Annotated in this window: 111 protein-coding genes, 4 tRNA genes and 1 riboswitch (1 of these 116 only partly in view); of the genes, 63 read left to right on the forward strand and 52 right to left on the reverse strand. The window is 60.0% G+C overall.

Annotated elements, in window-relative coordinates; genetic code table 11:
- Nucleotides 1–504: 504 nt before the first annotated feature.
- Nucleotides 505–1794: a citrate synthase gene (gene gltA / locus ASD95_RS11090; RefSeq protein ID WP_056721677.1), complete on the reverse strand. Its 1290-nt coding sequence runs from the start codon at nucleotides 1792–1794 to the stop codon at nucleotides 505–507.
- A gap of 364 nt (nucleotides 1795–2158) precedes the next feature.
- Here gltA and sdhC point away from each other — a divergent pair, with 364 nt between their 5' ends.
- The 12 genes from sdhC to ASD95_RS11150 all read left to right on the forward strand — a co-directional run bounded on the left by sdhC (nucleotide 2159) and on the right by ASD95_RS11150 (nucleotide 16564).
- Complete coding sequence (sdhC, locus tag ASD95_RS11095; protein WP_032829628.1) at nucleotides 2159–2533, forward strand: succinate dehydrogenase, cytochrome b556 subunit; 375 nt, start codon at nucleotides 2159–2161, stop codon at nucleotides 2531–2533.
- Complete coding sequence (gene sdhD / locus ASD95_RS11100; RefSeq protein WP_056721678.1) at nucleotides 2527–2895, forward strand: succinate dehydrogenase, hydrophobic membrane anchor protein; 369 nt, start codon at nucleotides 2527–2529, stop codon at nucleotides 2893–2895. The genes sdhC and sdhD overlap by 7 nt, the downstream gene beginning before the upstream one ends.
- A 3-nt stretch (nucleotides 2896–2898) precedes the next feature.
- Complete coding sequence (gene sdhA / locus ASD95_RS11105) at nucleotides 2899–4671, forward strand: succinate dehydrogenase flavoprotein subunit (RefSeq protein ID WP_056721681.1); 1773 nt, start codon at nucleotides 2899–2901, stop codon at nucleotides 4669–4671.
- Nucleotides 4672–4682: 11 nt separating this feature from the next.
- Nucleotides 4683–5387: a succinate dehydrogenase iron-sulfur subunit gene (locus ASD95_RS11110; RefSeq protein WP_008063297.1), complete on the forward strand. Its 705-nt coding sequence runs from the start codon at nucleotides 4683–4685 to the stop codon at nucleotides 5385–5387.
- Nucleotides 5388–5640: 253 nt separating this feature from the next.
- On the forward strand, nucleotides 5641–8472 hold the full coding sequence (locus tag ASD95_RS11115) for a 2-oxoglutarate dehydrogenase E1 component (protein WP_056721683.1): 2832 nt from the start codon (nucleotides 5641–5643) through the stop codon (nucleotides 8470–8472).
- 42 nt (nucleotides 8473–8514) lie between these two features.
- The gene (gene odhB / locus ASD95_RS11120) at nucleotides 8515–9735 is read left to right on the forward strand and encodes a 2-oxoglutarate dehydrogenase complex dihydrolipoyllysine-residue succinyltransferase (protein WP_056721685.1); all 1221 of its coding nucleotides are present in this window, start codon (nucleotides 8515–8517) and stop codon (nucleotides 9733–9735) included.
- Nucleotides 9736–9833: 98 nt separating this feature from the next.
- Entirely contained in the window at nucleotides 9834–11270 is a 1437-nt protein-coding gene (lpdA, locus tag ASD95_RS11125; protein WP_007998079.1) for a dihydrolipoyl dehydrogenase, read from the forward strand.
- A 198-nt stretch (nucleotides 11271–11468) separates the two neighbouring features.
- Entirely contained in the window at nucleotides 11469–12635 is a 1167-nt protein-coding gene (gene sucC, locus ASD95_RS11130) for an ADP-forming succinate--CoA ligase subunit beta (RefSeq protein WP_007919879.1), read from the forward strand.
- Nucleotides 12635–13516, forward strand: a complete 882-nt coding sequence (sucD, locus tag ASD95_RS11135; RefSeq protein ID WP_007919877.1) for a succinate--CoA ligase subunit alpha — start codon at nucleotides 12635–12637, stop codon at nucleotides 13514–13516. The genes sucC and sucD overlap by 1 nt, the downstream gene beginning before the upstream one ends.
- A 401-nt stretch (nucleotides 13517–13917) precedes the next feature.
- The gene (gene brnQ / locus ASD95_RS11140) at nucleotides 13918–15231 is read left to right on the forward strand and encodes a branched-chain amino acid transport system II carrier protein (protein ID WP_056721686.1); all 1314 of its coding nucleotides are present in this window, start codon (nucleotides 13918–13920) and stop codon (nucleotides 15229–15231) included.
- Between the two features lie 194 nt (nucleotides 15232–15425).
- Complete coding sequence (locus ASD95_RS11145; protein WP_056721688.1) at nucleotides 15426–16163, forward strand: DUF599 domain-containing protein; 738 nt, start codon at nucleotides 15426–15428, stop codon at nucleotides 16161–16163.
- Complete coding sequence (locus ASD95_RS11150) at nucleotides 16163–16564, forward strand: MAPEG family protein (RefSeq protein ID WP_056721690.1); 402 nt, start codon at nucleotides 16163–16165, stop codon at nucleotides 16562–16564. Before ASD95_RS11145 ends, ASD95_RS11150 begins: the two co-directional genes overlap by 1 nt.
- Before the next feature lie 68 nt (nucleotides 16565–16632).
- On the opposite strand, the gene ASD95_RS11155 is transcribed toward ASD95_RS11150, so the two are convergent.
- On the reverse strand, nucleotides 16633–16905 hold the full coding sequence (locus ASD95_RS11155) for a hypothetical protein (RefSeq protein WP_056722291.1): 273 nt from the start codon (nucleotides 16903–16905) through the stop codon (nucleotides 16633–16635).
- Nucleotides 16906–17062: 157 nt separating this feature from the next.
- On the opposite strand from ASD95_RS11155, the gene ASD95_RS11160 reads away from it, so the two are divergent.
- The 4 genes from ASD95_RS11160 (at nucleotide 17063) to ASD95_RS11175 (ending at nucleotide 20770) form a co-directional block, all read left to right on the forward strand.
- Entirely contained in the window at nucleotides 17063–17539 is a 477-nt protein-coding gene (locus ASD95_RS11160; protein ID WP_056721692.1) for a PaaI family thioesterase, read from the forward strand.
- A complete protein-coding gene (locus tag ASD95_RS11165) occupies nucleotides 17536–17988 on the forward strand; it encodes a PaaI family thioesterase (RefSeq protein WP_056721694.1) in 453 nt (150 codons plus the stop codon). The genes ASD95_RS11160 and ASD95_RS11165 overlap by 4 nt, the downstream gene beginning before the upstream one ends.
- Nucleotides 17989–18069: 81 nt before the next feature.
- A complete protein-coding gene (htpG, locus tag ASD95_RS11170) occupies nucleotides 18070–19974 on the forward strand; it encodes a molecular chaperone HtpG (protein ID WP_056722293.1) in 1905 nt (634 codons plus the stop codon).
- 67 nt (nucleotides 19975–20041) lie between these two features.
- A complete protein-coding gene (locus ASD95_RS11175; protein WP_056721697.1) occupies nucleotides 20042–20770 on the forward strand; it encodes a dienelactone hydrolase family protein in 729 nt (242 codons plus the stop codon).
- 147 nt (nucleotides 20771–20917) lie between these two features.
- Here ASD95_RS11175 and ASD95_RS11180 read toward each other — a convergent pair whose 3' ends face one another.
- From ASD95_RS11180 to purM, 5 genes are all read right to left on the reverse strand, one after another.
- On the reverse strand, nucleotides 20918–21778 hold the full coding sequence (locus ASD95_RS11180; RefSeq protein ID WP_056721699.1) for a pirin family protein: 861 nt from the start codon (nucleotides 21776–21778) through the stop codon (nucleotides 20918–20920).
- Between the two features lie 62 nt (nucleotides 21779–21840).
- Nucleotides 21841–22257 (reverse strand): OsmC family protein, encoded by a 417-nt coding sequence (locus ASD95_RS11185; RefSeq protein WP_046037641.1) that lies wholly within the window; start codon nucleotides 22255–22257, stop codon nucleotides 21841–21843.
- Between the two features lie 142 nt (nucleotides 22258–22399).
- The gene (locus tag ASD95_RS11190) at nucleotides 22400–23113 is read right to left on the reverse strand and encodes a DUF3108 domain-containing protein (protein ID WP_056721701.1); all 714 of its coding nucleotides are present in this window, start codon (nucleotides 23111–23113) and stop codon (nucleotides 22400–22402) included.
- 8 nt (nucleotides 23114–23121) lie between these two features.
- Nucleotides 23122–23772, reverse strand: coding sequence for a phosphoribosylglycinamide formyltransferase (purN, locus tag ASD95_RS11195; RefSeq protein ID WP_056721703.1), 651 nt, complete (start codon nucleotides 23770–23772; stop codon nucleotides 23122–23124).
- Complete coding sequence (purM, locus tag ASD95_RS11200; RefSeq protein WP_007984558.1) at nucleotides 23772–24830, reverse strand: phosphoribosylformylglycinamidine cyclo-ligase; 1059 nt, start codon at nucleotides 24828–24830, stop codon at nucleotides 23772–23774. Before purM ends, purN begins: the two co-directional genes overlap by 1 nt.
- Before the next feature lie 386 nt (nucleotides 24831–25216).
- Between purM and ASD95_RS11205 the strand changes: the two genes are divergently transcribed.
- From ASD95_RS11205 to ASD95_RS11230, 6 genes are all read left to right on the forward strand, one after another.
- Nucleotides 25217–26269, forward strand: a complete 1053-nt coding sequence (locus tag ASD95_RS11205; protein ID WP_056721705.1) for a DUF2066 domain-containing protein — start codon at nucleotides 25217–25219, stop codon at nucleotides 26267–26269.
- A 36-nt stretch (nucleotides 26270–26305) separates the two neighbouring features.
- Entirely contained in the window at nucleotides 26306–27379 is a 1074-nt protein-coding gene (locus ASD95_RS11210; protein WP_056721707.1) for an AI-2E family transporter, read from the forward strand.
- A gap of 230 nt (nucleotides 27380–27609) precedes the next feature.
- Entirely contained in the window at nucleotides 27610–28314 is a 705-nt protein-coding gene (gene hda, locus ASD95_RS11215) for a DnaA regulatory inactivator Hda (protein WP_007984552.1), read from the forward strand.
- 222 nt (nucleotides 28315–28536) lie between these two features.
- The gene (locus tag ASD95_RS11220) at nucleotides 28537–29169 is read left to right on the forward strand and encodes a C40 family peptidase (protein ID WP_056721709.1); all 633 of its coding nucleotides are present in this window, start codon (nucleotides 28537–28539) and stop codon (nucleotides 29167–29169) included.
- 165 nt (nucleotides 29170–29334) lie between these two features.
- Entirely contained in the window at nucleotides 29335–29871 is a 537-nt protein-coding gene (locus tag ASD95_RS11225; RefSeq protein WP_008049713.1) for a C40 family peptidase, read from the forward strand.
- Nucleotides 29872–29889: 18 nt separating this feature from the next.
- Complete coding sequence (locus tag ASD95_RS11230) at nucleotides 29890–30552, forward strand: class I SAM-dependent methyltransferase (RefSeq protein ID WP_056721712.1); 663 nt, start codon at nucleotides 29890–29892, stop codon at nucleotides 30550–30552.
- A 148-nt stretch (nucleotides 30553–30700) separates the two neighbouring features.
- On the opposite strand, the gene ASD95_RS11235 is transcribed toward ASD95_RS11230, so the two are convergent.
- The gene (locus ASD95_RS11235) at nucleotides 30701–32014 is read right to left on the reverse strand and encodes a PQQ-dependent sugar dehydrogenase (RefSeq protein ID WP_056721714.1); all 1314 of its coding nucleotides are present in this window, start codon (nucleotides 32012–32014) and stop codon (nucleotides 30701–30703) included.
- 66 nt (nucleotides 32015–32080) lie between these two features.
- Nucleotides 32081–32665 (reverse strand): hypothetical protein, encoded by a 585-nt coding sequence (locus ASD95_RS11240; RefSeq protein WP_056721715.1) that lies wholly within the window; start codon nucleotides 32663–32665, stop codon nucleotides 32081–32083.
- Nucleotides 32666–32818: 153 nt separating this feature from the next.
- Nucleotides 32819–33051, forward strand: a riboswitch (cobalamin riboswitch).
- An 83-nt stretch (nucleotides 33052–33134) separates the two neighbouring features.
- On the opposite strand from ASD95_RS11240, the gene cobO reads away from it, so the two are divergent.
- The 14 genes from cobO to ASD95_RS11305 all read left to right on the forward strand — a co-directional run bounded on the left by cobO (nucleotide 33135) and on the right by ASD95_RS11305 (nucleotide 44608).
- Complete coding sequence (cobO, locus tag ASD95_RS11245) at nucleotides 33135–33746, forward strand: cob(I)yrinic acid a,c-diamide adenosyltransferase (protein WP_056721717.1); 612 nt, start codon at nucleotides 33135–33137, stop codon at nucleotides 33744–33746.
- Nucleotides 33743–35158, forward strand: a complete 1416-nt coding sequence (locus ASD95_RS11250) for a cobyrinate a,c-diamide synthase (RefSeq protein WP_056721719.1) — start codon at nucleotides 33743–33745, stop codon at nucleotides 35156–35158. The genes cobO and ASD95_RS11250 overlap by 4 nt, the downstream gene beginning before the upstream one ends.
- On the forward strand, nucleotides 35155–35805 hold the full coding sequence (gene bluB / locus ASD95_RS11255) for a 5,6-dimethylbenzimidazole synthase (RefSeq protein WP_056721721.1): 651 nt from the start codon (nucleotides 35155–35157) through the stop codon (nucleotides 35803–35805). The genes ASD95_RS11250 and bluB overlap by 4 nt, the downstream gene beginning before the upstream one ends.
- Nucleotides 35802–36710, forward strand: a complete 909-nt coding sequence (cbiB, locus tag ASD95_RS11260) for an adenosylcobinamide-phosphate synthase CbiB (protein ID WP_056721722.1) — start codon at nucleotides 35802–35804, stop codon at nucleotides 36708–36710. The genes bluB and cbiB overlap by 4 nt, the downstream gene beginning before the upstream one ends.
- Entirely contained in the window at nucleotides 36703–37695 is a 993-nt protein-coding gene (cobD, locus tag ASD95_RS11265) for a threonine-phosphate decarboxylase CobD (protein WP_056721724.1), read from the forward strand. Before cbiB ends, cobD begins: the two co-directional genes overlap by 8 nt.
- Complete coding sequence (locus ASD95_RS11270; protein ID WP_056721726.1) at nucleotides 37692–39143, forward strand: cobyric acid synthase; 1452 nt, start codon at nucleotides 37692–37694, stop codon at nucleotides 39141–39143. The genes cobD and ASD95_RS11270 overlap by 4 nt, the downstream gene beginning before the upstream one ends.
- Nucleotides 39144–39280: 137 nt before the next feature.
- On the forward strand, nucleotides 39281–39802 hold the full coding sequence (cobU, locus tag ASD95_RS11275; protein WP_056721728.1) for a bifunctional adenosylcobinamide kinase/adenosylcobinamide-phosphate guanylyltransferase: 522 nt from the start codon (nucleotides 39281–39283) through the stop codon (nucleotides 39800–39802).
- Nucleotides 39799–40854, forward strand: coding sequence for a nicotinate-nucleotide--dimethylbenzimidazole phosphoribosyltransferase (cobT, locus tag ASD95_RS11280; protein ID WP_056721730.1), 1056 nt, complete (start codon nucleotides 39799–39801; stop codon nucleotides 40852–40854). The genes cobU and cobT overlap by 4 nt, the downstream gene beginning before the upstream one ends.
- Nucleotides 40851–41426 carry an alpha-ribazole phosphatase family protein gene (cobC, locus tag ASD95_RS11285; RefSeq protein ID WP_056721732.1) on the forward strand — a complete coding sequence of 192 codons (576 nt, stop codon included), beginning with the start codon at nucleotides 40851–40853 and terminating at the stop codon, nucleotides 41424–41426. The genes cobT and cobC overlap by 4 nt, the downstream gene beginning before the upstream one ends.
- 2 nt (nucleotides 41427–41428) lie before the next feature.
- The gene (locus ASD95_RS11290) at nucleotides 41429–42160 is read left to right on the forward strand and encodes an adenosylcobinamide-GDP ribazoletransferase (protein ID WP_056721734.1); all 732 of its coding nucleotides are present in this window, start codon (nucleotides 41429–41431) and stop codon (nucleotides 42158–42160) included.
- 56 nt (nucleotides 42161–42216) lie between these two features.
- Nucleotides 42217–42621 carry a MarR family winged helix-turn-helix transcriptional regulator gene (locus tag ASD95_RS11295; RefSeq protein WP_046037619.1) on the forward strand — a complete coding sequence of 135 codons (405 nt, stop codon included), beginning with the start codon at nucleotides 42217–42219 and terminating at the stop codon, nucleotides 42619–42621.
- 52 nt (nucleotides 42622–42673) lie between these two features.
- Nucleotides 42674–43882: an MFS transporter gene (locus ASD95_RS11300; RefSeq protein WP_056721736.1), complete on the forward strand. Its 1209-nt coding sequence runs from the start codon at nucleotides 42674–42676 to the stop codon at nucleotides 43880–43882.
- Nucleotides 43879–44001: a hypothetical protein gene (locus tag ASD95_RS30100; RefSeq protein ID WP_007977581.1), complete on the forward strand. Its 123-nt coding sequence runs from the start codon at nucleotides 43879–43881 to the stop codon at nucleotides 43999–44001. Before ASD95_RS11300 ends, ASD95_RS30100 begins: the two co-directional genes overlap by 4 nt.
- 55 nt (nucleotides 44002–44056) lie before the next feature.
- Nucleotides 44057–44608, forward strand: coding sequence for a glutathione peroxidase (locus tag ASD95_RS11305; RefSeq protein ID WP_056721738.1), 552 nt, complete (start codon nucleotides 44057–44059; stop codon nucleotides 44606–44608).
- A gap of 87 nt (nucleotides 44609–44695) precedes the next feature.
- Here the strand turns inward: ASD95_RS11305 and ASD95_RS11310 are convergent, their stop codons facing one another.
- The 3 genes from ASD95_RS11310 to ASD95_RS11320 all read right to left on the reverse strand — a co-directional run bounded on the left by ASD95_RS11310 (nucleotide 44696) and on the right by ASD95_RS11320 (nucleotide 47096).
- Nucleotides 44696–45967, reverse strand: a complete 1272-nt coding sequence (locus ASD95_RS11310) for an OmpP1/FadL family transporter (protein ID WP_056721740.1) — start codon at nucleotides 45965–45967, stop codon at nucleotides 44696–44698.
- A gap of 146 nt (nucleotides 45968–46113) precedes the next feature.
- A complete protein-coding gene (locus tag ASD95_RS11315; RefSeq protein WP_056721742.1) occupies nucleotides 46114–46596 on the reverse strand; it encodes a hypothetical protein in 483 nt (160 codons plus the stop codon).
- Between the two features lie 275 nt (nucleotides 46597–46871).
- Nucleotides 46872–47096 carry a hypothetical protein gene (locus tag ASD95_RS11320; protein WP_007898912.1) on the reverse strand — a complete coding sequence of 75 codons (225 nt, stop codon included), beginning with the start codon at nucleotides 47094–47096 and terminating at the stop codon, nucleotides 46872–46874.
- Between the two features lie 1007 nt (nucleotides 47097–48103).
- Here ASD95_RS11320 and ASD95_RS11330 point away from each other — a divergent pair.
- Together ASD95_RS11330 and rmuC are read left to right on the forward strand one after the other, a co-directional pair.
- On the forward strand, nucleotides 48104–48427 hold the full coding sequence (locus ASD95_RS11330; RefSeq protein ID WP_082562890.1) for a hypothetical protein: 324 nt from the start codon (nucleotides 48104–48106) through the stop codon (nucleotides 48425–48427).
- Between the two features lie 175 nt (nucleotides 48428–48602).
- Nucleotides 48603–49967, forward strand: a complete 1365-nt coding sequence (rmuC, locus tag ASD95_RS11335) for a DNA recombination protein RmuC (RefSeq protein WP_162252406.1) — start codon at nucleotides 48603–48605, stop codon at nucleotides 49965–49967.
- Between the two features lie 42 nt (nucleotides 49968–50009).
- On the opposite strand, the gene ASD95_RS11340 is transcribed toward rmuC, so the two are convergent.
- Entirely contained in the window at nucleotides 50010–53480 is a 3471-nt protein-coding gene (locus tag ASD95_RS11340) for a hybrid sensor histidine kinase/response regulator (RefSeq protein WP_056721748.1), read from the reverse strand.
- A gap of 212 nt (nucleotides 53481–53692) precedes the next feature.
- Nucleotides 53693–54229, reverse strand: coding sequence for a TetR/AcrR family transcriptional regulator (locus ASD95_RS11345; protein ID WP_056721750.1), 537 nt, complete (start codon nucleotides 54227–54229; stop codon nucleotides 53693–53695).
- Nucleotides 54230–54377: 148 nt separating this feature from the next.
- Here ASD95_RS11345 and ASD95_RS11350 point away from each other — a divergent pair, with 148 nt between their 5' ends.
- The 4 genes from ASD95_RS11350 to ASD95_RS11365 all read left to right on the forward strand — a co-directional run bounded on the left by ASD95_RS11350 (nucleotide 54378) and on the right by ASD95_RS11365 (nucleotide 59155).
- A complete protein-coding gene (locus tag ASD95_RS11350; RefSeq protein WP_056721752.1) occupies nucleotides 54378–55568 on the forward strand; it encodes an MFS transporter in 1191 nt (396 codons plus the stop codon).
- 48 nt (nucleotides 55569–55616) lie between these two features.
- A complete protein-coding gene (locus tag ASD95_RS11355; RefSeq protein ID WP_056721754.1) occupies nucleotides 55617–55928 on the forward strand; it encodes a cupin domain-containing protein in 312 nt (103 codons plus the stop codon).
- A 103-nt stretch (nucleotides 55929–56031) separates the two neighbouring features.
- Complete coding sequence (locus ASD95_RS11360; protein WP_056721755.1) at nucleotides 56032–57183, forward strand: TDT family transporter; 1152 nt, start codon at nucleotides 56032–56034, stop codon at nucleotides 57181–57183.
- Nucleotides 57184–57280: 97 nt separating this feature from the next.
- On the forward strand, nucleotides 57281–59155 hold the full coding sequence (locus ASD95_RS11365) for an MFS transporter (protein WP_056721757.1): 1875 nt from the start codon (nucleotides 57281–57283) through the stop codon (nucleotides 59153–59155).
- Nucleotides 59156–59220: 65 nt separating this feature from the next.
- On the opposite strand, the gene sugE is transcribed toward ASD95_RS11365, so the two are convergent.
- The 3 genes from sugE to rdgC all read right to left on the reverse strand — a co-directional run bounded on the left by sugE (nucleotide 59221) and on the right by rdgC (nucleotide 61688).
- Complete coding sequence (sugE, locus tag ASD95_RS11370; protein ID WP_056721759.1) at nucleotides 59221–59535, reverse strand: quaternary ammonium compound efflux SMR transporter SugE; 315 nt, start codon at nucleotides 59533–59535, stop codon at nucleotides 59221–59223.
- 118 nt (nucleotides 59536–59653) lie between these two features.
- On the reverse strand, nucleotides 59654–60619 hold the full coding sequence (locus ASD95_RS11375) for a bile acid:sodium symporter family protein (protein WP_056721760.1): 966 nt from the start codon (nucleotides 60617–60619) through the stop codon (nucleotides 59654–59656).
- A gap of 148 nt (nucleotides 60620–60767) precedes the next feature.
- Nucleotides 60768–61688, reverse strand: coding sequence for a recombination-associated protein RdgC (rdgC, locus tag ASD95_RS11380; RefSeq protein WP_007969735.1), 921 nt, complete (start codon nucleotides 61686–61688; stop codon nucleotides 60768–60770).
- A 159-nt stretch (nucleotides 61689–61847) separates the two neighbouring features.
- On the opposite strand from rdgC, the gene ASD95_RS11385 reads away from it, so the two are divergent.
- The 4 genes from ASD95_RS11385 (at nucleotide 61848) to ASD95_RS11400 (ending at nucleotide 62391) form a co-directional block, all read left to right on the forward strand.
- Nucleotides 61848–61923: transfer RNA gene (locus ASD95_RS11385), tRNA-Val, on the forward strand.
- Between the two features lie 19 nt (nucleotides 61924–61942).
- Nucleotides 61943–62019, forward strand: a tRNA-Asp gene (locus ASD95_RS11390).
- Nucleotides 62020–62219: 200 nt separating this feature from the next.
- A tRNA-Val gene (locus tag ASD95_RS11395) sits at nucleotides 62220–62295 on the forward strand.
- A 19-nt stretch (nucleotides 62296–62314) separates the two neighbouring features.
- Nucleotides 62315–62391 (forward strand) — tRNA-Asp (locus tag ASD95_RS11400).
- A gap of 128 nt (nucleotides 62392–62519) precedes the next feature.
- Here the strand turns inward: ASD95_RS11400 and ASD95_RS11405 are convergent.
- Both ASD95_RS11405 and ASD95_RS11410 read right to left on the reverse strand, forming a co-directional pair.
- Nucleotides 62520–63656: a catalase family protein gene (locus ASD95_RS11405; protein WP_056721762.1), complete on the reverse strand. Its 1137-nt coding sequence runs from the start codon at nucleotides 63654–63656 to the stop codon at nucleotides 62520–62522.
- A gap of 28 nt (nucleotides 63657–63684) precedes the next feature.
- Nucleotides 63685–65487: a di-heme-cytochrome C peroxidase gene (locus ASD95_RS11410; RefSeq protein WP_056722295.1), complete on the reverse strand. Its 1803-nt coding sequence runs from the start codon at nucleotides 65485–65487 to the stop codon at nucleotides 63685–63687.
- A 268-nt stretch (nucleotides 65488–65755) separates the two neighbouring features.
- Between ASD95_RS11410 and ASD95_RS11415 the strand changes: the two genes are divergently transcribed.
- From ASD95_RS11415 to ASD95_RS11435, 5 genes are all read left to right on the forward strand, one after another.
- Complete coding sequence (locus tag ASD95_RS11415) at nucleotides 65756–66472, forward strand: FKBP-type peptidyl-prolyl cis-trans isomerase (RefSeq protein ID WP_056721763.1); 717 nt, start codon at nucleotides 65756–65758, stop codon at nucleotides 66470–66472.
- 292 nt (nucleotides 66473–66764) lie between these two features.
- The gene (locus ASD95_RS11420; protein WP_056721765.1) at nucleotides 66765–67220 is read left to right on the forward strand and encodes a YkvA family protein; all 456 of its coding nucleotides are present in this window, start codon (nucleotides 66765–66767) and stop codon (nucleotides 67218–67220) included.
- 114 nt (nucleotides 67221–67334) lie between these two features.
- Nucleotides 67335–67676: a helix-turn-helix domain-containing protein gene (locus tag ASD95_RS11425; protein ID WP_056722297.1), complete on the forward strand. Its 342-nt coding sequence runs from the start codon at nucleotides 67335–67337 to the stop codon at nucleotides 67674–67676.
- On the forward strand, nucleotides 67673–68044 hold the full coding sequence (locus tag ASD95_RS11430; protein ID WP_007898892.1) for a hypothetical protein: 372 nt from the start codon (nucleotides 67673–67675) through the stop codon (nucleotides 68042–68044). Before ASD95_RS11425 ends, ASD95_RS11430 begins: the two co-directional genes overlap by 4 nt.
- Entirely contained in the window at nucleotides 68045–68452 is a 408-nt protein-coding gene (locus ASD95_RS11435; protein WP_056721766.1) for a hypothetical protein, read from the forward strand.
- 24 nt (nucleotides 68453–68476) lie between these two features.
- On the opposite strand, the gene ASD95_RS11440 is transcribed toward ASD95_RS11435, so the two are convergent.
- Both ASD95_RS11440 and ASD95_RS11445 read right to left on the reverse strand, forming a co-directional pair.
- Nucleotides 68477–70243 (reverse strand): bifunctional diguanylate cyclase/phosphodiesterase, encoded by a 1767-nt coding sequence (locus ASD95_RS11440; protein ID WP_056721768.1) that lies wholly within the window; start codon nucleotides 70241–70243, stop codon nucleotides 68477–68479.
- 148 nt (nucleotides 70244–70391) lie between these two features.
- Nucleotides 70392–72473 carry a carboxy terminal-processing peptidase gene (locus ASD95_RS11445; RefSeq protein WP_177336455.1) on the reverse strand — a complete coding sequence of 694 codons (2082 nt, stop codon included), beginning with the start codon at nucleotides 72471–72473 and terminating at the stop codon, nucleotides 70392–70394.
- Between the two features lie 138 nt (nucleotides 72474–72611).
- On the opposite strand from ASD95_RS11445, the gene ASD95_RS11450 reads away from it, so the two are divergent.
- Nucleotides 72612–73574: a zinc-binding dehydrogenase gene (locus ASD95_RS11450; RefSeq protein ID WP_056721772.1), complete on the forward strand. Its 963-nt coding sequence runs from the start codon at nucleotides 72612–72614 to the stop codon at nucleotides 73572–73574.
- A gap of 95 nt (nucleotides 73575–73669) precedes the next feature.
- Here ASD95_RS11450 and ASD95_RS11455 read toward each other — a convergent pair whose 3' ends face one another.
- The 6 genes from ASD95_RS11455 to ASD95_RS11480 form a co-directional block, all read right to left on the reverse strand.
- A complete protein-coding gene (locus ASD95_RS11455; protein ID WP_056721773.1) occupies nucleotides 73670–74323 on the reverse strand; it encodes an HAD family hydrolase in 654 nt (217 codons plus the stop codon).
- A gap of 34 nt (nucleotides 74324–74357) precedes the next feature.
- Nucleotides 74358–75347, reverse strand: a complete 990-nt coding sequence (locus ASD95_RS11460) for an ABC transporter ATP-binding protein (protein WP_056721775.1) — start codon at nucleotides 75345–75347, stop codon at nucleotides 74358–74360.
- Nucleotides 75344–76144 carry an ABC transporter permease gene (locus tag ASD95_RS11465; protein WP_056721777.1) on the reverse strand — a complete coding sequence of 267 codons (801 nt, stop codon included), beginning with the start codon at nucleotides 76142–76144 and terminating at the stop codon, nucleotides 75344–75346. Before ASD95_RS11465 ends, ASD95_RS11460 begins: the two co-directional genes overlap by 4 nt.
- A complete protein-coding gene (locus tag ASD95_RS11470; protein WP_162252402.1) occupies nucleotides 76131–76967 on the reverse strand; it encodes an ABC transporter permease in 837 nt (278 codons plus the stop codon). The genes ASD95_RS11465 and ASD95_RS11470 overlap by 14 nt, the downstream gene beginning before the upstream one ends.
- A 5-nt stretch (nucleotides 76968–76972) precedes the next feature.
- Nucleotides 76973–77779 carry an alkaline phosphatase family protein gene (locus tag ASD95_RS11475; protein WP_056721781.1) on the reverse strand — a complete coding sequence of 269 codons (807 nt, stop codon included), beginning with the start codon at nucleotides 77777–77779 and terminating at the stop codon, nucleotides 76973–76975.
- 132 nt (nucleotides 77780–77911) lie between these two features.
- A complete protein-coding gene (locus ASD95_RS11480) occupies nucleotides 77912–78979 on the reverse strand; it encodes an ABC transporter substrate-binding protein (RefSeq protein WP_056721783.1) in 1068 nt (355 codons plus the stop codon).
- 375 nt (nucleotides 78980–79354) lie between these two features.
- Between ASD95_RS11480 and ASD95_RS11485 the strand changes: the two genes are divergently transcribed.
- Nucleotides 79355–80068: a UTRA domain-containing protein gene (locus ASD95_RS11485; RefSeq protein ID WP_056721785.1), complete on the forward strand. Its 714-nt coding sequence runs from the start codon at nucleotides 79355–79357 to the stop codon at nucleotides 80066–80068.
- Nucleotides 80069–80145: 77 nt separating this feature from the next.
- On the opposite strand, the gene ASD95_RS11490 is transcribed toward ASD95_RS11485, so the two are convergent.
- From ASD95_RS11490 to minC, 7 genes are all read right to left on the reverse strand, one after another.
- Nucleotides 80146–82251: a mechanosensitive ion channel family protein gene (locus tag ASD95_RS11490; RefSeq protein WP_263291791.1), complete on the reverse strand. Its 2106-nt coding sequence runs from the start codon at nucleotides 82249–82251 to the stop codon at nucleotides 80146–80148.
- Nucleotides 82252–82377: 126 nt separating this feature from the next.
- A complete protein-coding gene (locus ASD95_RS11495; RefSeq protein WP_056721789.1) occupies nucleotides 82378–82668 on the reverse strand; it encodes a hypothetical protein in 291 nt (96 codons plus the stop codon).
- A gap of 52 nt (nucleotides 82669–82720) precedes the next feature.
- Nucleotides 82721–84010, reverse strand: coding sequence for a M18 family aminopeptidase (locus ASD95_RS11500; protein ID WP_056721791.1), 1290 nt, complete (start codon nucleotides 84008–84010; stop codon nucleotides 82721–82723).
- A gap of 132 nt (nucleotides 84011–84142) precedes the next feature.
- Nucleotides 84143–84778 (reverse strand): RluA family pseudouridine synthase, encoded by a 636-nt coding sequence (locus tag ASD95_RS11505; RefSeq protein WP_046037585.1) that lies wholly within the window; start codon nucleotides 84776–84778, stop codon nucleotides 84143–84145.
- Nucleotides 84779–84869: 91 nt separating this feature from the next.
- Nucleotides 84870–85124: a cell division topological specificity factor MinE gene (minE, locus tag ASD95_RS11510; protein ID WP_007974947.1), complete on the reverse strand. Its 255-nt coding sequence runs from the start codon at nucleotides 85122–85124 to the stop codon at nucleotides 84870–84872.
- A 3-nt stretch (nucleotides 85125–85127) separates the two neighbouring features.
- The gene (gene minD, locus ASD95_RS11515; protein WP_007974946.1) at nucleotides 85128–85940 is read right to left on the reverse strand and encodes a septum site-determining protein MinD; all 813 of its coding nucleotides are present in this window, start codon (nucleotides 85938–85940) and stop codon (nucleotides 85128–85130) included.
- 202 nt (nucleotides 85941–86142) lie between these two features.
- Complete coding sequence (minC, locus tag ASD95_RS11520) at nucleotides 86143–86880, reverse strand: septum site-determining protein MinC (RefSeq protein ID WP_056722299.1); 738 nt, start codon at nucleotides 86878–86880, stop codon at nucleotides 86143–86145.
- A 118-nt stretch (nucleotides 86881–86998) separates the two neighbouring features.
- Here minC and ASD95_RS11525 point away from each other — a divergent pair, with 118 nt between their 5' ends.
- Both ASD95_RS11525 and ASD95_RS11530 read left to right on the forward strand, forming a co-directional pair.
- Nucleotides 86999–87931, forward strand: coding sequence for a lipid A biosynthesis lauroyl acyltransferase (locus ASD95_RS11525; protein WP_056721793.1), 933 nt, complete (start codon nucleotides 86999–87001; stop codon nucleotides 87929–87931).
- A gap of 34 nt (nucleotides 87932–87965) precedes the next feature.
- The gene (locus tag ASD95_RS11530) at nucleotides 87966–89138 is read left to right on the forward strand and encodes a patatin-like phospholipase family protein (RefSeq protein WP_056721794.1); all 1173 of its coding nucleotides are present in this window, start codon (nucleotides 87966–87968) and stop codon (nucleotides 89136–89138) included.
- Between the two features lie 118 nt (nucleotides 89139–89256).
- On the opposite strand, the gene ASD95_RS11535 is transcribed toward ASD95_RS11530, so the two are convergent.
- The 8 genes from ASD95_RS11535 to puuE all read right to left on the reverse strand — a co-directional run bounded on the left by ASD95_RS11535 (nucleotide 89257) and on the right by puuE (nucleotide 97390).
- The gene (locus tag ASD95_RS11535) at nucleotides 89257–90042 is read right to left on the reverse strand and encodes an outer membrane protein OmpK (RefSeq protein ID WP_056721796.1); all 786 of its coding nucleotides are present in this window, start codon (nucleotides 90040–90042) and stop codon (nucleotides 89257–89259) included.
- Nucleotides 90043–90419: 377 nt separating this feature from the next.
- Nucleotides 90420–91205 (reverse strand): DUF5020 family protein, encoded by a 786-nt coding sequence (locus ASD95_RS11540; RefSeq protein ID WP_056721798.1) that lies wholly within the window; start codon nucleotides 91203–91205, stop codon nucleotides 90420–90422.
- Between the two features lie 87 nt (nucleotides 91206–91292).
- Nucleotides 91293–92651, reverse strand: a complete 1359-nt coding sequence (locus ASD95_RS11545) for a nucleobase:cation symporter-2 family protein (RefSeq protein WP_056721801.1) — start codon at nucleotides 92649–92651, stop codon at nucleotides 91293–91295.
- Between the two features lie 214 nt (nucleotides 92652–92865).
- The gene (locus ASD95_RS11550; protein WP_056721803.1) at nucleotides 92866–94170 is read right to left on the reverse strand and encodes a urate hydroxylase PuuD; all 1305 of its coding nucleotides are present in this window, start codon (nucleotides 94168–94170) and stop codon (nucleotides 92866–92868) included.
- Nucleotides 94171–94221: 51 nt separating this feature from the next.
- On the reverse strand, nucleotides 94222–94725 hold the full coding sequence (locus ASD95_RS11555; protein WP_007993087.1) for an ureidoglycolate lyase: 504 nt from the start codon (nucleotides 94723–94725) through the stop codon (nucleotides 94222–94224).
- A gap of 140 nt (nucleotides 94726–94865) precedes the next feature.
- Nucleotides 94866–95861 (reverse strand): allantoicase, encoded by a 996-nt coding sequence (gene alc, locus ASD95_RS11560; protein WP_056721805.1) that lies wholly within the window; start codon nucleotides 95859–95861, stop codon nucleotides 94866–94868.
- A gap of 90 nt (nucleotides 95862–95951) precedes the next feature.
- Nucleotides 95952–96467, reverse strand: coding sequence for a 2-oxo-4-hydroxy-4-carboxy-5-ureidoimidazoline decarboxylase (gene uraD, locus ASD95_RS11565; protein ID WP_056721807.1), 516 nt, complete (start codon nucleotides 96465–96467; stop codon nucleotides 95952–95954).
- A complete protein-coding gene (gene puuE / locus ASD95_RS11570) occupies nucleotides 96464–97390 on the reverse strand; it encodes an allantoinase PuuE (protein ID WP_056721809.1) in 927 nt (308 codons plus the stop codon). Before puuE ends, uraD begins: the two co-directional genes overlap by 4 nt.
- Nucleotides 97391–97813: 423 nt before the next feature.
- On the opposite strand from puuE, the gene uraH reads away from it, so the two are divergent.
- Complete coding sequence (uraH, locus tag ASD95_RS11575; protein WP_008017679.1) at nucleotides 97814–98167, forward strand: hydroxyisourate hydrolase; 354 nt, start codon at nucleotides 97814–97816, stop codon at nucleotides 98165–98167.
- 179 nt (nucleotides 98168–98346) lie between these two features.
- On the opposite strand, the gene ASD95_RS11580 is transcribed toward uraH, so the two are convergent.
- From ASD95_RS11580 to ASD95_RS11590, 3 genes are all read right to left on the reverse strand, one after another.
- The gene (locus ASD95_RS11580) at nucleotides 98347–98973 is read right to left on the reverse strand and encodes a LysE family translocator (protein ID WP_056721811.1); all 627 of its coding nucleotides are present in this window, start codon (nucleotides 98971–98973) and stop codon (nucleotides 98347–98349) included.
- A gap of 72 nt (nucleotides 98974–99045) precedes the next feature.
- Complete coding sequence (locus ASD95_RS11585) at nucleotides 99046–100395, reverse strand: NCS2 family permease (RefSeq protein WP_008048392.1); 1350 nt, start codon at nucleotides 100393–100395, stop codon at nucleotides 99046–99048.
- A 345-nt stretch (nucleotides 100396–100740) separates the two neighbouring features.
- Nucleotides 100741–101187 carry a MarR family winged helix-turn-helix transcriptional regulator gene (locus ASD95_RS11590; RefSeq protein WP_056721813.1) on the reverse strand — a complete coding sequence of 149 codons (447 nt, stop codon included), beginning with the start codon at nucleotides 101185–101187 and terminating at the stop codon, nucleotides 100741–100743.
- Between the two features lie 82 nt (nucleotides 101188–101269).
- Here ASD95_RS11590 and ASD95_RS11595 point away from each other — a divergent pair, with 82 nt between their 5' ends.
- Nucleotides 101270–102436 carry an aminotransferase-like domain-containing protein gene (locus ASD95_RS11595; RefSeq protein ID WP_056721815.1) on the forward strand — a complete coding sequence of 389 codons (1167 nt, stop codon included), beginning with the start codon at nucleotides 101270–101272 and terminating at the stop codon, nucleotides 102434–102436.
- A gap of 116 nt (nucleotides 102437–102552) precedes the next feature.
- Here the strand turns inward: ASD95_RS11595 and ASD95_RS11600 are convergent, their stop codons facing one another.
- The 5 genes from ASD95_RS11600 to ASD95_RS11620 all read right to left on the reverse strand — a co-directional run bounded on the left by ASD95_RS11600 (nucleotide 102553) and on the right by ASD95_RS11620 (nucleotide 105330).
- Nucleotides 102553–102924, reverse strand: a complete 372-nt coding sequence (locus ASD95_RS11600; RefSeq protein WP_056721816.1) for a glutathione S-transferase N-terminal domain-containing protein — start codon at nucleotides 102922–102924, stop codon at nucleotides 102553–102555.
- A 104-nt stretch (nucleotides 102925–103028) separates the two neighbouring features.
- Nucleotides 103029–103574 carry a GTP cyclohydrolase I FolE gene (gene folE, locus ASD95_RS11605; RefSeq protein ID WP_007988130.1) on the reverse strand — a complete coding sequence of 182 codons (546 nt, stop codon included), beginning with the start codon at nucleotides 103572–103574 and terminating at the stop codon, nucleotides 103029–103031.
- Nucleotides 103575–103651: 77 nt separating this feature from the next.
- Complete coding sequence (locus ASD95_RS11610) at nucleotides 103652–104209, reverse strand: Smr/MutS family protein (RefSeq protein ID WP_056721819.1); 558 nt, start codon at nucleotides 104207–104209, stop codon at nucleotides 103652–103654.
- A 78-nt stretch (nucleotides 104210–104287) separates the two neighbouring features.
- On the reverse strand, nucleotides 104288–104608 hold the full coding sequence (locus ASD95_RS11615) for a hypothetical protein (RefSeq protein ID WP_008048404.1): 321 nt from the start codon (nucleotides 104606–104608) through the stop codon (nucleotides 104288–104290).
- Between the two features lie 131 nt (nucleotides 104609–104739).
- Nucleotides 104740–105330, reverse strand: a complete 591-nt coding sequence (locus ASD95_RS11620) for a cysteine hydrolase family protein (RefSeq protein WP_056721821.1) — start codon at nucleotides 105328–105330, stop codon at nucleotides 104740–104742.
- A gap of 238 nt (nucleotides 105331–105568) precedes the next feature.
- On the opposite strand from ASD95_RS11620, the gene prmB reads away from it, so the two are divergent.
- Nucleotides 105569–106477 carry a 50S ribosomal protein L3 N(5)-glutamine methyltransferase gene (gene prmB, locus ASD95_RS11625; protein ID WP_056721823.1) on the forward strand — a complete coding sequence of 303 codons (909 nt, stop codon included), beginning with the start codon at nucleotides 105569–105571 and terminating at the stop codon, nucleotides 106475–106477.
- An 83-nt stretch (nucleotides 106478–106560) separates the two neighbouring features.
- Here the strand turns inward: prmB and ASD95_RS11630 are convergent, their stop codons facing one another.
- Both ASD95_RS11630 and ASD95_RS11635 read right to left on the reverse strand, forming a co-directional pair.
- The gene (locus tag ASD95_RS11630) at nucleotides 106561–107352 is read right to left on the reverse strand and encodes a hypothetical protein (RefSeq protein WP_056721825.1); all 792 of its coding nucleotides are present in this window, start codon (nucleotides 107350–107352) and stop codon (nucleotides 106561–106563) included.
- Nucleotides 107353–107440: 88 nt separating this feature from the next.
- Entirely contained in the window at nucleotides 107441–108439 is a 999-nt protein-coding gene (locus ASD95_RS11635) for an alpha/beta hydrolase (protein ID WP_056721827.1), read from the reverse strand.
- A gap of 83 nt (nucleotides 108440–108522) precedes the next feature.
- On the opposite strand from ASD95_RS11635, the gene aroC reads away from it, so the two are divergent.
- The 5 genes in view from aroC to mtnC are tightly spaced (at most 29 nt apart) and all read left to right on the forward strand, a layout consistent with a single transcriptional unit that may run on beyond the window.
- Nucleotides 108523–109614, forward strand: a complete 1092-nt coding sequence (gene aroC, locus ASD95_RS11640) for a chorismate synthase (RefSeq protein ID WP_056721828.1) — start codon at nucleotides 108523–108525, stop codon at nucleotides 109612–109614.
- A 29-nt stretch (nucleotides 109615–109643) separates the two neighbouring features.
- On the forward strand, nucleotides 109644–110795 hold the full coding sequence (locus tag ASD95_RS11645; RefSeq protein WP_056721830.1) for an MFS transporter: 1152 nt from the start codon (nucleotides 109644–109646) through the stop codon (nucleotides 110793–110795).
- Nucleotides 110792–111412, forward strand: coding sequence for a methylthioribulose 1-phosphate dehydratase (locus ASD95_RS11650; protein ID WP_056721832.1), 621 nt, complete (start codon nucleotides 110792–110794; stop codon nucleotides 111410–111412). The genes ASD95_RS11645 and ASD95_RS11650 overlap by 4 nt, the downstream gene beginning before the upstream one ends.
- A 20-nt stretch (nucleotides 111413–111432) precedes the next feature.
- Nucleotides 111433–111978, forward strand: a complete 546-nt coding sequence (locus ASD95_RS11655; RefSeq protein WP_056721834.1) for a 1,2-dihydroxy-3-keto-5-methylthiopentene dioxygenase — start codon at nucleotides 111433–111435, stop codon at nucleotides 111976–111978.
- A gap of 4 nt (nucleotides 111979–111982) precedes the next feature.
- Nucleotides 111983–112178, forward strand: partial view of an acireductone synthase gene (gene mtnC / locus ASD95_RS11660; RefSeq protein ID WP_056721835.1) — the start only. Its footprint extends 488 nt past the window's final position; the window shows 196 of its 684 coding nt (coding positions 1–196); it begins with the start codon at nucleotides 111983–111985; its stop codon lies off the right edge, out of view.

A 112178-nucleotide genomic window follows, 5' to 3' on the forward strand; every position in this document is an offset into this window, starting at 1 on the left:
GCGCTGCGCGCCAATCCCCGGATAAACACCTCCACTCAGCCTTCCGAGGGGGCGGGTGGATCAAGATCAAGAGCTGCAGGCGAGCTAACGCTCGGCCTGTTGAGTGGTGAAGCGCAGAGGGTGTACGCCGCTTTTGCTTTTGCTTTTGCTTTTGCTTTTGATCTTCTTGCCCCCTCGAGAGGCCGAGTGGAGGTTCTGCGCAGTGGGCAACCCGGCATGGATGCCGGGTTAGCCGCCGCCGGCCATGGATGGCCGATGGCGGCGGGCCCACGGAGCAGGACCGGAGCGAGGGAATGCCGAGCCTTGGCGAGGCACCGAACGTAAGGGGCAAGAGCCCTTTGGTTACTTTGGGGCTTTTCCAAAGTAACCCGCTGTAAAAGCGGAACCGTAAGTCGCCGCTACCTAAATAACGGAAATGTACACAATTAAAAGAGGCAAACAAAAACGGCCCCTATATAAATAGAGGCCGTCTCCGGTACAACTCAACACGCTACAGCATGAATCTTACTTGCGGTCTTCCAGCTTGGTGATATCACGCGACTCGTAGCCGGTGTACAACTGGCGCGGACGGCCGATCTTGTACGGGCTGGAGAGCATTTCCTTCCAGTGGGAGATCCAGCCGACGGTCCGCGCCAGGGCGAAGATCACGGTGAACATGCTGGTTGGAATGCCGATCGCCTTGAGGATGATCCCCGAGTAGAAGTCGACGTTCGGGTACAGCGAGCGCTCGATGAAGTACGGGTCGGTCAGGGCGATCTCTTCCAGGCGCATGGCCAGTTCGAGTTGCGGATCGTTCTGGATGCCCAGTTCCTTCAACACTTCGTCGCAGGTCTGCTTCATTACCGTGGCGCGCGGGTCGCGGTTTTTGTAAACGCGGTGACCGAAGCCCATCAGTTTGAACGGATCGTTCTTGTCCTTGGCCTTGGCGATGTACTTGTCGATGTTCGAGACATCGCCAATTTCATCGAGCATGGTCAGAACGGCTTCGTTCGCACCGCCATGGGCAGGGCCCCACAGTGCGGCGATACCGGCGGCGATACAGGCGAACGGGTTGGCACCCGAAGAGCCGGCCAGGCGCACGGTGGAAGTCGATGCGTTCTGCTCGTGGTCGGCGTGGAGGATGAAGATCCGGTCCATGGCCTTGGCGAGTACCGGGCTGATCGGTTTGATCTCGCACGGGGTGTTGAACATCATGTGCAGGAAGTTTTCCGCGTACGACAGGTCGTTGCGCGGGTACATCATGGGTTGGCCCATGGAGTACTTGTAAACCATCGCTGCCAGGGTCGGCATCTTGGCAACCAGGCGGATCGCGGAGATTTCGCGATGCTGCGGGTTATTGATGTCCAGGGAGTCGTGGTAGAACGCCGAGAGGGCGCCGACTACGCCGCACATGACGGCCATTGGGTGGGCGTCGCGACGGAAGCCGTTGAAGAAGGTCTTCAGCTGCTCGTGAACCATGGTGTGGTTCTTCACGGTGCTGACGAACTGGGCCTTCTGTTCTGCGGTCGGCAGTTCGCCGTTGAGCAGCAGATAGCAGGTTTCCAGGTAGTCCGACTTTTCAGCCAGCTGTTCGATCGGGTAGCCGCGGTGCAGCAGAATGCCGTTGTCGCCGTCGATATAGGTGATCTTCGACTCGCACGAGGCGGTCGACATGAAGCCTGGGTCAAAGGTGAAACGGCCCGTGGCCGTCAGGCCCCGAACATCGATAACATCGGGACCAACGGTGCCGGTTAAAATGGGCAGCTCGACGGGGGCTGCGCCCTCGATGATCAACTGCGCTTTTTTGTCAGCCATGTGGCCTCCTATTTATGCTTGAAATCATCAGACAGACCCCCCACGCAGGGCCCGCACCACTATAGTGAGATAAATTCGAATGTCAATTTGCCTAAAGTCTTGCTCCAGAAGGCTTTAACCGGACTTTTTTCTCGAAATTGGCTGCCATTTACGCCTTTTATGCCGGTTGCGCAATCAGCTGTTTGGGTTAGGTGTTTGCGTTGTCATTAGTAGCCTAACTGTCTATACTCGGCCACCGACCGCCAAGGGCTTTTGGGCTTGCTTTCATTGGGGGTCGCATCCCTGGGTGGTGGTTACCTGACCAGTGCACTCCCCAACAACTTTGCCCTGATTGTTAGGGGCTCTTCAGTGTGAAAAAAAAGCCGTGAAAAGCCAACGACCTGTAAACCTAGACCTAAGGACCATCAAACTCCCAGTCACTGCTTACACGTCCATCCTTCACCGAATTTCCGGTGTCATCCTCTTCGTGTGCCTTGCCATCATGCTTTACGCATTGGACAAGTCGCTGAGTTCCGAGGAAGGCTTCGGTCAGGTGAAAGCGTGTCTGACCAGTCCGCTAGCCAAGCTAGTGACATGGGGCATCCTGTCCGCTCTGCTTTATCACCTGGTAGCCGGTGTGCGCCATTTGATCATGGACATGGGCATCGGTGAGACGCTGGAAGGCGGCAAGCTGGGCTCGAAAATCGTTATCGCCGTTTCCGTGGTGGTAATCGTTCTGGCAGGAGTTTGGATATGGTAACTAACGTCACGAACCTGTCGCGTTCGGGCCTCTATGACTGGATGGCGCAACGTGTGTCTGCGGTCGTTCTCGCGGCTTACTTCATCTTCCTGATCGGATACATCGTGGCCAACCCTGGCCTCGATTACGCCCAGTGGCATGAACTGTTCGCCCACAACGGAATGCGTATCTTCAGCCTCCTGGCCCTCGTTGCCCTCGGCGCTCACGCCTGGGTCGGCATGTGGACCATCGCGACCGACTACCTGACGCCAATGGCGTTCGGCAAGTCCGCGACGGCTATACGTTTCCTTTTCCAGGCAGTCTGCGGCGTTGCGATGTTCGCTTACTTCGTCTGGGGCGTGCAGATTCTCTGGGGTATCTGAGTCATGGCTAACATTCCAACGATTTCTTTCGACGCCATCATTATTGGTGGTGGCGGTGCCGGCATGCGCGCAGCGCTGCAACTGGCACAGGGCGGTCACAAGACTGCCGTGATCACCAAGGTTTTCCCGACCCGTTCGCACACTGTATCCGCCCAGGGCGGCATCACCTGCGCCATCGCGTCCGCTGACCCGAACGATGACTGGCGCTGGCACATGTACGATACCGTCAAGGGTTCCGACTACATCGGTGACCAGGACGCTATCGAGTACATGTGTCAGGAAGGCCCGGCTGCCGTTTACGAGCTGGACCACATGGGTATGCCGTTCTCGCGTACCGAGCAAGGTCGTATCTACCAGCGCCCATTCGGCGGTCAGTCCAAGGACTACGGTAAAGGCGGCCAGGCTGCGCGTACTTGCGCTGCGTCCGACCGTACCGGTCACGCACTGCTGCACACCCTTTATCAGGGCAACCTGAAAGCCGGTACCGTGTTCCTGAACGAGTACTACGCTGTCGATCTGGTGAAGAACGGCGAAGGCGAGTTCGTCGGCGTGATTGCCATCTGCATCGAAACCGGCGAAACCACCTACATCCGTGCCAAGGCCACCGTACTGGCTACCGGCGGTGCAGGTCGTATCTACGCTTCGACCACCAACGCCCTGATCAACACCGGTGACGGCGTTGGCATGGCGCTGCGTGCCGGTGTACCGGTACAAGACATCGAAATGTGGCAGTTCCACCCGACCGGCATCGCCGGCGCCGGTGTACTGGTTACCGAAGGTTGCCGTGGTGAAGGTGGATACCTGATCAACAAGCACGGCGAGCGTTTCATGGAGCGTTATGCTCCGAACGCCAAAGACCTTGCCGGTCGTGACGTGGTTGCCCGTTCGATGGTTAAAGAGATCATCGCCGGCAATGGTTGCGGTCCGAATGGCGACCACGTGATGCTCAAGCTCGACCACCTGGGCGAGGAAGTGCTGCACAGTCGTCTGCCAGGTATCTGTGAACTGTCGAAGACTTTTGCCCACGTTGACCCGGTTGTTGCTCCGGTTCCGGTTGTTCCGACCTGCCACTATATGATGGGCGGCGTTGCCACCAACATTCATGGCCAGGCGATCACCCAGAACGGCGAAGGCGTCGACGAAATCATCCCTGGCCTGTTCGCAGTGGGTGAAGTGGCTTGCGTATCGGTTCACGGTGCCAACCGTCTGGGCGGCAACTCGCTGCTCGACCTGGTGGTATTCGGTCGCGCTGCCGGCCTGCACCTGGAAAAAGCACTGACCGACGGCATCGAATACGACGACGCTACCGAAGCCGATATCGAAGCTGCCCTGTCGCGCCTGAACGCTCTGAACAGCCGTACCGAAGGCGAAGACGTGGCTACCCTGCGTCGCGAGCTGCAGAACTGCATGCAGAACTACTTCGGTGTATTCCGTACCGGCGAATACATGCAGAAGGGTATTGCCCAGCTGGCTGACCTGCGCAAGCGCATCGCCAACGTGAAGATCAACGATAAGTCGCAGGCGTTCAACACTGCACGTATCGAAGCTCTGGAGCTGCAGAACCTGCTGGAAGTGGCCGAAGCCACCGCCATCGCCGCAGAAGTACGTAAGGAGTCCCGTGGTGCTCACGCCCGTGAAGACTTCGAAGATCGTGACGACGAAAACTGGCTGTGCCACACCCTGTACTTCCCGGGTGACAAGCGCGTGACCAAGCGTGCCGTGAACTTCTCGCCGAAGACTGTTCCGACTTTTGAACCTAAGATTCGGACTTATTAAGGGTGGCCGCCATGTTGCAAGTCAGCGTTTATCGTTACAACCCTGATCAGGACGCCGCGCCGTTCATGCAGGAATTCCAGGTTGATACCGGTGGTAAAGACCTGATGGTGCTGGACGTGCTGGCCCTGATCAAAGAGCAGGACGAGGGTTTCTCCTATCGTCGCTCTTGCCGTGAAGGTGTTTGCGGTTCCGACGGCATGAACATCAACGGCAAAAACGGCCTGGCATGCGTCACGCCGCTGTCCGCTGTCGTAAAAGGTAACAAGTTGATCGTTCGTCCTCTGCCAGGTTTGCCGGTTATCCGTGACCTGGTCGTCGATATGAGCATCTTCTACAAGCAATACGAAAAGGTTAAGCCATACCTGCAGAACGACACGCCGGCTCCGGCCATCGAGCGTCTGCAGTCCCCTGAAGAGCGTGAAAAGCTGGACGGTCTGTACGAGTGCATCCTGTGCGCTTGCTGCTCGACTTCCTGCCCGTCCTTCTGGTGGAACCCGGACAAGTTCCTGGGTCCGGCTGCCCTGCTGCAAGCGTACCGCTTCCTGGCAGACAGCCGTGATACCAAGACGTCCGAGCGTCTGGCTTCGCTGGATGACCCGTTCAGCGTATTCCGCTGCCGCGGGATCATGAACTGCGTCAACGTATGTCCGAAAGGCCTGAACCCGACTAAGGCCATCGGTCACATCCGTAACATGTTGCTCTCAAGCGGCGTGTGATTCAGCTGCTGTACCCGTTGTACCCGTAGATGCTGCGGCGCAGGCTTCAACCGGCGCCGTAGTTTTAACCTGAGCAGCAGCCTAAAAGGCTGCGGCTCTTATTTTGAAGAAATGAGACAAGCAGGGGCATCCGGGCTGGTACCCGGACTATCAGTGTGATCCTAGTGGCTTGTTTTGGTCGCTGCATTCGGACTTCTGCAAGTTTGCTCGGTGTCGACACCGATGGTGTTCCCCTAACCGAGGGTGACCAAGCATGCAAGAAAGCGTGATGCAGCGCATGTGGAACAGTGCCTACCTATCCGGTAGTAACGCTGCCTATGTGGAAGAGCTTTACGAGCTCTACCTGCACGACCCTAACGCTGTGCCAGAAGATTGGCGCACCTACTTCCAGAAGTTGCCTGCTGACGGCAACTCTGCCACCGATGTTTCGCACTCCACAATTCGCGATCATTTCGTCTTGCTGGCAAAGAACCAGCGCCGCGCCCAACCGGTTTCCGCCGGCAGCGTGAGCAGTGAGCACGAGAAGAAGCAAGTTGAAGTGCTGCGATTGATCCAGGCCTACCGTATGCGTGGCCACCAGGCAGCCCAGCTTGACCCGCTGGGACTGTGGCAGCGTCCTGCACCTGCAGACCTGTCGATCAATCATTACGGCTTGACCAATGCCGATCTTGATACGACCTTCCGTGCCGGCGACCTGTTCATCGGCAAAGAGGAAGCGAGCCTACGCGAAATTCACGAAGCGTTGCAGCAGACATATTGCCGCACCATCGGCGCTGAGTTCACGCACATCACCGATTCCGAGCAGCGCCAGTGGTTCCAGCAGCGTCTGGAAAGCGTGCGCGGTCGTCCGACGTACTCCGCCGACATCAAGAGCCACCTGCTTGAGCGCGTGACCGCCGGTGAAGGCCTGGAAAAATACCTGGGCACCAAATACCCGGGTACCAAGCGTTTCGGTCTGGAAGGCGGCGAAAGCCTGATTCCGATGCTCGACGAGCTGATCCAGCGTTCCGGTTCCTACGGCACCAAGGAAATCGTCATCGGCATGGCCCACCGTGGCCGTCTGAACGTGCTGGTCAACACCTTCGGCAAGAACCCGCGTGAGCTGTTCGACGAGTTCGAAGGCAAGAAGAAGGTCGAGCTGGGTTCCGGTGACGTGAAATACCACCAGGGCTTCTCGTCCAACGTAATGACCTCCGGCGGTGAAGTTCACCTGGCCATGGCGTTCAACCCGTCCCACCTGGAAATTGTTTCCCCGGTGGTCGAGGGTTCGGTTCGCGCCCGTCAGGATCGTCGTAACGACCCGACCGGTGAGAAGGTTCTGCCGATCTCCATCCACGGTGACGCTGCTTTCGCAGGTCAGGGCGTGGTCATGGAAACCTTCCAGATGTCGCAGACCCGCGGTTTCAAGACCGGCGGTACCGTGCACATCGTGATCAACAACCAGGTCGGTTTCACCATCAGCAACCCGCTGGACTCGCGTTCCACCGAGTACGCGACCGACGTTGCGAAAATGATCCAGGCGCCGATCCTCCATGTGAATGGTGATGATCCGGAAGCCGTATTGTTCGTGACCCAGCTGGCCATCGACTACCGCATGCAGTTCAAGCGTGACGTGGTGATCGACCTGGTCTGCTACCGTCGTCGCGGCCACAACGAGGCCGACGAGCCAAGCGGCACCCAGCCGATCATGTATCAGCAGATCACCAAGCAGCGCACCACCCGTGAGCTGTATGCCGATCGTCTGACCCAGGGCGGTGTGCTCGACGCAGAGCGTGTTCAGGCGAAAGTCGACGAATACCGCAATGCGCTGGACAACGGTCTGCACGTAGTGAAAAGCCTGGTCAAAGAGCCGAACAAAGAGCTGTTCGTGGACTGGCGTCCGTATCTGGGCCACGCCTGGACCGCGCGTCACGACACTCGCTTCGACCTCAAGACCTTGCAGGAACTGTCCGCCAAGCTGCTGGAAATCCCGGAAGGCTTCGTGGTCCAGCGCCAGGTTGCCAAGATCTACGAAGACCGCCAGAAGATGCAAGCCGGCGGCCTGCCGATCAACTGGGGTTACGCCGAAACCATGGCGTACGCGACCCTGGCGTTCGAAGGTCACCCGATTCGCATGACTGGCCAGGACATCGGTCGCGGTACGTTCTCGCACCGTCATGCTGTCCTGCACAACCAGAAAGACGCGGGCACCTACATCCCGTTGCAGAACCTGTACGACGGCCAGCCACGTTTCGACCTGTACGATTCGTTCCTGTCCGAAGAGGCCGTACTGGCGTTCGAATATGGTTACTCGACCACCACGCCTGATGCGCTGGTGATCTGGGAAGCCCAGTTCGGCGACTTCGCCAACGGTGCCCAGGTAGTTATCGACCAGTTCATCACCAGTGGCGAGCACAAGTGGGGCCGTCTGTGCGGTCTGACCATGTTGCTGCCGCACGGTTACGAAGGTCAGGGGCCGGAGCACTCCTCGGCGCGTCTGGAACGTTACCTGCAGCTGTGCGCCGAGCACAACATTCAGGTAGCCGTGCCGACTACGCCGGCACAGATCTATCATTTGCTGCGTCGCCAGGTGATTCGCCCGCTGCGCAAGCCTTTGATCGTTCTGACTCCGAAGTCGCTGTTGCGCCACAAGCTGGCCATCTCGACGCTGGAGGATCTGGCCGAAGGTTCGTTCCAGACCGTCATCCCGGAAATCGATGCCCAAGACCCGAAAAAGGTCGAGCGCGTTGTTCTGTGTAGCGGCAAGGTCTACTACGACCTGCTGGAAAAACGCCGTGCCGAAGGTCGTGACGACATCGCTGTCGTGCGTATCGAGCAGCTGTACCCATTCCCTGAGGACGACTTGAAAGAAGTCCTGGCGCCTTACACCAACGTCAAAGCTGCCGTCTGGTGTCAGGAAGAGCCGATGAACCAGGGTGCGTGGTACTGCAGCCAACACCACATGCGTCGCAGTATCAGCAACCTCAACAAGTCTCTCGTACTCGAGTACGCGGGCCGCGAGGCTTCTGCTGCACCAGCATGCGGTTACGCATCGATGCACGCCGAACAGCAGGAAAAACTGCTGCAAGACGCCTTTACTGTTTAACGCCTTCGCGCACCTGAAACCGAATTTAAGGAACCACAGACAATGGCTATCGAGATCAAAGCCCCCACTTTCCCGGAATCGGTTGCCGATGGCACCGTTGCCACCTGGCACAAGCAACCGGGCGACGCGGTCAAGCGCGACGAACTGATTGTCGACATCGAAACCGACAAAGTCGTGCTGGAAGTGCTGGCTACCGCTGACGGCGTGCTGGGCGCTATCGTCAAGAACGAAGGCGAAACCGTTCTGTCCGACGAAGTCCTGGGCTCCATCGTTGAAGGCGGCGCTGCTGCTGCCGCTCCGGCTGCCGCTGCTGCTCCGGCCGCTGCTGCCGCTGCTCCAGCTGCCGGCGCTGACGAAGACGCTATCGCAGCTCCAGCTGCTCGCAAGCTGGCCGAAGAAAACGGCATCAACCTGGCTTCCGTCAAAGGCACCGGCAAAGATGGTCGTGTAACCAAGGAAGACGTGGTTGCCGCTGTCGAAGCCAAGAAAGCTGCTCCTGCTGCCGCACCTGCCAAGGCTGCTGCTCCGGCTGCCGCTGCTCCTGTGTTTGCCGCTGGCGATCGCATCGAGAAGCGCGTACCGATGACCCGCGTTCGTGCCACCGTGGCCAAGCGTCTGGTTGAAGCTCAATCGAACATGGCGATGCTGACCACTTTCAACGAAGTCGACATGACTGAAGTCATGGCACTGCGTTCGAAGTACAAGGACCTGTTCGAGAAGTCCCACAACGGCGTGCGCCTGGGCTTCATGTCGTTCTTCGTGAAAGCGGCCACCGAAGCGCTGAAACGCTTCCCGGCTGTCAACGCCTCGATCGACGGTGGCGACATCGTTTACCACGGCTACGCTGACGTCGGCGTTGCAGTTTCCAGCGATCGCGGCCTGGTTGTACCGGTTCTGCGTAACGCCGAACTGATGAGCCTGGCTGAAATCGAAGGCGGCATCGCCACCTTCGGCAAGAAAGCCCGCGACGGCAAACTGTCGATGGACGAAATGACCGGTGGTACTTTCACCATCACCAACGGTGGTACTTTCGGTTCGATGATGTCGACCCCGATCGTCAACCCGCCACAAGCCGCCATCCTGGGCATGCACAACATTATCCAGCGTCCGATGGCCATCAACGGTCAGGTCGTTATCCGTCCGATGATGTACCTGGCACTGTCCTACGATCACCGTCTGATCGATGGCAAAGAAGCTGTGACCTTCCTGGTGACCATCAAGAACCTGCTGGAAGATCCGGCTCGTCTGTTGCTGGATATCTGATAGAAGCAGCCATGAGCTGCAAGCCCGTACTGTCGGAAAACCCGCAGCCTGGCTTGCCGCTCGCGGCTTGAAGCTTTTCGCTAAAGAGGATTTTTTGAATGTCGCAGAAATTTGACGTAGTAGTGATCGGCGCGGGCCCTGGCGGTTACGTGGCTGCCATCAAGGCCGCTCAGCTGGGCCTCAGCACTGCCTGCATCGAGAAGTACACCGACAAGGAAGGCAAACTGGCTCTGGGCGGTACTTGCCTGAACGTCGGCTGCATTCCATCCAAGGCCCTGCTGGACAGCTCGTGGAAATTCCACGAAGCCCAGGACGGTTTCGCGATCCACGGTATCAATCACGCTGGCGTGACCATGGACGTGCCAGCGATGGTTGGCCGCAAGGCCAACATCGTCAAAGGCCTGACCTCCGGCGTTGCGACCCTGTTCAAAGCCAACGGTGTGACCTCTATCCAGGGTCACGGCAAGCTGCTGGCCGGCAAGAAAGTCGAAGTCACCAAGCCTGATGGCTCGGTAGAAATCATCGAAGCCGAAAACGTCATCCTGGCTCCAGGTTCGCGTCCGATCGACATTCCGCCAGCTCCGGTTGACCAGAATGTGATCGTCGATTCGACTGGCGCCCTGGAATTCCAGTCCGTGCCTAAGCGTCTGGGCGTGATCGGCGCTGGCGTGATCGGTCTGGAACTGGGTTCGGTCTGGTCGCGTCTGGGCGCGGAAGTGACTGTCCTGGAAGCCCTGGACACCTTCCTGATGGCAGCGGACACCGCTGTTTCCAAGGAAGCGCTGAAAACCCTGACCAAGCAGGGTCTGGACATCAAGCTGGGCGCTCGCGTAACCGGTTCCAAAGTGAACGGCGACGAAGTCGTGGTGAACTACACCGATGCCAAGGGCGAACAGAACATCACTTTCGACAAGCTGATCGTAGCCGTTGGTCGCCGTCCGGTGACCACTGATCTGCTGGCAGCCGACTGCGGCGTGACCCTGGACGAGCGCGGTTTCGTGCACGTTGACGACCACTGCGCCACCACCGTACCGGGCGTCTACGCCATCGGCGACGTGGTTCGCGGCATGATGCTGGCGCACAAGGCCTCGGAAGAGGGCATCATGGTTGTCGAGCGCATCAAGGGCCACAAGGCCCAGATGAACTATGACCTGATCCCTTCGGTTATTTATACTCACCCGGAAATCGCGTGGGTCGGTAAAACCGAGCAGGCCTTGAAAGCTGAAGGCGTTGAAGTTAACGTCGGCACCTTCCCGTTCGCAGCCTCCGGCCGTGCCATGGCTGCCAACGACACCGGTGGTTTCGTCAAGGTCATCGCAGATGCCAAGACAGACCGCGTACTGGGCGTCCACGTGATTGGCCCAAGCGCTGCAGAACTGGTTCAGCAGGGCGCGATCGGTATGGAATTCGGCACCAGCGCTGAAGACCTGGGCATGATGGTTTTCTCCCATCCGACCCTGTCTGAAGCCTTGCACGAAGCTGCTTTGGCAGTGAATGGCGGCGCTATTCACATCGCCAACCGCAAGAAGCGTTAAGACATAATAAGAAACCACGGCGGTTTGGCCCGTCGTGAGCCTTGCATGCAAGACTCACCGCGGAATATCCGCTGGACGCAGTCTTGCATAGCTGCACCGGGTACCCGGAAAGGCTATGCAAGCAGCAGTCACAGGTGGTGCGGCACTTGAATGAGTGCAGCACCGAATGCGCAGTACCTAACGAAGACGGTAAAAAGCATGAATCTTCACGAGTATCAGGGTAAGCAGCTGTTCGCTGAATACGGCCTGCCAGTTTCCACTGGTTATGCAGTAGACACCCCGGAAGCAGCAGCAGAAGCTTGCGACAAAATCGGCGGCAGCGAGTGGGTTGTCAAAGCCCAGGTCCACGCCGGTGGTCGCGGTAAAGCGGGCGGCGTAAAGCTGGTTCGCAGCAAAGAAGACGCCAAAGCCTTCGCACAGCAGTGGCTGGGCAAGCGTCTGGTGACTTACCAGACTGACGCCAATGGCCAGCCAGTCACCAAGATCCTGGTTGAATCGTGCACTGATATCGCTAAAGAGCTGTACCTGGGCGCTGTCGTTGACCGTTCGAGCCGTCGCATCGTGTTCATGGCTTCCACCGAAGGTGGCGTGGACATCGAGAAAATCGCTCACGACACTCCAGAAAAAATTCTGAAAGCCACTATCGATCCACTGGTTGGCGCTCAGCCATTCCAGGGTCGCGAGCTGGCATTCCAGCTGGGTCTGGAAGGCAAGCAAGTTGCCCAGTTCGCCAAGATCTTCGTAGGTCTGGCCAAACTGTTCAAGGATCACGACCTGGCCCTGCTGGAAGTGAACCCGCTGGTGATCAAGGCTGACGGCGATCTGCATTGCCTGGACGCCAAGATCAACATCGACGCCAACGCCATGTACCGTCAGCCTAAGCTGAAGACTTTCCACGATCCGTCGCAGGACGATCCGCGCGAAGCGCACGCTGCCAAGTTCGAACTGAACTACGTAGCGCTGGAAGGCAACATCGGTTGCATGGTCAACGGTGCTGGCCTGGCCATGGGTACCATGGACATCGTCAACCTGCATGGCGGCAAGCCAGCCAACTTCCTCGACGTGGGCGGCGGTGCTACCAAGGAACGCGTTACCGAAGCGTTCAAGATCATCCTGTCCGACACTAACGTCGCTGCAGTACTGGTCAACATCTTCGGCGGCATCGTTCGTTGCGACATGATTGCCGAAGGCATCATCGGCGCTGTGAAAGAAGTCGGCGTGAAAATCCCGGTTGTTGTTCGCCTTGAAGGCAACAACGCTGAGCTGGGCGCTAAAGTACTGGCAGAAAGCGGTTTGAACATCATCGCTGCTACCAGCCTGACCGACGCTGCTCAACAAGTTGTCAAAGCTGCGGAGGGCAAATAATGAGCGTCCTGATCAATAAAGACACCAAAGTTATCTGCCAGGGTATTACCGGTTCGCAAGGTAGTTTCCACACCCAGCAAGCCATCGAGTACGGCACCAAGATGGTTGGTGGTGTAACTCCAGGCAAAGGCGGCACCGAGCACCTGGGCCTGCCAGTGTTCAACACCGTGAAAGACGCTGTAGCTGCCACTGGCGCCACCGCCAGCGTGATCTACGTTCCGGCTCCTTTCTGCAAGGACTCGATCCTGGAAGCTGCCTTCGGCGGCATCAAGCTGATCGTGTGCATCACCGAAGGCATTCCTACCCTGGACATGCTGGACGCCAAAGTTAAGTGCGACGAGCTGGGCGTAGTCCTGATCGGCCCTAACTGCCCAGGCGTGATCACCCCAGGCGAATGCAAGATCGGCATCATGCCAGGTCACATTCACTTGCCAGGCAAGGTCGGTATCGTTTCCCGTTCCGGCACCCTGACCTACGAAGCTGTGAAGCAGACTACTGACGCCGGTTTCGGTCAGTCGACTTGCGTCGGCATCGGTGGTGACCCGATCCCGGGTTCGAACTTCATCGACATCCTGAAGCTGTTCCAGGAAGACCCGAAGACCGAAGCGATCGTAATGATCGGTGAGATCGGCGGTTCGGCTGAAGAAGAAGCTGCTGCCTACATCAAGGCACACGTGACCAAGCCGGTTGTTTCCTACATCGCTGGTGTGACTGCTCCTCCGGGCAAGCGCATGGGCCATGCTGGCGCAATCATCTCTGGCGGCAAAGGCACTGCAGACGAGAAATTCGCTGCTCTGCAAGACGCAGGCGTTAAAACCGTGCGTTCGCTGGCAGACATCGGCAAGGCCCTGGCCGAGCTGACCGGTTGGGCTGTCAAGTAAGCCTCGCGCTTAGCTTGCAACTCTGCTGACAAAGGCCACCTTCGGGTGGCCTTTGTCGTTTCCGGCATTTGTGTTGGCTGTGCTGGCCTCTTCGCGGGCAAGCCCGCTCCCACAGGTGGACGCATTCCAATGTGGGAGCGAGCTTGCTCGCGATGACGGACTTACAGACACCAACCATTTACATGCATAAACGCGACACGAAAATGTCGTAGATCGGAATGTTCGCCCTCTAACAGTGCGTTTCTGGTCCAAATTCGTTAGGCTACGCGCCATTTTTGCGTCTGCGGCCCACAAGGCGGCAACGCGCTAAAAGGGTCGGTCTTATACGGACTGACAGCATTTCCCTCACCCATAGGGAAATCCCTCTCTAAATTCCGATTCAGTAGTGTGGTATTTCCTTAATGAAAGTGTTGAAAGGCCAGGACATCCTGGCACTTGGTTTTATGACGTTTGCCCTGTTCGTCGGGGCTGGCAACATCATCTTCCCGCCTATCGTCGGTTTGCAGTCCGGGCCCAATGTCTGGATGGCGGCGCTGGGTTTCCTGGTCACGGCGGTCGGTCTGCCGGTGATCACCGTTGTGGCGCTGGCCAAGGTCGGCGGTGCAATGGATGCCTTGAGCAGCCCGATCGGTAAAGTCGCCGGTGGCCTGCTGGCAGCGGCTTGTTACCTCGCTGTTGGCCCGCTGTTCGCGACGCCACGCACCGCGACGGTATCCTTCGAAGTGGGCCTGGCGCCGCTGACCGGCGAGAGCCCGCTGGCGCTGTTCCTGTACAGCTCGGTGTACTTCCTGCTGGTGTTCTTCATCTCGCTGTATCCGGGCCGTTTGCTCGATACCGTAGGGCGCTTCCTCGCGCCGCTGAAGATCATCGCCCTGGCCGTGCTGGGCATTGCAGCTTTCGCCTTGCCGGCCGGTGACATTGGCCAGGCCACGCCTGAATACGTGGCGGCGCCGTTCTCCCAAGGCTTCATCAATGGTTACCTGACCATGGATACCCTGGGCGCGCTGGTGTTCGGCATCGTCATCGTCAACGCCATCCGTTCCCGCGGCGTCGAGTCGCCAGCACTGATCACCCGTTATGCGATCATCGCCGGTTTGATCGCCGGCGTGGGCCTGGCACTGGTGTATGTCAGTCTGTTCCGTCTCGGTTCGGGCAGCCATGAAGTGGCCGCTGGCGCTACCAATGGCGCGGCGGTATTGCATGCTTACGTGCAGCACACCTTCGGTTCGCTGGGCAGCGGCTTCCTGGCCGTGCTGATCTCCCTGGCGTGCCTGGTGACCGCGGTCGGCCTGACCTGTGCTTGCGCCGAGTACTTCAGCCGTGTGGTGCCACTGTCCTACAAGACGCTGGTGATCATCCTCGCCGCGTTCTCGCTGCTGGTGTCCAACCTGGGCCTGACCAAGCTGATTGCGTTCTCGATCCCGGTGCTGACCGCGATCTACCCGCCGTGCATCGTTCTGGTGGCGTTGAGCTTCTGCAAGGACTTCTGGCATGAGCAGGGTCGTATCCTCGGCCCGGTGATGCTGGTGTCGTTCATCTTTGGCCTGATCGATGCCCTCAAGGGTGCAGGCCTGGCGGACTGGATGCCGACGCAAATGGCCCACCTGCCGCTGAGCGAGCAGGGCCTGGCCTGGCTGGTGCCGTCGGTGATGACACTGGTGGTCGCGGTGGTCTGCGATCGCCTGCTGGGCAAGCGCGCCGAAGCCTTGGCTTAAGTCGCTTCACGACCCGCCACAAGCGGGTCTTGAGCAAAAACAGAAATGCCCCGTATCAATCGATACGGGGCATTTTTTTTGTGAGGGATGCGGTGTCTTTTCCGTTGAGCTAACGTCGAAGCACTGCAACACCCTTTGTGGGAACTCGCTCCCACAGGGTCTGTGTAATCCGCATTTACTTCACAAGGACCTGCATGTCGTTCATCCAAGCCAACCTGATCCACCTTCTTGCCGCCGTCTGGTTCGTTATCTGCTGGGGCGGGTACACCCGCTATGCCACATGGAAAGGCCGTGACACCGCGTGCCTGGCCAGTGTGCTGCACCTGTATCGAGAAGACTGGATGCGCCGCATGCTGCTGCGCGACAACCGAATCGCCGATGCCAGCGTGATCGGCAATCTGGAACGCAATGCTTCGTTCTTTGCCTCCAGTACGTTGATTATCCTGGCCGGTATTCTCACGGTATTGGGGGCTTCGGAACGGGCGGTATCGTTGCTGGCGGATATCCCGATGGTGCAACAGGCGTCTCAGGGCATGTCGGAAATCAAGTTGCTGTGCCTGGCGCTGGTGTTTGTCTATGCGTTCTTCACCTTCAGTTGGTGCATGCGCCAGTACAACTTTGCCGCGGTACTGGTGGGTTCGGCGCCGATGGTCGGCGAGCGCCATGTGTCGGAGCAGGAACGCAAGGCATTCGCTTCCCGCGCCGCCCGCGTCATCTCCATGGCCGCCAACCAGTTCAACTTCGGATTGCGTTCCTACTACTTCGGCATGACCATGCTGGCCTGGTTCGTCAGCCCGTGGCTGTTCATGTTGATGAGTGCCGGCGTCGTATTCGTGTTGTACCACCGCGAGTTTCATTCCGACGTACTCGACGTGATGGTCTATACCCCTACAGAGGCGCCGTTGCCGGAGGTAATCAAAGAGGCTGCTTGATGAGTATTCCATTCTGGTGCGTGTTTATCAGTGCAGTGTTGATTTATCTGGCGCGAATGCCCGTGACCAGGGCCATGAAAGAGCAGGGTGGTTACGATAACCACCTGCCGCGCCAACAGCAGATGCAACTCACGGGGCTGGGTGCCCGGGCGGTGGCAGCGCATCAGAACAGTTTCGAAGCCTTCATGTTGTTTGCGGTGGGTGTGTTGATGGCGCATACCACGCAGACGGCGGGCTGGCTGATCGACTGTCTGGCGATCATCTTCGTGATCACGCGGGTTATTTATCTGGTGTGTTACTGGAAGGACCTGGCCTGGCAGCGCAGTCTGGTTTGGCTACTGGGATTAATCTGTTCGCTGTTGTTGATGATTAGTCCGACTTTTCGAACGTTTTTGCTCTAACCACTTTTTTTCAAGGCAAAAGAAAACCCGCACTTGGCGGGTTTTCTTTTGCCACGCTAAAAACCGTATTAGTTCTTAGGTGCTTCCGGAGCGGCTGGAGTGGCTGGAGCAGCCGGAGCAGCCTCTTTTGCCGCTTCAGCGTTCGATTCAGCCTGATCTTTGGCGGCTTCGGCGTTTTCTTTCGCAGCGTCGTTCACTTTATCCTGAGCTTTGCTCATGTCTTGCTGAGCTTGCTCAGCATGTTTGGCAGCATCTTGAGCTTTGTCCTCGGATTTTTTATCGCAGGCCGCGAGACCGAGGGAAGCGGTCAACATCAAGGCAATAGCTAAAGTCTTACGCATGGGGTGTTTCTCCTGATGAAAAGCATCTACTGGCATTAAGAGCCCACGCATCAGGGTTAAGTTCCATAATTCTTTCAGATATATAAGTTTGCTCTAGCGCGGAACTTTTATCCGGGCCGCCACCGCACTGTACGGACATAAACAAGGGCTTTATCAAATGGCTGAAAACCCCGTTTTTGAGCGTGCGAAGCGCTTTTTGTCAGCGCTGCGACATTGCCAGGTACTTGGACTAAGCGTTCACAGCGCCAGCAACGAAGGGCTGACGATTGTACTGCCTTACAGCCCGCAGATCGTCGGCAATCCCGAAACCGGCGTGATTCATGGCGGAGCGCTGACCTCGTTGATGGATACCGCCTGTGGCATGGCGACCCTCTGCGTGCTCCCGGAATTCGAAGTCTGCCCGACCCTCGACCTGCGCATCGACTACATGCACGCCGCCGAGCCGCATAAGGATGTCTATGGCTTTGCCCAGTGCTATCGGGTCACCACCGACGTGATTTTTGCCCGTGGCTTCGCCTATCAGGATGACCCCGGGCAACCCATTGCCCATGTGATGGGCACTTTCATGCGCATGGGCAAGCACATCAAGGGCACCAAGGGCTTTGGTGGCGCGGTTACCGGAGGTGCGCAATGAACGAGTCGATCAAGGATCAATTGCAAAAGGCCCACGAGCAGGGCGATTACGCCGCGCTGCTGGATTTGATTCCCTATGCTCGGCTGATCGGCGTCGAATGTTCGCGGGTGGGGGATGAGTTGCTGTTCAAGCTGCCTGCGAACAAGGACAACATTGGCAACCCTTTGTTGCCGGCGATTCATGGCGGTGTGATCGCCGGTTTCATGGAATTGGCCGCGGCGCTGCACCTGTTGGTGTTTACCGGATCGCCCGGGGTACCGAAGATCATCGACTTCTCCCTGGATTACCTGCGAGCCGGGCAATTTCGCGATACCTGGGCCCGATGCCAGGTCTGGCGCCAGGGACGCCGGGTCGCCAATGTGGCGATTACCGCCTGGCAAAGCACCGAAGCCGAACCCATTGCCACGGCCCGTGCACATTTCAAACTCGAAGAGCCCTTGAAATCCTGAACTCAGCCCCAAACTCTGAGGACAACCCGCCGTCGACCCTCATGGTCGCGGCTTATGCCATCTGATTGGAGTTTGATGACCATGAGTGTGGAAACTCAAAAGGAAACCCTGGGCTTCCAGACCGAGGTGAAGCAACTGCTGCATCTCATGATCCATTCGCTGTATTCCAACAAGGAAATTTTCCTTCGCGAATTGATCTCGAACGCCTCTGACGCTGTCGACAAATTACGTTTCGAAGCCCTGGCCAAGCCAGAGTTGCTGGAAGGCGGCACCGAACTGAAAATCCGTGTGAGCTTCGACAAGGACGCTAAAACCGTCACCCTCGAAGACAACGGTATCGGCATGAGCCGCGAAGACGCGATCACCCACCTGGGTACCATCGCCAAGTCCGGCACCGCCGATTTCATGAAGCACCTGAGCGGCGACCAGAAGAAAGACTCGCACCTGATCGGCCAGTTCGGTGTCGGTTTCTACTCCGCATTCATCGTTGCTGACAAAGTCGATGTGTACAGCCGTCGTGCCGGCAGCGCTGCCAGCGAAGGTGTGCACTGGTCGTCCAGGGGCGAAGGTGACTTCGAAGTGGCGACCATCGACAAGGCCGAACGCGGAACTCGCATCGTCCTGCACCTGAAATCCGGTGAAGACGAGTTCGCCGATGGCTGGCGCCTGCGCAACATCATCAAGAAGTACTCCGACCACATCGCCTTGCCGATCGAGCTGCCGAAAGAAGTGGCCGCTGCCGAAGGCGAAGAGCAGCCGGCCGTTGAGTGGGAAACCGTCAACCGCGCCAGCGCCCTGTGGACCCGTCCGCGTACCGAGATCAAGGACGAGGAATACCAGGAGTTCTACAAGCACATCGCTCACGATTTCGAAAACCCGCTGAGCTGGAGCCACAACAAGGTCGAAGGCAAGCTCGAATACAGCTCGCTGTTGTACGTGCCGACCCGTGCGCCGTTCGACCTGTACCAGCGTGAAGCGCCGAAAGGCCTGAAGCTGTACGTGCAGCGCGTGTTCGTCATGGATCAGGCCGAGTCCTTCCTGCCACTGTACCTGCGCTTCATCAAGGGTGTGGTCGACTCCAACGACCTGTCGCTGAACGTGTCGCGGGAAATCCTGCAGAAAGACCCGATCATCGACTCGATGAAGTCGGCGCTGACCAAGCGCGTCCTGGACATGCTGGAAAAACTGGCGAAGAACGAGCCTGAGCAATACAAGGGCTTCTGGAAAAACTTCGGTCAGGTCATGAAAGAAGGCCCGGCAGAAGATTTCGCCAACAAGGAAAAAATCGCCGGCCTGCTGCGTTTCGCATCGACCCATGGCGACGATGGCGAGCAGGTTGTTGGCCTGGCCGAGTATCTGGCGCGTGCCAAGGAAGGTCAGGACAAGATCTACTACCTGACTGGTGAAACCTACGCCCAGGTCAAAAACAGCCCGCACCTGGAAGTCTTCCGCAAGAAAGGCATCGAAGTGCTGCTGTTGACCGACCGCATCGACGAGTGGCTGATGAGCTACCTCAGCGATTTCGACAGCAAGAGCTTTGTCGACGTGGCACGCGGTGACCTGGACCTGGGCAACCTGGACTCGGAAGAGGACAAGAAGGCCGCGGAAGAAGTCGCCAAGGCCAAAGAAGGTCTGGTCGAGCGTCTGAAAGCTGCGCTGGGCGAATCCGTTGCTGACGTTCGGGTTTCCCATCGTCTGACCGACTCCCCGGCGATTCTGGCCATCGGCGAGCAGGACCTGGGTTTGCAGATGCGTCAGATCCTCGAAGCCAGCGGTCAGAAGGTTCCGGATTCGAAGCCGATCTTCGAATTCAACCCGACTCACCCGCTGATCGAGAAGCTCGACAACGAGCAGAGCGACGAGCGCTTCCGTGAGTTGGCGCACATCCTCTTCGATCAGGCGGCCCTGGCGGCCGGCGACAGTTTGAAAGACCCGGCGGCCTATGTGCGCCGTCTGAACAAGCTGCTGGTCGAACTATCGGCCTGACCGTGTTGCAGAAAAACCCGCTTCGGCGGGTTTTTTCATTCTGGTGTTCAATAATCAGGAGTCAGAAATGAGCCAAATCACTGTACGTTCCGTTGCCTATCAGATTGACGGCCAGGCTTACGAAAGCCGTCTGGCCTTTGATGCCGACCATAAAGGCCCGCGCCCGGGGTTGTTGATGGCGCCGAACTGGATGGGTGTCAGCGCCGGTGCCGAAGAGATCGCCAAAGCAGTGGCATCCAAGGGTTATGTGGTGTTGATCGCTGACCTTTACGGTCAATCGGTTCGTCCGACGAACAATGACGAGGCCGGCGCGGCCATGATGCCGTTGAAGAATGACCGCCCATTGCTGCGCAAGCGCATGCAAGTGGCGTTCGAGCAGCTGCAGGGGCAGGGCGAGGTGGCTGTCGATACTTCGAAACTGGCCACTTTCGGTTTCTGCTTCGGCGGCTGCTGCGCCCTGGAATTCGCCCGTACCGGCGCGCCGGTGAAGGCCGCGGTGTCGTTCCACGGCACGCTGGACACGCCGAACCCTGCTGATGCGAATAACATCAAGGGTAAGGTCCTGGTGCTGCACGGTGCCTCCGATCCGCTGGTGCCGAAGGAGCAGTTGCCGGCGTTCGAAGATGAAATGAACGCGGCGGGTGTGGATTGGCAGTTGCTGAGCTACGGCGGTGCGTTCCACTCGTTCACCGACCCGCACGCCAACGTGCCGGGGATGATGATGTATGACGCCAAGGTGGCTGCCCGGGCGTTCACGTCGATGCACAATCTGCTGGATGAAGTGTTCAAGGGCTGATCTGTTGCCTGACACCGACTTTGTCAGAGCCTGAACCGGCCCCTTCGCGAGCAAGTCGAATCGTCGCACCGCCGCTCCCACATTTAACCGCGTTCCAATGTGGGAGCGGGCTTGCTCGCGAAGGCGGTTCCACAGGCAACTAAAATCTCAGGGCAATTCGATCCTCTCAACTTCCCCCGGCACCGTCGGCCAGTCCCCGGCCGCCCAGCGCCGGCGTGCTTCATCAATCGCCGCCGGATCGCTCGCGACAAAATTCCAGTTGATCCGTCGTGACCCGTCCAGCGGAGCACCGCCGAACAACATGGCGTGACTGTCGCTTTCAGCAAACAGAGTCATCTCCTCCCCCGCAGGCAGTACCACCAGCGAGTACGGCTCTATCGACTCGCCATCGAGTTGCACCTCACCGCTCAACACATACAGCGCGCGTTCTTCATGCTCGGTGGGAATCAGCAATGTGGTCGCCGTTTGCAGGTGCAGTTCCGCATACAGCGTAGGAGAAAGCACCGGCACGGGCGATTCCAGGCAAAAGCCTGACCCGGCAATCATGCGAATCTTCACTCCCAGGTTTTCGCTGACCGGCAATGTGGACGCCGGATGGTGGCTGTAATGCCCCGGACCTTGCTCTTTGTCCTTGGGTGAAGCCAGCCAGATCTGCAGGCCGTGCATCGTGAAACCGCTTTCTTTCAGAGCCTCGGGGGTGCGTTCGACGTGGGCGATGGCACTGCCGGCCGTCATCCAGCTGACGTCGCCAGTCCCGACCACTTGATCGGAACCGAGACTGTCCTTGTGCTGGATCTGCCCCTGGAACAAGTAGGTGAGGGTGGACAGGCCAATGTGCGGATGCTGGCGGATGTTCATGCCTTTGCCCGGTGGATAACGGGTTTCCAGCATGTGATCGAAAAACACGAATGGCCCGACGCTGCGGCACTTGGCTGATGGCAGCGGGCGAAGAATCGGCTGGCCTTCGACATCTTCGGTGCGGGGGCGGATCACTAGCGGAGTGTTCATGGTGCGTTCCAGGCTGAGCGGGTAATGCGTTCGAGCATAACCCGCTTGGGCAGCCCTTGCCGCTATTGGCTGAACGCGCCTTCGGACAAGTGCGTTTCGATGCTGACTTCAGAGGTGGTCATCAGCTTGTGGATCGGGCAGCGATCGGCCACGCGGTGCAGTTCATCGCGCTGGGCGTCGGTGAGTACGCCCTTGAGGGTCAGTTTGACGTGCAGCGCGTACTGGCCTTTCTGTTCCAGGCTGTTGTCGCGCTTGACCTCGACGCCGACACCGGTCAGCGGGATGTCTTTCTTCCTGGCATACAGCTTCAGGGTGAGGGCTTTGCAGGCACCCAGCGCGGCATCGAAATAATCGTGCGGTTCCGGAGCCGAGCCCTCTCCGCCAGCCGTGACGGGCGCGTCGGCGAAGAGTTCGTGGTCATCGATCTGGACGCTGTGGCGCAAACCTTCGGCGGAGACGGTGTTGACGGTAACGGTCATGGCAAACCTCGCAGGCGATAGGAAAACTCATTCGATCAAAAAAGACCTTGAAGGTATAGAGCCATCGCGCTTGTCGGGTGTTCCAATTTTCAGAACCCACAAAAAAGCCCCGCGACTGCGGGGCTTTTTGTATCGATCCGGATCAGCTGCCTTTGACCGGCTTGCCGTTGACCGTACCGTCCAGGAGCATGATGTTGTATTCCTTGCCGTCGGTTTCGACTTGTTGCAGGCGGACCAGCAGGTAATCCCAATCCTTGGCGAACCACATCACGGTGATGCGTTTGTTTTGTGTCGGGTCGCGTACACGTTCAACCTTGATTGCATCGATCTTGCCGGCCTTGGTGTCGACCTTTTCAGCGCCCAGCACGCGGAAGTCATAGGTATCGACTTCACCGCCGTCGACCACCTGATAACTCATGCTTTTTTTGCCGGCGGCGACGTCGTGCTGCAGAGCCAGTTGGTAGCTGGATTTGTCGAGCATGCCGCGGTTCAGCGGAACCTTGACCGCGTCGCCGCGATCGGTACCGGTGACCATCTTGGTGTTCCAGTCGAAATCCAGATCCGCTTTCTTGGCCTTGCCCAAGCCGCCACGTTCAAAGTGATACGACTCTGGAAGAAGCGTGTCCTTGTCCATGGTGAGGGTACTTTCCTCGGACAGGCTGGCGATCATCATCGATGCCTTGAAACTCAGTTTCCATTTGCCATCGCTGGTTTTTTCGAGGTTGCGCTCGGCAGTGCCACTCATGGGCAGCTGTTTCCAGTCGGCGGTGTAGCTGGCGGAGAAAGGTTGAAGGTCTGCCGCCTGGGTCAAGGGCAAGGCGAGCAGAGCGCAAGCGAAGAGCAGGGCGCGACGCATAAAATCTCCTAGTTTCGAATCAAGTGGCCGCTGGCCGCGAGTAGCTGTCCATCCAGTAAAGCACCTTGCTCGCCGAGGGCCAGACGACCTTCGGCGAACCAGCGTACGGCCATCGGGTAGATCAGGTGTTCCTGAACATGGACCCGCTGCGCCAGACTCTGCGGCGAATCCTGTAACTCTACCGGTATTACAGCCTGTACGACCAGTGGTCCGCCATCGAGTTCCTCGGTGACGAAGTGCACGGAGCAGCCGTGCTCGGTGTCGCCGGCCTCCAGCGCGCGCTCATGAGTGTGTAACCCTTTGTATTTGGGTAGCAGCGACGGATGGATATTGAGCAGGCGACCCTGATAATGGCGTACGAAACCAGCGCTGAGAATGCGCATGAATCCGGCCAGAACCACGAGTTTGGGGTTGAAGGCGTCGATCAGTTCGATCAGCGCGGCGTCGAAGGCCTCGCGACCTTCGAAAGCCTTGTGATCCAGGGCGCGGGTATCGATACCCGCGTCACTGGCGCGCTGCAGGCCGTAGGCGTCGGCGCGGTTGGAAATCACCGCAGCGATGCGGGCCGGGCTGTCGCCGGTCCGCGTGCTGTCGATCAAGGCCTGCAAGTTACTGCCGGTGCCGGACAACAGCACCACGACATCACAGGTCTTAGGCATCAGTGAGCCTTGAGGTTCTTCAGTTCAACCTGAGCCGCGCCTTCGGCAGCGGTGGAGATCTGGCCGATGACCCAAGGCTGTTCGCCCGCTTCGCGCAGAACGTTCAGGGCAGTTTCCACGTGCTCCTGAGCGACGCAGATGACCATGCCCACGCCGCAGTTCAGCACGCGGTGCATTTCGTTCTCGTCAACGTTGCCTTTCTCTTGCAGCCAGTCGAACACTGCAGGGCGGTTCCAGCTGGCCACGTCAACCACGGCCTGAGCGCCTTTTGGCAGAACGCGCGGGATGTTGTCCAGCAGGCCGCCACCGGTGATGTGGGCCATGGCTTTGACTGCGCCGGTTTCCTTGATCAGCTTGAGCAGTGGCTTCACGTAGATACGGGTCGGGGCCATCAGCAGGTCGGTCAGCGGCTTGCCGTCGAGCTGGGTGTTCTCGATGTCGGCACCGGACACTTCGATGATCTTGCGGATCAGCGAGTAGCCGTTGGAGTGCGGGCCGGAAGATGGCAGGGCGAGCAGGGCATCGCCGGCAGCGACCTTGGAGCCGTCGATAATTTCGGATTTTTCCACGACGCCGACGCAGAAACCGGCCAGGTCGTAGTCTTCACCTTCGTACATGCCCGGCATTTCAGCGGTTTCGCCGCCAACCAGCGAGCAGCCCGACAGTTCGCAGCCAGCGCCGATGCCAGTCACAACCTGGGCGGCGGTGTCGACGTTCAGTTTGCCGGTGGCGTAGTAGTCGAGGAAGAACAGCGGCTCGGCGCCGCACACCACCAGGTCGTTGACGCACATGGCAACCAGATCGATACCGATGCTGTCGTGTTTGTTCAGGTTCAGTGCCAGGCGCAGCTTGGTGCCGACGCCGTCAGTACCGGAAACCAGCACAGGCTGCTTGTAGCCGGCCGGGATTTCGCAGAGGGCGCCGAAACCGCCCAGGCCGCCCATGACTTCCGGGCGCGCAGTGCGCTTGGCGACGCTCTTGATGCGTTCGACCAATGCTTCACCGGCGTCGATGTCTACACCGGCGTCCTTGTAGCTCAGGGAGGGTTGCTTGCTCATGATCCAGGCCTTTAGGGGGGGATTTCTGGGTAACGACCGAGTCCGTCGGGAGCGCCGAAACTGCGTAGGCGAGAACCATGCGCGCTATTCGGACACTACCCGGCTGTTGCCGGTCTGCGAAGGCGCGCGATTTTATCAGGCTTGAGGCGCAGCGGCCATCCTCAGGCCGACAGCAGGGCCATATCCGGTCAAAAAAAACCGTTGATGCGCGGTGTCGGTGGCATCCTGCATGGCTGTATAAGGTATCGCGATTAACCGTCTATCGTTATGACAGTGCGAAAACTTACCCGGAGCGTGTGAATGTTTTGCGTCGGGCAACGGTCACAGTCTTGCTCGATCGTCTTCATGCGGTCTGTTCCAGCCGCTCTTGTCATCAGGAATCTTCCATGCGTTTTTGTAAATTCTTGCTTGTGAGTTGTTTGTCAGTGGTCAGCCTGGTCAGTCAAGCCGAAACCGTCAAAGGCCTTTACCTGGTGCGCGAGCCGGTGAATGGCCAGTCGCCCGAGGAGCGCGACCAGGCGACCCAACGTGCGTTGGACACGCTCGTGTTGCGCCTGACCGGCGACCCCAAGGCCGCGCAAAGCCCGGGGCTGGCGGCAATTCGCAAAGACCCGCAACAGATCATCAGCCAATACGGTTTTGAGGCCGGGCCGCCGGAAGTCCTGAAGGTCGATTTCGACCCGGGCACCACCGAGCAGGCCTTGCGTCGTGCCGGCCTGGCCATGTGGGGCGCCAATCGACCGTCGATCCTCGGCTGGTGGTTGAATGATTCCACCGAGGGTTCAAGCCTGGTGGGCGACGGCCAGGCCAGCGCGATGCCGTTGCGTCGGGCTGCCCAGCACCGTGGCTTGCCATTGCGCTTGCCGTTGGCGGACCTGAACGAACAGATCGTCGCCACTGCGCCGAATCTGGAAGGCGCAGATCCCGCGCCTTTGCTTGCGGCATCGGAACGCTACAACGCCGACGCCCTGCTCGCGGTACACGCCAAGGAGGAGGGCGGGCAGTGGCAAGCCAAGTGGCAATTGTGGCTGGGGGATAAAAAAGAGGCGGGCAGCGTGCAAGGCGCCGATCAGGCCGCCGTGGCCGATGCGGTGATGCTGGCGGTCAACGAGCGCCTGGCGCCGCGGTTTGTCGCCAAACCCGGTGCTTCGAGCGAGCAACTGCTGGAAGTGCAAGGCATGAATCTTGAACACTACGCGTCTCTCGGGCGTTTGCTGGAACCGTTTGGCGGGCGTGTGCAAAGTGTCGAGGGCGACCGGATTCTCTATCGGGTCAACGGCAGCGTCGATCAACTGCGTGCGCAACTGTCGCTGGCGAGGCTGCAGGAAGCGCCGGCGGGTCAGGTCCCGGCCCCGGTAGCGCCCGTTCAGCCAGCCGCCGGCAGCCCGGCGCCAGCCGCCGCGCCGGCCCCGATCCCGCAACTGCGTTTTCGCTGGTAGTTTTTCTTTCTTTATATAGAAGCAATGGAGTGGTTCATGGCCGATACGCGGCGTTGGTTCTGGCTCGGTGGGGTGGTCCTGCTGTGTGTGTTTGTCTGGTTGTTGCATCCGATCCTCACGCCGTTCCTGGTGGCGCTGCTGTTGGCCTACCTGTTCGACCCGCTGGTGGATCGGCTGGAGAAGGCAGGCCTGTCCCGAACCTGGGGTGTCGTGGCGGTATTTACCCTGTTTACCTTGATCTTCACCGCGCTGTTGTTGGTGTTGGTGCCGTTGCTCGCCAGGCAGTTGTTTCGTTTATATGAACTGGCTCCGCAGATGCTCGACTGGCTGCAGCACACGGCGTTGCCCTGGGCGCAATCGAAGTTCGGCCTGTCGGACGGTTTCTGGAAGTTTGACAAGCTCAAGGCCGCCATCAGCGAGCATATGAGTCAGACCACTGATGTTGTCGGCGTAGTGTTGAGCCATGCCACGGCCTCGGGGCTGGCGTTGATTGGCTGGCTGGCGAACCTGGTGCTGATTCCGGTGGTGAGCTTCTACCTGCTGCGCGATTGGGACCTGATGATGGCCAAGGTCCGCAGCCTGTTGCCCCGTGATCGTGAGGCGCGCGCGGTGTCGCTGGCGGGTGAATGCCATGAAGTGCTCGGAGCGTTCGTGCGCGGGCAGTTGCTGGTGATGGTGGCCCTGGGTGTGATCTACGCAGCCGGCCTGATGCTGGTCGGGTTGGAGCTGGGCCTGCTGATCGGCCTGATTGCCGGCCTGGCGGCGATCGTGCCGTACATGGGGTTTATCATCGGCATTGGCGCGGCGCTGCTTGCTGGGTTGTTCCAGTTCGGTGGTGATCTTTACCCCATGCTCGGCATTGTCGCGGTGTTCATGGTCGGTCAGGCGCTGGAGGGCATGGTGCTGACCCCTTTGCTGGTCGGTGACCGGATTGGCCTGCACCCGGTGGCGGTGATTTTCTCGATCCTGGCCGGTGGTGAACTGTTTGGCTTTACCGGTGTGCTACTGGCATTGCCGGTCGCCGCGGTGATCATGGTGCTGGTGCGCCATGTGAATGATTTGTATAAGGATTCTGAGATCTATAGAAGAGGCGACGAGCCGCAGGTTTAAGGGGGGGCAATAGGCGATGGCGGGCTGCCCGGGTTCGTACCGGATCAGTCTGCTGGCTTCGCCCGACTGTCACATGCACCGCCAAAGAATCTGTCACAAAACCGGTGCATTAACGCAAACCTTTGATTTTGCTTGTGGTCTGTCGCATTGTGCGACCCGCTTCACGGGTATAAACTTCGCAAACTTTACATAGAGGCCACTAACGGTTCCTTTGGAACTGTTCAGTCAGCATGAAACCGATTCAGCTGCCCCTAGGTGTGCGTCTGCGTGACGACGCCACCTTTATCAACTACTACCCAGGCGCCAATGCCGCTGCACTCGGCTATGTCGAGCGGCTGTGCGAAGCCGACGCCGGCTGGACCGAAAGCCTGATCTATCTTTGGGGCAAGGACGGGGTAGGGCGTACGCACCTGTTGCAGGCCGCTTGCCTGCGCTTCGAGCAATTGGGCGAGCCGGCGGTGTACCTGCCGTTGGCCGAGTTGCTCGATCGCGGCATCGAAATCCTCGACAACCTGGAACAGTACGAACTGGTCTGCCTGGATGATTTGCAAGTGGTTGCCGGGCGAGCGGACTGGGAAGAGGCGCTGTTCCATCTGTTCAATCGCTTGCGTGACAGCGGTCGACGCTTGCTGATTGCCGCATCGACATCCCCGCGTGAGCTGCCGGTGAAGCTGGCGGATCTCAAATCCCGCCTGACCCTGGCCTTGATCTTCCAGATGCGTCCGCTGTCCGATGAGGACAAACTGCGTGCCCTGCAATTGCGCGCATCCCGTCGTGGCCTGCATCTGACCGATGAAGTCGGGCATTTCATTCTGACTCGCGGTACCCGCAGCATGAGTGCGCTGTTCGAGCTGCTCGAGCGTCTCGACCAGGCCTCCCTCCAGGCTCAGCGCAAGCTGACAATCCCGTTTTTGAAAGAAACCCTCGGTTGGTAAACCCGCTGAAACCGGAGCTTTTAGGCGGTTAGGCATCTTTCAGGCGCCAGATATCCCGCTTTCCTGCCAGGTTGCAGGCCGCGTGCATGTTTAAAATGGGCTTAAGCGCTTAGATGTAAACGAGAAACGGATAAGTCACAAAAAGATCGATTGAATTTGCAAATGAGGCTGATAGCGGGCATAGTCTCGGCTTCTTTACAACTATCAGCCACGGTCGTGCCCATGCTAAATCGCTTCGCACCCCTCGTGCCTCTCGCACTCGTCACCCTGTTGTTCGGTTGCGCGGCCCACACTCCAGTGGCCCAGCAAGCTCCGCAACAGCAGGTTCAACACTCGGCCACTGCCCAGTCTTCCGCTCTCTTTCAGGAAGAGCTGGCTACCGAAAAAGAACTCGCAGACTTCGCTGGCGGCAAGTCCTACCAGCTTCCAGTCCTGGCCGACAGCATCCTCGAACGTGGCATGTCCCTGATCGGTACCCGTTACCGTTTCGGCGGTACTTCTGAAGCCGGCTTCGATTGCAGTGGTTTCATCGGTTACCTGTTCCGCGAAGAAGCGGGCATGAACCTGCCACGCTCCACCCGCGAAATGATCAACGTGGACGCTCCGCTGGTCTCGCGCAGCAAGCTTGAACCGGGCGACCTGCTGTTCTTCGCAACCAACGGTCGTCGTGGTCGCGTCAGTCACGCCGGGATCTACCTGGGCGACAACCAGTTCATCCACTCCAGCAGCCGCCGCAGCGGTGGTGTGCGTATCGATAGCCTGGGCGACAGCTACTGGAGCAAGACCTTCATCGAAGCCAAGCGCGCCCTGGCAATGGCACCTAACGCATCGCCAATCGTCACTGCACGCAAATAAGCGGACAATTTGTAAGGCGAACTTAAAGTCTTACTTGAAGTTTGTCGTGTAGCCGCTAGAATCTTGATCTACAAATGATGGCAAACCGCCTGCGTCCAACGCAGGCGGTTTTCTTTTCTGCGCTCTCCGCAGAAAAAGCCGCAGCCAGATCAGGATGTTCTGCTTATGACGACGTCGGCCCGCCTCGCAATCATGTTCTTCGCAGCGCTGCTCAGTGCCTGCGCCAGTCGCACACCGCCTCCTGCGCCGGTGGTTCGTGCTCCCATCGTATTTGGCTCGTCACAAGCGTTTTCGCCCGAAGCGGAAGACGTGCTGTTTCGCGCCCTTGGGCTGGTGGGCACGCCTTATCGCTGGGGTGGCAACACACCGGATTCCGGGTTTGATTGCAGCGGCCTGATCGCTTACGTGTACCGCGATGTCGCCGGCATTGCCTTGCCGCGCACCACGCGCGAGATGATCTCCATGCAAGCGGCGAATGTGGGCAAGGAAGGCTTGCAGACCGGCGACCTGCTGTTCTTCGCCACCAATGGCGGTTCCCAGGTCAGTCATGCCGGCATCTACGTGGGAGAAGGGCGTTTCGTCCACGCGCCGGCCACCGGTGGCACCGTGAAGCTCGACAGCCTGTCCAAGGCGTATTGGCAAAAGGCTTACCTGAGCGCCAAGCGTGTGCTGCAGCCTGAACATTTGGCGCGCAATCCATAACTTCCGGAGCTGGTGGTCATGACTGCTCGCACGCTCAATCTCGACGACGATCTGTACCAATACCTGCTCGATGTTTCCCTGCGCGAAACGCCGCTGCTCAAGCGCTTGCGCGATGAGACCCAGGCGCTGCCGATGGCACGCTGGCAGGTGGCACCCGAGCAGGGGCAGTTTCTAGCTTTGCTGGTAAAGCTGACGGGGGCCAGGCGCTTGCTCGAAGTCGGCACTTTTACCGGCTACAGCGCACTGTGCATGGCGGCGGCATTGCCTGCTGACGGTTCGCTGATTTGCTGTGACATCCCTGGCAACTACAACGCCATTGCACGGCGCTATTGGCAGGAAGCGGGGCTAGCCGAACGGATTGACCTGCGACTGGCCCCGGCGCTGGACACCCTCACCGAACTTGAGCGGCAAGGGCAGGGCGGGCAGTACGACCTGGTGTTCATCGATGCCGACAAGGCCAACTATCCGGCTTATCTGGAACACGCCCTGGGATTGCTACGAGCTGGCGGGCTGGTGGTGTTCGATAACACCCTGTGGAGCGGGCGCGTGCTTGAGGCCAATCCCGAGAGCGCGGACACCCGGGCGATCCAGGCGCTCAACCGGGCGTTGAAGGAAGATGCGCGGGTGGATCTGTCGTTGTTGCCGATTGGTGATGGTTTGACCCTTTGCCGCAAAAGGTAAGCACTGACTCCAATCCAATGTGGGAGCGAGCTTGCTCGCGATGGCGGTGGGTCAGGCAACATCAAAGTTGAATGTGCCGGCCTCATCGTCGGATCGCCGCCCGGAGACAAGCTCGCTCCCACAGGTTCTGAGTTCATCCGGGATGGTGTTACCTGGCAGCCGAAACCCGCCACACCTTGTTCCCCACATCGTCAGCCACCAACAGGTCACCCTGTCGGTCGATCACCACGCCCACCGGGCGGCCCATGGCTTGGTCCTTGTCGTTGAGAAAACCTGTGAGCACTTCAACGGGCTTTCCGGCAGGTTTGCCAGCGCTGAACGGCACGAAAATCACTTTGTAGCCGCTGTGGGGGTTGCGGTTCCATGAGCCGTGCTGCCCGATGAATGCCCCTTGGGTGAAGGGCGGTGGCAGCTTGCTGTTTTCGGCGAAGGTCAGGCCCAGTGATGCCGTGTGCGGGCCGACGGCGTAGTCCGGGGCGATCGCCTTGGCCACCAGGTCGGGGTTTTGCGGCTCAACGCGAATATCGACATGCTGGCCGTAGTAGCTGTACGGCCAGCCATAGAATGCGCCGTCTTTCACCGAAGTGATGTAGTCCGGAACCAGGTCGCTGCCGATTTCATCCCGTTCGTTGACCGCGGTCCACAGCGCGCCACTGAGCGGTTCCCAGGCCATGCCGTTGGGGTTGCGCAGACCGGAGGCGAAGATCCGCTGCTGGCCGGTGGCGCGATCCACTTCCCAGATCGCCGCGCGACCTTCTTCCTTGTCCATACCGTTTTCGGCGACGTTGCTGTTGGAGCCCACGGTGACGTACAACTTGCTGCCATCCATGCTGGCGATGACGTTTTTCGTCCAGTGGTGGTTCAGCGGGCCACCCGGCAGGTCGACCACCTTGATCGGCGGCGACTTGATCTGCGTATCGCCATTTTCATAGTGAAAGCGCAGCAGGCGATCAGTGTCGGCCACATACAGGTCATTACCGACCAGGGTCATGCCGAAGGGCGAGTTGAGGTTCTGCAGAAACACCGTGCGGGTTTCCGCGACGCCATCGTGGTCCTTGTCGCGCAGCAAGGTGATGCGGTTGGCGCTGGGCACCCTGGCCCCGGCGCGGCCCATGACTTTCTTCATGACCCAGCCGCGAATGCCTTTGCCGTCTTCGGGTTTGGGTGGTGCATTGGTTTCCGCCACCAGCACATCGCCATTGGGCAGCACATAAAGCCAGCGGGGGTGATCCAGGTCCTCGGCAAAAGCGGTCACTTGCGTGCCCGTGGCGGCGATGGGTTTCGCACCCTGTGGCCAGCCGATGGCCGGGGCGATGTTCACGGTCGGAACCAGTGTCTTGTTGGGTTCTGGTAGTCGGGGTGATGGGCCGGTGCCATCGGAGACTTGCAGGCGGGAGGTCTCGCCACAAGCGGCGAGCCCTCCGCAGAGCGCGATAACGAGAGCGAGCGGGGGCGTGCGCATGCTGGTCTTCCCTATGAATGCCTTGTTCTAATCATAGAGAAGCATTGTTGTGCGATGGTTCAACCCTCAGCCGCGAGCCTCCTTGAACAGCACCGCAATGCCGGGGTGATAGTTGCCGGCTTCGTTGCGCAACTTGCGATAGGCATAAGGGAAATACCAGGCGACAGCGCAGCTGTGTTCCTTTTGCAGGTCGTCGACCATGTCCTGGAGTTCTTCCGGCGTGGCGCCCTGCTGGGCTTTTTGCGGGGCGACGAACAGGCAGCCGAGTTTCAGGTCGCTGGCGTGGCTCAGGCGCTTCGCATCGCTGGCGATATCGAGCAGGGCCTGGGACAGGTTGAGGCTGTTGACCCGTGGCCAGCGCTGGCTGGTCTGGATGTAGGCGCGGGTTTCGGAGGAGGCCAGGAGCAGGTCGGCGCGGCTGTTGCGTTCGCCTTCTTCTGTCTGCTTGCGGGTGGGCGTCTGTTGCAGCGTGACCATCTCGGCCATCCAGGCGGCGGCGGACAGCAGTCCGAGATTGGCCTTTTCGTCGTGCCAGTACGGTGTGTCGCCATCGCCGCGGACGGCGTTGTAACGGTCGATGCATTCGAACCAGTGTTCGAGCACCGGACGCAGGAATTCCAGCTTTGGATTACTGATGATCATGCCTTGCATGGGCTCACCCTTGTTGTTGTGTTGTGAGATTGTGGCTCTTTGATATCACTGCTGGGAGCGTGGCACAAGATTGACGTCAGTTTATTGATTGATGGCAGTTATTCGGCCGATGGCCTCCCGGCTTTAATTGACGCTCCACCCCCAACCCTCTAACCTTCGCGGCTTGTTTCAGGTGCTCTGTGGCTTGGGTCGACAGAGTGAAACAGGGAAGCCGGTGAGTGGGTCCTTCTGTTGGTCGAAGGCCCGCAATTCCGGCGCTGCCCCCGCAACGGTAAATGAGTGAAAACTGTGTGTGATGCCACTGTGTCGAATCGATGCGGGAAGGCGCACAGTCCGGCCCCGCGCCACTCATGAGCCCGGAGACCGGCCTGATTCATCCAGCGGCATCACGGTGGGCGATGCCAGGCTTTGTTGCCTTCTATTCTTGTGCCTGCCCGCCGTTATTCCTGCCTCAACGGAGAGCTCCCCCATGACTGATACCCCCGATCGTGACGAACGCCACCTGGCGCGCATGCAGCGCAAAAAAGCCGTGATCGACGAGCGCATCGCCAATTCCCCGAACGAGTGTGGCCTGCTGCTGGTGCTGACCGGCAACGGCAAGGGCAAGAGCAGTTCGGCTTTCGGCATGCTTGCCCGCGCCATGGGGCACGGCATGCAATGCGGCGTGGTGCAATTCATCAAGGGCCGCAACAGCACGGGCGAAGAGTTGTTCTTCCGGCGCTTTCCCGAGCAGGTGCGCTTTCATGTGATGGGCGAAGGCTTTACCTGGGAAACCCAGGATCGCCAGCGCGACATCGCCGCCGCCGAAGCCGCCTGGTCGGTGTCGCAGCAATTGCTGCGCGATCCGTCCATCGGCCTGGTGGTGCTCGATGAGCTGAACATCGCCCTCAAGCACGGCTACCTCGATCTCGATCAAGTGCTCAGTGATTTGCAGGCCCGACCACCGATGCAACACGTGGTGGTCACCGGTCGCGCCGCGAAGCCGGAAATGATCGAAATGGCCGACACCGTCACCGAAATGGGCGTGATCAAGCACGCCTTTCAGGCCGGGATCAAAGCGCAGAAAGGCGTCGAGTTGTGAGTCAGCCTCGACACTGTCCGGCAGTACTGATTGCCGCGCCGGCCTCTGGCCAGGGCAAGACCACCGTCACCGCGGCACTGGCCCGATTGCATCGCAATCAGGGGCGCAAGGTCCGTGTGTTCAAGTGCGGCCCCGACTTTCTCGATCCGATGATCCTCGAACGCGCCAGCGGTGCGCCGGTGTATCAGCTGGACATGTGGATGGTCGGCGAGCAGGAGAGTCGCCGGTTGCTGTGGGAAGCCGCCGCTGAAGCCGACCTGATCCTGATCGAAGGCGTCATGGGGCTGTTCGACGGTACGCCGTCGAGCGCCGACCTGGCGCGGCATTTCGGTGTGCCGGTGCTGGGGGTGATCGATGGCACCGCCATGGCCCAGACCTTTGGCGCATTGGCCCTGGGGCTGGCGCGTTATCAGCCGGACTTGCCGTTCGCCGGCGTGCTGGCCAATCGTGTCGGCACGCTGCGCCACGCGCAACTGCTCGAAGGTAGCCTGACTGAAGGTTTGCGCTGGTACGGCGCGCTGTCCCGGGAAACCGGGATCGAATTGCCGAGCCGGCACCTGGGGCTGGTGCAGGCCAGTGAGCTGAACGATCTTGATCTGCGTCTGGATGCGGCCGCCGATGCCCTGGCCAGCAGTTGCGAGGTCGCGCTGCCGCCGGCGGTCGAGTTCGCTGCTCCTGATGTCATTGCGGCCGAACCGCTGCTCGCTGGTGTGCGCATTGCCGTCGCCCGGGATGAAGCCTTTGCGTTCACCTACGGCGCGAGCCTGGATCTGCTGCGGGCGATGGGCGCCGAGTTGTCGTTCTTCTCGCCGATCCGCGACCGAGTGTTGCCGGAGGCGGACAGCCTGTATCTGCCGGGTGGTTACCCGGAACTGCACCATGTTGCGCTGGCGCAAAACACCGCGATGCTCGACGCGATCCGCGCCCATCACCGAGCTGGCAAGCCTTTGCTCGCCGAGTGTGGCGGCATGCTGTACCTGCTCGATTCCCTGACCGATGTCGAGGGCACTCGCGCCGAACTGGTTGGCTTGCTGGCCGGTGATGCGGTCATGCAAAAGCGTCTGGCGGCGCTGGCGTTGCAGGCGGTGGAATTGCCGGAGGGTTCGCTGCGCGGGCACACCTATCACCATTCGCTGACCACCACTGAACTGACGCCGATTGCCCGTGGCTTGAGCCCTAACGGCGGGCGCGGAGCGGAGGCGGTCTACCGTGAAGGGCGGATGACAGCCTCTTATGTGCATTTTTATTTTCCGTCCAATCCCTCGGCGATTGCCGCGTTGTTTGCGCCGGACCTTGAAGCTGCCTTCGCGAGCAAGTCGAATCGTCGCACCGCCGCTCCCACAGGGGATTGCGTTTCTTCAGGCCGGTCACCTTCAAATGTGGGAGCGGGCTTGCTCGCGAAGAGGCCATGAGCGACAACGCATTCTCTGAAGCCGAACGCGCGGCGGTCTATCGTGCCATCGCCGAGCGCCGCGACATGCGCCACTTCAGCGGCGGCACCGTCGAGCCCGAATTGCTGCGGCACCTGCTCGAGGCCGCACACCAGGCACCCAGTGTCGGCCTGATGCAGCCCTGGCGTTTCATTCGCATCAGCAATCGTGCCTTGCGCGGGCAAATCCAGGCCCTGGTGGAAGAAGAGCGCATCCGCACCGCCGAAGCCCTCGGCGAGCGCAGCGATGAGTTCATGAAGCTCAAGGTCGAAGGCATCAACGATTGCGCCGAGGTACTGGTCGCCGCACTGATGGACGACCGTGAGCAGCATATCTTCGGCCGCCGCACGCTACCGGAAATGGACATGGCTTCGTTGTCCTGCGCGATCCAGAACCTGTGGTTGGCGTCCCGCGCCGAAGGGCTGGGCATGGGCTGGGTGTCGCTGTTCGAACCCCGGGCGCTGGCGGACCTGTTGAGGTTGCCTCCTGGTGCCAAGCCGCTGGCGGTGCTGTGCCTGGGACCGGTGAAGGAGTTTTACCCGGCGCCGATGCTGGTGCTCGAAGGCTGGGCACAGGCGCGTCCGCTACATGAATTGCTGTACGAAAATTATTGGGGAGTGAGTCAATGAGTGTGGCGTTGTTGAGCGTCGCCGCGGTTGCGCTGGATGCGCTGCTGGGTGAACCCAAACGCTGGCATCCGCTGGTGGCGTTCGGCCGTTTTGCCGAGCGCATCGAGCAACGTTTCAACGGTGGCGGTCGCGGCTGGCGCAGTCATGGCGTCACCGCGTGGGTGATCGCCGTGGTGCCGCTGACGCTGTTGGCCACGGCCTTTTCCTGGGCGCCTTATGTCGGCTGGATCGTCGAGATTCTCGCGCTCTATTGCGCCCTCGGCATGCGCAGCCTCGGTGAGCACGTCGAGCCTGTGGCCAGGGCCCTGCGTGGCGGTGATCTTGATGAAGCACGCAAGCGCGTGAGTTATCTGGTCAGCCGTAAAACCAGTGATCTGGATGAAACCGAAGTCGCCCGTGCCGCTACCGAGTCGGTGCTGGAGAACGGTAGCGATGCGGTATTCGCGGCGTTGTTCTGGTTTGCCGTGGCGGGTGCGCCGGGCGTGGTGCTCTACCGCCTGAGTAATACGCTGGATGCGATGTGGGGTTATCGCAATGAGCGCTTCGAACGCTTCGGCTGGGCGGCGGCGAAGGTCGACGACCTGCTCAATTACATTCCTGCGCGCCTGGTGGCGCTGACTTACGCGCTGCTGGGCAAAACCCGGCTGGCGTTGAAATGCTGGCGCAGCCAGGGCCCGACCTGGGACAGCCCGAACGCCGGCCCGGTGATGGCGGCAGGGGCGGGTGCTCTTGGCGTCGAGTTGGGTGGGGCGGCGATTTATCACGGCGAACTGCATCAGCGTCCGCAGTTGGGCGAAGGTGTGCCGGCGGATGCCGACTCCATCGACCGGGGCTGGCAATTGGTCCAGCGCGGGGTATGGTTGTGGCTGCTGATTCTCTGCCTGGGGGCCGAATTTTATGCTTGAGCACGGTGGGCGACTGCGCAAGGCGGCGCTCGAATACGGCATAGATGAAGCCGACTGGCTGGACCTGTCCACGGGCCTTGCGCCCTGGTCGTTCCCGGTGCCGGATATTCCGCTGCGAGCCTGGGCCCGTTTGCCGGAGGCGGACGATGGCCTGGAGCAGGCCGCCTGTGATTACTACGGCACCTTGCAGGCATTGCCGGTGGCCGGCTCGCAAATGGCGATTCAACTGCTGCCGCGCTTGCGTCGGGCGGGCAAGGTCGGCGTGTTGTCGCCGTGTTACGCCGAGCACGCCGAAGCGTGGCGTCGCAACGGCTACATCGTGCGTGAAGTGCTGGAGCAGGAAGTCGACTTCTTTATCGACAGTTTCGACGTGCTGGTGGTGGTCAATCCGAATAACCCCACGGGCCTGAGCCTCACCCCCAGTCGCCTGCTCGACTGGCACACGCGACTGGCCCAGCGCGGTGGCTGGCTGGTGGTGGACGAAGCGTTCATGGATAACACGCCGCAACTGAGCCTGGCGCCGTTTGCCCATCAAGTCGGGCTGGTTGTCTTGCGTTCCTTTGGCAAGTTTTTCGGCCTGGCCGGTGTGCGCCTGGGGTTTGTGCTGGCCGAGCGCAAGTTGCTCAAGTTGCTGGCAGAACAAGTGGGACCCTGGGCCGTGAGCGGGGCAACCCGGGTCGTGGGCCAGGCCTGCCTGCGCGATACCGAGGCGCAAACGGCGCAACGGCTGCGCACCGAAGAGGCCAGCGAGCGCCTTGCGTCGTTGCTGGCGCAACACGACTTGGAGCCCCAGGGTGGTTGCGCGCTGTTCCAGTGGCTGATCACCGAGCGCGCCGAAGCACTGCATGAGTTCATGGCCCGGCGCGGCATTCTCCTGCGGTTGTTCACGCACAACAGCAGCCTGCGATTCGGCTTGCCCGGTGACGAGATCGCCTGGGTACGACTGGCGCAGGCGTTCGACGATTTTGCCAAGGAAAACCAATGACCACGCTGATGGTGCAGGGCACCACATCGGATGCCGGTAAAAGCACGCTGGTGACCGCGCTGTGCCGTTGGGCCACGCGCCAGGGCGTCAGGGTGGTGCCGTTCAAGCCGCAGAACATGGCCCTCAACAGTGCGGTGACCGCCGACGGTGGCGAGATCGGCCGGGCCCAGGCGGTCCAGGCCCAGGCCGCGAACCTTGAACCGCACACCGACATGAACCCGGTGTTGCTCAAGCCCAACAGTGACACCGGTGCTCAAGTGATCATCCATGGCCGTGCCGTCACGACCATGAATGCCGTCGCCTATCACGACTACAAAACCATCGCCATGCAAGCGGTGCTGGCCTCCCACGAGCGCTTGAGCGCGGCGTATCCGCTGGTGATGGTCGAGGGCGCGGGCTCGCCTGCGGAAATCAATCTGCGGGCCGGCGATATTGCCAACATGGGTTTTGCCGAAGCGGTGGATTGCCCGGTGCTGCTGATCGCCGATATCAATCGCGGCGGGGTTTTCGCCCACCTGGTAGGCACCCTCGAATTGCTGTCACCGAGCGAACAGGCGCGGGTCAAAGGCTTCGTCATCAATCGTTTCCGAGGCGACATCGCGTTGCTGCAACCCGGTCTCGACTGGCTCGAAGAGCGCACCGGCAAACCGGTGGTCGGCGTGTTGCCGTACGTGATGGATCTGCACCTGGAGGCCGAGGATGGCATCGATCAACGCCAGGCCGATAAAGCCGAGCAGGTGCTGAAGGTGGTGGTACCGGTGCTGCCGCGCATCAGCAATCACACCGATTTCGATCCGCTGCGCCTGCATCCGCAAGTGGACCTGCAATTCATCGGCCCCGGCCAGGCGATTCCTCCCGCCGACCTGATCATTCTTCCCGGCTCGAAAAGTGTGCGCAGCGACCTCGCGTACCTGCGAGCCAACGGTTGGGACGCCGCCATCGCCCGGCATCTGCGTTACGGCGGGAAACTGCTGGGGATCTGTGGCGGCCTGCAGATGCTCGGTGAGCAGGTGCATGATCCGCTGGGGCTGGAAGGTGCGCCGGGTTCCAGTGCTGGTTTGGGACTGTTGGCATTCCAGACCCGGCTCGAACAAGAGAAGCAGTTGCGCAATGTGCGTGGTCGCCTGGCGCTGGAAGACGCGCCGGTGGCGGGTTATGAAATTCATGCCGGCGTGACCACCGGACCTGCTCTGGAAAACGCTGCCGTGCAGTTGGATGACGGCCGCTGTGATGGTGCGCAAAGTGCTGACGGACAGATTTTCGGCACCTACCTGCACGGGCTGTTCGAATCGCCGGCGGCATGCAGTGCACTGCTGCGCTGGGCCGGGTTGCAGGAAGTGCAGGAAGTGGATTACCACGCGTTGCGCGAGCGCGATATCGAGCGGCTGGCGGATCTGGTGGAGAAGCATCTGGATACCGGGCTGTTGCGGCAGCTCTGTGGAATCTGAGGTGAAAGCTCTGGCCTCTTCGCGAGCAAGCCCGCTCCCACATTAGAACGCGGTCAACTGTGGGAGCGGCGGTGCGGCGATCCGACTTGCTCGCGAAGACTGAAGTGGCCACACCGCCCATTTGAAAGGATGTAACCATGCTCCAACTGATCCTCGGCGGCGCCCGCTCCGGCAAGAGTCGCCTGGCTGAAAAACTCGCCCTCGACAGCGCCCTGGCCGTGACCTATATCGCCACCAGCCAGCCACTGGACGGAGAAATGAACGAGCGGGTCGCTCATCACCGCGCCCGTCGCCCTGCTGAATGGGCACTGATCGAAGAACCACTGGAACTGGCCCGCGTACTGCGTGAAAACTCCCGTGTCGACCACTGTCTGCTGGTGGATTGCCTGACCCTGTGGCTGACCAATCTGCTGATGCTCGACGATGCCGAGCGCTTGAAAGCCGAGCGTGATGCCTTGCTGGACTGCCTGGCATCGCTGCCGGGTGAAATCATTTTTGTCAGCAACGAGACCGGAATGGGTGTCGTGCCGCTGGGCGAATTGACTCGCCGCTATGTCGATGAAGCCGGTTGGCTGCATCAAGCTCTGGCTGAGCGTTGTCAGCGTGTCGTCCTGACCGTCGCCGGCCTGCCCCTGACTTTGAAAGGAACTGCGTTATGACTCAATCCTGGTGGCTGAACCCGTGCAAGCCGGTCGATACCCAAGTAGTCGAACAGGCCCGGGCGCGGCAACAGCAACTGACCAAGCCGGCCGGCTCCCTCGGCCAGCTGGAAGCGTTGGCGGTGCAGTTGGCGGGTTTGCAAGGGCGGGTCAAACCGAGCCTGGAGCAGGTTTGGATCGCGATTTTTGCCGGTGACCACGGCGTCGTCGCCGAGGGCGTGTCGGCGTTTCCCCAGGAAGTGACCGGGCAGATGCTGCTCAATTTCGTCAGCGGTGGTGCGGCGATCAGCGTATTGGCGCGGCAACTGGGCGCTTCCCTCGAGGTGGTTGACCTTGGCACGGTCACGCCGTCGCTGGACCTGCCGGGGGTGCGCCACCTGAACGTCGGCCCGGGCACGGCAAATTTTGTACAGGGACCGGCCATGACCCAGGCCCAGGGGCAACTCGCCTTGCAGGCCGGCCGTGACAGCGTGCAGCGGGCAATCGCCAGCGGTGCGCAGTTGTTTATCGGTGGCGAGATGGGCATCGGTAACACCACCGCCGCCAGCGCCCTGGCGTGCGCGCTGCTCGATTGCCCGGTGGTGCATTTGACCGGGCCTGGTACCGGGCTCAATGCTGAAGGTGTCAGCCACAAGGCCCAGGTCATCGGGCGCGCCCTGGCAATGCATGGCGCGCAGCGTGGCGATGCCTTGCAGACCCTGTTCAACCTCGGCGGTTTTGAGATCGCCGCGCTGGTCGGTGCCTATCTCGCCTGTGCCCAGGACGGTGTCGCGGTGTTGGTGGATGGCTTCATTTGCAGTGTCGCGGCGCTGGTTGCTGTGCGTTTGAATCCTGATTGCCGTCAGTGGTTGTTGTTCGGCCATCGCGGCGCCGAGCCGGGGCATCGTCATGTGCTGGAAACCCTGGACGCTCAACCCTTGCTCGATCTCGGCCTGCGGCTGGGCGAAGGCAGTGGCGCGGCGTTGGCAGTGCCGCTGCTGCGCCTGGCGTGCGACCTGCACGGGCAGATGGCGACCTTCGCCGAAGCCGCCGTGGCAGATCGTCCGGCATGACCTTGCGCGTGGATCTGTTGCGTCACGGTGAAACCGAACTCGGCGGCGGCTTGCGCGGCAGCATCGATGATGCGTTGACCGACACGGGCTGGGCGCAGATGCGCGCCGCCGTGATCGGGCAAGGGCCGTGGGATCGGCTGGTCAGTTCGCCGTTGCAGCGTTGTGCGCTGTTTGCCGAGGAACTCGCTGCGCAACTGGGTGTGCCGGTGCAGTTGGACAAGAACCTGCAAGAGTTGCATTTCGGCGCCTGGGAAGGGCAGAGCGCGGCGGCGTTGATGGAAACCGACGCGCAGGCCCTGGGTCTGTTCTGGGCCGATCCCTATTCGTTCACGCCGCCTCAGGGGGAGCCGGTTGCAGAGTTTTCGGCTCGGGTGCTGGCCGCGCTGGAGCGTTTACACGCGAACTGTGCCGATGAGCGCATTCTGCTGATCAGTCATGGCGGTGTGATGCGTCTGTTGCTGGCACAAGCGCGCGGGCTGCCGCGGGAACAACTGCTCAACGTTGAGGTCGGGCATGGTGCGCTGTTTTCGCTGACGGTGGAGCCTGCGGGCGTGTTGAAGGAAGTGCTCTGACCATGCTGCCATTCTGGATCGCCCTGCAATTTCTCAGCAGCCTGCCGATTCGCCTGCCCGGCATGCCAGAGTCCCGGGATCTGGGGCGGTCGCTGCTGTTTTATCCGCTGGTGGGATTGCTCTTTGGCGCCATTCTGTGGGCAGTCAACTGGCTGTTGCTCGGCACGCCGACGTTGCTGCACGCGGCGTTGTTGCTGAGCCTTTGGGTGCTGCTCAGCGGCGGCCTGCACCTGGATGGCCTGGCGGACAGCGCCGACGCCTGGCTCGGTGGTTTTGGCGATCGTGAGCGCACGTTGACCATCATGAAAGACCCGCGCAGCGGGCCGATCGCCGTGGTGACGCTGGTGCTGGTGTTGCTGCTCAAATTCACCGCACTGCTGGCGCTGATCGAACAGCCGCATTCACTGGCATTGATCATTGTGCCGTTGATCGGTCGCAGTGCATTGCTCGGCTTGTTCCTGACCACGCCGTACGTGCGTGCCGGTGGCCTGGGCCAGGCATTGTCCGATCATCTTCCGCGTTCGGCGGGCAAGCAGGTGCTGGCGGTCAGCGCACTAGCCTGTGTGTTGATCGTCGGTTTGAGTGGTGTGGTGGTTGTGGTGTTGGCGGTTATTGGTTTTGTCTGGCTGCGCCAGGTGATGCTGCGGCGCCTGGGCGGCACGACGGGGGACACGGCGGGTGCGATGCTGGAGTTGCTGGAAGTTGCAGTGCTGGTAGGCTTGGCGCTGTTTTAACTGTTATTCCAGCTCTGTAACTTGATTTAACCGACTCGCGGGTATATACACGCACCATGCTCGATTCCCAATGTTTATGCATCAACCTGCGTCGCGCCGCCCGTGGCGTCAGCAGGCACTACGACGGCGCTCTCGATGGCTTCGGGATCAACGTTGCGCAGTATTCTTTGCTGTGCAATCTGCAGCGTCTGGATCAGCCGAGCATTTCGACCCTGGCCGAGGCCATGGGCCTGGATCGCAGTACCCTGGGGCGTAATTTGCGGGTGCTGGAGGGTGATGGCCTGGTGACGCTGGTCGAGGGCGAGGACATGCGCAACCGCATCGTCCTGCTGACCGAGGCCGGGGCAGAGCGTCTCAAGGCTGCCTTGCCGGCCTGGGAAGCCGCGCAGCAACGTTTGATCGATCGCCTGGGTGCCGAGAAGCGCGAAACCTTATTGAAGCTGTTGGATGAACTGGCATGATGCCGGTTTTTTCGATCATAAGCGGGTATATACCCGCTACCGGAGAACAACAATGACATCGATGTGGCGTACATGCGGCTGGGTTCTGTTGGGGAGTGCGCTGATCCTTGCGTTGTCGCTGGGTGTCCGCCATGGCTTCGGGCTGTTTCTGGCGCCGATGAGCTCCGAGTTCGGTTGGGGGCGTGAAGTCTTTGCCTTCGCTATCGCCCTGCAGAACCTGATCTGGGGCCTCGCTCAGCCGTTCACCGGCGCCCTGGCCGACCGCTTCGGCGCGGCGAAAGTGGTGCTGATCGGTGGCGTCCTGTACGCGGCCGGGCTGATTTGCATGGGGCTCTCCGACTCGGCGATGACCCTGTCACTGAGCGCCGGCCTGCTGATCGGTATCGGACTGTCTGGTACATCGTTCTCGGTGATCCTCGGCGTGGTCGGCCGTGCGGTGCCGCCGGAAAAACGCAGCATGGGCATGGGGATCGCCAGTGCGGCCGGTTCGTTCGGCCAGTTCGCGATGTTGCCCGGCACACTCGGTCTGATCGGATGGCTTGGCTGGTCCGCGGCGCTGCTGGTGCTGGGCTTGCTGGTGGCGTTGATCGTGCCGCTGGTGGGCATGCTCAAGGACAAGCCGCTGCCCGTCATGGGCCACGAACAGACCCTTGGCGAAGCGCTGCGTGAGGCCTGCTCCCATTCCGGATTCTGGCTCCTGGCGTTCGGCTTTTTTGTGTGCGGATTCCAAGTGGTGTTCATCGGCGTGCACTTGCCGGCCTATCTGGTGGATCAACATCTTCCGGCGACGGTCGGCACCACGGTGCTGGCGCTGATCGGGCTGTTCAACATTTTCGGCACCTATACCGCCGGATGGCTCGGCGGGCGCATGTCCAAGCCGCGGTTGCTCACCGGTCTGTACTTGCTGCGGGCGGTGGTCATTGCCTTGTTCCTGTGGGCGCCGGTGACGACCACCACGGCCTACCTGTTCGGCATGGCCATGGGCTTTCTGTGGCTGTCGACGGTGCCGTTGACCAACGGCACGGTGGCGACCTTGTTTGGTGTGCGAAATCTGTCCATGCTCGGCGGGATTGTTTTCCTGTTTCACCAGCTCGGTTCGTTTCTGGGTGGCTGGTTGGGCGGGGTGGTGTATGACCGAACCGGGAGTTATGACTTGATCTGGCAAGTGGCAATTCTCTTGAGCCTGTTGGCCGCTGCCCTCAACTGGCCGGTGCGTGAGCGGCCGGTAGAGCGTCTGCAATCACAAATGAGTGCGATATGAACAGTCTTTGGCCGCGGATCGCCGTAGCCGCCGTCTGCGCCTTATTGCTGGCATTGTCGTGGTGGGGCTGGCATCAAGGCGGACTGGCGCTGATGCAGTTGGGCATGGGTGCTTGCTAGTGAGCGGCGAGGGCGAGTAACGTCACTTTTGACGAGTTATCAAGGATGCACCGACATGCTGATGCGCTGGATTGCAGTCCCCGCGTTGCTGGTGACGTTTACCGGACTGGCCTGCGCGGCCGAGTGCCCGGAACTGTTGCAAGGATCACTGCAAAAGCTGCGCGCCAAGGAATCCATCGACCTGTGCCAACGGTATGAAGGTAAGCCGCTGGTGGTGGTCAATACTGCGAGCTTCTGCGGTTTCGCCCCGCAGTTCAAGAGTCTTGAGGCGCTGAATCAGCGTTACAAAGGGCAGGGGCTGGAAGTACTGGGTGTTCCGTCCAATGACTTCAAGCAGGAGTCCAGGGACGGTGCCGAGACCGCCAAGGTTTGTTACGTCAACTATGGCGTGACTTTCACTATGACCGAGCCGCAGCCGGTACGTGGCGCCGACGCAACCCATCTGTTCAAGGTGCTGGCCGAACAAAGCAGTGCGCCAAAATGGAATTTCTACAAATACGTGGTCGATCGCAAGGGTAAGGTGATCGCCAGCTTTTCCAGCCTGACCAAGCCCGATGATCCCGAGTTCATTGCGGCGGTGGAGCAAGCCCTGGCTTCACAACCTTGATTTGCACCCACTGAAAAGCCCCGCCTCTGTGAAGAGAGCGGGGCTTTTTTGATTCCGTTGGCGAGCGTTCAGGCTCGCCGGGAATCATCAGAAGCGGTAGGTCGCACCGAGACCGAAACCGTTCGCGTAGTTTTCATACTTGGCGTTGTAGGTCTGGCCACGGTCGTTGCTGTTGTTGACCTTGACCGACTCTTCGCGCAGGTACGAATACGCCAGGTCGATGGTCAGGTCGTCGGTCGGGCTCCAGCCGGCGCCCACGCTGAAAATCTTGCGATCGCCAGTCGGGATGCGTGGGGAGCGGTCGACGTTGTTGGTCGGTGCCTGGTCAATGGACAGACCGGTACGCAGTACCCATTGCTTGTTCAACTGGTAGGACGCGCCGATGGCGTGAGCCCAGGTGTCGTGCCAGTTCTGTTCTTCAGTGATGGTGCCGAACTGGCCGTTCAGAACAGCCGGAACGCCTTTGTTTTCAACGGTGATTTCTTTCAGGCGGCTCCAGCGGGTCCAGGTGCTGCCTGCGTAAAGAGTCCACTTGTCGTCGAGCTGGTGAGTGACCGAGAAGTCCACCGATTCAGGTGTGGTCAGGTCCAGCGAAGCGTCGTATTTCTGGCTTGGGTTCTGGCCGATCAGGCCCAGCACGTTGTAGTTGACCTTGGTGTCACCGTCGAGCTTGTACTTCACTTTCGAGTGGTAGGTCAGGCCGACGCGAGTGCTGTCGGTGGCTTGCACCAGCACGCCGATGTTGTAGCCCAGCGCGGTGTCGTCCCCCTTGATCTTGACCTTGCCATCGGGCTGGGACTGGGTGATCGACAGGTTCGATTCCAGGGTGCCGTCGATGCGGTTGATGGTTGGGCCAAAACCGATGGAAACCTTGTCGTTGAAGGCGTAGCTGACCGTCGGTTGCAGGGTGACGATCTTGACTTCGCTCTTGCTGCCGAAATAGCGGCCGGCAAAGCCGTTTTCGTAGTCGGTTACCAGACCGAATGGTGCGTATACGCCCACACCGAAGGCCCACTTGTCGTCGATTGGCTTGACGTAGTAGCCCATAGGGACGGCGATGAACGGAACCATGTCGCCGTCGTTGCTGCCGCCGTTCGGGCTGGAGCTTGCGTGGCTGATGTCAGTGTGTGCGTCGAGCATCGCAATACCGCCGGTGACTTGTTCGCGCTTGATGCGCGACATGCCGGCAGGGTTGCCAAAAATGGTGCTTGCGTCATCGGCAGAGGAAGATCGCCCGGCAAAACCTGTACCCATCCCGCTGATGCTTTGTTCGTTGATGGCAAAGCCACTTGCAAAGATCTGGGTGGATGCCATGGCAACGGCGAGACTGATGGTGGTTTTGAGCATTACTTTTTTCATTATTAGAACTCCTGGTGATCACCGGGGCGAAAATTACCAACATTTTCGTTCCGGCGCCATAGGCTGTATGCCTTGATTTAGAGCGGTTTTGTAGGACAATCCGACCAGATTCGCGGCGTGTTGCGCGATCTTTGGATCCAGGTGTGTCAGCAGGCTACCTGATTCAACGGTGAAACACAGGTTTGCCAAGCGCTGGTGAAATCACGCAGGCGTCCCTGGGGCTGAAATGTCTGGCGCCAGATCCTGGCCATACCCAACAAATCATCAGGGGCGGGGAGGGGGGTGTTCTGTTCTTCCACCAGCAGCCAGGCGATGGCTGTGGCGTAACGCAGGTTGACGGTCAATTCGAGGTGCGGGCCACTGAGAAACGCATGCTGGCTGGCCAGGCCGCGGACCAGGCTTGCACGGTCCGGATCAAGGGCCAGGTAGTGATCCCATAGGGCTTGGTGGCGGGGCTCGGCAATGCGGTACAGGCCGTGCCCACGGCGGTCATGCAGGGCGGAACCAAGGGCGGACTGGCTGGCGGCAATGCCCAGCAGCAAGGATTCGGCAGTAGCGCTATGGCGTCCGAGGTAGATCAAGGTCGGACGAATCACATAACGGCACAGTTCGCTGGCAGCGATACCCATAAAACCCTCGAAACCTGAAATGGACGGCGATACCTGAAAGGGGCTTGGCAGCAGTGGATCGGCTCAGGCTCGCCGCAAGCGGGTCAAGCCGCTTGAGTTGAAGTGTAGTGTCATATTCGCGCTGTAAAGGCCTGTTTTTAAAATATTTCCAGCGACCAGTTATAACCCTTATATCGGATCGTGCTTAGTCGTGATTCGAGGGCAAGGAAATATCGGGCAATAAAAAGCCCCGCTTTTCGGGCAGGGCTTTTGGGGTTTTCAGCCTGTCTGGCGTTTCAGGCAACCAGTGCCTGACGGGTACGCTCGATCACGGCCTGCAGCGGCTCGGCGCTGGAGTATTGATCGGGGTACAGGCGTTCGCTGTGACGAGCGATACCGTGTTCGTTGACCAGGGTGAAGCTGAAGCAGCCTTTGCGAGCGGCCATGATCAGGCAGTTCATTGGTGCAAAAGCGTTGGTTAGGGTGCGAATGGCATCCTGAGTGTGGATTTGAGTAGACATTATTGGGTGTTCCTACAAATGACACGGATAAGAACCGTGCAACGTTAAAACGTTCCAGTAACGTCGATCACCATTGATCGAACGAAGAACCCGACTGGAACAAAGCAGCCAGTTTGAAGCGCTGATAAGTTGGCGCGCTTGGGCTGGCAGGTAGGTACTTAGGAGGGCAGGCAACACATCAAGGGCAAAGGTTCTGGGCCCGGGGTGAAGATCCTGATCAATTTGCAGGTTGGTTCGAGCAGAGTAGGCAGGCGGAGCAACACCCTTTGCTTTCGATTCAAAGGTTGTGTTGGCGCAAGATTTACCTGGAAACCATCGAGGTGGTCGATCCCGCTTGTTCGGTGGAGGCTTCCGTTGGGAAGGCTGACCGGGGGGATTTGTTCGACCAGAATTGACTTTCAGCTTGGTACTAACGCCGCGGATACTAACGGATTGAACTGGCCAAGGGAAGTGTGATAGTGAAAAGAATTTCCCGGCGGGTGCCTGATCGGGCTGTTTTTCCTTGTGGAGGCGCGGATAAAGCTGCACGGTCCGGGATTGATACGCCCTGTTTCGAGACAGAATCCGACCGCCGGTCATCGACGTTTGAAGCGGCGCAGCCGTCTGGAAACCGGGTTTGCCAGGGTTTGTCCCCAGGCACGACAAAAAAATGCGCCGAAAAAGGGCGTCGATATAACCATCGCAAAGGCACTTGTGCACATTAGTTGCGCGGTCTGTCACCCCGCTGTCATCTCACGTTCAAGCGTAATGGCTGCCTGTAACCAAAATTTAAGTCAATGAAAAACATCGCTTTTTTTTACTGGTGAAAAAATCGTCAGTTTGACTGCGAGCCCCATTCCACAGGGCTTTGAGAGAGTTCGAGGGCGGTTGTCCACTGAGTTATCCACAGCTTCTGTGGATTGTCCCGAGCGCTTGCTCTAGGACGGGCGTGCCGGGATATTTTCAGCTTTACCTGTAAGAAAAAGAGAGTAAAGTTGCGCGCCTTCTGATCTGCCCCACAGTGCTTTATGAAGTTTCGCTCGGCCTCTGTTTCCTCTTCCTCCACACCGCCTTCTGTTGCCCCTGCCAAGCGCTTTTCCATGCGTGTGGCGGAGTGGCTGTTGGACAGTCCGCATCTGGGCGAAAACCGTAACGTCAAACACATCGCCGGACGTTTGCTCAAGCAACCGGCCCGTGAAGGTGTGGTGGCGGCGCAAAGTCGCCTTGGCCAGTTGATGTGTCGCGAATGCGGGAATGCCCGGGACCGCCGGATCGGTCAGGACCTGTTGCGCCAGGCCGCTCGGGCGGGTGATCACCGCGCGCAACAGGAACTGGGGCTGATCGAAGACTGAGCTGTCCAAGACCGGACCTCTTGGTTAACCTTCAGGCTTTATCCGAATGGCAGGAGTGGCTATGGCAATGGACTTGACCAGCTTATTGCTGGGTCTGGCAGGGGCTGGGTTGCCGTTGCTGGTATTGGCCTGGCAACTGCAACGTCGGGCCAGCACCACGCAAGCCGATGTCGCGCTGCTGCAAGAACGCCTGGCCATGGCGCAACTGGCGCAGGACGGATTGAACGCCCAGCTCGAGTCCAGCCGCGATGAAGCGGCTGATCTGACCCAGGCCAACGCCGCCAAACAGGCTGATCTGGCTGCGCTGCGTCGTGAAGTCGAGCTGTTGCAGATCGAGCGCGACGACGCCCGGGACGCCGCCCATGCGTGGAATATCGAACGCGCCGGCAAAGAAGCCGAGTTGCGCCGCCTGGACGCCCAGGCCGCGTCGCTCAACGCCGAATTGCGCGAGCAACAGGACAGTCATCAGCAGCGCCTCAACGATCTGCAAGGTTCGCGGGACGAGTTGCGCGCGCAATTCGCCGAGCTGGCGGGGAAAATTTTCGATGAGCGCGAGCAGCGCTTTGCCGAGACCAGCCAGCAGCGCCTGGGGCAGTTGCTCGATCCGCTCAAGGAACGCATCCAGTCCTTCGAAAAACGTGTCGAGGAAAGCTATCAGAACGAGGCCCGTGAGCGTTTCTCCCTGGCCAAGGAGTTGGAGCGCCTGCAACAGCTGAATTTGCGCCTGAGCGATGAGGCCACCAACCTGACTCGCGCCTTGAAAGGGCAGAAGACCCAGGGCAATTGGGGCGAGCTGATTCTTGAGCGCGTGCTCGAGCATGCGGGGCTGGAGAAGGGCCGCGAGTACCAGACTCAGGTCAATCTCAAGGGACCGGACGGCGAGCGCTTCCAGCCGGACGTGATCATTTATCTGCCGGGCGACAAGCAGGTGGTGGTCGACTCCAAAGTCAGCCTGACGGCCTATCAGCAATACGTCGCGGCTGAAGACGAGGCTATCGGCCAGATCGCGATCAAGCAGCACGTGCTGTCGTTGCGCAATCACGTCAAAGGCCTGGCCGGCAAGGATTACAAGCGCCTCGATGGCTTGCACAGCCTGGATTTCGTGTTGCTCTTCGTGCCGATCGAGGCGGCGTTTTCGGCCGCGCTGCAGGCTGAACCGACGCTGTTCCAGGAGGCGTTCGACCGCAACATCGTGATCGTCAGCCCGACCACCTTGCTGGCGACCCTGCGGGTCATCGACAGCCTGTGGAAGCAGGAGCGCCAGAGCCAGAATGCCCGGGAAATCGCCGAGCGGGCCGGGTGGCTGTACGACAAGTTCGTGCTGTTTATCCAGGATCTGGACGAGGTCGGCAATCGCTTGCAGCAACTGGACAAGGCCTACAGTTCGGCACGCAACAAGCTGACAGAGGGACGCGGCAACCTGGTCAGCCGCAGTGAACAGCTCAAGCTGTTGGGCGCGCGGGCGAGCAAGAGCTTGCCGGCGGATTTGCTGGAGCGGGCGATGACCGATGTCGATGGGTTGGTCGAGTTGCCGGAATAAACCGGCAGCGAAACATTAACCATTGTGGCGAGCTGATCCTCGCTACAACGGTATGTACCGGCTCAACAACGCGCGCAACGCCGCCGGCTTCACCGGTTTGGCCAGGTAATCCAGCCCTGCGGCATGCACCAGGTCGACCGTCTCCGGCCGGCCATCGGCGCTGATCACCACCCCCGGAACCGGCTCGCCCATCTGCGTGCGCAACCAGGCCATCAAATCGGTTCCGGTCTCGCCATGATCGAGGTGGTAATCCACCAGGGCCAATTGCGGACGCATGCCTTCGCCAAGCAACACGGCACATTCCTCGCGATTGCGCGCGGTCCAGACCTGGCAACCCCAGCGGCTGAGCAGGCTGTTCATGCCGATCAGGATGCTGTCCTCGTTGTCGATACACAGCACCTGCGCGCCATTGAGCAACTTGCCGTTGAGCTCGGCGACCTTGAGCGGCGCTGCGGTTTGCGCTCGGGCCAGCGGCACGCTGACGCTGAACACGCTACCGCGTCCTGGCCAGGAGCGTACGCGCAAGGTATGACCGAGCACGCGACATAGCCCGTCGGCAATCGCCAGCCCCAGGCCGAGGCCTTTTTCGGCCTGGGTCTGGTGGCTGTCGAGGCGCTTGAACTCTTCGAAAATCACCTGCAGCTTATCTTCCGGGATGCCTGGCCCACGGTCCCAGACTTCCAGGCTCAGTTGCTCCTTGTGTCGGCGAACCCCCAGCAGCACCGGCCCTTTGCCGTAGCGGAAAGCGTTAGTCAGGAAGTTCTGCAAGATCCGCCGCAGCAGTTTGATGTCGCTGTCGACCCGCAACGTGCTGGCGCGAACCCGGAACTCCAGTTTTTGTTCTCGCGCCAGCGCCTTGAACTCTGTACCGAGGGTATCGAACAGTTCGTTGAGGGCGAATGGCTGGCGATTGGGGTTGATCTTGCCGTTTTCCAGGCGGGAAATGTCCAGCAGGTCGCTGATCAAGTCCTCGGCCGAGCGCAGCGAACTGTCCAGGTGCTCGACCAGTTTCTGTGCTTCGCCAGACAGACTATCGCCCTGATGGGAGAGGGCGGCGGAGAACAGCCGCGCCGCATTCAAGGGTTGCATCAAGTCATGGCTGACGGCCGCGAGGAAACGGGTCTTGGACTGGTTGGCGGCCTCGGCGGTGCCCTTGGCCTCGGTCAGGGCAATGTTGAGTTGTGACAATTCGTGGGTCCGTTCGGTGACCCGTCGCTCCAGCCCTTCGTTGGCTTCGGTCAGCGCTTGCTCGGCTTCGCGGAACGCGGTGATGTCGGTGAAGCTCATGACGAATCCACCGCCCGGCATCGGGTTGCCGATCAGCTCGATCACCCGGCCGTTGGGGAACAGGCGCTCGGAGGTGTGCGCGCGGCCCTGGCGCATCCAGTGCAGGCGACGCGCGACGTGCACTTCGGCTTCGCCCGGGCCGCACAGGCCGCGCTCGGCATTGTGGCGAATGATGTCGGCGATGGGCCGGCCAACTCTGATCAGGCCATCCGGGTAGTTGAACAAATCCAGGTATCGACGGTTCCAGGCCACCAGTTTCAGTGACTGGTCGACCACGCTGATGCCCTGGGTGATGTTCTCGATCGCGCCTTGCAGCAAGGCACGGTTGAACTGCAGCACCTCCGAGGCTTCGTCGGCGATGCGCACGACGTCCTCCAGTTGCATCTCGCGGCCTTCAATGGCGGCTTTTACCACCGCGCGGGTCGAGGAAGCGCCGAGCACACCGGCCAGCAAGCGTTCGGTATGGGCGATCCATTCATTGTCAGCGTTCTGGTTCGGGTTGAAGCCCTTGCCCTGGCGATAGGCAAAACGGATGAAGCTTTGACGGGCACGTTCTTCGCCGACGAAGCGCGCCGCCAGTTGTAGCAGGTCGTCGATCTGCACCGCCAGCATCGAACGTGCGCTGGGGCGGGCGCTGATTTCCTGGCCGATGAAGCGGCCCGCCTGCCAGTGCTCGGACACACGGGTGCGCGACAGTACCGAAACCCAGGCGAACAGCGTGAAGTTGCCTGCCAGCGACAGCACCACGCCCTGGGTCAGCGGGGTGATCGGCAAGTTCAGTGGGTTGCTGTGCAACCAGGCCAGCCCCGGGAAGGTGCTTAAGGACAGGCCGAGGCTGAGGGCGGCAATCGGCAGGACCAAGGTGTAGAACCACAGGAAGGTGCCTGCGGCGAGGCCGGCGAAAACGCCGCGGCGGTTGGCCTGTTTCCAGTACAGCGCACCGAGCATGGCGGGGGCCAGTTGGGTCACGGCGGCGAAGGCGATCTGGCCGATGGTCGCCAGGCTGGCGGTCGAGCCCAGCAGGCGATAACTGACGTAGGCCAGTAGCAGAATCACCACGATGCTGACGCGGCGCACCGACAGCATCCACTGGCGGAACACTTCGAACGGGCGCTCGGCGTTGTTGCGCCGCAGCAGCCAGGGCAGCAGCATGTCGTTGGAGACCATGGTCGACAGCGCCACGCTGGCCACGATCACCATGCCGGTGGCCGCCGATGCGCCACCGATAAACGCCAGCAGGGCCAGCGCTGGATGCGCCTGGGCCAGGGGCAGGCTGATGACGAACGAGTCCGGCAGCACCGAGCTGGGCAGCATCATCTGGCCGGCCAGGGCGATCGGCACGACAAACAAGGCGGCGAGGGCGAGGTAGGCCGGGAACACCCACTTGGCCAGGCGCAGATCCTGAGGGTCGATGTTCTCGACAACGGTCACGTGGAACTGCCGTGGCAGGCAAATAATCGCCATCATCGCCACACCGGTCTGCACCACCATCGACGGCCAGTTGATGGTTTCCTTCCAGTACTGCTCCAGGCGCGGCGCGAGCATGGCCTGGTCGAACAGGTCGTCGAATCCGTCGTACAGGCCGTAGGTCACGAAGGCGCCGACAGCGAGGAACGCGAACAGCTTCACCAATGATTCGAAGGCAATCGCAAGCACCATGCCGCGGTGGTGCTCCGTGGCGTCGAGGTTGCGGGTGCCGAAGACGATGGTGAACAGCGCCAGCACCAGCGATACGATCAGCGCGGTGTCCTGGGCGCGGGTGCCCATGGCGTCGGCACCGGCGCCGATCAGCAGGTTCACGCCAAGCACGATGCCTTTGAGCTGCAGCGCGATGTAGGGCAGCACACCGACCAGGCAAATCAGCGCCACCACCACCGCCAGTGACTGGGATTTGCCATAGCGTGCGGCGATGAAGTCGGCGATCGAGGTGATGTTTTCCTGTTTGCTGATCATCACCATTTTTTGCAGGACCCACGGCGCGCCGACCAGCAACAGGATCGGCCCGAGGTAGATCGGCAGGAACGACCAGAGCTGTTCGGCGGCCTGGCCCACGGCACCGAAGAAGGTCCAGCTGGTGCAGTAGACCGCCAGCGACAGGCTGTACACCCACGCCCGCACACGCGGCGGCAAGGGCGCGCTGCGACGGTCGCCATAGAAGGCGATAGCGAACATGATGGCCATATAGGCCAGGGCGACGACGGCAATCAGCCCGGTGGACAGCGACATGGGGACTCCAGACAAAAGACATCCGGACCTCCCGCCCGGACAGACAGTCTCGCACGACCGCCAGCGTTAGTCAGTGTCGACCAAGGTCGTGGCGTGGCGGGGTGTCGCAGGAGGATTTTCAGTGTCTGGACCGGCCCCATCGCGAGGCTCGCTCCCACAATTGGCCTGCCGCACACATTCCCTGTGGGAGCGAGCCTGCTCGCGAATGGGTTTCACTGATTCAACGCGATCTCGATCAATCGGTGCAATTGCTCAACCTCAAGCGGCGCCTCGGCAAACAGGATGCGAAACACCGTCGGCGCCGCGATCAGGTTGATCAGGCGATCGACACTGGGCTTGGGCTGATCCGGATAGCGATCCAGAATCGTCTGCAGTTGCCCGCCAATGATGGTCGCGCAATAACTCGGCTTCAATGCTGCCTGCACGTCGTACAGCATGTTGCGGCCAGGTTCGGAGCTCATCTCGTCCAGGTACTGCTCGGCCCAGGCCCGCACGTCGCCGTGAAGGCTGCCGGTATTGGCCGGCTCGTTGTCGGGCTGCATGCGGGCGAGGGCGACGTCGGCCAGCAGCGCCGACACATCGCCCCAGCGTCGATAGATGGTGGACGGTGTGACACCCGCGCGCGCCGCAATTTGCGGCACCGTCACGCTGGCGCGGTCCTGCTCCTCAAGGAGTTGGCGCACGGCCGAATGAATCGACTCTTGTACCCGGGCGCTGCGGCCGCCGGGGCGTAATGTGGGAGCGGTCATCTTGTGTTTCCTGTATTGCACCGGGTCTTGCGGCAGGCACCCGGTCCTGAAAGCCATGCATCGGACCTTAACACAAAGAATTTGCTTTAAGAGAGATCCAGTAGCACACTCCGCAAAAGCAAATAATTAGCTTTTGTGGAGTGTGTCCATGCCCGGTTCTTCTTCAAATCGCGCCAGCCTGTGGTTTCTGGCAATTACCTTGCTTAGCTTCCTGGCGGCTTCCACTGCGCCGACACCGCTTTATCACCTGTATCAGGAGCAGATGCAGTTTTCGGCCGCGACCCTGACCCTTATTTTCGGCGTTTACGCCCTCAGCCTGTTGGCGGCGTTGCTGACGGTCGGCTCGATGTCGGATTACCTGGGACGCAAACCGGTGATCTTTACGGCGGTGCTGCTGAACACCCTGGCGATGTTGCTGTTTATCTACGCCGACAGCGTTGCGTGGCTGATCAGTGCCCGGGTCCTGCAGGGGTTTGCCACCGGCATGGCAACTGCCGTGTTGAGTGCAACCTTGCTGGACACCGATCGCCAGCATGGCCCACTGGTCAATAGCGTCGCGCCCTTGATCGGCATGGCTCTGGGTGGAATGGGCTGCGGTTTGCTGGCCGAATTTGCTCCGGCGCCGTTACACCTGACCTATTGGCTGCTACTTGTCCTGTTCGTGATGCAGGCTGTATGGGTCTGGCGTTTGCCGGAGAGCGTCACGCGCCAGTCCGGGGCTTGGGCATCATTGCGACCGACCCTGCATGTGCCGGTCCAGGCGCGTGCGACGTTATGGCGTGTTTTACCGCTTAACACGGCGACCTGGGCGCTCGGCGGTTTTTACGCGTCGCTGGCACCTTCATTGGTGCGCACGGCAACCGGTTCAACGTCGAACCTGATTGGCGGGGCGACCGTCGCCGCATTGACGGTGACCGGTGCCCTGATGATTTACACACTACGCAATCAGGCGGCGACCAAGGCGCTGCAATTGGGTGCCTGTTCGCTGCCGACGGGCGTCGCACTGATTCTACTGGGCGTGCACAGCGCCAGTTTGCCGCTGTTTTTCCTCGGCACGCTGGTCGCCGGTTGTGGCTTCGGCGCCGGTTTCCTCGGAGCGGTGCGCAGTCTGGTGCCGCTGGCCTTGCCCCATGAGCGCGCCGGGTTGATGTCGGCGTATTACGTGCTGAGTTATCTGGCGTTTTGCCTGCCGGCGCTGCTGGCCGGGAACCTGGCGCGGACCTTTGGTCTGGTGGCAACCACCGATGGCTATGGTGCGGTGCTGATGGTGCTGGCCCTCAGTGCAATGGCGGGTTTACTGCGATCACGTTCGGCCAGGGCCTGCGAGGCCAACCGGTAAAATTGAGTTAGCCTTGGCACCCACTCAGCTCACTCGAAGGATCGGACCATGAAGATCATCCGCAGCAAATCGTTCACTGGCGAGCGTGCCTGGGCCGCGCTGGACATCGCCAGCATGAACGGTATCACCACGCGCCTGCACTGGACTGATCAACCCTACAAGTGGCACGTCAACGATGGCGAGGAAGTGTTCGTGGTGCTCGATGGCCAGGTGCGGATGCGTTATCGCGAAGAGGGGCTGGAGCGGGAGGCCTTGCTGGAGGTCGGTGACATTTTCCATGCCTCGGTTGGCACTGAGCATGTGGCACATCCGCTAGGACCGGCCCGGATATTGGTGATCGAATCGGAAGGGAGTGTCTGACAATATAGGTAATATCGATAAGATATAGAGATATTACCCGTTATATAGATATTCTATTCGGATCTAACATGGGCTCTACCTCACGAGAGGACAGGAGTTCGCCATGACATGCGCCAATAGCACCAAGCCCGGAATCAAACCTTTCAGTCACTTGCAGCATCCCCGCGAGGTGATCCGCCAGTTCACCCCCAACTGGTTCGCGGCCACTATGGGCACCGGCGTGCTGGCGTTGGCACTGGCGCAATTGCCGGTCGCCACACCTGCCTTGCACGCCTTTGCCGAAGCCCTCTGGCTGTTCAATATCGCTCTGTTCCTGCTGTTTACCGCGCTATACACGGCGCGTTGGGTGCTGTTTTTCGACGAAGCGCGACGTATTTTCGGCCACTCCACGGTTTCGATGTTTTTCGGCACCATTCCCATGGGCCTGGCGACCATCATCAATGGCTTCCTGGTGTTTGGCCTGCCGCGCTGGGGCGAAGGGGTGATTCACCTCGCCGAGGTGCTGTGGTGGCTGGATGTGGCGATGTCGCTGGCCTGTGGCGTGCTGATTCCCTACATGATGTTCACCCGTCAGGAGCACAGCATCGACCAGATGACGGCAGTCTGGTTGTTGCCGGTGGTCGCGGCTGAAGTGGCGGCCGTCAGCGGGGGGTTGTTGGCGCCGCACTTGGCCGACGCTCATTCGCAACTGGTGGTGCTGGTGACCAGCTACGTGCTCTGGGCTTTTTCCCTGCCGGTGGCCTTCAGCATCCTGACCATTCTGATGCTGCGCATGGCCCTGCATAAACTGCCCCACGAAAACATGGCCGCCTCGAGCTGGCTGGCCCTTGGCCCGATCGGCACCGGTGCGCTGGGCATGCTGGTACTGGGCGGCGACGCACCGTTGATTTTCGCGGCCAACGGTATGCCGGGAGTCGGTGAGATTGCCTCTGGATTGGGTCTGGTGGCCGGCATCACCCTGTGGGGCTTCGGTCTGTGGTGGATGCTGATGGCGTTGCTGATCACTGTGCGCTACCTGCGGGCCGGCATTCCTTTCAATCTCGGCTGGTGGGGTTTCACTTTCCCGTTGGGCGTCTATTCTCTGGCGACGTTGAAGCTGGCCAGTACCTTGAACCTGACATTCTTCGGTGTCTTTGGCTGTGTGCTGGTGGCATTGCTGGCGGTGATGTGGCTGATCGTCGGCAAGCGCACGGTGCTGGGCGCCTGGCGTGGCGAGCTGTTTGTCTCGCCGTGCATTGCCGGATTGAAGAAATAACCGGCAAAGAATTAGGTAAGGTGTGGCCTGGATCGACTTTTGATAATCCAATAAGAATCCAGGCCACTCGTTACCTATCATCAGGGACACATGGAAGATGAGTCACCCCTCACAGTTCACCTTGCTACGCACCCGGCGCTTCCTGCCGTTCTTCGTCACCCAGTCCCTCGGGGCGTTCAACGACAACGTGTTCAAGCAGTCGTTGATCCTGGCCATTTTGTACAAGCTGACCATCGAGGGTGACCGCTCGATATGGGTCAACCTGTGTGCGCTGCTGTTTATCCTGCCGTTCTTCCTGTTCTCGGCCCTGGCCGGGCAATTCGGGGAAAAGTTCGCCAAGGACGCGTTGATCCGCCTGATCAAGCTTGGGGAAATCGCCATCATGGCGGTCGGTGCCGTCGGCTTCATGTTCGATCACTTGTCGTTGATGCTGCTGGCGCTGTTCGCCATGGGCACCCACTCGGCGTTGTTCGGGCCGGTGAAGTACTCGATCCTGCCGCAAGCCCTGCATGAAGATGAGCTGGTAGGCGGCAACGGCCTGGTGGAAATGGGCACCTTCCTGGCGATCCTTGCCGGCACCATTGGTGCCGGGATCATGATGTCTTCGGCGCATTACGCACCGGTGGTGTCCGTGGCAATCATCGGCACTGCCGTGCTCGGCTACCTGGCCAGTCGCAGCATTCCCCGGGCGGCGGCCGCCACGCCGCAAATGCGCCTGAACTGGAACATCTTCAGCCAGTCCTGGGCCACGTTGAAGCTGGGCCTGGGGCAAACGCCGGCGGTGTCACGCTCGATTGTCGGCAACTCGTGGTTCTGGTTTGTCGGGGCGATTTACCTGACGCAGATCCCGGCCTATGCCAAGGAGTGGATGCACGGCGACGAAACCGTGGTGACGCTGATTCTGACGGTGTTCTCGGTCGGCATCGCATTGGGTTCGCTGCTGTGCGAGAAGCTCTCCGGGCGCAAAGTCGAGATCGGACTGGTGCCGTTCGGATCGTTCGGCCTGACCGTTTTTGGTCTGCTGCTGTGGTGGCATTCTGGTGGAATCCCGGACAGCGCCACTGGCCATGGCTGGATCGAGATCCTCGGTTTCAGCCACACCTGGCTGGTGTTGCTCGACATCCTCGGCCTGGGCGTCTTTGGCGGTTTCTACATCGTGCCGCTGTACGCGCTGATCCAGTCACGTACGGCGGAGAACGAACGGGCGCGGGTGATTGCCGCCAACAATATCCTCAATGCCTTGTTCATGGTGGTGTCGGCGATTGTCTCGATCATCTTGCTGAGTGTGGCCGAGCTGTCGATCCCGCAGCTGTTCCTGGTGGTGTCGTTGCTGAACATCGGCGTCAACGCCTACATCTTCAAGATCGTCCCCGAGTTCACCATGCGTTTCATGATCTGGCTGCTCAGCCATTCCATGTACCGCGTCGAGCATCGCAATCTGGATTTGATCCCCGATGAAGGCGCGGCGTTGCTGGTGTGCAATCACGTGTCATTCGTCGACGCCTTGCTGATTGGCGGCGCGGTGCGTCGGCCGATTCGCTTTGTCATGTACTACAAGATCTACAACCTGCCGGTGCTGAACTTCATCTTCCGTACCGCGGGGACGATTCCGATTGCAGGGCGCCAGGAAGACATCCAGATATATGAACAAGCCTTCACGCGCATTGCCCGGTACCTGAAGGACGGTGAGCTGGTGTGCATCTTTCCCGAGGGTAAATTGACCGCCGATGGCCAGATCAATGAATTCAAGGGCGGGTTGACGCGGATTCTCGAAGAGACGCCAGTACCGGTGATTCCGCTGGCCTTGCAGGGGTTGTGGGGGAGTTTCTTCAGCCGCGATCCGGGCAAGGGACTGTTTCATCGCCTGTGGTCGCGAGTGACATTGGTGGCGGGGCCGGCGGTGGCGGTTGAAGTGGCGGAGCCGGCGAAGTTGCAGGCGTTGGTGGGGGAGTTGCGCGGGGCTGTCAGATAATGGTTGTTTGAACGGGCCTCATCGTCGGATCTCCGGGCGGCGATCCGACGATGGCGGTCTGAAAGTTAAGCGCTGACCTTCAGGCCAACAAGCCCGGAAATAATCAACGCCACACTCGTCAACCGCACCAGCGCCATGGATTCGCCAAACAGGACGATCCCGGCGATCACCGTGCCAACGGCGCCGACACCGGTCCAGATCGCATAGGCCGTACCCAGCGGCAATTCTTTCATTGCAAGGCCGAGCAAGCCAAGGCTGATCGCCATGGCCGCGACGGTCAACACGGTGGGGAGCGGGCGGGTGAAGCCGTCGGTGTACTTGAGGCCGACGGCCCAGCCGACTTCGAACAGGCCGGCGAAAAACAGAATGATCCAGGACATGAAGACCTCCATCGTCTGACGGGGTCGTCCCCTGATTAATGACTCGATCGAGCCGCGAGGTCGTCCTCGCGTTGCGCAATATAGTGCCCAGCATTAACCCGGGGATCAAGTTTTCAACTCAGTCACTGACCTGTTGCGCTGCCATTTCCCGATCCTGTTTCTCGCTCATGCGGCGGAAATACGTGGAGAGCAATGCCCCGGAAATGTTGTGCCACACACTGAACAGTGCACTTGGCACTGCCGCCAACGGCGAGAAGTGTGCGCTCGCCAACGCGGCGCCCAACCCGGAGTTCTGCATGCCGACTTCCAGGGCCAGGGACTTGCGCTGGGCCAGAGGCAGCTTGAACAGGCGCCCGGTGAAGTAACCCAGCAGGTAGCCGAAGCTGTTGTGCAGCATGACCACGGCCATGATCAACAGACCGGACTCTGCGATCTTCGCCTGGCTGGCGGCGACGACTGCCGTGACGATGATCACAATGCTGACCACCGACACCAGCGGCAATACGTCCACGGCGTGGCGAACCTTGTCGCCGAGCACTCGTTGGGCAACCACGCCCAGCACGATCGGCAACAGCACCACCTGCAGGATCGACCAGAACAATTCCATGAACGACACCGGCAACCAGGCCGAGGCCAGCAGCCAGATCAACGCCGGGGTCAGCAGCGGGGCGAGGAGGGTGGTGACGGCGGCGATGGCCACCGACAGCGCCAAGTCGCCACGGGCCAGCCAGGTCATCACGTTCGACGAGGTGCCGCTCGGGCAGCAGCCGACCAGAATCACGCCGACGGCGATTTCCGGTGGCAAGTGGAACGCCTGGCAGAGCAACCACGCCACGCCCGGCATGATCACGAAATGGGCCACCACGCCCAGGGCCACGCGCCATGGATGCCGAGCGACTTCGGCGAAGTCTTCGAGTTTGAGGGTCAGGCCCATGCCGAACATCACCAGCCCCAGCAAGGGCACGATGGCGCCCTTGAGGCCGATGAACCATGCCGGCTGCAGAAACGCCACGACAGCGAAAATCAGTACCCAGTAAGCGAAGGTGTTGCCGACAAAACGACTCAATGCAGCCAGTGCGCGCATGGCTTGATCCTTTTTTATTCAGTAGCACCACAAAACCAAATGTGGGAGCGGGCTTGCTCGCGAAAGCGGAGTATCAGTCAGTATCAATGTCGACTGACGCTCCGCTTTCGCGAGCAAGCCCGCTCCCACAGTTTGAGATCACAAGCTTTTAGATTCCCTGCGGAGTCTCTTCACCACCCAGCGCTTCAACCAGCGCCGGCAGGAAGTCGCCGAAGGTCAGCATCATCAGGGTGAAGCTGGCGTCCAGTTGGCCCAGGGCTTCGTCGCCGCCGTCCTGTTCCGCCTGGTCTTGCAGCAAGTCTTCGAACTTCAGGCGCTTGACCACCATTTTGTCGTCGAGGACGAACGACAGTTTGTCCTGCCAGGCCAGGGACAGTTGAGTGACCACTTTGCCGGTGCTCAGGTGCAGCTGGATTTCTTCGCTGGTCAGGTCCTGGCGCTTGCAACGCACGATGCCGCCGTCTTCGTGGGTGTCGCGCAGTTCGCACTCGTCCAGCACAAAGAAATCGTCCGCGGCTTTCTGGGTGGTGACCCACTCGGTCATGGTCGCGGTCGGGGACATCTTCACGGTCAGCGGGCGCACCGGCAAGGTGCCGATCACTTCGCGCAGGGTGGACAGCAAGTCTTCGGCGCGTTTCGGGCTGGCCGAGTTGACCAGGATCAGACCCTGTTTCGGCGCGATGGCGGCGAAGGTCGACGAGCGGCGGATGAAGGCGCGTGGCAGGAAGGCCTGGATGATTTCATCCTTGATCTGATCGCGTTCCTTCTTATAGACCTTGCGCATTTGCTCGGCTTCGATCTCTTCGACCTTTTCCTTGACCGCGTCACGCACGACGCTACCCGGCAAAATACGTTCTTCCTTGCGCGCGGACACCAGCAGGAAGTCACCGCTGACGTGCACCAGTGGCGCATCTTCGCCTTTGCCGAACGGCGCGACGAAACCGTAGGTGGTCAACTCCTGGCTTGCACATGGGCGCGCCAGTTTGGTGGCCAGTGCAGTTTCCAACGCCTCGGCATCAACAGGCAGATCTTGGGTCAGGCGATAGATAAGCAGGTTTTTGAACCACATGGGGTGAGTCTCTCCTTTATACAAAGGGGGGCATTATTGTCTTCGCCACGCCATAGGCCAACCTTTCTCTAAGCCTTTGGAAGGGCTGAGAAAATTATTGTAAAAAGTGCTTGCCAGAGGTTGGGTCGCTCCGTAGAATGCGCGCCACACCGAAGCGAAGGGTGATTAGCTCAGCTGGGAGAGCGTCTGCCTTACAAGCAGAATGTCGGCGGTTCGATCCCGTCATCACCCACCATTCGTTTTCAGTGTTACGCGCAGCGGTAGTTCAGTCGGTTAGAATACCGGCCTGTCACGCCGGGGGTCGCGGGTTCGAGTCCCGTCCGCTGCGCCATATTCGGTAACCTGGAGCACTGAACGCCAGGTCACCACGGAAAAAGCCCGCTTAGGCGGGTTTTTTTCTGCCTCAAGTTTGTCTGTTGTTCCTGTGGGTTGCATCGTTTCACCGGTTTGTAGATTTTTTGAAAAAAAACTTCAAATAAATCAACACTTTATAAAAACCTGTGGCATAATGTGCCCCGCAACGAAGGTAAAGGGTGATTAGCTCAGCTGGGAGAGCGTCTGCCTTACAAGCAGAATGTCGGCGGTTCGATCCCGTCATCACCCACCACTTACTTTCAACGCTACGCGCAGCGGTAGTTCAGTCGGTTAGAATACCGGCCTGTCACGCCGGGGGTCGCGGGTTCGAGTCCCGTCCGCTGCGCCATATTCGGTAACCTGGAACACTGAACGCCAGGTCACCACAGAAAGCCCGCCTAGTGCGGGCTTTTTGCTGTCTGGCGTTTGGCCAGACCATAAAGCGATCCGAGGATCGCTTTTTTTGTGCCTGCTCGATTATTGCTCGGCGTTGCGACTGTGTCGGTAGTCGCTGACGGCTTCATACACGGCCTTGCGCAGGCGATTGATCCCGCCGATGGGGCGGTGCGCCTCGACGCCGAACCAGGGATTGAACGACTGGTTGTCGCATTGCAGGTTTAGCGCCGGCGTATCGAAGTCCTGTGCCGGCACCTTGATCCGTGCCACCGTCTCGAAGGGCGCATCGCTCTCGCGCCACTCAATGCTGGTGTCTTCGATCGGCATGTACTGGTTGGCGTCCTGTCGCTGGATTTGCAAGGCGAAACACGCGGGCACCCGGTCGGTCGACAGCTGTTGGTTCAGCGCATTGCGCAGGAAGTTCGGCAACTTGCGATTCTGTTCCGGCAGGTTGTAGGTCGGGCAGTTATCCGGATCGGGCATGACCCGGAATTTCGCATTGGCTTCACCGAATTTGTAGGGTGAAACCGAAAAGTACGTCGTCTGGGTCGGGCTCGACGGGGCAGGGGCCAGTGTCGCCAGGGCAATGAACAGGTGGCGAACCTGCCAGGCGCGTGGATCCCGACCGGGGAAGAAGGCCATCAGCTTTTTACCGTCGGCCTGGGCGGCGACGTTCTGACGGTATTCGGCGACATCACTGACAAAGAAGTTCGGGTGGCTGAACATCACAAAGTCCTGCTCGTTTCGCCCCTGCCGGTCGCTCAACAGTTGCTTGCCCGGCACATCGAACAGTTTGATCGCCATGCCCCGGGCGTCGCGGATGCTATCGAACTGCGGGTAGGCATTGCCGTTGGACAGGCGCATCGTCGCTTGCCAGGTTTTGCCCGGCTCGCTGAATACGCCCTGACGCAGTTCGCCTGGCAGTTCCGGCAGCACCTGAACCTCGGCCTTCACACAGCCGTGGGCCTTGGCATGGGCGTCGCGCAGGTAGCGGGTGCTTTCACGGTGCTGATCGACGATGCGCACGGCGGTCTGGATGATGTCCCGGGTCATCGCGGCTTCGTCGTCCGCCATCAACTCCTGCGCCGAAACCGGCCCGCGATGCTGCCAGGCAAACCAGGCGCCGGCCAGGGCCCAGCCCAGCACGCCGAGACCCAGCAACCACAGCAACAGGCTGGCGAGGACGGCGCCCAGGCGCAGCCAGAGAGTTATCAGCATGGGAACGTCCTTTTAACGGCGGTTGTGGTCATGGCAATTGCGCTTCCAGCGGGCCGCCCAGCACTTTCAGATATTCCAGCAGTGCCCAGCGTTCTTGTGGCTGCAATCCGCGGCCGATCACACCATTGCCGAGTTTGCCGGCCCGGAATTCATGGCCGCTGTTGTGGTTGCCGGTGATTCGTGTGTCGAACAGGAACCCGTTGGCAAAGGCTTCGGTGCGGTAACCCAGGTGTCCCGGGTCGTATTCGAACGTGCCTTTATAGAAGGTGGTCGCACGCTCATCCTGAGGCGACAGCAATTGATAAAGGCTCGGGACCGAACCGTTGTGCAGGTACGGCGCTGTCGCCCATACACCCGCCAATGGCCTGGCCTTGTACGAACGCAATTCGCGCACACCGATCGACAGGCCGAAACCGTCCATGTCAGGGCGCTCGGCAGGGGTGACGTTGGCGTCTTGATAGGCGCGGTCCTGGACAAAAGCGGTGACATAGGCCAACCCCTTGGCCACGGACATTTTGCTCAGGTCCAGTGGTTCGGCGGGCTTTGGCTCGACATCGAGTTTTTCCAGTTCCGCCTGCTTCCATTGCAAAGCTGTGAGGTCGAAGCGGTGGTCGGCGATGTTGTTGGCCGCGCCGGGGTCTGTGCCGATGTAATCCACCGGGAGCATTTTCAGGTGCTGGACGTATCGTCCCTCGCCCTGGCTGGTGCGCGGCACATGGCAACCTGCGCAGTTTTCGGCGAACAAGGCACGGCCCTTGGCTGCCAGGGTTTTGTCGACCTGGCCAAACAGTTCTTCAGGCCAGGCCGGAGGTGAAAGTCGTTGCAGGGTTTGTTCGATCAGGTGCAGATCGCGCACGCGGACGCTGGAGGGGTAGCGGGCATCACCCGTCAGCGGCTGGCCGCTCTTGTCGAAGAAGTTCAGCGTGGCGCCCACGCCCAGCGCCTCGCCGATGTTGCGAGCCATCGGTTGTTTCGCCGAGCCGTTCCACTGCACCCATTCGAACGTCCACATGTCCCACAACTGCGGATAATCGACCGGGGCATTGGCCACGCGGTAGTTGTCGGGGGATATCGCATCACCGAAGCTGGCGTTGGCGATGCGCCCGAAGGCGTCTGTGCGCCCCGGGCCTTCCTCGGTCGGATAGAGCCCGCGATGGGTGTCGTTCCAGGCCACTTTGAGGAAGGTATCCAGTGAAGATTTGAAATCTTTACGCAACTGTTGGTGGCGCGTTTCGTAGTCCTGGCCGAGCACGTTGCGTGCGAAGCGCTCGAATTTCCAAGGGTTGTAGTAAGTGGAGGCGAGGCTGGCCACCAGAGCCTGTCCGAAACTGCCGCCTTTGAGTGTAGGAACACTGGATGGCAGTACATGTTGCGCCGAGCCGCCATCGATACGCACGGCCTGGCCCTTGAATCGCAGTTCACCGGTGTGGCAAGCCGCGCAGGTGATATCCAGAAACATATCCGTGCTCCCCGCATTCTGGTGCCGCGTAAAGCCTGCGGGGAGGTTGCCGGGGTTGTTCGGTGTCGGCTTCTGGCCGGGGTCCACCAGGAAACCGAAGCGGGCGAGGTATTCGGGGGCGGCGAAGCGTTGTCGGGAGAAGGGCAGTTCGAGGGCGGTGAACCAGTCGTAGCGCAAGCCTTTGACCTGAGTGCCCTGGGGGGTGAAGTAATAGGTCTCGCGATCGGCGGCGCTCCATTGCTCCAGGTAATGCACTTGTTGCGCAGGCGACCAGGCCGGCAATTTCGGGTTGGCAACGTAGTAAAGCACCACGGCCATGACCAGTCCGAGCAGTACTGCGACGAGAGCCAGCAAGCGAAAGAAGAGGCGCAAGATAAACATCCTTGTCGAATTATCATGCGGTTATGCCCGAGTACGCAGGGTGCGGCAAGAGGCCATTACGCCAGATGTTGTAGTTCCGGAATCAGCCTGCGTCGGCGCAAAGTGAAAGAAGCTTCATCAGCCGAATAGTGAAAAGCGTTTAAACACCTGAACTTATCAATTGTTTCCGGCTCTCATGCCGGTAGCCATTGGTCGTGGCGGCCTGATAAGCTCGCGGCTTTACTCGATTGCCCTTTAGGCGCATGAACAAGGAAATAGCATGAAACAGCATCGGTTGGCGGCGGCGGTAGCCCTGGTTGGCCTGGTACTTGCGGGTTGTGATTCGCAGACCAGCGTAGAGCTGAAAACTCCGGCGCAAAAAGCTTCCTACGGCATTGGCCTGAACATGGGCAAGAGCCTGGCTCAGGAAGGCATGGATGACCTGGATTCCAAGGCTGTAGCCCAGGGCATCGAAGACGCCGTCGGCAAGAAAGAGCAGAAGCTCAAAGACGAAGAACTGGTCGAGGCATTCGCCGCGCTGCAAAAGCGTGCCGAAGAGCGCATGGCCAAGATGAGCGAAGAGTCGGCCGCTGCCGGCAAGAAGTTCCTCGAGGAAAACGCCAAGAAACCTGGCGTGACCACCACCGCTTCGGGCTTACAGTACGAAGTCGTGCAGAAAGCCGATGGCCCTCAGCCAAAGCCGACTGATGTAGTGACCGTTCACTACACCGGCAAGCTGACCAATGGCACCGTATTCGACAGCTCCGTCGAGCGCGGCAGCCCGATCGATCTGCCGGTCAGCGGTGTGATCCCGGGTTGGGTCGAAGGCTTGCAACTGATGCACGTTGGCGAGAAGTACAAGCTGTACATCCCTGCTGACCTGGCTTACGGCGCTCAAAGCCCAAGCCCGGCGATTCCAGCCAACTCGGTGCTGGTATTCGACCTGGAACTGCTGGCCATCAAGGATCCGGCAAAAGAAGACGCCGCTGCCAAGTAACCAGCGCCTGCTTCGATAACAACGCCTCGCTCATGCGGGGCGTTGTTGCATCTGGCGTTCGGCAGGGGTAAACAAATCGAACAGACGCTCTAGGCCGGAGTCTCAGGCATAGTGGTGTTGGCGGTAGTCGCACAAGGCCGCCAAGTCAATGAAATTATGGGTTTTTTTTGATGAGTAAAAAACGCCCGATCTGAACGCAGGCCTTGTAACACGGGGCTTACAGCGGCGAAAAGCTGCTCTGTTCACAAGGTTATCCACAATTTGTGTGGATAACATTTCAACGGGAGGAATGATGAAAGCACCCTGGAATTTCGCTCGTTTCCTGCCTCTGGCCGGACGCCTGCTGGCACGGGGTCGATTGCCGAGCCTGTTGTTCGCGGTCGCCAGCAAAGGCGTAAGCCAGGGCAACCGGTTGGGCAAGATCAAGGACGACTTGAAGCTGTTGCAGGCACTCTGCCTGGCCTACTGGCGTGGTGAGTATCGCGCTATCAGCCCCAAGGCGCTGGTTTCGGTGGTCGCGGGCCTGATGTACTTCCTCAGCCCGGTGGATGCGATTCCGGATTTCATTCCATTGTTTGGCATGTTCGATGACATCGCAGTACTGGCATGGCTGATGAAAGTGCTCGACGACGAGCTCAATGCCTTCCGCACCTGGCGCAAGCGGCAGGTGCCGGAGAAGCTCGCGGTGGTTGAGCGTCTGCCTGCTACCCCCGAGCAACTTCAACTTCAAGGCCCGAAAAAACACTGAGTCGATTTCGGCCTGTTCACAGATTGATGTCCCCCGCGACCTTGGCCGCTGTTAGGATTACACTTCTAGGGAAAAGTACTGACTCGCTAAGTGTTGTTGTCCTACGGGGTAGTGATGGATATTCAGATAATTACACGCGAAGGCGAGCCCGAATATGCGGTTCTGCCATGGGCTCAGTATCAGGCGTTACTGAAAGCAGCGGGTATCAAGGAGCAAGCGTCGCCTCAAGCCACGAAGCCTCAGGCGGCAACACCAGACACGATTCTTCCGGGTCTGGATCAACTACGCAGTTTGCGCGAGGGGAAGGGCATCGCCATCGAGGCGTTGGCCCGCACGGTAGGCATCAGCCCGTCTTACCTGGCCATGATCGAAAGCGGCGAGCGTCTGCCCGACGCTGCGATTCGCCGCAGCCTGGCCTGGGAATTGACGGTGCCAGGGTGGAGGGATGAATCGTGAGCGTACGCATCAGTCGTCAACATTGGGACGGGTTGCTCGGCGAACTGGATCAGGCGCGTCGCCAGCGCCATCTGTTGACGTATCGAGCATTGCTGGAGCGTTTGCAGCTGCCGACCCCGGCCATGCAAACCCTGACGGCGGCCCTTGAGCATCTGGCGGCCCTGGATGCCAGGGCGGAGCAGCCATTGCGCAGTTCACTGGTGATCAGTCAGGGTGCCAGCCGCTTGCCGCGCACCGGATTCTTTGAATGTGTCGAGCGTCTCGGGCGTTTCTCCGGGCCGTCGGACGGCGTTGCCGCCGCGTCCTGGCATGCTTCGGAAGTGGTGCGGGTGTTCGAGTACGAATACCCGGAATCGGCCGAGGCCTGAGTGTTCTTGCAACTCAAGGCGCGGGCCGGTTACTGGCTCGCGCGCCGATTGTTTCACTGGTCATGGTTTGTCCGTCAGCCACGAGGCTGGCGCTGGCTCGAAGGTCAGTTCGCACGCATGGCCAACCTGGGCAATGTCGGCGCCCAGAGCTTCTATGGGCACATCCTGGCGTTTCGCGGCGTCGGCCTCGGTGCCCGTGAGGAGGGCGTGCGTTTGTTGCGCCTGGCGGCGTTGGCGGGCGATGCCAAGGCGGCGTATCAAGTGGGCGTGATCACCTTGGCCGGGACAGCGAGCAAGGCTCCGGATCCGGTTGAGGCCGCACGGTTCTGGGAGATAGCGGCGAAGGCCGGGCATCCGTTGGCGCCGATCAAGCTCGAAGAGCTGAAGTCTTCCTCGGCGCCTCGTTGATTGGACTGATGCCGGAAAGCTCCCTTATCGATGCCCGGAAACCACCAGGCTATCAATCACATGCACGCTATAGCCCTGCACGTTCTTCGCATGGTGCTTGGCCTGTGATGCCATTTCCGCCAGCTGGCTCGCATCGAGTTGTCCACAGGCCTGTGGATGCAAATGCACCACGCCGATCGACAGTGACAACAACGCAAACTCCTGGCGCTGACCCTGGCGATTGGGTGCGATGAAGCAGCCGGCTTCCAGGTGTTCGCTGCGGTAGAAGCGCCGACACTGGCTCTGGAAGTCGTCGAGCAACTGGTTCAAGCGTTTGCGCCAGTCTTGCGGACCGAGCACCAGCAGGAAATCATCACCGCCGATATGGCCGACAAAGTCGCGGGAAGGGTCGACGCGATCATTCAGGCATTGCGCCAGGCACAGCAGGACTTCGTCCCCACGGCCGTAGCCGTAGATGTCGTTGAAGGGTTTGAAACTGTCGATGTCGACATAGCAGATCACCGACTCCCGTTGCTGTTGCAGCAGTCGCGACAGGCATTGCTGGATCGGTACGTTGCCCGGCAGCAGGGTCAGCGGGTTGGCGTAACGGGCTTGCTGGATCTTCAGTTCGGTAATCAGTTTAAGTACGTCGATCACTCGGCCCAGTCCCAGGTAACCACCGTTGAGGGTGATGATGAAGTCTTCTTCGATGCGCTGCCGCGCGCGGCTGGTGATCAGGCGACTCACTTGTTGCAACGATTGGCTCATCTCGACGGCAAGGAAGTCATCACTCATTAAACGGCTGATCGGCTTGCGGGCGAACAGGTCGGTGGCAAAAGGCTTGAGCAGTGCATCGGAGAGCGAATGCCGGTGGACGATGCCACAGGGCTGGCCTTGCTCGTCGAGTACCGCCAGGGAGTTCAGGTTGGCCTGGCGGCGAAAGGCTTCCAGTACCGTGGCGGTCGGTGTATCGCGGGCCACTGCCGGTTGGTCGTTGAGCAAAGCGCTGAGGTCGCTGACTTCATCATTTAACGCCACCGCTGTGCTTTCCCGTTTGGGCATCAGGGCCCGGGCATCACGAGGTGGATGTTCCTGGGGGCGGCAGAGCAGATAACCCTGAACCAGATCGACACCCATCTCGGTCAACACCGCGAGTTCTTCCGGCAGCTCGATACCTTCTGCGATCACTTGTGCCCGCGAGGCCTTGGCAATTTGCAGGATCGAGCCGACGAATTCGCGCTTGAGGGCGTCCTGGTGAATGCCGTCGATGAAGTGTCGATCAATCTTCACGTAGTCCGGACGCAATTCAGACCACAGCCGCAAACTCGAATAGCCTGCGCCCAGATCATCCAGAGCAATGGAAAACCCCATCGCTCGATAGTGATGCAGAGCGGTTTGCAGCAGCTCGAAATCGTCGGTCGGGGTTTGTTCGGTCAGTTCGATCACCACCTGACTCGGCGGTATGCCGAAATCCTGCAACAGTTGCAGGGTGCGCCCGGGTTGGTGGGCGGCTTCGAGCAGGGATTCAGGGGAAACGTTGAGGAACAGTTTGCCGGGCAGTTGCTGATCATTGAAGCGTCGGCAGGCGCTTTGACGGCAAGCGATTTCCAGCTCGCTCAAGCGGCCGGCCTGACGGGCCACGGCGAACAGTGCGAGAGGGGAGTGCAGCGGACTGTTGGAGGGCCCACGACTAAGGGCTTCGTAACCGACAATACGTCGCTCAGAGAGGGAAATGATCGGCTGGAACAGACTGTGCAAACCGCTTTGAGCCAGTATGGAACTCAAGGCACTCAGCTGTTCTGTGGTGGTCATGGCTTTCTCTGGCGATAAAAAAAGGACTGGGAGCACTCTCTTGGATGAAGAGGGCTCCCAGTCCTTTATTTCACGACAGAATGATGACTGTTTGATGACGCTCCGGGGAGCGTCAGCATTAAATTGCCATCATCTTGCTTGTAACAACTTAGTGCTTGGCTACCGCGGTATTGAGTTTCAAGTAGTCCAACAGAATCCGCCCGGTCTCGCTCAGATAAGCATCGTCTTCTGGTTTGGTCTTGTCTGGCTCGGCCGCGATGGCGTCTTCGTCTTCTTTCTTCAGCTCTTTGAGCGGCTCTTCACCCTTGGCCTTGCGACGGATGTTTTCCATGACAAGTTGCTTGGCTTCGATATCGGCGTGTTGGGCACGACGGTCGGCTTCATTGAGGCTGACGGTTTTTTCCGCCATCAGTTTCTGCGCCAGGGCCAGTTTGTCGCGGATGAACACGAACTCCGCGTCTTTGGCCGAGCGTACGTCATGCTCGGATTTGAGCTGCGAAATGTACGGCTTGAACGGATCAACCGCAGGCTTGATGGCCGCGCGGATGGTGTCCCACGGCATGGCTTCAGGCAGTGCGCTTTCGCCGATTTCCTTGGTGTCGATGATCGACGGGTAATCAATGTCCGGCAGTACGCCCTGATGCTGGGTGCTCTGGCCGGAAACCCGGTAGAACTTGGCCAGGGTCAGTTTCAGTTCGCCATGGTTCAGCGGCTGAATGGTCTGCACGGTGCCTTTACCGAAGGTCTGGCCGCCGATGATCAACGCACGGTGATAGTCCTGCATGGCGCCGGCAAAAATCTCCGAAGCCGAGGCAGACAAGCGGTTGACCAGCAACGCCATCGGCCCTTTGTAGAAGGCGCCCGGGTTTTCATCTTCCAGCACATCGACCCGGCCATCGGCATTACGCACGAGAACGGTCGGACCTTTGTCGATGAACAGACTGGTCAGCTCGGTGGCTTCCTGCAGGGAGCCGCCGCCGTTGTTGCGCAGGTCGATGACCACGCCATCGACTTTGTCTTTCTGCAACTCGGTCAGCAGTTTCTTGACGTCGCGAGTGGTGCTCTTGTAGTCCGGATCGCCAGCACGGAAAGCCTTGAAGTCCAGGTAGAAGGCCGGGATCTCGATGACGCCGAGCTTGTAGTCCTTGCCGTCCTGTTTCAGGTTGAGGACCGACTTTTTCACCGCCTGGTCTTCAAGCTTCACCGCTTCGCGGGTGATCGGGACGACCTTGCTGGTCTGGTCGTTCGGCGCATTGCTGGCCGGGATCACTTCCAGGCGCACCACGGTGCCTTTCGGCCCACGGATCAACTTGACCACTTCGTCCAGGCGCCAGCCGACCACGTCGACCATTTCTTTGTTGCCCTGGGCAACGCCGATGATCTTGTCAGCCGGTGCGACTTGTTTGGTCTTGTCGGCCGGGCCTGCTGGCACCAGACGCACGACTTTCACCTGGTCGTTGTCGCTCTGCAACACGGCGCCAATGCCCTCGAGGGACAGGCTCATGTTGATGTCGAAGTTCTCCGCGTTATCCGGCGACAGATAGTTGGTGTGCGGGTCGTAAGACATGGCGAAGGTATTGATGTACGCCTGGAAGATGTCTTCCGCACGGGTCTGGTCCAGACGCGCCAGTTGATTCTTGTAACGCTTGGTCAGGGTTTCCTGAATCTGCTTGGAGTCCTTGCCCGCGATCTTCTGCCGCAAGACTTCGTCCTTGACGCGTTTACGCCACAGGTCGTCGAGTTCTGCGGTGTTCTTGAGCCAAGGGGCGTCCTTGCGATCGATCAGCAAGGTTTCCTTGGCGGTGAAGTCGATCTTGTCGACGCCTTTGTTCAACTCGGCAAGGGCGAAGTCCAGACGCGCTTTGACGCGGTCCAGGTAGCGCTTGTAGATGGTGAACCCGGCGTTCAGGTCGCCGCTTTTGAGGAAGTCGTCAAACTGGGTTTTCCACTTGTCGAATTCGGCAATGTCGCTGGCCATGAAGTAGCTGCGCGACGGGTCCAGCAGCTTGAGGTAGCTGTCATAGATGATCACGGAGCGCGCGTCATCGAGCGGCGGCTTGCTGTAGTGATGGCGCTTGAGCAACTCGACGACGTTCAGGCTGGCGATCACTTCGTCACGATCGGGTTGAAGCTTGTCCCAGCTATTGGCTGCGAATGTATTGCTCGACATCGGCAGCAAGCCGATACCGATGAACAAGGCGAGGGCAGTGCTGGGGAACAGATGCTTCATGCTGATTCGACGCGGGGACAATTGATAACGCATATTAGGCCGTCTTTGAAGTCGCCGGTTCTTTGGGAGCCGGTCGCATAATGCAAAAAGCCCGGCGCTATAGCTTCGGGCTCAGTCCAGACTCACTATGGAGGCACTGTGAAAGCATTGCAAGGCGTTGACGGTCAAGTGGTGTGGGTTGATGAGCCGAGTCCTACATGCGATGTAGGGCAAGTTCGCATCCGAGTGTCGGCAGCAGGTCTCAATCGCGCCGATTTATTGCAGAAAGCCGGCCTTTACCCGCCGCCACCGGGGGCCAGTCAAGTGCTCGGTCTAGAGTGCTCGGGGGTCATCAGCGAGGTTGGCGCAGGGTCCTCCTGGCAGGTTGGCGATCGGGTTTGCGCCTTGCTGGCCGGGGGCGGGATGGCTGAAGAGGTGGTTGTCGACGGGCGGCATGTGCTGCCGGTTCCGGACGGAATGTCACTGGTCGAAGCAGCTGCTTTGCCCGAAGTTTATGCAACAGTCTGGCTGAATTTGTTTCAACTGGCTGCGCTCAAACCGGGTCAGAAAGTGCTTCTGCATGCCGGGGCAAGTGGAATCGGTTCAGCGGCCATTCAGCTGTGCAAGGCGTTCGGTAATCCGTGCTGGGTCAGCGTCGGCTCCGCCGAGCGACTGGCGTATTGCGAAGCGCTCGGTGCCCAGGGCGGCGTGGTGCGTAATGGCGATCTGGAGAGCCTGCGGGATCTGGGGCCGTTCGACGTGATTCTCGACCCGGTGGGCGGTAATTACGCGGCTTTGAACCTCAAGCTGCTGGCCCAGGATGGCCGTTGGGTGTTGATCGGTCTGATGGGTGGCCGTGAGGCCAAGCTGGATCTGGCTCAGGTATTGGCCAAGCGTGTGCAGTTGCTGGGTTCGACACTGCGCAGTCGTGATGATCAGTTCAAGGCAGATCTGTTCAGTGATTTGAGCCAGCACGTGTGGCCGTTGTTCGCCGAAGGGCGGTTGAGTCCGCAGCTGGCCAGGGCATTCCCGATCAAGGATGCCGAGGCGGCGTTTGCCGAGCTGGCGAGTAATACCGTGGCGGGGAAGGTGGTGTTGGTGATTGATGAAAGCCTGAGCTGATATCGGGTTGGCTTTGAAAAGATCGCAGCCTGCGGCAGCTCCTACAGGGGTTCGCATTCCCATGTAGGAGCTGCCGCAGGCTGCGATCTTTCCGGTTACTTCCAGAGATGGATCGGCCAGCCAGCCTTTTCAGCGTGTTCAAGCAACACCGGATCCGGGTTGACCACGTGGGGGTAATCCACTTTCAGCAACAGCGGCAAGTCATTGCGCGAGTCGGAATAGAAACTCGCGCCTTCGAGGTTTTCCTCTTCCGCATCCAGCCACTCCAGCAAGCGGGTGATCTTGCCTTCGCGGTAGGTCAGGGTGCCAACGGTATGGCCGCTGTAAACGCCATGAGCCACTTCCAGTTCGATGCCGAGAATCTCGTCGATGCCCAGGCGCTCGGCAATGGGGCCGACCAGGTGGGTGCCCGAGGCCGAGATCACCAGGATCCGGTCGCCGGCCTTGCGATGGGCGGCGATGGTCTTGGTGGCGTCACTGAAAATGATCGGCTCGATGCAGTCTTCCACCCATGGGCCAACCAGGTGCGCGACCTCTTCAGGTGTACGACCAATCAAGGGTTCCAGGCTGAAGGCCATGTAGTCTTCCATGGCCAGATGGCCCCTTCCGTAGGCATCCATCAACTCCTTGTCGCGACGCAGGAACGATTCGCCATCGACCCAGCCGAGGCGGACCATTTGCTCGCTCCACAGTGAGGCGCAGTCGCCGTGGATCAGGGTTTCGTCCAGATCAAAAATTGCCAGGGCCATCAGTGCAGTTCTCTCTTCAGCGTCAGCAAAGGCATCAGGCTACCTCACACAGGGCCGTCGGATCGATGGAAAGCGCCAGGCGCTGACCATCGGGATGCAGGTCGGCCGCCGAGCGGTTCAGCACATCCACCACCAATTCCACGCCCCGGGCCTCGACCCGGTAGCGAATCACGTTGCCCAGCAAGCTGTGGCTGCGTACCTGCGCGTCCAGTTCGCCATTGAGGCTCAGTTCGATGGCTTCCGGGCGAATGGCGATGCGCTTGCTGATCGGACGCTGCAGCAGCTTCGAGGCGCTGTCGGCATCCAGCAGGTTGTAGTTGCCGATGAAACCGGCGGCGAACACATCCACCGGTGCGGTGTAGAGGGTTTCGGCGTCGCCGCTTTGTACGATTTTTCCCTGATTCATCAGGAAAATCCGGTCAGACATGGTCAGGGCTTCTTCCTGATCGTGTGTGACGAAAATCGTGGTCAGACCCAGTTCGCGCTGGATCTGGCGAATCTGTTCACGTAGATGCTTGCGAATGCGCGCATCCAGGGCCGACAACGGCTCGTCGAGCAGCAACAGGCGTGGCCGGGTCACCAGGGAGCGGGCGAGGGCAACGCGCTGGCACTGCCCTCCCGAGAGCTGATGCGGGTAACGCGCGGCAAAGTCATTGAGCTCCACCAGTTTCAGCACTTCGGCGACGCGTTTGCGGCTGTCATCGGCATTGACCTTTTGCATGCGCAGGCCGAAGGCGACGTTTTGTTCCACGGTCATGTTGGGGAACAGCGCATAACTCTGGAACACCATGCCGATCCCGCGTTTCTGCGGGCTCGCCGGCACGATGTCCTGGCCGTCGAGCAGGATTTTGCCACCATCCACGGAGGTCAGGCCGGCGATGCAGCGCAGCAGGGTGGATTTGCCGCAACCGGACGGGCCGAGCAGGGTGACGAACTCGCCTTTCTGGATTTCGCAATTGATGTCGCTGAACACCGTGGTTCCGGCGAAGCTTTTCTGAAGATGTTGGACGCTGACATAGCTCATTCGCTTTTGTCCCTGTTCAAGATATTGGCAATCCAGGTCAGAACCAGCACAAAGAAGAAGTAGGAAATCACCAGCGCACTGGTGAAATGACCGCTGCTGTTGCGCATGTTGTTGAGATAGACCTGCAGGGTTTCGTAGCGGGTACCGACCAGGATGTTGGCGAACACGAACTCACCGAACAGGAACGAGAACGACAGCAGCAACGCCACCATCAGGCCCTTGCGCAGGTTCGGCAGTACCACCAGGAGCGCCGCTTGAAAGGTGCTGGCGCCGAGCAACTGGGCGGCGTCCATCAAGTCGCGCAGGTTGATCGCTTGCAGGTTGTTGGTGATAGCCCGGTACATGAACGGCAGCGCCACGGTGAAGTAGCAACCGATCAGGATCCACGGCGTCCCGACCATGGCGAACGGTCCGGAACCGTAGAGCTGCAACAGCCCTACCGACGACACCACCGGTGGCACTGCGAAGGGCAGCAGGATCAGGATGTTCATCAACGCGTCGAGTTTCGGGAAGTGGTAATGCACCACGAACAGCAGCGGCAGAATCAGCACCACCGAAAGAATCAACGAACCGACGCAGACCAGCAACGATTGCCCGAACGCATTCAGGAAGCGCGGATCGCTCCACAACTGGATGTACCACTTGAGGGTGAAACCGCTGGGCAGAATGGTCGCCGACCAACTGCTGGCGATCGAGTAGATCAGCGTGCCGGCCAGCGGCAACAGCAGGATGGCAAACAGCAGGTACACCACGACGCGGTGGTAGACACCGACGGGCCCCAGTTCAACGCGAGACATGGTAGCTCCTCTTCAGCAGCAACTGATGCACGATGGTCACCAGGGTCATCAAGGCCACCAGCACTACGGCCAGGGCGCTGGCCAGGTTCGGGTCCAGGGAAATGTCACCGGACACCATTGCCGCGATGCGGATCGGCAGCACGTTGAAATTGCCGGTGGTCAGGGCGTACACCGTGGCGTAGGCACCGAGGGCGTTTGCCAGCAGGATCACGAAGGTGCCCAGCAGTGCTGGCGTCAACACCGGCAGGCCGATGTGCCGCCAGTACTGCCAACCGTCGGCGCCGAGCAGTGAAGCCGACTCGCGCCAGTCTTCGCGCAGCGCATCGAAGGCCGGGTACAGCAGCAGCACGCCGAGGGGAATCTGGAAGTAGGTGTAGAGAATGATCAACCCGGTTTTCGAGTACAGGTTGAAATCCTGAATGATGCCGGCCTGCTTGAGCATGATGGTGAAGCTGCCGTTGAAGCCGAGCAAAATGATGAATGCGAAGGCCAGGGGGACACCGGCGAAGTTGCTGGTCATGTTGGCGAAGGCGTTGACGAAGTTGCGCAGTTTCGAATCGACCCGGCGCAGGGAGTAGGCGCCCAGTATGGCGATGATGATCCCGAACACGCTGGACCAGAAGCTGATCTCAAGGCTGTACTGGATGGCTTGCAGGTAAAACTTCGAGCTGAAGATTTTGCTGAAGTTGGCCAGGCCCCAGCCGAATTCTTCCGATTGCAGGCTGTTGATCATCACCCAGGTCAGCGGTGCGATCTCGAATACGATGAAGAACAGCGCGAACGGGACCAGGCATAAGGCTGCCAGCCATTTACTGCGGGTCATGGCATTCACTTCAACAGCTCCCGACAGACCGGTTTGTCGTGGGGGACGCCGAGCAACTCACAGACAGTGCCGCAGATTTCGGTCTGTTTCGGCGCGGCACCGGCGTCGAGGCTGAATGCGTCACCGAGCACGAACAGCGGCACCTCACGTTCTTCCGGCAGCAGGCCGTTGTGGGAGCGGTCGTTGTTCATGCCGTGGTCCGCGGTGACCAGCACCTGGTAACCGGCATCGAGCCAGCCTTGCAGGTAGTCGGCCAGGATGATGTCGGCCGAGCGGGCGCTGTTGCGGTACTGCGGGGTGTCGAGGCCGTGCTTGTGCCCGGCATCGTCGATGTTCATCGGGTGGATCAACAGGAAGTTCGGCGCATGACGCAGGCGCAGGTTTTCGGCGTCGGCGAACAGGTGCGAATCCGGATAGTGATCGTTCCAGTAGAAATGCCCGTGCTGGATCGGCAGTTGCGGGTCATCGGTGTGACGGTCCCGGGCCGCGACGAAGGGCGAACGGTTGTACAGCTCGCTGACCCAGTGATAGGCCGCCGCAGCAGTGACAAGGCCTGCGTCGGTGGCGTAGTGATAGATGCTGCGCTGGTTGGACAGGCGCGAGACATTGTTATGGACGATGCCGCTGTCGATGGGCGCAACGCCGGTCAGGATGCATTCGTACAGCGGGCGGGACAGGGACGGCAACTCGCACTCCAGTCTGTAGAGTGCGGCGCGTCCGGCGCCGACGTACGCCTGCAGGTGCCCCATGGCGTGGCGGGCAACCTGGTGGTTGAGGCCGTCGAGCACGACAAGGATGACGTTGTGTTTCATAGGGGCGATGACTCCGAAATCAAATCTGATCAGATCGTCGTAGGAGCTGGCGAAGCCTGCGATCTTTGGACCTTGCCTATGAAAAGCAAAATCAAAAGATCGCAGCCTGCGGCAGCTCCTACAGATGCAGCATTACTGCATATTGATGATGACTTCTTCCTGCCACTTCTGAGGAAGGGCCTTGGAGGTTTTTTCCCAGGCGTCCGCGTCCTTGATCGGCGTAACCTTCTTGTACTGCTCGTTAGGCAGCAGCTTGGCCTGCACCTCGGCTGGCAGGGTCAGGTGGTCGGCGCGGATCGGCCGGGCGTTGCCCTTGGCCAGGTTGATCTGGCCCGCGTCGCTGAAGATGTATTCGCGGGTCAGCTTGGCGGCGTTCGGGTTTTTCGCGTACTTGTTGATGATGGTGGTGTAGCCGGAGATCACCGAGCCGTCGGACGGGATCAGCACCACGTAGTCATCTGGATTGGCCATCTTGGCCTTGTAGCTCAGGCCGTTGAAGTCCCAGACCACGCCGACTTCGATTTCGCCTTTTTCCATGGCACCAATGACCGGGTTGGACATCGACAGGCGACCCTGCTTGGCGATGTCGGCGAACAGATCCAGGGCAGGCTTGAGGTTTTTCTCGTCGCCACCATTGGCCAGAGCCGCGGCCAGTACGCCGTTCGCAGCCTGGGCAGCAGTGCTCACGTCGCCGATGGAAACCTTGTACTTGCCGGTCTTGAGGTCAGCCCACTTGGTCGGCACTTCGGAACCGTGCAGCAACTTCTTGTTGACGATGAAAGCGATGGTGCCGGTGTAAGCCAGTGCCCAGTTGCCGTCCTTGTCCTTAGCCCAGGCTGGAATCTGATCCCAGGTCGAAGGCTTGTAAGGCTGGACCACGCCTTGCTTGACCGCGATCGGGCCGAACGCTGCACCGACGTCGCCGATGTCGGCGCTGGCGTTGTCTTTTTCCGCGGCGAACTTGGCGATTTCCTGGGCCGAGCTCATGTCGGTGTCGATGTGCTTGAGGCCGTACTTGTCGCTCAGGTCTTTCCAGGTGCCGGCCCAGTTGGCCCAGTCATTGGGCATGCCGACGCTGTTGACGGCGCCTTCCGCTTTTGCGGCGGCTTCGAGGGTTTTCAAATCGGTGTCGGCCGCCATGGCGGCGGTGCACATAGCGATGGTCGAGCCTAACAGTGATGCCAGGAAAAGCTTTTTCATTCCGAAGCTCCTTGGGTCGTGTTCTACGCTGCGATTGCGATTGCGATTGCGGTTGTGTTGGTCTAGGTCAGCAATACCTGAGCCAATTTAAGGGGGCTGGATGACACTTTGATGTCGTTCGTCGCCCGGAATGTCTTTTTGTTCAGCGGTATCGCGACTGGCCTGCTAAGCGTAGACCATGGTCAAGGCCCCGGAGGGAAAGGGGCTTGGCCGATGAATTGCAGGTTGTTGAGGCCAGAGAATGGCGACCGTTGGGCGGCTTTGTCACATCTTGGTCATCTGCGCTGCCTACGCTTGCAGGACTATTGAATGAGCCGGTTTACGCTGTGGTTCAGCCCTGAAATGGTGCTGGTCTAGTCCAGAAAGGAAACGTTGATGCGTGAAGAGGCAACAAAAGCGGTAACAGCCATCGGCCAGGTGCTTCAGGAGCAGATCGACCATGGACTGTTGACCCCGGGCAGCAAATTGCCGGCCGAGCGCAAGCTCAGTGAATTGTTCGGTACCACGCGGATCACTTTGCGTGAAGCGTTGTTGCAGTTGGAGTCACAGGGGCAGATTTATCGCGAGGAGCGTCGCGGCTGGTTCGTCTCGCCGCCGCGCCTGGCCTACAACCTCATGCAGCGCAGCCACTTTCACGCGATGGTCAGCGCCCAAGGGCGAGTGCCGTCCACCGAGGTGATTTCGGCGCGATTGCAACCGGCATCGGCGGCGGTGTGTGCCTGGCTGCAATTGCCGGCGCTGTCGAGCGTGATTCAGATCTGCCGCGCACGGCGGATCGACGGGCGACTGGTGCTGTATGTGGAGCACTATCTGAACCCGCAGTACTTTCCCGGGATACTCGATTTCGATTTGAATCAGTCGATCACCGAACTGTATGCGCGGCATTACGACCTGCACTACGGGCGGGTGCGCTTCGAAATTGTGCCCACGGCGTTGTCGGTGGATGCGGCGGCAGCGTTAAAGGTGTCAACAGGCAGCCCGGGCTTGCGGATTGCCCGGGTCAACTATGACCAGCATGAGCGGCTGATCGATTGTGATCTGGAGTTCTGGCGGCATGATGCGATTCATGTGGGGGTGGATGTTGTCTGACGCTGCCTTTGTAGGAGCTGCCGCAGGCTGCGATCCTTTAAAGGCCAAAATCAAAAGATCGCAGCATGCGGCAGCTCCTACTCCTGCGGGCCACCGCCGGCGGTAATCACCTGAATGCTCATCCGCGGTGTCGCCAGATCCAGTCCGGCTTCATCCATGTGTCGCTTGAGTGACAGGTTGAACGCTCGCGACACTTCCCACTGCTTGATCGGCGCAGTCTTGAACCGGGCGCGCAGGATGGCGTTGCCCGATTCGAAGCTTTCCACCCCCTGGAACTCCAGCGGCGACCAGATATTGCGTCGTTGTAGCGGATCGGTGCGCATTTTCTGGCCGACTTCGCGCATCAGTTTGATGGCGTTGTCGATGTCCATGTTGGCCGGCACCGCTACCCGGAAGATGGCGTAGCCGAATTCACGGGAGTAGTTCTTGATGCTTTTGATTTCACTGAACGGAATGGTGTGGACGATGCCGTCGATGTCCCGCAGGCGCACGGTGCGGATGGTCAGCCCTTCGACCGTACCGAGGTGGCCGCCGACATCCACGTAGTCGTCGATGGCCAGGGAGTCTTCGATGATGATGAACAACCCGGTAATCAGGTCGGCTACCAGCGACTGCGCACCAAAACCGATGGCCAGGCCGATCACGCCGGCACCGGCCAGCAGGGGGGTGACGTTCATGCCCATGTTCGCCAGGGCGACAATCAGCGCGATGATAAAAATCGCTATGAACAGCACATTGCGGATCAGCGGCATCATCGTCTGCGCGCGGGCATTGGCCAGGCCTTTGCGCGAGCGGGTCAGCGCGTGATGCACCGCGGTATCGCTGAGAATCCAGATCAGCCAGGCGAACAGCAATGTGCCGGCGAGGCTGAACAGTTTGACACTGACTTCGTGGCCGTCGCCTTCGGTAAAGCGGATCAATGACATGCCCCAGACCCGCAGGCCAAGTTCGATAAAGGCCAGCCACACCAACAGGTGAACAATGGTGTAGAAGAAGTTTTTCAGCCGTTCCGAATACACCGCGTAGCGCCGGATACCGCGTTGGGGTTTGAGGCCTTGGCGGCGTACCAGGCCGTTGATGACCATACACAGCACCAGCAAGACGGTGCAGATCAGCGACTGGCGCAGGGCGGTGCTGGTGTCGCCGGCGGAAATGAACGTCGCGAACAGGGAGATTGCCACCAGTACCAGTGCCGGTACGTACCAGAAGGTGCCAAGAATCGACAGTGTGTCGTTGAGCGCACGGCGGGTCAGGCGCCGGGACAGCGGCTGGTTGCGGATCAGGTGGGCGATCGGCCGGCGGAAGCGCAGGATGAAGCGCCCCGTGGAAAGCGCGGCCAGGACATTGGCAACAGTCGCGGCAGTATGGGCCAGATGGCTGCCGAGGCTGGCGACCAGCTGCGGATCGCTCAGGGCTTCGCCAAATGCGGCGAAGCTGCCGATCAGCCACAGCGGCCGAAACGCCTGGTGCCGCAGTATGTACAGGGCGCGGTGGCGGTGTGGGCCATCGAGCAGGGAAAAGGCAATCACGCAGATGGCCGAGAAGCAGGTGCCGACCACCAGTGCATAGGCCAGCACCATCGCCAGGCTCTTGCCCAGGGACGAGGGCAGGGCGTAGCTCATGTAGACCGTGATCACCAGGGCAATCAGCCATGGCCCGAGTTTGCGCAGGGCAAAACGCAGCATGTCCAGGGCCCGGGGGTGCTGTGGCAGTTCTTCGGTCAGGCCGAAACGCATCCGCACGCGGTGGCTGATCCAGATCAGCGCGGCGGCCAGCAGGCTCCAGACCATCAGGATCATGGCGAAGGCGAACAGCATGGGCAGCCATTCATTGGCCGGCAGCGCCAGCGCCGCCAGTTCTTCCCTGGCCTGATCGAGCTCACTGGACCAGCGCGTGAGCGGACTGTCGTCGCCGGTAAATTTCTTCTCGATAGTGGTCAGGGTTCCGCCAATCAGGCCCAGCACGCCTTCTTCGGTAATCGGCTGGGCCTGTTTGGTGGTGTCGCGGAGCTTTTTCAGGTCGGCCAGCAGCTTGCTGCGTTGCTGGTCGTTTTCCAGCGACTTGATCACTTCGTCCAGGGATTGCCCCAGCGGTTCCTGTGCTTCGGGCTGGGCCTTGGCCTGGTTGGTGAGCAGGCCCGGCAGGCCGGCGGCCTGGGCAGGCGCCACTGACAGCAGCGTCATCAGGCAGGCAAGGAAAAAACAAGGGAGAGCAAAAAGACGAGCGAACACTAGGCGGTCAACCTCGCAGGGAGCGGATCGACCGAGTGTACGAGCCCGTCAAAATCAATGCGAGCCAGGGACGATGAATTATTCGTTGAGTTTGGCGAGGATCTTGATCACCACGGTCGCGAGAATGGTCAGCATGCCGATCCACATGGCAAACACGCCGGCATTTTTATCGCGAAAGTTGAAGCCGACGGCCAGCAGGAGCATCCCGGCAAGAATCGGAATCAGCATGGCGTGGAAGGTAGACATCGAAATCATGGAGACAGCCTTGTCGTAGGGATACTTGAAGTCTAGGCCGCTTTTGATGCGGCTGGTGTGATGTGTGTAGGAGCTGCCGAAGGCTGCGATCCTTTGATCTTCGGCGACAATCATGGCGTCAAAATCAGAATCAAAAGATCGCAGCCTGCGGCAGCTCCTACCGGCGTTACGGCAATTCGCGGCAGGTGTAGAACGCGCTCAGCACCTTGACCAGATGCGCCAGGTCATGGCTGCCGCACAGCTCGCGGATCGAGTGCATGGCGAACGTCGGCAGGCCGATGTCCACGGTGCGCACGCCCAGGTGGCTGGCGGTGATCGGGCCGATGGTCGAACCACAGCCCATGTCGCTGCGCACCACGAAGCTCTGCACCGGCACTTCTTCAGCCATGCACAGGTGGCGGAAGAACCCGGCGGTTTCGCTGTTGGTGGCGTAGCGCTGGTTGCTGTTGACCTTGATCACCGGGCCGGCGTTGAGTTTCGGGCCGTGGTTGGCATCGTGCTTGTCGGCGTAGTTCGGATGCACGCCGTGGGCGTTGTCAGCCGAAACCAGCAGGGATTTCTGGATGGTGCGTACGAATTCATCACCTTCAGGCAACAGGCGTCGCAAGGTTTGCTCAAGCATCGGGCCGTCGGCACCACAGGCCGAGCAGGAACCGACTTCTTCGTGGTCGTTGCAAACCAGCACGCAGGTTTCGTCGGTGTCGGTCGTCAGCAGCGCTTGCAGGCCGGCGTAGCACGACAGCAGGTTGTCCAGACGCGCGCCGGCGATGAAATCGCCATGCAGGCCAATGACCGCCGCGCTTTGGGTGTCGTAGAAACTCAGCTCGTAATCGAGCACCACGTCGGCATTCAGGCCGTGTTCGCGGGCGAGCTGGTCGGTGAGTACTGCGCGGAAGTCCACGCGCTCGTCACCGGCAAATTGCGCGAGGATCGGCGGCAGTTCGGTCTGGGCGTTGATGGCCCAGCCCATGTTGGCTTCACGATTGAGGTGAATCGCCAGGTTCGGAATGATCGCGACCGGTGCCTTGAAGTCGATCAATTGGCTTTCGACCTTGCCATCTCGACGGAAGGTTACGCGCCCCGCCAGGGACAGGTCACGGTCGAACCACGGCGCCAGCAGTGCGCCGCCATAGACTTCGACGCCCAGTTGCCAGAAGCCCTGGCGTTGCAGCTCCGGTTGCGGCTTGACGCGCAGGCACGGGCTGTCGGTGTGGGCGCCGACCAGGCGGATGCCGCCGTGCAGCGGTGAATGACGGCCCATCTTGATCGCGACAATCGAAGAGTCGTTGCGGGTGACGTAGTAGCGACCGTTGGCTTCGGTATTCCAGGGCTCACGCTCGTCGAGGCGTTGATAGCCCGCCGCTTCCAGACGTTGGACAAGGCTGGCGGTGGCATGGAACGGGGTGGGGGAGGCCTTGAGGAAATCGATCAGGCCTTGGTTCAACTCATCGCGCATAAAGTAGCTCCAGACAGCAGTGGCGCCAGTTTAACGTATTGGCCATGGAATTGGCGGTGGGCTGATGTTGGAGTGGACAGCGAAGATGAATGTGAAGGAGCACCCTGTGGGAGCAAGCCCGCTCCCACATTTTCAGAATGGTGCCGGGCACTCGAAGCGCAAGCGCTCGCCACTTTGCGGGTGGGTGAAGCTGAGCATGCTCGCGTGCAGGCACAATCGCGGCCAGGCCGCCAGCGCCTGCTCGTGGGCATAGAGCCCGTCACCCAGCAACGGATGGCCAATCGAGAGCATGTGCACGCGCAACTGGTGGGAACGGCCGGTAATCGGTGTCAGCTCGACGCGGCACCAGTCGCCGCAACGCTCGAGCACGCGCCAGAAAGTCAGCGCATGTTTGCCAAACTCATGGTCGACCACATGCCGAGGCTTTGTCGGCGGGTCGTAGCGCAACGGCAGGTCGATGCTGCCGCTGTCCAGTTCCGGCTGACCCCAGCACAGGGCGGTGTAGGCCTTTTCGGTTTCGCGGTCGTGAAATTGCCGGGACAGTTCGCGATGGGTATCCGGGTCGCGGGCCAGCAGGATGATGCCGGACGTCTCCCAGTCCAGCCGGTGGACGATTCGCGCTTCCGGGTAGCCGTTTTCCTGCAGGCGGGTAATCAGGCAGTCCTTGTTGTCATCGGCCCGGCCAGGGACAGAGAGCAACAGGGTCGGCTTGTTCACCACCAGTACGGCGGCATCCTGATGGATGATGTGGATATTGGACAACGGCATTAAAACAGCCTCGTAACAAACGCCAACGGCGGCTCAGGTCCCTTCCGGTTGCAGAAGGGGCCTGAGCCGCCGTGGCTCCTGGCGGATCGACTCAGCGATCTGGCAGGGTGATATTGAGTTCCAGAATCGAGCAGCTGCCCTGGCTTTCCAGTGCGACATGCACGTCATCGGACCCGATATTGACGTACTTGCGGATCACCTCGACCAGTTCCTTCTGCAAGGCTGGCAGGTAGTCCGGGGTACTGCGTTGGCCGCGTTCGTGCGCCACGATGATCTGTAGACGCTCTTTCGCTACCGACGCGGTGCTTTGCTTTTTGTTGGCACGAAAGAAGTCAAAAAGGTTCATTGCTTAGTTGCCTCCAAACAGGCGCTCGAAGAATCCCTTCTTCTGTACATCAAGGAATCGATGATCCACGGTCTTGCCCAGCAGGCGGTCAACGGTATCGCTGTAGGCCTGGCCGGCATCGCTCTGGTCGTCGAGAATCACCGGAACACCCTGGTTGGATGCCTTGAGCACCGCCTGGGATTCAGGGATCACGCCGAGCAGGGTCACCGAAAGGATCTCCTTGACGTCTTCTACGCCGAGCATTTCGCCTTTGCTCACACGTTCCGGGTGATAACGGGTAATCAGCAGGTGTTCCTTGATCGGGTCTTCGCCACGCTCGGCGCGACGGGACTTGCTGGCCAGCAGGCCAAGCATGCGGTCGGAGTCACGTACCGAGGAGACTTCCGGGTTGGTCACGACGATCGCTTCATCGGCGAAGTACATGGCCAGGTGGGCGCCTTTCTCGATGCCCGCCGGGGAGTCGCAGACCACGAACTCAAAGTCTTCCTTGAGTTGCATCAGGACTTTTTCCACGCCTTCGACGGTCAGCGCGTCTTTGTCGCGGGTCTGGCTGGCGGCCAGCACGTAGAGGTTTTCCAGGCGCTTGTCTTTGATCAGGGCCTGTTGCAGATTGGCTTCGCCGTTGACCACGTTGACGAAGTCATACACCACGCGACGCTCGCAACCCATGATCAGGTCGAGGTTACGCAGGCCCACGTCGAAGTCGACGATCACTGTTTTGTGGCCGCGCAGAGCGAGGCCGGTACCGATAGCGGCGCTGGTGGTGGTCTTACCCACACCACCCTTGCCGGATGTAACCACGAGAATCTTGGCCAAGGTGTTTCACCCCTAAGGAAGAAGGACTTTTCAGTCCCTGAAAAACATCTCCTGAAAAACTACTGCAGTCGGACAGCCTTGGCTGGAATCCGGTTTTGAGCGGCGTTTACCCCCGGTAAACACTGCTTTCGGCCTTTTTCCTACTTCGTTTGAGCCGTTTTCGCTACGTTTTAGAGATGCTTGGAAAATGCGGCAGTATCCGTTAAAGCCGAATGATGTTCAACACGTCGCCGGACAGGCTGACCTGCACACCCGAACCCCATAGAGGGTCGCGGCGCAGATCTTCGGAAACCTTGTAATGCCCGGCGATGGAAATCAGTTCAGCACTCATTTGCTGACAGAAAATCCGCGCCTTGGTGTCGCCCTTGACGCCGGCCAACACGCGACCACGCATCGGGCCGTATACATGGATGTTGCCATCGGCGAGAAGTTCCGCCCCCGGGCTCACCGAGGAGATCACCACCAGATCGCTGCCCTGGGCATAAATCTGCTGGCCACCACGTACTGGCGAGGTGATGATTTTCGTCGGCTTGATGGTCGGCTCGGGCGGTTTTTCCGGTTTTTTCTTCGGTTCGCCTTCGGTCAGGTCCAGTGGACGCTCCCGGGCGCCGGACGGTGGCAGCACCGGCAGGTCGACCGCGATGGCGGCGGCAATGTCTTCGATACGGCTGGCACGGATCGCCAGGGTACGCAGGCCATGCTGGCGGCAGACGCGCATCAGCCCTGGCAGATCGACCGCGCCTTCGTTGGCCGGGAGTTTGTCCAGGGCCAGTACCAGCGGCGCGTTGCTGAAGAAGTTCGGCGCCAGGGCGACCTTGGCGGCCAGTTGCCGATCAAGGCTTTCGAGGTCGTTACGGGCCAGCTCCAGCACCGTAATGGCCAGCATGCTGCCCTTCAACTGGAACACGGGATCTTGGTCTAGCGGTTCGGTTTGGCTCATGGTCGGCATACAACGACTTGTCACTAAAAGTGCCGAGACTTATAACGAGAACGCCCGCGGGCCGCAAGCCGGGTCGAACGATGTAGAATGCGCGGCCATTGTCATTCCGGAAGCATTAATGGACCGCCCGCGTTTTCGAAAAGCATTTCTATCTCCACGTTTCTGGCCGTTGTGGTGTGGCCTGGGGCTGTTGTGGCTGATCGTCCAGCTGCCGTATCCGGCACTGCTGTGGATTGGTCGTGTCCTGGGCGTCTTGATGTATCGGGTCGCCGGCGACAGACGGCGCATTGCCAAGCGCAACCTGGAACTGTGTTTTCCTGAAAAGACCGCCGCCGAACGCAAACGCCTGCTCAAGGAAAACTTCGCCTCCACCGGCATCGCTTTCTTTGAAATGGCGATGAGCTGGTGGTGGTCGCGCAAGCGCCTGGCGAGTCTCGCTCATATCGAAGGGCTGGAGCATTTGCAGCAGGCCCAGCGCGAAGGCAAGGGCGTGATCCTGATGGCCCTGCACTTCACGACGCTGGAAATCGGCGCGGCGTTGCTCGGTCAGCAGCACACTATCGACGGCATGTACCGCGAGCACAAGAATCCGCTGTTCGACTACATCCAGCGCCAGGGCCGCGAGCGGCACAACCTCGATTCGCTGGCGGTGGAACGCGAAGACGTGCGCGGCATGCTCAAGTTGCTGCGCTCGGGCCGGGCGATCTGGTACGCACCGGATCAGGACTACGGCGCCAAGCAAAGCATCTTCGTGCCGCTGTTCGGTATTCAGGCCGCGACCGTCACCGCCACGAGCAAGTTTGCGCGGCTGGGCAAGGCGCTGGTGGTGCCGTTCACCCAGGAGCGTCTGGCGGACGGCAGCGGATATCGCCTGGTGATCCATGCGCCGCTCGAAGGCTTCCCCGGCGAAACCGAAGAAGAGGATTGCCTGCGCATCAACCAATGGATCGAAAGCGTTCTGCGAGAGCATCCCGAGCAATACCTGTGGGCCCACCGCCGCTTCAAGAGCCGTCCACCGGGCGAGGCGAAGTTGTACGCCAAGCGCGGTTGAGTAACCGTTTTCCCAAGCACCATGGAGTGTTGCGATGAGTCCAGTTGAGCCGGTAACAGGGTTGATTCTTTCCGGTGGCGGGGCTCGGGCGGCCTATCAGGTCGGGGTGCTGGCGGCGATTGCCGAATTGCTGCCACCGGGGGCCCGCAATCCGTTTCCGGTGATTGTCGGCACCTCGGCGGGCGCGATCAACGCCGTCAGCCTCGCCAGCGGGGCAATGGACTTTCGTAACGCCATCGAACGCCTGACGGCCTTCTGGCAGGGCTTTCGCAGTCATCTGGTGTTGCGCAGCGACTGGCCCGGGGTGATCCGCCAGGCCAGTCGCTTTGTCAGCCACAGTTTGCTCGGTATTGGTGCCCAGGTGCCGGTGGCGCTGCTCAACAGTTCTCCGTTGCGCGATCTGCTCAACGACAAGCTGCATATGGGTGGCATCGCCGAAGCGATCGCGCAGAAGCAATTGCATGCGGTGGCGGTCACAGCTTTCGGCTATGAGTCCGGTCAGGCAGTCACCTTCTATGAGGGCGGCGGCAAGATCGATGCCTGGTTGCGCCATCGACGCATCGGCATTCCCACGCGGTTGTCCGTTGAACACCTGCTCGCCAGTTCGGCTATTCCGCTGCTGTTCGCCCCGGTGAAAATCGACGAAGAGTATTTCGGTGATGGCGCGGTGCGTCAGTCGGCGCCGATCAGTCCGGCGCTGCATCTGGGCGCCAGTCGGGTGCTGGTGGTGGGCGTCAGTGGCAACCCCCGCGGAGTCGACCCGCAACAACCCTTGTTGCGCAGCTACACCGGTCAGCAGCCGACCCTGGCGCAGATCGGCGGGCACATGCTCAACAGTACGTTCATTGACAGCCTGGAAAGCGATATCGAGCTGTTGCAGCGCCTGAACCAGTTCAGTCACCTGATGCCCGACGGCACGCCGACCCGTGCATTGGGCGTGGCACCGGTGGACGTATTGGTGATTTCACCGAGCCAGCCGATCGACGAGATTGCCGCGCGCCATCGCCAGGAATTGCCGGCGGCATTGCGCCTGTTTCTGCGCGGGCCGGGTGCGACCAAGACCAGCGGGGCGGGGGTGCTGAGTTACCTGCTGTTCGAGGCGGGGTATTGCAGCGAGTTGATCGAACTGGGGCGACGGGATGCGTTGGCCAAGCGCGGGGAATTGTGCCGGTTTCTGGGGTTGGAAGAGCCCGTGCTTTCGGTTTGAAACTTGTAGTGAGGCTTTCGCGAGCAGGCTCGCTCCCACGGGGATTTTCGTCGTATACAAAGTTTGTGTTCGACAAGGTTCCACTGTGGGAGCGAGCCTGCTCGCGAAGCTTCTTAAATCAGAAGTGAACCTTGACCAGGAAACTGGTCACACTCTGATCAGTCTTGAAGCCCTGGCTGTCTTCAATCCCGTACTTGTTTTTCCAGTAGTCATACTCGACACCCACGTACAGCTGCTTGGCACCCAGATTCAGCGCCTTGCCCAGGTCGTATTTGACCTGCGGGTTGAAGTGCAGGTTGGCGTGGTACTCGCCTTTGCTGTTGACGTCGTTGTCGACCACCCAATCCATGAAGCCGTCGATCAGCACGTCCGAGCCACCCACCGGAATGGTGTAGGACCAGACCGGCGAGACCTGCCAGATGTTGTCGCCCGGGCGGTCGCCTTCAGTGTGGCGGTTGTAGAAGTTCAGCTGGAAGTAATCGAAGCCCGGGATGGCCAGGTCGAAACCAGGGCCGATCAGGTAGGATTCGGTATCGTCTTCACCGAACTCGTAGGTCATGGCCAGCAGCACGTCCTTGATCGGGCCGAATTCGAACTTCTGGTCGAAGATCTTGTTGAACGACAGGCGCGGGCTGAGTTCGCCGTAATGGGTGTTCTCGCCCGCGAAGTGGTCTTCCTTGCCGTTGTAGAAGATTTTGTCGATGAAGAAGAAGTTGTCGCCGTACTTCCAGCCATCGGCGTGTTCGAAGGTCACCGTCTGCTGGATGCGCGGGTTGACCTGGAAGTCCTTGCCATAGAGGTAGGTCAGGCTGTTGGTCTGCCACTGCAGCAAATCGCCGGCCATGGCCTGGCCCCCGGCCAGCATCGATCCCGCCAGCATCAGGCTAGTGCACGTACGTTTCATTCGGTTGCTCCCAAAAAGTAGGTGGTTCCACGTTATTTTTTTAAGGTCGGCGCTCTGGTGTGGCGCCTTTTTCTGTAGCGGTAAAAAATCATCCATTCGGTCAGCTTTGATGCTGTTAGCAAGAGCTGGGCCAAGGCTTTCAGAAAGCAAAAAAACTCCCGTTCGGCGGCTCAAGAGCGGTCGATTGAGAGGGGTTTTGGAGTGCCTTGGTGCCTGCCAGAGCCGGGATAAGTTGGCTTTTTGGTCAGGTTTTAAATCCGGGCTTTTTTTTAAACCGGATTCGGGCGGCCGCGGAGAATACTGACTCCTCGGCCAGGTCTCAAGTGCTCCGCAACGGCGCACCGACGACAGGCTTGGGGCACGGTTGCGGGGCAGCATCAGAAATGCACCTTCACCAGCAGGCTGGTGGTGTTTTCGTTGGTGTCGAAGTTGGAGCTGTTTTCGATGCCGTACTTGTCTTTCCAGTAGCTGTATTCGACGCCGACGTATACCTGTTTTTCCCGCCAGCCCATGGCCTTGCCCAGGTCGTACTTGATTTGCGGGTTGAAGTGCAGGTTGGCGTGATAAGTGCCGTGCGAGTTCTGGTCGTTATCTACGACCCAGTCCATGTAGCCGTCGATCAGCAGGTTCGAGTTGCCCAATGGAAGGGTGTAGGACCAGGCCGGCGTGATCTGCCAGACGTCATCGCCGGGGCGCGAGCCTTCGGTCTGGCGGTAATAAAAGTTCAAGGTGAAGAAGTTGAAGCCTGGAACCGCGAGGTCGAAACCGGGCCCGATCAGGTAGGCCTCGGTGTCGTCTTCGCCGTTCTCGTAGGTCATGGCCAGCAACACGTCCTTGATCGGGCCGAATTCGAAACGGCGGTCGAGGATCTTGCCGAAAGACAGGCGCGGACTGAGCTCGCCGTAATAGGCATGAACGCCTTTGTTTCGGTCCTGCTCGCCGTTGTAGTAGGTGCTGTCGATGAACATGAAGTTGTCGCCGTATTTCCAGCGGTCGGCGTGCTCGAAAGTTATCGTCTGCTGGATGCGCGGGTTGACCACGAAATCCTTGCCATACAGGTAGCTCAGGCTGTTGGTCTGCCACAGCAGTAGATCGCCGGCCATGGCCTGGCTCGCGGCCAGCAGGCCAGCGCTCAACAGCAGGTTGGTTTGTGTCCGAATCATCTGTTGCTCCCTCTTGTTTTTATTTTTGAGGCGCAGGTTGTGGCCAGGGGGCTGGCCACAGGCAGGCCCCCTTGGTTATCCGTCAGATCAATGGGTGTGAGCGTGGCAGTCGTTGATGGCCGCGCGTTCGGCGCCACCAAGGATGTTGAACAGCAAGTTCAGCGTCAGCGCGCTGAGGGTGGCCATGGCGATGCCGCTGTGGGTGATCGGGCTCATCCACACGGGCAGGTGGGCGAAAAACTCCGGGCGTACAACCGGGATCAGCCCCATGCCGATGCTCACCGCCACCAGCAGTTGGTTGCGACGGTCACCGATGTCGGCTTCCTGGAGAATCTTGATCCCGGTGGCGGCGACCATGCCGAACATCGCAATTGCTGCGCCGCCCAGTACTGCCGGAGGAATCGACGCCACCAAAAAAGCGGCTTTGGGCAGCAGGCTCAACACGATCAGCAACCCGCCGGCAACGATGGTCACCGAACGGCAGCGCACGCCGGTCATTTGCACCAGGCCGATGTTCTGGGCGAAGGAGGAGTGGGTGAAGGTGTTGAAGAAACCGGCGAAGAACGAGGCGCCGGCATCGCACAGCAAGCCGCGACGCAACATCCGTGGGCAGACTTCCTGGCCGGTGATCTTGCCCAGCGCCAGAAACATCCCGGTGGACTCGACGAAAATGATCACCACCACCAGGCACATGGACAGGATCGGCGCGAGTTCGAATTTCGGCATGCCGAAGTGCAGCGGTGTGACGAATTGCAGCCATGGCGCCTGGGCCATGCCACTGAGGTCAACCATGCCGATCAGGCCGCAGAGCACGTAGCCCAGGCACATGCCGATCAGGACAGAGATGTTGACCCAGAAACCCCGCATGAAGCGATGCACCAACAAAATGGTACCCAGCACCAGTGCGGCGATGGCCAGATAGATCGGTGAACCGAATTGAGCGGCGCTGGCACCGCCGCCGGCCCAGTTCACGGCCACGGGGAACAGCGACAAACCGATCGAGGTGATGACCGTGCCGGTCACCAACGGCGGGAAGAAGCGCACGACCTTGGACATGAACGGGGCGATGAGCATGCCGAAGAACCCGGCGGCGATGGTCGCGCCGAAGATCCCTTGCAGGCCGATACCGGGCATGCCGGCCATGGCGACCATGCTGCCGACGGCGGCGAAGCTGGCGCCCATCATCACCGGCATGCGAATGCCCATGGGGCCGATGCCGAGGGACTGGACGATAGTGGCAATTCCCGCGACCAGCAGGTCGGCGTTGATCAGGAAGGCGATTTCTTCACGATTCAGGCCAGCGGCCTGTCCGATGATCAGCGGTACCGCGATGGCACCACCGTACATCAGCAGAACATGCTGCAAACCGACCAGGATCAGTTGCAAGAGGGGCAAACGCTGAATGGCGGGTGCGTCGGGGATGCGCGCTGCGGATAGCTCGGACATGCAACACCTCGGATCTTTTTATTCTTGTGATTTACAGCTGCAGTGCTACCGGCAGCTGTATTCGAATCAGGTGGATCTGTGGCGAGGGAGCTTGCTCCCGCTGGGGCGCGAAGCGGCCCCGCTCTTTACCTTAAGAGCAGGGGACTGCTGCGCAGTCCAGCGGGAGCAAGTTCCCTCGCCACAAAAGCCCGCTAGACACAGGCTTTTGTGTTGCTTAGTTGGTCTGGGCTCCCTGCACAATCCAGGCACCGATCAGGTCACGTTCCTGCTGGGTCATCTGCGTGATGTTGCCCAGTGGCATAATCTGGCTGGTGACGGCTTGCGCCTGAATCCGCGGTGCGTTCTGGCGGATTTGCTCGGGAGTGTCCAGCATCACACCGGCCGGGGCCGCGCTGAACAACGGGCTGGTCGGTTTGGCCGAATGGCAGACCGCGCAACGCTCCTGAATCACGCTGTGCACCTTGTCGAAACCCGGGCCGGCATTGGATGCCTGAGCCGGAGCGGCGGCTGGCGCTTCTGCAGGTTTGGCTTCAGCAGGTTTCAATCCACCGCCCACTGCGGTTTCCGGCAGCGGCTGGTATTCGATTGCAGCGGGTGCCTTGGCCACTTCAGGGGCACTGGACATCGGCTTCGGACCGGTCACATAAGCCAGGCAGATCATGCCCACCGCTGCCACCGGCAGGGTCCAGGCAAACTTGTGGCTGTCGTGACGGGTGTTGAAGTAGTGACGCACCAACACCGCCAGTACCGCGATCCCGGCCAGGATCAACCAGTTGTACTGGCTGCCGTAGGTGCTCGGGAAGTGGTTGCTGATCATGATGAACAGCACCGGCAAGGTGAAGTAGTTGTTGTGGCGCGAACGCAGCAGGCCTTTGGCCGGCAGCGCCGGATCCGGCGTGCGGTTCTCGGCAATCGCCGCTACCAGTGCGCGTTGCGCCGGCATGATGATGCGGAACACGTTGCCGACCATGATGGTGCCGATGATCGCGCCGACGTGCAGGTACGCACCCCGACCGCTGAACACTTTGCTGAAGCCGTAGGCCGCGGCGATGATCAGGACGAACAGGATTCCACCTAGCAGGGCAGGGCGTTTGCCCAGGGCCGAGTCGCACAGGAAGGAGTAGACGAACCAGCCGATGAACAGCGAGCCGATGCCCAACAGTACGCCTTCAGGACCGCTCAGGGAGCTGCCCGGAGCCAGCAGGTAAAGCGTCGGGTTGGAGTAGAACACCACGCACAGCAGCGCGATACCCGACATCCAGGTGAAGTAGGCTTCCCATTTGAACCAGTGCAGGTTGTCCGGCATGGTCGGTGGAGCCAGCTTGTATTTTTCCAGGTGGTAGATACCGCCACCGTGGATTGCCCACAAGTCGCCAGCCAGACCGCTTTTCGGGTTGACCCGGTTGAGGTTGTTTTCCAGCCATACGAAATAGAACGACGCACCGATCCAGGCCACGCCAGTAATCATGTGAACCCAGCGCACGCTCAGGTTCAGCCATTCCAACAGATGTGCTTCCACAGTCTTTACCTCTCGCCCGTCACTCTGTTGTCGAGTGATCGGACTCTTCTCTTATTGGTGGGGGGCGAGGATCAAACGCTCATCCTCTTTGAAAAAATGCTCATCGCAGTTATTGCCTGTGCCACTGCGATCAACCACCAGGAAGTCATCCCGCTTTTCGATCGTCAGCACCGGGTGGTGCCAAACGCCGCGATGGTAATTAATGCCCTGCCTGCCGTTGGTGACGAAGGCGCGGACCAAGCCTGATACAGGTTCATCGCCAAGTGGCGCGACCACGATCAGAAAGGGGTTGCCGAGCAGCGGTATGAAAGCCTGGCTGCCCAGCGGATGGCGTTCCAGCATGCTCACGGTCAGCGGCATGTCCTGCGCGTCGGCGCGGAAGATGCTGATGATCGCGTTGTCCTCAGGCTTTGCGGTTTCGACCACAGCCAGTTTATGGAAGCGCATGGTCGAACCGTTGTTGATCATGAAGTGATCGCTGCCGTCGGTTTCGATCACGTCACCGAAAGGGGCGAAGGCTTCTTTGGTCAGCGGTTCAATCGTCAGTGTGCGCATGCTGTTCTTCTTTTCTTCAAATGTATGTTCGGTTTACCGCATTACCTGTAGGAGCTGGCGCAGCCTGCGATCTTTTGACTTTGCTTTGTAAGATCAAGATCAAAAGATCGCAGCCTACGGCAGCTCCTACAGGCTCAGCATTACTTCGCGACCTTGCCCAGTACACGCAGGCGGCTCACACCACCATCCGGGAACACGTTCAGGCGGATGTGGGTGATCGGGCCCAGCGCCTTGATCTGCTCGGCGAAGGTGTGCTCGGCGTGCATTTCCAGCTTCTGGCTTGGCAGCAGTTCGCGCCAGAACAGCGACTGGGTTTCGATCTGGCTGTCGGTGCCGCCCTTCACGAACGCGCCCTGGATCGAGCAAGTGTCCGGGTAGTTACCCTTGAAGTGCAGGGTGTCGACGATGATTTTCTCGATCTCGCCCGGGTGGCCCAACGCGACGATGACCCAGTCATTGCCCGGGGTGCGACGACGTGCGGTTTCCCAGCCATCGCCCATGTTGATGCCACGGCCCGGGTTGAGGATGTTGCTCATGCGGCCGAAGTGTTCGTCGGAGCAGGCGAGGGCGCGGCCACCGTTGAGGGCAGCGGCCAGGTCGACTTGCTCGTTGTCGCCGACAGCGGACCAGTCGCGGAACGGAATGCCGTACACGCGCAGACGGGCAACACCGCCGTCCGGGTAGATGTTGAAGCGCAGGTGGCTGAACGCCTGGTCGTTGTTGATTTCGTGGAAGTGGTGGCTGTTGCCTTGCAGCTCGACGGCGGACAGCACTTCAATCCACTGGGTGTTGTCATCTGGCTCGCCCGAAGCCAGGAAGCAGGCTTCCAGGGACGCCGACGGCGGGAAGTTGCCGGTGAAGAATGAAGTGTCGATGTCGACGCCCTTGATCGAACCCGGTACGCCCAGGCGGATCACAGCACTGTCGAAGCCTTCGAAGCGCTTGCGGCGCGATTCCCAGCCGTCCATCCACTTGCCGTTGTCATCGAACACGCCCTCCTTCCATACGGCCGGGGTCGGTTGGAACAGACGGTTGGCGTCTGCGAACCAGTCATCGGTGACCGAGATGATCTTGGTGCCCAGGCGGGCATCGGCCAGGTTGACGAACTTCTCGAAAGGTACGGCGTAAGCTTTCATTCTTCTTGTCTGCCTTTAAATAAGTGGCTTGGGATGCTTGCGAGGCCCTTGGCGGTTTCGGCGTTCTTGAATCCGCTCAGGCCAGGCTTGCTATAGGGTCAGTAATCGGAACAGGGCGATCTTGTTGATCTGCGCCAGCGCGCATTTGAATTCGGTCTCGACCGAGTTGTGGATGCGCGTTTCGAACGCTGCGAGGATCTGATGCCGGTTGCTGCCTTTTACCGCCATGATGAAGGGAAACTTGAACTTGGCTTTGTAGGCGTCGTTCAGCTCGGTGAAGCGAGAAAACTCTTCGGCCGTGCATTGGTGAATACCGGCGCCAGCCTGCTCATTAGTGCTGGCTTCGGTCAATTGTCCCTGGACGGCGGCTTTACCGGCCAGGTCCGGGTGAGCGTTGATCAAAGCCAGCTGGCTTTGGTGATCGGCGCTCAACAGGATGTCGCTCATGCGCTGGTGCAGGGTTTCGATCTCGTCGATCGAAGCGTCCTGGCCCAGGTCGAAGGCCTTCTCGGCCACCCATGGCGAATGTTCGTAGATGTCGGCGAAAGCGGCGACAAAGGCGTCGCGGCTCAGGCTCGAAGGTTTGACGGTTTGAAAGGTGCTCATTTGGCAGCCCCTGTGTACGGGTGGGTTTCTTGCCAGTGACGCGCGATGTCGACGCGACGGCTGAACCACACCTGTTCATGACTTTTAGCGTATTCGATAAAGCGCTTGAGCGAAGCCAGACGCGCCGGACGGCCGATCAGGCGGCAGTGCAGGCCGATCGAGAGCATTTTCGGTGCCTCCGCGCCTTCGGCGTAGAGCACATCGAACGCGTCTTTGAGGTATTCGAAGAAATCGTCGCCCTTGTTGAAGCCCTGGACCTGGGTGAAGCGCATGTCGTTGGTGTCCAGGGTGTACGGGATCACCAGGTGCGGCTTGCCGGTCGGGTTGTTCGGTTCCCAGTAGGGCAGGTCGTCGTCGTAGGTGTCGCAGTCGTAGAGGAAACCGCCTTCTTCCATCACCAGGCGACGGGTGTTCGGGCCGGTGCGGCCGGTGTACCAGCCCAGTGGGCGTTCGCCGGTGATTTCGGTGAGGATGCGGATCGCTTCGAGCATGTGTTCGCGTTCCTGGGTTTCATCCATGTACTGGTAGTCGATCCAGCGATAGCCGTGGCTGCAGATCTCGTGGCCGGCATCGACCATGGCGCGGATCACGTCCGGGTGGCGCTGGGCGGCCATGGCCACGGCGAAGATGGTCAGCGGAATGTCGAACTCCTTGAACAGCTTCAGGATCCGCCACACGCCGGCACGGCTGCCATACTCGTAGAGGGATTCCATGCTCATGTTGCGCGCGCCTTGCAGCGGCTGGGCAGAAACCATTTCCGAGAGGAAGGCTTCGGATTCTTTGTCACCGTGCAGGATGTTGCGCTCGCCGCCTTCTTCGTAATTGAGTACGAACGACAGGGCAATGCGGGCATTGCCCGGCCAGTGGGGGTGAGGAGGGTTACTGCCGTAACCGACCAGGTCGCGTGGGTAGTCAGCGCTCACTGCAGGCTTCCTTCTTATTCGATGATGACGGTTGGTGTGACGCAGCTGAAAACTGGATGGCAGGCTGGCGTCACAGCGATGGGCTGATTGTATACAACTTTATATTCACTTTGTAAGCCTGATTTTTCGCATTTTTCACCGACTGTCATCTTTTACTGCTATTGGCGTGAGCCTGCAAGAAATCTGCCTGACTGGTCAATTATTGATTGAAGGGCTTATAGGTTGTGCGGTTCGACGGAAAATATGCAGATGGCGAGGGTGATGCGAAAAATGTCGTTTTTATTGTGTACAATTTTCTTTAAAAGTGTCTTAATCAGTCGCTCGCCGCAGCTTTTCGTGCTCCGAATCGGTGCGGTCTCCTTTTCAACTGACTTCGGGAGGCGCGAAGTCTGACTGCTCCACGCAGGCAGGCGCGCAGAATCAATGGGACGTTTGACTACACACGTTTTGGACGCAGCACACGGTTGCCCGGGCAGCTCGATCAAGGTCGAGTTGTACCGCGTTGAAGGATCGCAGCTGGAATTGGTCGCCACTGCCGTCACCAACAGCGATGGCCGTGTCGATGCACCGCTGCTGCAAGGCGATGACTACCGCACCGGAGTCTATCAGGTCCAGTTTCATGCGGGCGATTACTACCGCGCCCGTGGCGTCAAGCTGCCGGAGCCTGCATTTCTTGATGTGGTGGTGCTGCGTTTTGGCATCTCCGCCGAGCAGGATCACTACCATGTGCCGTTGTTGATTTCGCCTTACAGCTACTCCACCTACCGCGGCAGCTGATCCCCCAGGCAGCAGCTGCACCCTGGAAGCGACTGCGCATATAGCTTCTTTGGTCTTTCGCCCGCTCACACTGCGGGCTTTTTTTCGTCTGTGAAAAAGTCAAAAGATCGCAGCCTTCGACAGCTCCTACATATCCCGCGTAGGAGCTGCCGAAGGCTGCGATCTTTTGATCTTGCTGTTTAGCGGCTCAGCAGGGACGCTGCACCCGCGCCACTGAACAACCCTGCACTGATCCGGTTAAACCAGCTCTGGCCCTTGCCGCTGCGCAGATACCGCGCCGCACCATGGGCGCCGAGGCCATAGGCCAATTTGCACAGCAGGTCGAGCACGGTCCAGGTCGCGATCATCACCAGAAGTTGTGGCAGGAACGGCTGTTCGGCACTCAGGAACTGCGGCAGGAAAGCGGCGAAGAACAGGATGTCTTTCGGGTTGCTTGCGCCCAGCATGAACGCACGCCCGAACAGTGCGCGAAAGCGTGGCACCGGCGCGGCTTGTGGCACTTCAGCGCCGTGGGAAGGCTGGCGCGATTGCTGCCAGCTCTGCCAGGCGAGGTAGAACAGGTAAAGGGCGCCAAGTATCTTCAGGGCACTGAACAGCTGTTCCGACGCCAGCAACAACGCACCCAGGCCCAGCGCCGATGCACTGAGCAGGCAGATCGAGGCCGATACGCCGCCCAGAAAGGCCGGGTAAGAGCGGCGCAGGCCGTAATTCAGACTGTTGCTGATCATCAGCAACGACAGCGGCCCCGGGATCAGGATCACTATCAGCGCAGCGCCGCTGAACAGCAGCCAGGTTTCCAGACTCATCACTTTCCTCCATTTGCACAAAAGCCCCACCCGACGGGGTGAGGCTGTTTTCAAGCGTGTACCGCGTGTGGCTTACAAGAAGATGAACTTGGCGATGAAGATCGCGCAGAGCACCCACAGGCTCACGGAAATTTCCTTGTACTTGCCGGTACCGGCCTTCAGCGCCACGTAGGTGATGAAGCCCAGTGCGATACCGTCGGCGACCGAGAAGGTCAGCGGCATCATGATTGCGGTGACAATCGCCGGAATGCTGTCGGTGGCTTCGTCCCATTCGATATGGGCCATGCCGCCCATCATCAGCATTGCTACATAAATCAGTGCACCCGCGGTTGCATAGGCAGGAATCATCCCGGCCAGGGGTGCGAAGAACATGGCTGCAATAAATAGCACACCTACGGTCACTGCGGTAAGACCAGTCCGACCACCCGCAGCTACACCAGCGGCACTTTCCACGTAGCTGGTGACCGGCGGAACGCCGACTACCGCGCCGAATACGCTGGAAGCACTATCAGCTTTCATGGCGCGGGAGAGGTTTTCGATGCGGCCGTCAGCACCGACCAGATTGGCGCGCTGGGCAACCCCCATCAAGGTACCGGCGGTGTCGAACATATGTACGAAGAGGAACGCCAGGACCACGCTGATCATGCTGACGTTGAACACGCCGGCGACGTTCATGGCCATGAAGGTGGGTGCGAGGCTCGGTGGAGCCGACATGATGCCCTCGTAGTGCACCAGGCCCAGACCCCAGCCAGCGAGGGTCACGGTGATGATGCTGATGAGGATCGCGCCGAACACCTTGTGATAGCTGAGGATGGAGATCATCAGGAAGCACACGGCGGCGAGCAGCGGGCCAGGTTCGCGCAGGGAGCCGAGCTTGATCAGTGTGGCCGGGCTATCGACGACGATACCCGCGGTTTTCAGGCCGATCAGCCCCAGGAATAGACCCACGCCGGCGCCCATGGCGAAGCGCAGGCTGACCGGGATGCTGTTGAGCAGCCATTCACGGATCCGCGAGAAGGTCAGGATCATGAACAACACACCGGACACAAACACCGCGCCGAGGGCGGTTTCCCAGTTGTAGCCCATGGTGCCGACCACGGTGTAGGTGAAGAAGGCGTTCAACCCCATGCCCGGTGCCAGGCCGACCGGCCAGTTGGCGTACAGGCCCATCAACAGGCAACCCAGGGCCGCGGCGATGCAGGTGGCGACGAACGCCGCACCGTGATCGATCCCGGCGTCGGCCATGATGTTGGGGTTGACGAAAATGATGTAAGCCATGGTGATGAAGGTTGTCAGACCGGCGATCAGCTCGGTCTTCACCGTGGTGCCGTGCAAGCTGAGTTTGAACAGACGTTCCAGCAAGCCATTGCGTAATGGCGGCGAGAGATCCAGCGTCGATGCTTCGGATTTGCGGCTTTCCACAGCGAATACTCCTCAAGAGTTTTATTGTTATTTCCAGGGCCGGACCCATGAGGGTGGCAGCGGCCCTTTGAGGCACTTGCGAATTTGTTGACCTCTTGGTCAGGAACTCGCACGAAGTGGATTATGCTTTTGTATACAAAGAAAGCAAATAATGTTTTTGATTTTGTTTACGAAAAGTTTGGCTTTAGGGATATATCGCCTGTTCCGACGCCTTCGCGAGCAAGCCCGCTCCCACAGGAAGCGGCGGATCTGCGCATATTTTTTGACCGAATCGAAACCTGTGGGAGCGGGCTTGCTCGCGAAGAGGCCGGATCAGTCAGCATCAAAATCAGCAGGCAGAATGATTCAGTCGGTATGCGCCTGGCTTTCCCCCAACGCCAGATTCACCGCCAGCCACCCATTCACCGCCGTCTCCCCGGCCTCGGCAAACACCCGCTCCAGCAATTTCACCTGCTCGCGCCGTAGCGCCTGTTCAAACCGCGCGCCTTCGGCGGTCAACTCCAGCAGACGCTTGCGCTTGTCGGTTTCGGACGCGACGCTTTCCACCAGATGCATCTCCAACAATTGCCGCAACGGCATGTTCAACGCCTGCTTGCTCACGCCGAGCAATGCCAGCAGTTCCTTTACGCTCAGGTTCGGATAGCGGGCGATGAAAAACACGATGCGCTGATGCACCCGGCTCAGGCCGCGACGTTCGAGCATTTCATCGGCCTTGGCGGTGAAGGCCTGGTAGCCGAAGAAAAACGCTTCCATGGCCTGCTGCTGGGAAAGCGGGTTTTTAAGGTCAAGCATATTGACGTATCCGTTCGGGGAGGCGTAATTTCGGTCAACAAGTTTGACTCATTTTTCACATGCCTCGCTACCGGTGATCCCCATGGCTTTTTCCGAACGTGTCTCGCGCCTTAAAAGTTCTTTGATCCGTGAAATCCTCGCCGCGGCCCAACGTCCGCAGATGATGTCGTTTGCCGGCGGCCTGCCGGCCGAAGCCATGTTGCCGAAGGTCGATTGGGCCCGGATGCCGGTTTCCATGGGCCAATACGGCATGAGCGAAGGCGAGCCGGCGCTGCGTGAAGCGCTGGCCGCCGAGGCGCGAGCGTTGGGAGTGCCGTGCGAGGCAAGCCAGGTGCTGGTGGTCAGCGGCTCACAGCAAACCCTCGACCTGGCGGCCAAGCTGTACATCGACAAGGGCACCGAAATCCTGCTCGAGGCGCCGACTTATCTGGCGGCGTTGCAGATTTTCCAGCTGTTCGGCGCCGATTGCCTGACCGTGCCTCTGGAGGCCGACGGGCCGAACCTGACGGAGCTACGCGCTCGGCTGGAGCAACACCGTCCGGCCTTCATTTACCTGATCCCGACCTTCCAGAATCCATCGGCGGTGCGTTACAGCGAAGCCAAGCGCGACGCGGTGGCGGCGTTGCTCGATGAATTCGGCGTGACACTGATTGAAGACGAGCCTTACCGCGAACTGACCTTCGACGGTGGCAGCGCCACCCCGATTGTCAGCCGCTTGAAGAAGGCCAGCTGGATCTATACCGGGACCGTATCGAAAACCCTGTTGCCGGGTTTGCGCGTCGGCTACCTGATCGCCAGCCCGGACTTGTTTCCCCATTTGTTGAAACTCAAGCAGTCGGCGGATTTGCACACCAATCGGGTCGGCCAGTGGCAGGCGTTGCAATGGATTGGCACCGAGAAATACCAGCAACACCGTAGTGGGTTGCGCGACTTTTATCGGGGGCGTCGGGATGCATTTCAGGCTGCGCTGGAAACGCACTTCTCGGATCTGGCGGACTGGAACGTGCCGCAGGGCGGGCTGTTTTTCTGGTTGAAACTCAAGCAGCCGCACGACACCCGCACCTTGCTCAATGCCGCGCTGGCCAACGACGTGGCGTTCATGCCGGGCGAACCGTTCTTCCCCGAGCCGGATAATCATCCGGGGTATCTGCGGTTGAACTTCAGCCACATTGATCCGGCGCGGCTGGATGAAGGGCTCGAGCGGTTGGCGGCGGTGGTGCGTGCTGCCCAGGCCGCAAAAGCAGCGTGAAAACAAATAAACCGGCGCGAGGGCCGGTTTATTTTTGTCCGGGATTTGCGGTGCCTGTGCGGGCTTGCTCCGGGCGGCGTTCCGACGAAGGCGTCAGTCAGATCACCACAAAAACATCAGGCCGCCGCGAAACGCTTGTCCAGATAATCAATGATCACCTTGGACTCATACATCCAGGTGGTCTGGCCATTATCTTCAATGCGCAGGCACGGCACCTTGATCTTGCCGCCTTGCTCGAGCAGGGTCTGGCGATCCTGTTCGTTGTTCTTCGCATCACGCAGTGCCACCGGCACATTCAGGCGGCGCAAGGTGCGGCGGGTCTTCACGCAGAACGGGCAGGCGTGGAATTGATACAGCGTCAGGCCCTTGGCAGCCGAGTTGACCTGTGCCTGAACTTCCGCCGGACGCTGCTTCTTGCCTGGGCGGGTGATGAAGTCGATGAAGATGATCAGTTGGCCAAGGCCGACACGAAGCGCTTTTACGAACACGTTGAAAGCCTCACGGTGCGAATGAAGAAGGGCGCGCAGCTTACCTGATTTTTTGCAGGCGAAAAAAAACCGGCGATGAATGCCGGTTTTCTTCGTGCCGCGAATTACTTGATGAGGCTGAGGAATTCGCTGCGAGTGGCGGCGTTTTCACGGAACTCTCCGAGCATCACCGAGGTGATCATCGTCGAATTCTGCTTTTCCACACCGCGCATCATCATGCACATGTGCTTGGCCTCGATCACCACCGCGACGCCCAAGGCACCGGTGACCTGCTGGACCGCGTCGGCGATCTGGCGGCTGAGGTTTTCCTGGATCTGCAGGCGACGGGCGTACATGTCGACGATCCGCGCCACTTTCGACAGGCCCAGGACCTTGCCGCTCGGGATGTAGGCGACGTGAGCCTTGCCGATGAACGGCAGCAGGTGGTGTTCGCACAACGAGTACAACTCGATGTCCTTGACCAGCACCATTTCACTGTTGTCGGAGCTGAACAGGGCACCGTTGGTGACCTCTTCCAGTGTCTGTTCATAGCCGCGGCAGAGGTACTGCATGGCTTTGGCGGCACGTTTTGGCGTGTCGAGCAGGCCTTCGCGGGAAACGTCCTCGCCGAGCTGGCCGAGGATCGCCGTGTAATTCTGTTCCAGGGACATGAAACTACCTGTGGGATTTTACGCAAAGGGCAAGGGTACGGTGACGGGCACGACGCTGCAAGCGTGACGCGTCAGCTTTACTCGTCGCGACCTTCCATCATGGTACGTTTGAGCATCACATAAACCGCGCCGGCACCACCGTGTTTGGCCTGGCACGAGGTGAAGCCGAGCACCTGTGGATGCTGGCGCAGCCAGGTGTTGACGTGGCTTTTGATCATCGGCCGCTTGCCGTCCAGTCGCACGGCTTTGCCATGGGTGACGCGCACGCAGCGGATTTCGAATCTGGTGGCTTCGGCCAGGAACGCCCAGAGGGTTTCCCGGGCCTTTTCCACGCTCATGCCGTGCAGGTCGAGGCTGCCTTCGAACGGAATCTGCCCGACCTTGAGCTTGCGCATCTGGCTTTCCTGCACGCCATCGCGGGCCCACATCAGCTCATCTTCAGGGCCGACGTCGATGACGAACTGATCGGACAGCCCGTCGACGGTGGTGGATTCGGTGCGTACGGTCGCCGCTTGACGCAGCTTGGCAATCTGCGCGCGGTCAGCCTTGGGTTTGCCGGTTTCGGCGCGATCGTGCTTGATCGGCTTGACGCCTTGGATCGCGCTTTTGAACAGGGAAAAATCGTCGTCTTGCATGTCAGCCTCCGCGAAGGGCGGCCAGTTTACCCAACTCGAAGCGAATCGGGCGCGACAAAAACGCGCGCGACGCCAGGCTCAGTCGTGTTTTTTCATCAGGTGCGGGGACATGGCCAGTTCCCGCGACTGCCGCGAGCGACGACGGCAACGGCGCCATAACCAGACACCGAGGTACAGCACGAACAGGCCGATCGCCAGGATCACGGCGGCACCGGTGCGGCTGGTGTTCAATTCACCCAGGGCGGGTGCGTGGCCGAGCAGGCTGGCGGCACCGGCCATGGCGAGCAATACGCCACACATCGCCAGCAACGCTGCGAACGTCGCGCCGATTCGAAATCGCCAGTTGCTTTGGCCTTTGGGCCGCAAGCGGCGAGCGTCAAAACCATCGGATAACTTCATTCCGACCTTCCTCAATGGGTATCGGCCCTTCGACCGGGAGTTGACCGGGATGTTCCTGAGGCTAAGACAATTACGGCAAATGGGAGGCTTTTGCGGATGAGCGGCGTTCCATGCCGCTCATTGAGCGTCGATCAGATCAGTTCACGGGTCAGCGCGAGGGTGGCGAAGTTGTCGCCCATGATCGCCATTTCCGTCTGATGAACGTGTGCGGCACTGAGCACGCCGCCCTTGTAAGGCAGGTCGCGGGTGGCGCAGGCGTCTTCCACCAGGGTGCAGCGAAAGCCCAGGTTCTTGGCGGCACGCACCGTGGTGCTGACGCTGGAGTGGCTCATGAAGCCGCAGACGATCAGGTCAAGGGCGCCGAGGTCTTCCAGGCGTTGTGCCAGTTCGGTGCCGTGAAACGCGCTTGGCAGCAATTTGCCGATGACGGTTTCATCGCTCTGTGGCTCCAGGCCCGGAATGAACTCACCACCTACGCCCTGGGGGTTGAACAACCCGCCGAGCGTACCGAGGTGGCGGACATGCACGATCGGCCGGCCGGCGGCGCGGGCAGCGGCAAGCAATTGCTTGATGTTCGCGACAGCTTCATCCATGCCGCTCAGGGCCAGGGGACCGCTGAGGTATTCTTTCTGGGCATCGATGATGACCAGCGTGGCATGGCTCAGATTGGCCGCTGCATAACCGCGGCCACTGAGTTGAAACATCGTTTTTGGAACAGACATTCTGGGGCTCCTTGGAGTGGGGCTTTTGCGCCATTGTCCTCTGGCTGAGCGGTTCTGTGAATGGCTACGATCACAGGTGCCGTCGTTGCTGGCCTGTAGCCTTGTCAATAGTCGCGTTTTGTTCAATAGCCTGGCGAAAAAATGGATAACTCCTACATTTGAATCGGTGGTTTCCCGCGTCGTCGTGACGTCGTTTGACTGGTAGAATCCCCCGTCGATTTTTCTGGAGTTTGCCGTCGTGATCACTTCCCGCCTTCGCACCCTGCGTGACCATATCCGTTGGGCCGTCAGCCGCTTCCATGGGGAGGATCTGTTTTTCGGCCACGGTACCGACAATGCCTGGGACGAAGCCCGGCAATTGGTGTTGGGCGCGCTGCACCTGCCGTGGGAAATCGCCGATAGCTACCTCGACTGCAATCTGGAAGAAGACGAAGTGGTTCACCTGCAGCTTTTGCTCAAGCGCCGCATCGAAGATCGGGTGCCGACCGCTTACCTGCTGGGTGAGGCCTGGTTCTGCGGCATGTCGTTCATCGTCGATGAGCGCGTGCTGATCCCGCGTTCACCCATTGGCGAGCTGATTGAAAATCGTTTTACCCCGTGGCTGGCCAACGAGCCGGCGCGAATTCTCGACCTGTGCACCGGCTCCGGCTGCATCGGCATCGCTTGCGCCTACGAGTTCCAGCATGCCGAAGTGGTGCTGGCCGACCTGTCGTTCGAAGCGCTGGAAGTGGCCAACCAGAACATCGAGCGCCATGGCGTCGATGAGCGTGTGTACACGGTGCAGGGCGACGGCTTCGAAGGCTTGCCGGGTCAGCGTTTCGACCTGATCGTGTCGAACCCGCCCTACGTCGACGCAGAAGATTTCGCCGACATGCCGGACGAATACCAGCACGAACCGGAGCTGGGCCTGGCCTGCGGTGATGACGGTTTGAACCTGGTGCGACGCATGCTCGCCGAGGCGGCGGATCATCTGACCGAGAAGGGCTTGCTGATTGTCGAAGTGGGCAACAGCCAGGTGCACGTCGAGGCGCTGTACCCGGAAGTGGACTTCGCCTGGCTGGAGTTCGAGCGTGGCGGCCATGGTGTGTTCATGCTCAGCGCGCAGCAGTGCCGGGAGCATCAGGCGTTGTTCGTTTCCCGCATTTAAAAAGCAAAAGATCGCAGCCTGCGGCAGCTCCTACATGGAATGCGTATTCCTGTAGGAGCTGCCGCAGGCTGCGATCTTTTGATTCAACGGTGCGTAGCAATCCAGATCAGCAGCCCCGCCTGAAACACCGCAAACGCCACCAGGCAGGTGATGGTGAATCGCAGCCCGGCGTCTTCGCGTTTGTACTTGCTGACTTTCTCTTCGTGTTTCTTGAGTTTGACTTCCTGCTCGGCCAGGTTCTGCTCGGCTTGCTGGAGCATCTGCGCCGCCTCGAGAATTTCCACGACCTGCAGTTTTTCGCTGTTCCACTCGCCAGAGAGGTCGCCGACCTTGACCGCCTTGACGCTGCCTTTCAAATGCTGGGCATCGGCATACACCACGTCGAACCCATGCACGCGCAAAAAATGATCGCGACGCAAGCGGGTGTCTTCGTTCAGTGCATCCTTGTTGTTCAGGTCAAAGCCGTCGACGGTGTAGGTCGGCCAGCGCTTCTTTGCCCAGTTGATGCCCTGGGCCGCCATGTAGCGGCCAATGCCACGGTTCAGCGGTTCAATCTGCAATCCGCTTTCCGGTCCGAAATGCACGCGTTTTTCGGCGTGATCGACCCACACGTCCAGATGATTCTGCTCCTTGCGTACGCGCTGGCCGGGCAGGGTGATGCTCATGCGCATCAGGCTGTGCGCCTTGTCGTTGCGCTCGGCATAGCCTAATTCGACAAAGCGCAATGGGCGCCCGCCAGTGTTGCGGTCAGTCTGCAGCGGCGCCAGACGGAGCATCTTGTGGTGCTCGACGTGGACGTCCGCCCAGGGTAGCTCGACCGCTGGCGGTGCGTCTTTTTCAGCGCTGGTGTCGGGTGAAGTCTGGGTGTCAGTCATAACGGCGAGATCCTGTCCAAGCTCAGCTTGTCGCCAACCAATGTGTTGGCGACAAAGGCTTATCGGCCGTTTTTTTCAAGACTGGAGGTTAACTGGCGCGAAGTCCGTCAATAAAACCGAGGATTCGCGTGCCCAGTTCCGCCGCCAGGGGTAACTGCGGGTCTTTATAGGAGGCCATCTGGCGTTTGACGTCGTTGGGCACGATGCGCATGACGTGGTTCATGCCCTCGATCAGCGCCAGTTCGGCGTCCGGTTTGGCCGCCTTGAGCAGCCTTGCGTCATTGACGCCGACCTGGATGTCGTTGCTGCCCTGGATGATCAGTGCTGGCATCTTCAGCTTGGCAAATGCCGTGGCCGGGTCCTGGCGGAACAGGGAAATCAGGTAAGGCTGCACGCTCGGGCGGAAAATCGCCTGCAAGGGTGGCGGCACATTGTCGTCGGGTTTCCCGGCCTTGAGGCTGTCGAGCAATTCATTGCTGCGCAGCATCAACGGTGGTGGCAGGCGATTGCCCAGTTGCTCGCGAATGACCTGATCCACTGGCCTTGCGCTGCCCGAGACAGAAATCACCGCGTCGGCATCGATGTCCGGCGCAGCGAGGCTGGCGATCAAGGCGCCTTCGCTGTGACCCAGCACGATCAACTGGCCGAAACGCGGATCGGTCTTGAGCTTGCGGCCCCAGGCCTGAGCGTCGGCCACATAGGCGTCCACCGTCAGATTGCGTTCATCCGGGGTTGCCGCCAGGCTTGCGGCCACGCCGCGCTTGTCGTAGCGCACGCTGGCGATGTTGTGTTTGGCCAGCACCCAGGCCAGACGCTTGAGGCTGTCATTGCGCCCGCCGTCGGTGTTGTTTCCGTCACGGTCCGTAGGGCCGGAACCGGAAATGATCAGCACAACCGGCACTCGATTGTCGGACTTTGGCAGCAACAATGAGCCGAAAAGCTCGCCGGTGCCGGTATCCAGGGTGATCGGTCGTTGCAGGACAGTCGCCTGGGCGAAGCCGGAAATCATTGTAAGGCTCAAGGCTAGAACTCGCAGCATCATCGCGCCATCATCAAGAAGATGCCGGTTGGACTCACAGGCACCCATAAGGTTCGAGGATGAACTACTTGGGTAGCCTGCGTATACTGGCGCGCATTACGTATTCAGGTTCATTTCACGGAGCGTCCTGCATGTCCGGCAATACCTACGGCAAGCTGTTCACTGTCACCACCGCGGGCGAAAGCCATGGCCCGGCGTTGGTCGCCATTGTCGATGGCTGCCCGCCGGGGCTGGAGATATCCCTTGAGGATCTGCAGCGTGACCTGGACCGCCGCAAGCCCGGCACCAGCCGCCACACGACCCAGCGCCAGGAAGCCGACGAAGTCGAAATCCTCTCCGGCGTGTTCGAAGGCCGCACCACCGGTTGCGCCATCGGCCTGTTGATCCGCAATACCGACCAAAAGTCCAAGGACTACTCGGCGATCAAGGATCTGTTCCGCCCGGCCCATGCCGACTACACCTACCACCACAAGTACGGCGAGCGTGATTATCGCGGCGGCGGCCGCAGTTCGGCCCGCGAAACCGCGATGCGCGTCGCGGCCGGTGCGATTGCGAAAAAATACCTGGCCAGCCAGGGCATCGTCATTCGCGGCTACATGAGCCAGCTGGGGCCGATTGAAATCCCGTTCAAGACCTGGGAATCGGTCGAGCAGAACGCCTTCTTCAGCCCGGACCCGGACAAGGTGCCGGAACTGGAAGCCTACATGGACCAGTTGCGCCGGGACCAGGACTCGGTCGGCGCGAAGATTACAGTGGTCGCCGAAGGCGTGATGCCGGGCCTGGGCGAGCCGATCTTCGACCGTCTCGACGCCGAACTGGCCCATGCGCTGATGAGCATCAACGCGGTCAAGGGCGTGGAAATCGGCTCCGGTTTCGCCAGTGTCGCCCAGCGTGGCACCGAGCACCGCGATGAAATGACCCCGGAAGGTTTCCTCAGCAACAATGCGGGCGGCATTCTCGGCGGTATTTCCTCCGGTCAGCCCATCGTTGCGCACCTGGCGCTGAAGCCGACATCGAGCATCACCACACCGGGTCGTTCCATCGACATCCATGGCAACCCGGTGGAAGTGATCACCAAGGGCCGTCACGATCCGTGCGTGGGCATCCGCGCCACGCCGATTGCCGAGGCGATGATGGCCATCGTGCTGATGGATCACCTGCTGCGCCACCGTGGGCAGAACGCCGATGTGCGTGTGAGCACGCCGGTGCTGGGTCAGCTGTAAATGGCTGGCATCATGGTCGCAGCCGTCTGATGGCGACTGCGGCGCTCCCGTACTGGCGGCTCTCCAGTTTCTATCTGTTCTATTTTGCCTTGCTCGGTTCGACAGCGCCGTTTCTGGCGCTGTACTTCGATCACCTGGGGTTCAGCGCCGCGCGCATCGGCGAGTTGGTGGCGATCCCGATGCTGATGCGCTGTGTGGCGCCGAACATCTGGGGCTGGCTGGGCGACTACACCGGTCGGCGGCTGACCATCGTGCGCATCGGCGCGGTGTGCACGCTGCTGACCTTTTCGCTGATTTTCGTCAGCAAGACCTACGCCTGGCTGGCGATGGTCATGGCCTTGCATGCGTTCTTCTGGCACGCGGTGTTGCCGCAGTTCGAAGTCATCACCCTGGCGCACTTGCAGGGCCAGACCTCGCGCTACAGCCAGATTCGCCTGTGGGGCTCGATCGGTTTCATCATCACCGTGGTCGCGCTGGGCCGTTTGTTCGAATGGCTGAGCCTGGATATCTACCCGGTGGCGCTGGTGCTGATCCTGGCCGGCATCGTGGTCAGCAGTCTGTGGGTGCCTAACGCGCAACCGATTCAGGGTGAACGGTTGACCGGGGAGGGATTCCTCCAGCAACTGCGCAACCCCGGTGTGTTGGCGTTTTACGGCTGCGTGGCGCTGATGCAAATGAGCCACGGGCCGTATTACACGTTCTTGACATTGCACCTTGAACACCTGGGTTACAGCCGGGGCGTGATCGGCATGCTCTGGGCGGTCGGCGTGGTCGCTGAAGTTTTGATGTTTCTGGCCATGAGCAAGATCCTCGCGCGGTTTTCCTTGCGCCGGGTGCTGATGGCGAGTTTTCTGCTGGCGGCGTTACGCTGGTTGCTGCTCGGGTCGTTGGCCGAATTCCTTTGGGTATTGCTGTTTGCCCAGGTGCTGCACGCGGCGACATTCGGCAGCTTTCACGCCGCTGCCATTTCATTCGTGCAACGTAGCTTCGGCGCGCGCCAGCAAGGCCAGGGCCAGGCGCTGTATGCCGCGTTGGCCGGCACCGGCGGTGCGTTGGGCGCTTTGTATTCCGGCTACAGCTGGAATGCCCTCGGCGCGGCATGGACCTTTAGTATTGCCAGTCTCGCAGCCGTCGCGGCTGCCGTTATCATTGCCACACGTATGCAAGAGGACAGGCCATGAGCCTTACCCGTGAACAACTCGCCCAGGAAATCATCGACGCCGGGCGTTTTCTGTATGGCCGCGGCTGGTCGCCGGCCACCAGCAGCAATTACTCGACCCGCCTGTCGCCGACCGAAGCCTTGCTGACCGTCTCCGGCAAGCACAAGGGACAACTGGGCATGGACGATGTGCTGGCCACCGACCTGTCGGGCAACAGCCTGGAGCCGGGCAAGAAACCGTCCGCCGAAACCCTGCTGCACACCCAACTCTACAGCTGGCGCCCGGAGATCGGTGCGGTGCTGCACACCCACTCGGTGAACGCCACCGTGCTGTCGCGCCTGACGTCGCAAGACTTCATCGAGTTCGAAGACTACGAACTGCAAAAGGCCTTCAGCGGTGTGACGACCCACGAATCCCGGGTGCGCGTGCCGATTTTCGACAACGACCAGGACATTGCGCGCCTGGCCGCCAAGGTGCAGCCTTGGCTCGACGCCCATCCCGATTGCGTCGGTTACCTGATTCGCGGCCATGGCCTGTACACCTGGGGCGCGCGCATGAGCGATGCCCTGCGGCAGATCGAGGCCTTTGAATTTTTGTTCGAGTGCGAGTTGAAGATGCGCTCGCTCTTTAAAGCATGAACCGTTAAGGAGTTGCCCAGATGAGCAGCCTGTCCGTCTATCACGTTTCCAGTCCTGAAATCCCCAACAAGGTGCTGACCCATTTCGAAGACATCGCCTCGACCCTGGCCGAGCAGGGCGTTCGTTTCGACCGCTGGCAAGCGGCGGCGAAGATCCAGCCGGGCGCCAGCCAGGAAGAAGTGATCGCCGCCTACCAGGAGCAGATCGACAAGCTGATGACCGAGCACGGTTACGTCACTGTCGACGTGATCAGCCTCAACAGCGATCACCCGCAAAAAGCCGAACTGCGTGCCAAGTTCCTCGACGAACATCGCCATGGCGAAGATGAAGTACGATTTTTCGTCGCTGGCCGTGGCCTGTTTACCCTGCACATCGACGATTACGTCTACGCGGTGCTGTGTGAGAAAAACGACCTGATCTCGGTGCCAGCCGGAACCAAGCACTGGTTCGACATGGGCGAACATCCGCATTTCGTCGCGATCCGTCTGTTCAACAACCCGGAAGGTTGGGTAGCCAATTTCACCGGCGAAGACATCGCCAGCCAATTCCCGCGCCTGGAGGACTGAGTCGATGCCGATCAAAGCGATTCTCACCGACATCGAAGGCACCACCAGCGCGGTGAGTTTTGTGTTCGACGTGCTGTTTCCCTACGCTGCCAAACACTTGCCGGCATTTGTCCGTCAGCACGCCGAGCGCGCCGATGTGGCAGAGCAACTGGCTGCCGTGCGCCGCGACGGCAACGAACCGAACGCCGACGTCGAGCGGG

This window comes from Pseudomonas sp. Root71 (genome assembly GCF_001429045.1).
Lineage (GTDB): Bacteria > Pseudomonadota > Gammaproteobacteria > Pseudomonadales > Pseudomonadaceae > Aquipseudomonas > Aquipseudomonas monachiensis.

Coding starts and splice junctions, on each gene's coding strand:
- ASD95_RS11440 (WP_056721768.1), bottom strand. CDS start 70,243: ATGACCACCACAGAACAGCTGAGTGCCTTGAGTTCCATACTGGCTCAA.
- ASD95_RS11525 (WP_056721793.1), top strand. CDS start 86,999: ATGGACCGCCCGCGTTTTCGAAAAGCATTTCTATCTCCACGTTTCTGG.
- ASD95_RS11645 (WP_056721830.1), top strand. CDS start 109,644: ATGGCGACTGCGGCGCTCCCGTACTGGCGGCTCTCCAGTTTCTATCTG.
- ASD95_RS11555 (WP_007993087.1), bottom strand. CDS start 94,725: ATGCGCACACTGACGATTGAACCGCTGACCAAAGAAGCCTTCGCCCCT.
- ASD95_RS11225 (WP_008049713.1), top strand. CDS start 29,335: ATGACGACGTCGGCCCGCCTCGCAATCATGTTCTTCGCAGCGCTGCTC.
- ASD95_RS11580 (WP_056721811.1), bottom strand. CDS start 98,973: ATGAGTCTGGAAACCTGGCTGCTGTTCAGCGGCGCTGCGCTGATAGTG.
- ASD95_RS11210 (WP_056721707.1), top strand. CDS start 26,306: ATGGCCGATACGCGGCGTTGGTTCTGGCTCGGTGGGGTGGTCCTGCTG.
- ASD95_RS11185 (WP_046037641.1), bottom strand. CDS start 22,257: ATGACCGTTACCGTCAACACCGTCTCCGCCGAAGGTTTGCGCCACAGC.
- ASD95_RS11355 (WP_056721754.1), top strand. CDS start 55,617: ATGAAGATCATCCGCAGCAAATCGTTCACTGGCGAGCGTGCCTGGGCC.
- ASD95_RS11630 (WP_056721825.1), bottom strand. CDS start 107,352: ATGACTGACACCCAGACTTCACCCGACACCAGCGCTGAAAAAGACGCA.
- ASD95_RS11595 (WP_056721815.1), top strand. CDS start 101,270: ATGGCTTTTTCCGAACGTGTCTCGCGCCTTAAAAGTTCTTTGATCCGT.
- ASD95_RS11230 (WP_056721712.1), top strand. CDS start 29,890: ATGACTGCTCGCACGCTCAATCTCGACGACGATCTGTACCAATACCTG.
- ASD95_RS11470 (WP_162252402.1), bottom strand. CDS start 76,967: ATGACCCGCAGTAAATGGCTGGCAGCCTTATGCCTGGTCCCGTTCGCG.
- minE (WP_007974947.1), bottom strand. CDS start 85,124: ATGAACCTTTTTGACTTCTTTCGTGCCAACAAAAAGCAAAGCACCGCG.
- ASD95_RS11315 (WP_056721742.1), bottom strand. CDS start 46,596: ATGGGTATCGCTGCCAGCGAACTGTGCCGTTATGTGATTCGTCCGACC.
- gltA (WP_056721677.1), bottom strand. CDS start 1,794: ATGGCTGACAAAAAAGCGCAGTTGATCATCGAGGGCGCAGCCCCCGTC.
- cobU (WP_056721728.1), top strand. CDS start 39,281: ATGCTCCAACTGATCCTCGGCGGCGCCCGCTCCGGCAAGAGTCGCCTG.
- cobC (WP_056721732.1), top strand. CDS start 40,851: ATGACCTTGCGCGTGGATCTGTTGCGTCACGGTGAAACCGAACTCGGC.
- ASD95_RS11505 (WP_046037585.1), bottom strand. CDS start 84,778: ATGCCGTTGTCCAATATCCACATCATCCATCAGGATGCCGCCGTACTG.
- ASD95_RS11290 (WP_056721734.1), top strand. CDS start 41,429: ATGCTGCCATTCTGGATCGCCCTGCAATTTCTCAGCAGCCTGCCGATT.
- cbiB (WP_056721722.1), top strand. CDS start 35,802: ATGAGTGTGGCGTTGTTGAGCGTCGCCGCGGTTGCGCTGGATGCGCTG.
- ASD95_RS11610 (WP_056721819.1), bottom strand. CDS start 104,209: ATGCAAGACGACGATTTTTCCCTGTTCAAAAGCGCGATCCAAGGCGTC.
- ASD95_RS11455 (WP_056721773.1), bottom strand. CDS start 74,323: ATGGCCCTGGCAATTTTTGATCTGGACGAAACCCTGATCCACGGCGAC.
- ASD95_RS11330 (WP_082562890.1), top strand. CDS start 48,104: ATGAAGTTTCGCTCGGCCTCTGTTTCCTCTTCCTCCACACCGCCTTCT.
- ASD95_RS11635 (WP_056721827.1), bottom strand. CDS start 108,439: ATGGGTGCCTGTGAGTCCAACCGGCATCTTCTTGATGATGGCGCGATG.
- ASD95_RS11620 (WP_056721821.1), bottom strand. CDS start 105,330: ATGTCTGTTCCAAAAACGATGTTTCAACTCAGTGGCCGCGGTTATGCA.
- aroC (WP_056721828.1), top strand. CDS start 108,523: ATGTCCGGCAATACCTACGGCAAGCTGTTCACTGTCACCACCGCGGGC.
- ASD95_RS11220 (WP_056721709.1), top strand. CDS start 28,537: ATGCTAAATCGCTTCGCACCCCTCGTGCCTCTCGCACTCGTCACCCTG.
- alc (WP_056721805.1), bottom strand. CDS start 95,861: ATGAAAGCTTACGCCGTACCTTTCGAGAAGTTCGTCAACCTGGCCGAT.
- ASD95_RS11340 (WP_056721748.1), bottom strand. CDS start 53,480: ATGTCGCTGTCCACCGGGCTGATTGCCGTCGTCGCCCTGGCCTATATG.
- ASD95_RS11205 (WP_056721705.1), top strand. CDS start 25,217: ATGCGTTTTTGTAAATTCTTGCTTGTGAGTTGTTTGTCAGTGGTCAGC.
- uraD (WP_056721807.1), bottom strand. CDS start 96,467: ATGAGCACCTTTCAAACCGTCAAACCTTCGAGCCTGAGCCGCGACGCC.
- ASD95_RS11155 (WP_056722291.1), bottom strand. CDS start 16,905: ATGCGTAAGACTTTAGCTATTGCCTTGATGTTGACCGCTTCCCTCGGT.
- purN (WP_056721703.1), bottom strand. CDS start 23,772: ATGCCTAAGACCTGTGATGTCGTGGTGCTGTTGTCCGGCACCGGCAGT.
- ASD95_RS11655 (WP_056721834.1), top strand. CDS start 111,433: ATGAGCAGCCTGTCCGTCTATCACGTTTCCAGTCCTGAAATCCCCAAC.
- minC (WP_056722299.1), bottom strand. CDS start 86,880: ATGAGCCAAACCGAACCGCTAGACCAAGATCCCGTGTTCCAGTTGAAG.
- ASD95_RS11415 (WP_056721763.1), top strand. CDS start 65,756: ATGAAACAGCATCGGTTGGCGGCGGCGGTAGCCCTGGTTGGCCTGGTA.
- ASD95_RS11540 (WP_056721798.1), bottom strand. CDS start 91,205: ATGATTCGGACACAAACCAACCTGCTGTTGAGCGCTGGCCTGCTGGCC.
- ASD95_RS11190 (WP_056721701.1), bottom strand. CDS start 23,113: ATGCGTCGCGCCCTGCTCTTCGCTTGCGCTCTGCTCGCCTTGCCCTTG.
- ASD95_RS11360 (WP_056721755.1), top strand. CDS start 56,032: ATGACATGCGCCAATAGCACCAAGCCCGGAATCAAACCTTTCAGTCAC.
- ASD95_RS11420 (WP_056721765.1), top strand. CDS start 66,765: ATGAAAGCACCCTGGAATTTCGCTCGTTTCCTGCCTCTGGCCGGACGC.
- ASD95_RS11345 (WP_056721750.1), bottom strand. CDS start 54,229: ATGACCGCTCCCACATTACGCCCCGGCGGCCGCAGCGCCCGGGTACAA.
- ASD95_RS11165 (WP_056721694.1), top strand. CDS start 17,536: ATGAACGAGTCGATCAAGGATCAATTGCAAAAGGCCCACGAGCAGGGC.
- ASD95_RS11485 (WP_056721785.1), top strand. CDS start 79,355: ATGCGTGAAGAGGCAACAAAAGCGGTAACAGCCATCGGCCAGGTGCTT.
- ASD95_RS11305 (WP_056721738.1), top strand. CDS start 44,057: ATGCTGATGCGCTGGATTGCAGTCCCCGCGTTGCTGGTGACGTTTACC.
- ASD95_RS11350 (WP_056721752.1), top strand. CDS start 54,378: ATGCCCGGTTCTTCTTCAAATCGCGCCAGCCTGTGGTTTCTGGCAATT.
- bluB (WP_056721721.1), top strand. CDS start 35,155: ATGAGCGACAACGCATTCTCTGAAGCCGAACGCGCGGCGGTCTATCGT.
- ASD95_RS11460 (WP_056721775.1), bottom strand. CDS start 75,347: ATGAGCTATGTCAGCGTCCAACATCTTCAGAAAAGCTTCGCCGGAACC.
- ASD95_RS11490 (WP_263291791.1), bottom strand. CDS start 82,251: ATGACGCTGCTGTCAGTGGCGCCTGCCCAGGCCGCCGGCCTGCCGGGC.
- ASD95_RS11405 (WP_056721762.1), bottom strand. CDS start 63,656: ATGCTGATAACTCTCTGGCTGCGCCTGGGCGCCGTCCTCGCCAGCCTG.
- ASD95_RS11615 (WP_008048404.1), bottom strand. CDS start 104,608: ATGAAGTTATCCGATGGTTTTGACGCTCGCCGCTTGCGGCCCAAAGGC.
- lpdA (WP_007998079.1), top strand. CDS start 9,834: ATGTCGCAGAAATTTGACGTAGTAGTGATCGGCGCGGGCCCTGGCGGT.
- folE (WP_007988130.1), bottom strand. CDS start 103,574: ATGTCCCTGGAACAGAATTACACGGCGATCCTCGGCCAGCTCGGCGAG.
- hda (WP_007984552.1), top strand. CDS start 27,610: ATGAAACCGATTCAGCTGCCCCTAGGTGTGCGTCTGCGTGACGACGCC.
- brnQ (WP_056721686.1), top strand. CDS start 13,918: ATGAAAGTGTTGAAAGGCCAGGACATCCTGGCACTTGGTTTTATGACG.
- ASD95_RS11475 (WP_056721781.1), bottom strand. CDS start 77,779: ATGAAACACAACGTCATCCTTGTCGTGCTCGACGGCCTCAACCACCAG.
- ASD95_RS11445 (WP_177336455.1), bottom strand. CDS start 72,473: ATGAAGCATCTGTTCCCCAGCACTGCCCTCGCCTTGTTCATCGGTATC.
- ASD95_RS11235 (WP_056721714.1), bottom strand. CDS start 32,014: ATGCGCACGCCCCCGCTCGCTCTCGTTATCGCGCTCTGCGGAGGGCTC.
- ASD95_RS11545 (WP_056721801.1), bottom strand. CDS start 92,651: ATGTCCGAGCTATCCGCAGCGCGCATCCCCGACGCACCCGCCATTCAG.
- ASD95_RS11240 (WP_056721715.1), bottom strand. CDS start 32,665: ATGCAAGGCATGATCATCAGTAATCCAAAGCTGGAATTCCTGCGTCCG.
- uraH (WP_008017679.1), top strand. CDS start 97,814: ATGGGACGTTTGACTACACACGTTTTGGACGCAGCACACGGTTGCCCG.
- sugE (WP_056721759.1), bottom strand. CDS start 59,535: ATGTCCTGGATCATTCTGTTTTTCGCCGGCCTGTTCGAAGTCGGCTGG.
- htpG (WP_056722293.1), top strand. CDS start 18,070: ATGAGTGTGGAAACTCAAAAGGAAACCCTGGGCTTCCAGACCGAGGTG.
- odhB (WP_056721685.1), top strand. CDS start 8,515: ATGGCTATCGAGATCAAAGCCCCCACTTTCCCGGAATCGGTTGCCGAT.
- sucD (WP_007919877.1), top strand. CDS start 12,635: ATGAGCGTCCTGATCAATAAAGACACCAAAGTTATCTGCCAGGGTATT.
- ASD95_RS11590 (WP_056721813.1), bottom strand. CDS start 101,187: ATGCTTGACCTTAAAAACCCGCTTTCCCAGCAGCAGGCCATGGAAGCG.
- ASD95_RS11160 (WP_056721692.1), top strand. CDS start 17,063: ATGGCTGAAAACCCCGTTTTTGAGCGTGCGAAGCGCTTTTTGTCAGCG.
- ASD95_RS30100 (WP_007977581.1), top strand. CDS start 43,879: ATGAACAGTCTTTGGCCGCGGATCGCCGTAGCCGCCGTCTGCGCCTTA.
- ASD95_RS11150 (WP_056721690.1), top strand. CDS start 16,163: ATGAGTATTCCATTCTGGTGCGTGTTTATCAGTGCAGTGTTGATTTAT.
- cobO (WP_056721717.1), top strand. CDS start 33,135: ATGACTGATACCCCCGATCGTGACGAACGCCACCTGGCGCGCATGCAG.
- ASD95_RS11495 (WP_056721789.1), bottom strand. CDS start 82,668: ATGATTGTCGCCGAAGATCAAAGGATCGCAGCCTTCGGCAGCTCCTAC.
- purM (WP_007984558.1), bottom strand. CDS start 24,830: ATGAGCAAGCAACCCTCCCTGAGCTACAAGGACGCCGGTGTAGACATC.
- ASD95_RS11375 (WP_056721760.1), bottom strand. CDS start 60,619: ATGCGCGCACTGGCTGCATTGAGTCGTTTTGTCGGCAACACCTTCGCT.
- ASD95_RS11310 (WP_056721740.1), bottom strand. CDS start 45,967: ATGAAAAAAGTAATGCTCAAAACCACCATCAGTCTCGCCGTTGCCATG.
- ASD95_RS11530 (WP_056721794.1), top strand. CDS start 87,966: ATGAGTCCAGTTGAGCCGGTAACAGGGTTGATTCTTTCCGGTGGCGGG.
- ASD95_RS11145 (WP_056721688.1), top strand. CDS start 15,426: ATGTCGTTCATCCAAGCCAACCTGATCCACCTTCTTGCCGCCGTCTGG.
- ASD95_RS11320 (WP_007898912.1), bottom strand. CDS start 47,096: ATGTCTACTCAAATCCACACTCAGGATGCCATTCGCACCCTAACCAAC.
- sdhA (WP_056721681.1), top strand. CDS start 2,899: ATGGCTAACATTCCAACGATTTCTTTCGACGCCATCATTATTGGTGGT.
- ASD95_RS11365 (WP_056721757.1), top strand. CDS start 57,281: ATGAGTCACCCCTCACAGTTCACCTTGCTACGCACCCGGCGCTTCCTG.
- ASD95_RS11270 (WP_056721726.1), top strand. CDS start 37,692: ATGACCACGCTGATGGTGCAGGGCACCACATCGGATGCCGGTAAAAGC.
- sucC (WP_007919879.1), top strand. CDS start 11,469: ATGAATCTTCACGAGTATCAGGGTAAGCAGCTGTTCGCTGAATACGGC.
- ASD95_RS11535 (WP_056721796.1), bottom strand. CDS start 90,042: ATGAAACGTACGTGCACTAGCCTGATGCTGGCGGGATCGATGCTGGCC.
- ASD95_RS11180 (WP_056721699.1), bottom strand. CDS start 21,778: ATGAACACTCCGCTAGTGATCCGCCCCCGCACCGAAGATGTCGAAGGC.
- ASD95_RS11650 (WP_056721832.1), top strand. CDS start 110,792: ATGAGCCTTACCCGTGAACAACTCGCCCAGGAAATCATCGACGCCGGG.
- cobD (WP_056721724.1), top strand. CDS start 36,703: ATGCTTGAGCACGGTGGGCGACTGCGCAAGGCGGCGCTCGAATACGGC.
- rdgC (WP_007969735.1), bottom strand. CDS start 61,688: ATGTGGTTCAAAAACCTGCTTATCTATCGCCTGACCCAAGATCTGCCT.
- ASD95_RS11295 (WP_046037619.1), top strand. CDS start 42,217: ATGCTCGATTCCCAATGTTTATGCATCAACCTGCGTCGCGCCGCCCGT.
- cobT (WP_056721730.1), top strand. CDS start 39,799: ATGACTCAATCCTGGTGGCTGAACCCGTGCAAGCCGGTCGATACCCAA.
- ASD95_RS11425 (WP_056722297.1), top strand. CDS start 67,335: ATGGATATTCAGATAATTACACGCGAAGGCGAGCCCGAATATGCGGTT.
- ASD95_RS11175 (WP_056721697.1), top strand. CDS start 20,042: ATGAGCCAAATCACTGTACGTTCCGTTGCCTATCAGATTGACGGCCAG.
- ASD95_RS11480 (WP_056721783.1), bottom strand. CDS start 78,979: ATGAAAAAGCTTTTCCTGGCATCACTGTTAGGCTCGACCATCGCTATG.
- ASD95_RS11110 (WP_008063297.1), top strand. CDS start 4,683: ATGTTGCAAGTCAGCGTTTATCGTTACAACCCTGATCAGGACGCCGCG.
- sdhD (WP_056721678.1), top strand. CDS start 2,527: ATGGTAACTAACGTCACGAACCTGTCGCGTTCGGGCCTCTATGACTGG.
- ASD95_RS11300 (WP_056721736.1), top strand. CDS start 42,674: ATGACATCGATGTGGCGTACATGCGGCTGGGTTCTGTTGGGGAGTGCG.
- ASD95_RS11500 (WP_056721791.1), bottom strand. CDS start 84,010: ATGCGCGATGAGTTGAACCAAGGCCTGATCGATTTCCTCAAGGCCTCC.
- ASD95_RS11115 (WP_056721683.1), top strand. CDS start 5,641: ATGCAAGAAAGCGTGATGCAGCGCATGTGGAACAGTGCCTACCTATCC.
- ASD95_RS11465 (WP_056721777.1), bottom strand. CDS start 76,144: ATGTCTCGCGTTGAACTGGGGCCCGTCGGTGTCTACCACCGCGTCGTG.